Below are 115,343 nucleotides of genomic sequence, written 5' to 3'. Positions count from 1 at the left end.
CGGGTCTTGACGATTATCTCCACGATTATCCTGCCGTTGACGTTTATCACCGGATTGTTCGGTATGAACACGTTTGGATGGCTTGGTGCCGGAGCAGAGCCGGTCATGCTGATCATCGCCATCCTGATGATGCTGGGATTAACCGTGGCTATGCTGTATGTGTTTAAAAGAAAAAAGTGGATCTGAACGCATAGCGGCACGCATCACAAGGGAAAATTGGGTAGGCATAACTACCTCCATGGGAGAGGGACAATAAAATGAGTTCCCTATGGAGGTCGATCACGGTGGATCTGACGACCATTTTATTGCGTACCCTGTTGACGTATTTCTTCATCCTGTTGCTGCTGCGGTTGATGGGGAAGCGCGAACTGGGCAAGATGTCCGTATTTGATGTGGTCATCTCCATCATGCTGGCGGAGATGGCTGTGCTGGCCATTGAGGAGGCGAAACAACCGGTCATCCATTTTTACCTGCCGATGATCGCAATCGGCCTGCTGGAAATCGGTATGGCTACGCTTTCATTGAAAAGTAGGAGAGTGCGTGACTGGATCGAGGGATCACCATCTGTACTCATTGAAAACGGAGAGATTCGGGAGCATGCTCTACGCCAAAACCGGATCAACCTGGATGACTTGTTGATCCAATTGCGGCAAAAAAATATCAGCCATTTGGCTGATGTGGAATTTGCCATCCTGGAGCCGACAGGAGAATTAAGCGTCTTCCCCAAGCGGGAAAAACAACCGGTCACCAGAGAGGATTTGCAGCTGTCATCGGAGGAACCGGTCTCTCCCGTCACCTACAACGGATTGCCGATCCCGCTGATCCTGGATGGAAAAGTACGGGAAGATGCATTGAAACTCATCGGACAAAATACGTTTTGGCTCAAACAAGAAATTCGAAAGCGCGGGATTCGCGAGTTTAAAGAAATCTCGTTTTGCAGCCTCGACTCCCAAGGTCGACTGTTTATTGATAAGAAAGATAAGACGTATCCGCGGCGCCGCTGATCACCGATTAGGGAAAAAGACGGCCAACTGCTCGCCAATCCAGGGAATTCGTCGCACGTCCTGTTTGCCAAGCACGCGCATCGCAACCAGCAAGACGATGTACAGCAGCGTGCTGACCGCAGAGCAGATCAGCAGCATTCCTCCGATCGATGCCTCAGCGAACCAGTACACAGCCATATAGGAGCTGGCATAGCCCATCACCAGCATCGCGGCACCGATTTTGGCAAACTCGGCGAACTGGATCGTAAAGCCAATCAGCTTGACCAAACTGGCAAAGTGAAGCAGGGTCACCAGTGTGATGCCCAGATTTAAAGCGATAACGGTGCCGTGGATGCCCAACTCAGGTCGGGCCGTAGCGACAAACATCGCGCTTGTTTTGACCACAGCACCTACCAAGGTATTGCGCAGCACCGCATTTGCAAAATCAAGACCTTGCAGCGCAGCAGCCAGTGGTGCTTGGAAAAAGAGGAAAATGGAGAAGGGAGCCATCTCCCTCAACAAGATGCCTACTTCTGGATTGTCGTACAGCAAGGTACAGAGCGGTTCGGCGAAGACGTACAACAGGACGGCGCACGGTGCACCAATGACCAGGGTGATGCGCATGGCCTGGTAGATTCTGCGATGGACTAGGTTCTGTTTTTTTTCAAAAGCTGCTGCTGCGACGGCAGGAACGAGGGACACGGATAGCGAATAGGTCAAGAATGTTGGAAACAAAAGCAGTGGAACAGCCATGCCGGCAAACTGGCCGTACAAAGCGGTTGCTTTCACCGTCTGATAGCCGGCCAGAACCAGAGCGAACGGGACGAGCAGCGGTTCCAATACGTAAGCCACGGAGCCGATCAGACGGCTCATGGTGACGGGGAGTGAGACGCTAAACAACTGGCGTAAGCTCTCCTTGTTTTGTTTTAACGATGTGAGGATCGGAGAGTGCGCCAACCGTTCGGCTGTCCGGGTGCCACCTCGTCTGATCTGCCACAAGATAAACAGAAATCCGGCCAGTTCACCGGCGATAATGCTGGCGGCCGCACCGGCTGTCGCGTACTCGATCCCCCGATCCATAAAGGAGACCGTCATCACGACCACACAAGACATCCGGATCACCTGTTCCAGCATCTGCGAGACGGCAGTCGGGATCATGTTGTGTTTCCCCTGGAAGTAACCGCGCAGTACTGCGGAAATACTAGCGATCGGTACGACGGGAAGAGCTGCCAGCAGGACCACGTAGGTACGCGGATCGGCCAACAGATACCCGACGACCAATCGTGCCCCCAACAGCAGGACAGTACAGATCAGCAGGCTAAGCAAACCGACGACGGCGAGAGCAAGTACCAGAAATCGTCTGGCCAGACGCGGATCGCGGGCTGCATCTGCTTCGGCCACTTGTTTGGCGATCGCCACCGGCAGCCCAAAGGTCGTCAGCGTGATCAGAAAGTACAACAGCGGTACGACCATCTGGTACAGTCCCATTCCCTCGGCACCGATCAGCCGAGAGAGGATAATCCGATTGAGAAACCCGAGGATCTTGGTAATCGCACCAGTGATAATCAGGATCACGGTGCCGTAAAAGAACGATTGTTTCATAGAGGACGTGGTCCTTTCTCATCGCTTACTCATGCTTACTTTATGAATATGGACGTGCCTGTACTGGCATGACAATAATTGAAAGGAAGAAAAGAGATGACAGAAAGTCGCGGGTTGAGCCAACAGGACATCTTTTTGGAAATGCATGAACTGTGTGAAAGCAAGGCGGATGAGTTTGCGCTGCTCGGATACGACAACATCAGTGCCGAGGACGTGTGGAAGTGCGTTTCTTCTCAATATCAAGAAATCCCTCCTGTGCATAAAGTTGTAAACGATATCCTATCGCTGAAAGTAACCAAATACATGAACTGGCTCATGGTCAACATGTACAAGAACCCGGACTCGATTTGACACGCTTTTTCCCGGTTCGCTATAATGGGCGTGTTGGTCAACTATTTTTTTGTGAAACGGGGATAGCGCTGCAAAAACAAGGATGGACGAGAGAGGGAGAACCTCGCTTAGGGGAAAGGAGCATTGCGGCAGATGATAAAGTGGAGCAGATTCGTGCTCTTCCTGCTCGTGGTAGCCGTACTGGCCAGTCTGATGGTCACAACGACCAATTCCACTGCGAAGAACATTACGTTGGGACTGGACCTGAAGGGCGGTTTTGAGATTTTATACAGGGTTGAGCCACTAGAACAAGGACAAACAGTCACACCTGAGCTCCTGAAAGCAACCGCTGGGATGATTGACAAGCGCGTGAACATAGGTGGAGTGACGGAACCGGAGATCGTGATTGAAGATCCGGATCGGATACGTGTCAAAATAGCCGGGGTGACCGATCAGGAGAAGATGCGTGAATTGATCGGAAAGCCGGCTGTGCTCACGTTTCGGGACGAGACAGGCAAAGTAGTGCTGCGCGGAAGCGATCTCGCGCCGGACGGGGCTTCTGTCGGGTTTGATGAGTACACGAAAGAACCAGTTGTTATCCTCGAATTCGCAGAAGCAAGCAAGTTTGCTGAGATTACGCGTCAAAACATCGGCAAGGTCCTGGCCATCTACTTGGATGAAGATGTGCTGTACACGCCGCGAGTAAATGAAGTGATTCCAAATGGACAAGCCCGTATCTCAGGCGGATATACCGTGGAAGAGGCCCAAGAGTTGGCGGACATCCTCAACTCCGGTGCACTGCCGGCAAATCTGGTCGAAATGCAGGCCACTTCCGTCGGGGCCAGTCTGGGGACGATGGCCCTGCAGAAGACGATTTATGCCGGTTATGTGGGCGGCGCTTTGATCTTTTTGTTCATGCTGTTCGCCTACCGGATGCCAGGTATGATTGCCAATATTACCCTGGCCGGCTTCATCTACTTCTGTTTGGTCGTGATCGATTGGATGAACGCTACCCTTACGCTTCCGGGGATTGCCGGGTTCATTCTGGCGGTGGGGATGGCGGTCGATGCCAATATCATCACCTATGAGCGGATTCAGGAGGAGATCAAAAGCGGAAAGACCATCCTCTCCGCGTTTCGTGCCGGGCAGCGTCGCTCGTTTATTACGATTATTGACGCCCATGTAACCACACTGATTGCCTGCGCGGTGCTGTTCTACTTCGGGACCAGTTCCATTCAAGGCTTTGCCATCATTCTCACGATGACGATCATCGTCAGCATCATTACTAACGTATTTGGCTCCCGCTTTTTGCTCTGGCTGATCATCAAAGCCAACATGTTCAAGAAGCCGTTCTGGTACGGAGTGAAGGAGAGTGAAATCGGTGAGCTCTAAACCACAAGACACAACGGTCAAGTTTGACATCGTGAAGAATCGTAGGAAGTTCTTCATGATTTCCGGCTTGATCCTGATAATCGGACTGCTCTCGATGGCGATCTTCGGCCTGAACCTGGGTGTAGATTTTAAAGCGGGTACACGTCTGGATGTTTATATCGGAAAAGAGTTCTCCACAGCGGATGTGGAGGCAGCCATCAAGAGCCAGGTGACGGATGTCTCATTCAAATCAGTCACCAAGTTTGGTGATCAGAATGCCTGGGCGACGACGACATTTGATCAGACGATCGACCCGGACCATCTGGCGGCGATAGAGAAGGTACTACAAGAGAAGTACGGCGACCAGGTCAGCAAACAGGAGTCGACGGTGAACCCTGAGATTGCCCGGGAATTGGCGCTGAAGGCAGGGATCGCGATCTTGATCGCCTCGGCCGGGATCATCATCTACATTGCGATACGCTTTCAGTTTTTGTTCGGGATTGCTACCGTTATCGCCCTGCTGCACGATGCCTTTATCCCGATCGCGATGTTTTCGATCCTCAGACTGGAGGTTGACCTGACGTTTATCGCAGCGATTCTGACGATTGTCGGGTACTCCATCAACGATACGATCGTTATCTTCGACCGCATCCGCGAAAACCTCCGCGTCATGAAGGTGAAGACGCCTGAGGACTTGGAGCATATGGTCAATGTCAGCCTGTGGCAGACCATGCGCCGCTCCATCTTTACCGTACTGACCGTCTTCTTTACAGCGTTGGCCATCGCCATACTGGGCAGTGAAGGGATACGCAACTTCTCGCTTGCGCTCATATTCGGCCTGATAAGCGGAACGTACTCGTCCATCTTCATTGCGGCACAGGTATGGGTTAGTCTGAAAAAACGGGAAATGGCCAAAAGGCGCTACACACCATCGCCACAGGAAGGCTAACTGGCAGAACCGCGGATTCGTTCCGCGGTTTTTCTATTCTTTTGCACATAGTAAGAAAAGCGTTTCTCCCTGGGAAGCATCCGTACAGGGAATCTTTTTCTCGGAAGGAGGAGCTGAGATGGAAAATCGCCTGGCAAAAGCACAGTGGGCGGCATGGGTTGGCATTATCGGAAATCTGTTGCTAGCAGGGGCAAAGCTGGTAGTCGGCTGGCTGGCTGATTCCCGGGCACTGATTGCCGATGCTGCGCACTCGGCTTCAGATGTTGTCGGCTCAGTAGCAGTCCTGATCGGACTGCGGGCCGCCGAGCGTCCCCCAGACGAAGATCATCCCTACGGCCACGGCAAGGCGGAGTCGATTGCAGCGATTATTGTCTCGGTACTGTTGATCTTTGTTGGACTGGAGATCGGATACAGCTCGTTTCAGGCATTCTTCAGCCCGCTGCAAGCTCCGGGGATAGCGGCGATTTGGGCAGCCGTCGCCTCGATGGTGGTAAAAGAGGCGATGTTTCGCTATAAATACCGTCTGGGCAAGAAGCTGAACAGCCAGTCGCTGATCGCCAATGCTTGGGAGCACCGTTCCGACGTCTACTCTTCGCTGGCTGCTCTGATCGGTATCGGCGGTGCGATTGTCGGCGGACAGTTGGCTGTCCCCTGGATGGTGTATCTCGATCCGGCCGCAGGCATGTTCGTCTCACTGCTGGTACTCAGGATGGCCTACAGCATCTTGATGGAGTCGATTCACAATACCCTTGATCATGTCCTGCATGAGGAGGATACGGTAGAACTGATGGAGGCTGTAGAACAGGTGCCGGGAGTGATTCGGATCGACGAATTCCGGGCGAGGGAGCATGGCCACTATGTGATCGTCGATGTGAAGGTGAGTGTGGACCCCCAGATTACGGTGGAACAGGGGCATTATATCGGCAAACAGGTGAAACATACCTTGTTGGACCAATTCGACTACGTGCGAGATGTATTTGTGCATATCAACCCCTACGATTCTCTTTTCCCCTACATCAGCATGGCCAATCAGGAACGGTTTGAGCAGGAGGTGAAGCATTAGCCGCTTGGGCTCTGTATTGTCAGTCTCTGCCCCTTTTTATATAATGAATGGGGATTGGAGGGCGACCTATGCTCAAGGCGAAGTCACGCTGGCAGTTGGCTGTGTATGATGAACAACGAAGCGAAGAGATCGCTCGAGAATGCGGCATCCCCTTGCTGTTGGCCCGTTTGCTTGTGATCAGGGGGATTGACACCCCACAGAGGGCTGCGTCGTTTTTGACGATAGGGGAGGAGCAGTTTCACGATCCATTTTTGCTGGATGGGATGGAACAGGCGGTCGCGCGGATCAAAAGAGCGATCGAACAGCAAGAAGCGATTTGTATATACGGTGACTATGACGCGGACGGAGTCAGTTCCACTACATTGATGATTCACTTGTTTCGCGAGTTGGGCGCCACGTTTGACTACTACATACCCAATCGGTTTACCGAAGGCTACGGACTCAACCCGGAAGCATTAAAACAGATCCATGAGCGGGGGTTTACGCTGGTTGTCACGGTTGACACAGGGATCAGTGCCGTAGAGCAGGTGGCGTACGGACAGGAACTGGGACTGGATATCATCGTCACCGATCATCACGAACCACCAGAGAGCATCCCAGAGGCGCTTGCCGTGATCAATCCGAAAAAGCCTGGCTGCTCCTATCCGTTTGATATGCTGGCAGGCGTTGGCGTAGCATTCAAGCTAGCCCATGCCCTGCTTGGCAGGCCCCCGCTTCACTTGACGGATGTGGCTTCGATCGGCACGATTGCCGACCTGGTGCCACTTGTCGATGAGAATCGCTTGCTGGCCAGCTACGGGCTGCGTCAGCTAAACCAGACCCGCAATATCGGGCTGAAGGCGTTGATTCGCGTCTGCGGTCTGGCGGATCGGGAATTGACCGCAGGACATGTCGGATTTTCGATCGGACCTCGGATCAATGCCGGTGGAAGGTTGGATACGGCGGATGTAGCCGTGAAGCTGCTGACAGCGACTGACCCAACGGAGGCTGAGCAGCTTGCCCAGACCTTGGATGAGATGAACCGGGAGCGTCAAGAGTTGGTGCAGGCGATCGCAGAAGAGGCGGAAGCAATGGTGCGGGAGCAGTATCCCCCTGAGGAGAACGGCGTACTGGTTCTAGCCGCTCCCGGCTGGAACGTCGGTGTCATCGGCATTGTCGCGTCGCGGATGGTGGAAACGTTTTACCGGCCGACGATCATTCTCTCGATCGACCCGGATACGGGGAAGGCCAAAGGCTCCGCACGCAGTATCGCCGGATTTGATATGTATGAAGCACTAACCGCATGTAAAGAACTGTTAGTACACTACGGTGGACATACCATGGCCGCAGGGATGACGTTGGATGTGGACAACATCGGTGCGCTGCGGGAGAGGCTCAACCGGTTGGCCGCAGCCTGGCTTTCTGCGGAAGATTTCATCCCGCAGAAGATGGTGGATCTGGAAGTGACGCTGGACCAGCTGGATCTGGAAGTGATTACGCAGTTGGAACAACTGGCCCCGTTCGGTATGGGGAACCCGACGCCACTCGTGATGCTGCGTGACATGTCTGTCTCGGAAGTACGCAAGATCGGCCGCGACGAGAATCACCTGAAATGCCTGCTGATCTCCGGTGATCAGCAGCTGGATGCAGTCGGCTTCCAACTAGCACATGCTGCTGAGCAGATCGCACCAACGGCCTCTCTCCAGGTACTGGGTGAACTCGCGGTAAATGAATGGAACGGACGACGGAAGCCACAATTGATGATACGCGATTTGGCTGTCCCGCATCGGCAGGTGTTCGACTGGCGCGGTACGGCCGACAAGCGTCAAAAGTGGGTGCAGCTCATCGATGGGAGCGATGTGGCGACAGTTGCATTTGAGTGGAGCAGTTGCGAGGAACTGCTGGCGTATTGGCGATCGGATCGTGAAGATTCCTCCGTTCAACCGATCCTGCTGATGCCGGAGAGAGACGGACTGGATCTTGATTTGAGCAGCTATCGGACGCTGATCCTGTATGATCTTCCGCGGCGACGAGCCGATCTGCAGCAGTTATTCGCTCGTGCTGACCGGATCGAGAGGATCTACTGTCTGTTCGGTGATTCCGACAGCAGTTTCGATCAGCTTCATTTCCCGAGCCGACAGCAGTTTAAACAGCTTTATCAGATCTTTTATCAGTATCGGCAGGTCGCTAAAGAACACTTGGATGCATTGGCTCGCAAACAGCAAGTAAAGCGGGCGACGTTGGACAGGATGCTGGCGATATTTGTAGAACTGCAGTTTATTCTCGACCAAGGACAGCATTACCTGCTTCATCCGGAACCTGTCAAGGCGTCGCTAGAGACGTCACAATTGTATCGTGATTGGCAAGAGCAGACGGAACTGTTCTCCGACCTTATCCTCTCATCTTACGAATCTTTGACCAAGCTTTTGAATCAATGGGTGGCGCCAGCCGCCGTACAGGAGGCCACAACGGTATGAACTTTAAAGAGCACATTCGCGTAATCCCGGATTTTCCACAACCTGGCATTCGTTTCAAGGATATTACCACTCTTCTGCAAAAAGGGGATGTTTACAGAGCGGCTATTGACAAACTGGCTGAGTTCGCTCGCACGTTGGAAATCGATGTGATCGCCGGCCCGGAAGCTCGCGGCTTTGTCGTGGGAGCACCCCTCTCTTATTCGCTGGAAGTCGGGTTCATTCCCGTCCGCAAAGCGGGCAAGCTGCCCTACGAGTCTGTCCAGGCTGATTACAGTCTGGAATACGGAAAAGATGCACTGGCTATGCATGTAGATGCGATACAGCCGGGCCAGCGCGTCCTGATCGCTGACGACCTCCTGGCTACAGGCGGCACGATCGCTACTACCATCAAACTGATCGAACAGTTAGGGGGAAAAGTAGTAGGGGCTACTTTCCTGATTGAACTTACTTATCTCGACGGACGAGACCAATTGCGCGACATTCCGGTCTATTCACTGGTGCAGTACTAGAGCCGACGTCAGCATGAAAAGCAAGCCTGCTCAAGAAACAGAGACGCTTCCATAGCGTCTCTCAGCGTGTAGACAAAGCACCGCAAGGTACAAGGTCTACACGTTTTTTTGTAGAATAATGTATGTGGAAAATAATTGCCAAGAGGTGTCATGTATGCTTTCGAAACAACAGGGCGAAGGCCGTTATCAAGTATCGGTTGTTTCACTGGATGAATTGGTTCCTCGTGATCATTTAGTTCGGAAAATCGAAAATGCCATTGATTTTTCCTTCATCTACGATTTGGTGAAAGATCGGTATTCTCCGGACAACGGCAGACCCAGTATCGACCCCGTTGTACTCATCAAAATGGTATTTATTCAGTATCTGTTCGGCATTCGCTCCATGCGCCAAACGATTAAAGAAATCGAAACCAATGTCGCTTATCGTTGGTTTTTGGGATACGATTTTACCCAACCAATCCCTCACTTCACCACATTCGGAAAAAACTATGTCCGCCGTTTTCAAGGTACGGACTTGTTTGAACAAATTTTTACTCGCATTCTCGAAGAAGCATGTCGTCATGGCTTTGTTGATCCTTCTGCCCTCTACATCGATTCCACCCACGTCAAGGCCCATGCCAACAAAAGAAAGTACAGCAAGCAGCGGGTTCAGGAAGAGCAAAAGAAGTACCAGCAGCAGCTGCACGATGAACTGAATCAAGACCGCATCGAACATGGAAAAAAGCCGTTGCCAAAAAAGTCGGATACAAAGTGGAAGGAGGTGAAGCAGAGCACGACTGACCCCGACAGCGGATGGTTTGTCAAAAACGAGAAAGAGCAGACATTTGCTTACTCGTTCCATGCCGCAAGTGACGAACATGGCTTTGTCGTGAGCGCGGTCGTTACAGCCGCCAACATCCATGACAGCCAAGTGTTTACCAATGTGTTTGAACAAGCGATTGAAAACGTGGGGAAGCCGAATGCCGTAGCGGTAGATGCCGGATATAAAACCCCATACATAAGCAAATATCTCTTGGACGAAGGCGTTCGTCCTGTTATGCCCTATACCCGCTCTCACACGAAGAAAGGTTTTTTCCGCAAACACGACTATGTGTATGATGAATATTTCGATTGTTATATCTGTCCTGCCGGACAGGTTTTGTCCTACGAAACGACTACCCGAGAAGGGTACCGCATGTACCGTTCTGATTCTGAGATATGTAGCCATTGTCCCCTTCGCTTCCAATGTACGGAAAGCCGTGAGGCTGTAAAACGTATCAGTCGCCATATATGGGCAGACTATCTGGAAGAAGTGGAACATCTGAGACATACAGAAGTGAATAAACGGCTGTATACACGCCGAAAGGAAACCATTGAGCGTGTATTTGCTGATTTAAAGGAAAAGCATGGTTTGCGTTGGACCACTTTGCGTGGATTGGATCGGTTACACTAAGTTGGACAGAAAAAATAAGGGCTTGTAGAATAAACCTATTATGTTAAGGAGCGGATCTCTACAATGCCAAAACAGCAACGACGTACCTTTACCTCAGCATTCAAAAAACAAATGGTGGAACTCTATGAAAACGGGAAATCCAGAGCAGCGATTGTTGAGGAATATGACCTCACAGCTTCCGCTTTAGACCGCTGGATCAAGCAGGCTCAGACGACGGGCTCCTTTAAGGAGAAGGACAATCGCTCATCAGAAGAGAATGAACTGATCGCTTTACGAAAAGAGAACCAGCGTCTAAAAATGGAGGTCGATATTTTAAAGCAAGCCGCGCTGATCATGGGACGAAAGTAGCTATCATTCAGAACAATCGTGATAAATACTCGGTATCAGCAATGTGCGACGTCCTGCAAATCGCAAGAAGTACGTTTTACTATGAAGCGAAAGAACAACCGAACGAAGATGCTCTAACCGAAGCGATTGTGAAGATTTTCCACAAAAATCGAAAAGCCTACGGTACACGAAAGATCAAAGTCAAGCTCCAGGAAGGTGGATTCGTCGTCTCCAGACGTCGAATTGGTCGGATCATGAAAGAGCAAGGTCTCGTTTCCACCTACACCGTAGCTCAATATAAACCCCATAAAACCGCTTCTAATGAAGCAACTACGGGGAATATTCTGGCCCGTGAGTTCGAGCAAACGGAATCCAAACGCTTCGTTGTCAGCGATCTGACTTATGTGAAGGTTCAGAACCGATGGCATTACATTTGTGTGCTTGTAGATTTATTCAATCGAGAGATCATTGGTCATAGTGCAGGTCCAAATAAGGACGCTGCTCTGATTTCCCGCGCTTTTGCGAGCGTTCAGGGCGATTTACGTCAGGTTCAGTGGTTTCATACTGACCGTGGCAGCGAGTTTAAAAATCAAAAGATAGACGAACTTCTGGAGACGTTTGACATCGGTCGATCCCTAAGTACGAAAGGCTGTCCATACGACAACGCTGTGGCTGAAGCCACCTATAAAATCATAAAAACAGAGTTCGTAAACCAGGTGAATTTCCAGAGTCTTCGTCATCTGGAACTGGAATTGTATGATTACGTTAATTGGTTCAACAAGCATCGCATTCATGGGACATTAGGCTATACGACGCCTGTTCAGTATCGCCAAGAAGCCCTTAAAATAGTTGTCTGATTTACTGTTGACAATCCAGACTGAAAAAAGTGACAATGCAGGCGATGCTCGCTTTTGCTGCTATGAATCTAAAAAAGCTGGCCAATTGGCTCTGGAATAAAGGGAATGGAGGGCGATTTGCCCTTACGGGGCACCTTAGTTTTTTGCATGTTTCACGACAAACCCCCACTTCTGCTCTGGCAGAGAGGGGGTTTGTCAGCAATCTGAGAGACGCTTCCATAGCGTCTCTGTTTTTTTACTATCAGAAAATAAGAATGTTAAGGTCGATAGGTTAAGTGCAGCGAAGGCTTCGCCCCCCGCTGTGTTCGTCAAGGCAAACGACCATAGGGTTTTTCCCTGACGTTTTTTCCAATCCCTGCAATCTCTATTGACATGTTTGATTTACAGTTGTAATATTTAGCCTGACAGCTTCCATTTACAAATGTAAATGAAAAGGGAGTGACTACATGTCCAATCCGCCAAAAATATCGGAATCCGAGTGGGAGATCATGAGAGTGATCTGGAGGAGCAGCCCGATAACCGCTGAGCAGATCACCCGGCAATTGCCGGACGAGATTGAGTGGAGCGAGCAAACGGTTCGTACCTTTGTGAATCGGCTGCTGAAAAAAAGGCCATTGGTTTTGAGAAATCGGGGAGAAGTTACTTGTATTATCCATTGGTATCTGAAAAGGAATGCGTCAAAACGGAGAGCCGCTCCTTTCTGAAAAGGGTGTTTGGCGGGGCAACACACGTCATGGTGAGCAATTTCCTGGAAGAGATCGAACTAACGGAAGAGGAGATCGAACATCTGCAAAAGATTCTCATCGAAAAACAGGAACAGACAAACACAACTCGCCGAAAGAAATAAGCCGTCTCCACGGTTACGGTAAAGAGGGGAAAACATGGACATTTTGTGCAGCATGTTTCTATGGTTTTTGTATGCTACAAGTTCGGCGAGCATTGTCGTGCTGGTGGTGATGGCCATTGGGAGATGGTTTCGTCCTTACATAAGCGCTCGCCTGATGCACGTATTGTGGCTGATTGTACTGCTGAGGCTGCTGGTGCCGGTTTTCCCCAACAGCCCTGTCAGCATCTTTCATCTGGTACAAATCGGTGAGGACCTAAAGCAAACGATATCGCTCCAACCGTCAGCAGGCACTAGGGGGCAAGTGCCGCAATGGCCGCAAAACTCCATGAATCCGTCCCGTTCGGACGATCCGGATGCACCGGTAGACATCACAACGCCAAGTGAGCGCACAGAGGCGCCACTTTCCTTACATACGTACCCTGTCGGTTTGCAAATCATTTCGGTTGTCTGGTTTGCAGGAATAGTGGCCATTGTTTTGTATCTGAGTACGTATCTGATCAAGATGAGAAAGCCCTCCAGCCAACTAAGATTGGTGACGGACCGTCAGATCCTGGCTGTCCTGGAGGATTGCCGAGAGAAATTCGCTGTCAAGAAGCCAATCGCTCTGTATACGGGATGTCACGTCAAAAGCCCGTATATATCTGGACTGATTCACCCCTGGATCTATCTCCCAGAGGGTCTGGGCAAAGCGTTGAATACCTCTCAGCTTGCCCATATCTTTGCGCATGAGCTGGCCCATTTGAAGAGGAGAGATATCGCTTGGAATGCAGTAGGCAGCTTTGTTCTGGCCATCCATTGGATGAACCCGCTGGTTTGGCTGTGCATCAAGCAGATGAAAGCAGACAGAGAGCTGGCCTGTGACGCTTATGCACTGGAGATTCTTGGTGAAGCGGAGTCCGTCCCCTATGGGATGACCATCATTGCTTGTCTGAAGCGCTTCGCTTCCACAGGCGGAGAACCGAACCTCTTGTATTTCTTTGAATCACGCAATCAAAAGCAAATGGAGAGGAGAATGAACATGATCAAATCATATAAGCAGGGATCGTACAAACTGTCTGCGGCAGCCGTCATATGTGCTGCAGTCTTGGGTACCGTGACATTGACCAATGCTGCTCCCACGGTAAAGGAAAACCGTTCTGCCGTTCTTCCTGCAAGCTTAGAAGCAAACGGGAACCATCAGATTTTGTTTGATTCACCCAATCGGAGCTACGGCAATCTGGAGAAGGCTGTAGAGATTTCCGACTTTCGCTATCAAGTTCCGTCCAGCTTGCCCGAGGGCTATCAATTCGACCGCATCGATTATAAGCGGAGCGAGCATGGTGGCAAGGCCTCACTCCGTTTTGAAAAGCGTATCGAATTTACCTCTTACGGAGCTTTTACTTTTTCCGCAAGTTCTGCAGGAGAGGGGTTGGACGCTGCCTATGCTGCCATTGAAGTTGAGGAGGAGAAGCGGGAGACTACGGAGAGAATAAAGAAGGAGACACTTACCATTGAGGGACGGGAAGCTGTAAAAGTGACGGTGCAAGCGAATAACTGGGAGAAGCTGTACTATCTCTGGCAGGAGGATGGGGTCCTGTATCAGATCGAAGAAAACACCACGTTAACGAGTCAGGAATTGGAGACCATAATCGCCTCGGTGAAGTATCCCGATCGTGACATCTATACCCAATATGTAAACCATGATTTGTTGATCGAACAGATCTACGATACGGGGGATTTGCAGCAAGTGCCGGAATCGATCGGATTTGCTCCCAAGCTCCCTTGGCGGCTCCCTGGATCGCTGCAAGCCGTTTCCGCCTATGAGACGCAGAAAGTGAACTTCAGTTATCCGGACAACGATCAGGATCGAAAGACCAGATTCTTATCCATCAGCTACAGAGGAACGGATCAAGACAAGCAAGGCATCAGTTGGGTCAGTTTCGAACAAATCAAAAATAACAACATCTATGAAACCATCAAAAAGAACGGGCATATTGCGTATTACCGTATCGACGGCGAGAAACACCTGGTGGAAGCCAAACCGCTGGATCTCGGCGGGCGAGAGGTGCTCAAAACAGCAAAATACAAAATCGATGGGCCGTTGAGCAGTCAGGATGCGGAGGATTTCGTGAGCTATTTCTGGAAAGAAAACGATGTATGCTTCCAAGTGACATTTCGGGAGGACGGACCAGAGCAAGAGGATATCGTCACGTATCTGATGAACCAACCGTTTGCGAACGCCGGCCAACTTCCCTGATGTCGGCAGTGTCTGCGGATCGCGGATGCAGGTAGCAAAAAGCCCGGGGCAATGGGCCCCGGGTAGATCGGCAGCGGAACAGACATGATCCCTATCCCTGCTCCACAGGCACGTCCGCTTGTTGTTTGGCCGTGCGCCGCCGCAAAAAGAAGACGAGCGGTAGCGAAGCAAAAATCGGAATGGAAGAGAGCAGAAAGGTATCGGCGATCGCTCTGACTGCCGCTTCTTTCTGGACCAACCCGCCTATGATCTGCAGCGCCACACTGCTGGCACTGGATGTGTTCATGCTTTGACCGGCCATGCCGGAGAGCATCTGGATCGTTTGCTGAGCCGTGTCGGAAGTAAGCGAAACATGTTCGCTGATGCTCGCTGTATGAAACGATTGGCGGGACGACATGATTGTCGTCAAAACGGCGATACCAAGGGAACCCATCACCTGTCGGAACACATTGGACAGGGATGAAGCACGGCCAGCCATCGCACTGGGTACCGCCGTCATCCCAGCCGTGGTCAGCGGCATCATACAGAGGCCTATGCCAATGCCGCGCACGACCAGAACCATGTCCAGCCATTCATTCGGCGTGTCAACCGTCAACCGATGCAGTTCAAAAGTGGTAATGCCCATCATGCTGAGCCCGATCAGTCCGAGCGGCAGGACGCCAAATCGGTCGAACAGCCTGCCGCTGAACGGCATCATCAGCGCCATTGCAATCGATTGCGGCATCAGGACCAAGCCTGTTTGCAGCGCCGTCAGTCCTTGGATGTTTTGCAGGAAAATCGGAGTGAGGAAGATCCCCCCAAACATCCCCAGCATGACCATCCCGGAGGCGATCGTGCTAATCGTAAACGCCGGGATCCTAAACAGGCTGAGTTCCATAAGTGGATTCTTGCGCCCCGTCTCCACCCAGATTAACAGGATCAGACTAAAAGCGGAAATCGCAAACAGCATTACGATATACAGCGAATCCCAGCCTTCGGATTGCCCTTTGCTCAGTGCCAGCAACAGGGTTCCAAAGCCAACTACCGACAGCACGGCGCCAGGCAAATCGAACGGGATCGGCTTTTTTTCCGTTTCCCGCAGCAGCAGCCACGCCATCACAACGGCAAACACGCCGATCGGTACGTTCATAAAGAAGAGCAGGCGCCAATTGAAATACTCGATGATAAAGCCGCTTAATGTCGGGCCTACTGCAGGGGCGACCATCGCAGCGATTCCCCATAGACCAAGCGCCATCCCAATCTGCTGACGGGGCATGATCATGTAAATCATGGCCATCCCGATCGGCATGATGAATCCTCCGCTCAATCCCTGTATGATCCGGAAGAGAATCAGCGTGGTGTCGCTCCAAGCCAGCCCGCACAAGAGGGAACATAAGGTAAACAGGGCCAGTGTGAGCAGATACACTTTCTTGTAGCCAAATCGTTCGGCACATATGGCACTCATGGGAATGACGACGGCGGAAGCCAGCATGTATCCGGTGAGGACCCACTGGATGGTGTCCATCGTCGATTCAAATACGGTGACCAGCTTGGGCAGCGCAACATTGATCAGGCTGTTGTTCAGCACTGTGACAAAGGTGCCGAGGATGATCGCGATCAGGGCGATCCACTTGTAGCCGTCAGATTGTCTCGGTTGTTCGGGAAGGGCGGATGCTTGTTCAGCCATCTTCATCTCCCCTTCATTTCACAGATACCTTGCTGCCGTCAGTCAGTGTGGAAGCAGGTTGGATCACAATCCGGTCACTCGGTTTCAAACCAGAGGTGACCAACCATGTACCGTCACTCTGTTCACGTGCTGCAACCACTGTTTCTCGTACTGTGTCACCATCCAGCTTATAGACGATCGTCACCTCTCCCTGCTTGATCACGCTCGTGGAAGGCAAGGTGAGGGCGCTCTCTTCCTGCTTGGACAAGTACAGATCAGCAACCATTCCCGCGCGCAGCATTCCGTCTTTGTTTTCCACCTTTGCCTTGATCGGAAAGGTCGTATTGTTGGGATCGGAGACGGGACTGATAAACGTAACCTCACCGGCCAGGATACGTTCCAGGCCATCTACCACTACGTTTAGATTGGAGCCGGGATGGAGTTGATGGACTTGCTCCTGAGGAACACTGGCTTCCACCGCTACTCGATCCATTTGTACGATTTTCAACAACGGGACTCCAGCTTGAGCCATCTCACCTGCATCAATCGAACGGCTGGCCACGATCCCGTCAATCGGAGCGGTAAGCCGTGTATTGGCGAGCGTGCTGGTTGCCAGGTCGAGTGCAGACTGGGCGCGGTTTACTTCAGCAGTCAATGCCTCTAGGGAATGGCTGGTCGGTCCTGACTGGATCAGGTGCAGCTGCTGTTTTGCCTGCTGTACAGCCGTTTGTGCCTTCTCCAGCTCTAGCTTTGCTTTTTCCAACTCGGCTTCCGAAATCGCATCTTCTTCAAACAAAGTCTTCATCCGGTCGTAATTCTTTTGGGCCACCTCATGTGCGGCTTGCGCTTGCGACAAACCACTTTCCAGGCGATTGATGTCTTCCGTGCGGGCCCCTGCCTTGGCGTCGGCCAGGCGCGCTTGCGCACCAGCGACGGCAGCCTCTGCTTGCTGGACTTGCAGCATATAATCTGTTTGGTCCAGTTCTATCAACAGATCGCCTTTTTTGACATGGCTGCCTTCCTCCACATGAACCGCAGCGGCGCGACCGGGAACTTTAGCAGTCACCACCACCTCTTGTTCTGCGACGATCCGCCCGCTGGCCAGATAGCCCGCATGGGACAGATCGGCAGCTGTTTTGACCTGAACGACTGGAACCGTTTCACCGGTTTGTTCGGAGCCGGTCTGGCAGCCGGCGATACCCAGCAGCAGGAGGACACTAAGACCCATCCACATAAGAGTGGAGGTAAAATGATGTTTATTCATCGCCAATCACCTAGTTTCCTTTCACGATGATTTTGATGACAGCACTTAAACCGGGAGCCAAGTGACTTTCTTGCTGGTCATCAAGTGAGATTTTGACGGGAATCCGCTGCGTGATTTTTGTAAAATTCCCGCTTGTATTCAACGATGGCAGCAGGGAGAAGGTGGAGTTCGTCGCTTGTCCGATCTCGCTAACCGTCCCTGTGAATGATTGGTTTGGATAGGCGTCGATGGAGATGTCGACGGACTGGCCAATCCGCAACCGGGTAAGTTGTGTTTCTTCGATGTTGGCATCTATGTAGAGGTTGCGATCATCTACAATCATGGCTACTGCCTGACCCGCAGCGACAACTTCTCCTTCTTTGACCAAGGTTTTGATAATCGTACCGCTGATCGGAGCGCGCAGGGTGGCATTGTCCAACTTGTCTGTAGAAAGATTGGTTGTTTCCTGGCGGCCAATCACTTGATCAACCACCACTTGGTCACCCTCCGCCACATCTAAAGAGGTGAGTTTGCCCGAGGTTTTGGCGACAACCCGGTAGATGTCTCCGCTTACACGGGCATCCTCGGTGGTCACGTAGTGTTCACCCACGTACCAATAGTAGGCGCCGATTGCCCCAATCACAGCGACAAACAGCAGCAAGATCACGTACAGAATCAACTTTCTCTTCATGGCTTAACCCCCGACTTTCTCATCCAACTCTCGCATGAGGATTTCTAATGATTCCAAGATTTTGTCCAACTCGTCATCACTCAGATTTGCAAACAGGGAATGATAGTACTCTTCTTGAAAAACCCGCATATTTTTGCGCTTTTCTATCGCTGCTTCCGTCTGCTGAATCCAGACGACGCGTCTGTCTTTGTCGTCGCGAAATCGCTCGATGAAGCCTTGCTTCTCCAAGCGGTCAATAATCCCGGAAACAGTGCTGTAGCTCAGATCGACCGCTTTGCTGATCTGCCCGATCGTTCTTGGTGCTTCTCCCAATTGCTTCAGGACGAGAATCTGCGCAACAGTAAATCCAGTACTGATAAATTCTTGGTACAGCCTGCTGTTTACTTTCTTGGTCAGCTTCAAAAGACGGTCTTTTAAAAGGACGTATTTGTCCAAGCGAACATCCTCCTTTCTAGTTGGTTTCAAACTTGAAACATCACCCGGCACGAATATTTCGTGCGCGAAATATTTATGGCGTGAACTAATATAGCACAGATTGTTTTAATTGTTAATAAAAAAAGTTTGATGTTATTGATTTCTTATATGCGAATATGCTAATGAGATGTTGCTGTCAACCATAGAACTTCTGACGCAAATGGCCAAACGGGACTTGCTCGATCTTCCACACTTTTGTTCTGACAAGAACCTTTACAATCACCGCATCTTACAAGATAATAAAATGAAATACGTAGAGACGACAAAAAAGCGCGAATTTCGATTCTGTCCAACGCCCTGGCGCGATTGGACGAATAACAGCTCTTTACTCTTGTACAAGCTTGTAGAGACGGTGGGTTATCGTGATCAGTCTAGCGGAAGTAAGGAAGGGAACTATGACAACGGGCATCGATGAGGTTATCAAAAAAGCGGCGACTTATCTGTCGGAAGCAGACGTCCAACTCTTGGAACGCGCCTATCGATTTGCGGAAAAGGCGCACGAGGGACAGCTGCGCAAATCAGGTGTGCCCTATATCATGCATCCAATCGCAGTAGCCAGTATTCTTGCCGGCCTGCGGATGGATGCCGTAACGATAGCGGCTGGTTTTTTGCATGACGTTGTCGAAGATACGGAAATCACCCTCGACAACTTGCGCGAGCAGTTTGGACCGGAAGTAGCCGCGCTTGTCGATGGCGTGACCAAACTGGAGCGAATCAAGTATAAATCCAAGGAAGAACAGTTGGCGGAAAACCACCGCAAGATGCTGGTAGCGATGGCTCAGGACATCCGCGTCATCCTCATCAAGCTGGCTGACCGCCTGCATAATATGCGCACGCTCAAACACATGTCCGAGGAGAAGCAGCGGGAGATTTCCGATGAAACGCTGGAGATCTTCGCCCCTCTTGCACACCGCCTGGGGATTGCCTCGGTCAAGTGGGAGCTGGAGGACACTTCTCTTCGTTATCTGAAGCCCCAGCAGTATTATCGGATCGTCAATCTGATGCAGAAAAAACGGGCGGAGCGGGAGGAATATATCGACGAAGCGTCCGAAGCGATCAAGGAAAAGCTGAAAGAACTGCATATCGAGGCGGAGATCTCCGGCAGACCGAAACACATCTACAGCATTTATAAGAAGATGGTCCGACAAAACAAACAGTTCAACGAGATCTACGACCTGTTGGCATTGCGGATTATCGTCAACGACATCCGCGATTGTTATGCTGTATTAGGTATCGTCCACACGCTGTGGAAGCCGATGCCGGGACGATTCAAGGATTATATCGCCATGCCTAAACCCAATATGTACCAATCTCTGCACACAACGGTGATCGGCCCCAAAGGGGAACCGCTGGAAGTACAGATCCGTACCTGGGATATGCATCGGACGGCGGAGATCGGGATCGCTGCCCACTGGGCATATAAAGAAGGCAAAGGCGTTGTTCAGGGGTCGTTCGAGGAAAGACTGGGCAGCCTGCGGGAGATCATCCAGGGTGGGCAGGAAGAAGCACCCAATGCACAGGAATTTATCGAGACACTCAAGCAGGATCTGTTTTCGGACACGGTCTTCGTCTTTACGCCCAAGGGCGATGTGGTTGAGCTGCCCAAAGGTTCGGTGCCCCTCGATTTCGCTTACCGGATTCACTCGGCAGTGGGCAACCGAACGATCGGTGCCAAGGTAAACGGCAAAATCGTGCCGCTGGATCATCCGCTGCGGACGGGTGACATCGTGGAAATCATGACCTCCAAACATTCGTACGGTCCCAGCCAGGACTGGTTGAAGATCGCCAAATCGGCTCACGCCCGCAACAAGATTCGGCAGTGGTTTAAAAAAGAGAAGCGGGAAGAGAACGTGGCCAAAGGTCAGCAGATGGTGGAGGCAGAGATCAAGGCTCGTGGGTTTGACCTGAAAGACGTGCTGACGGATGAGAACCTGCAGGAGGCTTCTTCCAAGTTTAACTTTCAGGGGCAGGATGACATGTTTGCCGCAGTGGGCTACGGTGGCATTAGCGCGGCTCAAATCGTGACCCGGCTGACGGAGAAACTGCGTCGCGACCGCGAAGAGCAACAGACGGTGGCAGATTTGAAGCCGCCTGGAACGACTGACAAACAGTACGGGCGCCGGGACAGTGGAGTCCGGGTAAAAGGAACTGACAATCTGCTTACTCGTCTCTCCCGCTGCTGTACGCCGGTACCGGGAGATGACATCATTGGCTTCATCACCCGGGGCAGGGGGATTTCCATACACCGCCGTGACTGTCCCAACATCATGACCGAAACCTGTACGGAGCGGTTGATTGATGTCGATTGGGAAGGAGATCTCAGTCAGAACTACAACGTAGATATCGAGATTACGGGCCACGACCGCAGTGGTCTGCTTAATGATGTCCTGCAAACCGTTGCAGCCACGAAAACCAACATTACGGCAGTCAGCGGCAAGGCAGACAAGAATCGGGTGGCCACCATTCATATGACGATCGCAATCCACAACCTTGACCATCTCAAGAAAGTGGTGGAGCACATCAAAGGGATCAAGGATATCTACTCGGTCAGACGAATTCTCAATACCTAACCCTGGAACTCTCTTGGCAGGGCCGCACCCGGCACTGCGTTCTTTTTCTTGTACAAGCCAGGTAAGGAGTGCAGGCCATTGTGATCGCTATTACCTTATTTTTGCTCGCCGGCCTTGCGGAGATCGGTGGGGGATACCTGATCTGGCTGTGGTTAAGAGAGGCCAAGCCTTTCTGGTATGGAATCGTCGGCAGCGTCGTGTTGATAGGATACGGGATCATCCCCACTTTGCAGAGCTTTCCGTTATTTGGGAGGGTCTACGCAGCTTATGGCGGCGTGTTCGTGGTTCTTGCCGTTTTATGGGGATGGGGGATAGACAAGAAAACCCCTGATATCTATGACTGGCTGGGAGTGCTTCTCTGTTTAGGCGGTGTATCCGTGATGCTTTGGGGGCCTCGCCAGTGATGGTGATGAATAAAAGGAGTGAAGACCGATGCGGGTTGTAGTCCAGCGTGCGAGCCAGGCAAGTGTGGAGGTAAACGGAGAAACAGTTGGCCGCATTGGCAAAGGACTGGTCCTATTGGTCGGGATCAGTCATGATGACACGGAGCAGGATGCAGCGTTTATTGCAGAAAAATTGGCTCATCTGCGGATATTTGAAGATGAGCAAGGGAAGATGAATCGGAGTGTGCTGGAGACAGGCGGACAGATCCTGTCGATCTCGCAGTTCACGCTGTATGGCGACTGCCGTAAGGGACGGCGCCCCAACTTTATGTCTGCCGCTCGTCCGGAAAAAGCGGAACCGTTGTATCAACAGCTAAACCAAAAGCTGCGGGAAAAGGGATTACAGGTGGAGACAGGTCGTTTTGGGGCGATGATGCAGGTGCACCTGACAAACGATGGACCGGTCACCCTGATCGTAGAAAGCGGATCATAACAGATAAACGTGTACAACTTGCGAGTTGTACTTTTTTATTTTTTGGAGCTGCTGCTCTTCAAAAGGTGATAACAGTAGACGTGTAAAAATGTGGTTGGATCGTACGATGTGGACGGATGTTTAGATAGGGAAGGGGCCAATCATGATCATCGAAAACCAAGAATATTACGTCAATGGGCTGCATTATACGGTTCGATCTGCAATCGAGCAAGATGCAAAGGATTTGTCTGCATTACGATTGCAGATCGATGGAGAGACCGAGAATTTGGGGTATGCGTTTTACAGGATTTTTGGGGGTACGGAATTGGGAAACATCTACTGCAGGCGTCGATTTCTTGGGCAGACTCCAACGGCATCAAAAAAATGACGTTACAAGTTTTGGAAAGAAATGAGAAAGCCATTGAACTGTATAAACGGTTTGGCTTTGAAATCGAAGGGATACCAAAAAACGACAAACTTCTCTCGGATGGCAACTACTACAATGCGATTATGATGGGGAGATGGATAGAATGATCGCCGTAAAATCGTATTGCCGTCATGCAGGAGTTGCATGATTCAGCGTGTAGGGAAAGCTTCGGTAGAAGTGGAGAGTAGCTCTTTTCCGGAAGGAGCAACTTTTGCCAACCAAACTAGCGGAGCCGGTACGCAAGCGGGGGCTTTCGGGCGCAACCCTGAGATACCTCGAAGCGATGGCCACTTTTGCGCCCGCCCGCTTCGGACTGGCGTAGCGGACAGTCCCGCTTCCTGACAGGTTGGCAACGGCGCGACTGGAGGAAAAGAGCTACTCTCCCCCGCGCGTTCCTCCTACAGATAACGTATGTAGTGGCAAAGGATAACCGATCGTTTGCTTCAACCGCCAGATCAGCCGGGCGGTATTTTTTTGGCTAAAAATCAACAGCAAGGTAAACGTGGGGCTGATTCGAAGTAGTAGTGACGAGGAACTGGCTGTCCAAATCAGGAAAAAGAACCTGTTGGAAAAAAGGCAAAGAGCAGTAAGATGAAAGGTAACAAACATTACCAAAGATACAGGCACAAGGGAGGGGACATTTTTGCGTTTACCAAAGGGGATCTATTGTACATGGCTGGTGATCTGTCTGCTGCTGTTTCAGGTAGTAGCCGTTCCACAAGCCGTTAGCGCAGCAGAAGAGACGGCAGACAAACAGTTGGCAGCCCATATTGAAAAGCTGCTCGCTGATCTGGAGCAGGAGTCGGCCAGCCGGGGGATGTCAGTAGGCATTGCCGTCTACAATCTGACAAAGCAAGAATATTTGTATGCCTATCAAAAGGACAAGGCATTTGTTCCCGCATCCAATCTGAAGCTGTTGGTTACCCTTGCCGCACTGGAACGCTTGGGGCCAGATTTTCGGTACAAGACGGAAGTCTATGCAGACGGAAAGGTGACGCCAGCTGGAGTTTTAGAAGGTGACTTGGTGCTGAAAGGCTACGGGGATCCCTCCTTTGCTTTGGAGGATTTGAACTCTCTCGTGAGTAAGCTGAAAGAGGCAGGCGTCAAGCGGATTACCGGGTCGATCAAAGTGGACGAAAGTTACTTTGATGACGTTCGGTTGGGACCTGCGTGGATGTGGGATGACGAGGTATACGGCTACAGTGCCCAACTGAGCGGCCTCACGTTAAACAGAAACGCCGTTACTGTGAAGATTACCCCCGATCAAGCGATCGGAGCTGCTCCCACACTACAGATGATACCGGCTAACGACTATGTCACTTTGCAGAACGAGGTAAAAATTGTCGAAGGCCAACAGGATGATCTTACATACGAACGACCGCGTGGACAGAACACGATCACCATCAGCGGCACAATCGGCAAACAGGCTGAACCGATAGAGGAGCCGCTGGCAGTAGAAGATCCGGCGCTGTTCGTCGGCAATGCCTTGAAACATCAGCTGATCTCTGCGGGAATCTCGCTCAATCCTCAGGTGACGATTGCCAAAGACAAGCTGGATAAGGGAACGCCGCTGGTTACCCACTACTCACAGCCGCTGGCGGAACTGATCAAGGAACTGAATAAGGAGAGCGACAACTTTTATGCGGAGTCTCTGCTCAAGACGTTGGGAGCAGAGCTGAAAGGAGAGGGCAGTTTTGCCGCCGGCAGCGAAGCCGTTGCCGATGTGTTGCAGGATGCCAGGATTGTCACAGGCTACCAGCAGGTGGACGGATCGGGATTGTCCCGCCTCAACCTGATCGCGCCGGATCACTTCATCAAACTGCTTGCCTATGTTCAGGAGCAGGAATACAAAGAAGTATTTGAGGCCTCGCTGCCGATCGCGGGGGGTGAGGGGACGCTGGAGAATCGTTTTCTGGACACGCCAGCGGCCAACAATCTGATGGCCAAGACGGGGAGCATGAGCGGCGTCAACTGTCTGAGCGGCTATGTTACAGCCGAAAACGGTGATAAACTGGCCTTCTCGATCCTCAGCAACGGCATCTATAAGTCGAAATACGCAAGGGACTTGCAGGATCAGGTGGGCACGCTGCTGGCCAGCTATCCGAATCTGAGCGTTCCGGACGCATTCACCCCAGTGGATCCACAGCAGTACGAACTCTCTTCGCTGCTCGACCCTATCGTTACCGAGTTGGAAAAGAGCGGTGCTACTGCGGGTGTGATCGTCAAATCGCTAGACCGACAAGACGAACAGGCTATCCTATACGCTCACAACGCGGATAAACTTTTTACACCAGCTTCCAATGCCAAACTGCTTACCAGTCTGACCGCTCTTAGACAACTGGGAGCCGACTATCGATTTAAGACCGAGCTGTATCTGACGGGTCCGGTTAACCCGGGTGGCGTGCTAACTGGCGATCTAATCATCAAAGGATACGGTGATCCCACTCTCCATACCGAAGACAGTTTGAAAGTGCAAGAGGGGGTTTCCATTGAGGAGATCGTTGAGCAGATCAACGAGGCGGGAATCAAAGTGATCCAGGGCGACATCATCGTCGATGATCACTACTTTGACGATCAGCGGCTCGGTCTCGGCTGGGCTTGGGACGACGAAAGCTATTACTACAATGCTCAAACCAGCGCACTCTCCATAAACCGGGGAACAGTGAGGATCGATTATCAGCCAGGGGAGCGGGGGGGCGAACAGGTAGAGTTGACCCTCTCGCCACAGACACAGTACGTTCAGATCGTCAACGAAGCCAAGACGGTGGACGCAGACGCAGAAAACACGTTTTCGATCGAACGAGTGCGCGGTCAAAATATGATCCGCGTAACAGGGAATCTGCCGCTTGGAGCAAAAGCGGATTATGAACGGATTGCCGTAGAGGAGCCAGCGCTATACACCGGTACAGTACTACTGGAGAAACTGCGCGAAGCTGGCATCAAAGCGGCACAGAGCAAAGTAAAAGCAGGAGAGGTGCCGGACGAAAGTAGAAAGCTGGCTGAATTCGCCTCTCAGCCATTGAAGGAGATCATCACGTATCTCAACAAAAACAGTGACAACCACTATGCCGAGATGATGACAAAGGTACTCGGAGCGGAGAAAAAAGCAGAAGGAAGCACGGGGGCAGGCATCGAGGTTATCTACGAAACAGTTTCCGCCCTCGGTGTGGATGAAACATTTGATTTGTTTGACGCTTCCGGTCTGACGCGATACAATCTGATTGCGCCGCGGCAGTTGCTCACTGCTTTGGAAGCAATGGCGGAGCAGCCGGAGTTTGAGAGCTTTTTGGGCTCTTTGCCGGTCGCTGGTGCAGACGGCACACTAAAGAACAGAATGAAAGGAACCAGAGCAGAAAACAACGTAAGGGCCAAGACAGGAACGTTGACAGGAGTCAGCAGTCTATCTGGCTATGTTTCAACACAGACTGGCGAACGTTTGGCTTTTTCCATCATGATTAACGGCCACATCGGTGATACCGATGAGCTGAAAGCGCTGGAAGACAGGATTGTAGCCGCCCTAGCTGGTTACCGCGGTGAAACAGCTTTGCTGCCGCTTTTCCTGACGATCGCCGAGAGCCCGGGTTCCATCTAGCGAATGAGAAAGGCGGCAAGTGGATGATCGGAGTTGTGATCATCCACCTGCCGCCTATTTTTATGGTTTCGATATGCTGTAGATGCAGGCTGTGTCTTTTTCTTTACGATAGACGAGCAGCTGCTTTTTGGCGAATAATGTATTGGAGCTGTACAATATAAATGTCCAGCTTCTGGCTAAGTTCAACAACAGCGTCATCTGCGAAACCTTTCTCTGCTACCAATGCTCGCAACTGCAGAGACAACTCATCGACGATTTTTCGCAGCTTATGTTCATCTGCCAACGCAGGAGGAGAGGTCGAATCTGACGGTTGCGACGGATAACAGAGTGGTCGTTTTTTCAGATAGAGAAACTTTACCTTATGGGTATGATCCAGGAGGTCTGTGTTTATGTCGGTTGAAGGAGTAACTTTATTTCTAACAAGTTCTTCTGCCCCGTCAAAGCGGTTTGCTTTGCATGGTTGCTGCATAGACAGATCATCTCCTTCCTTTTGTCTTACTCTACGTTTTGTTTCCAGCTTTGGGATTAAAAATAAAATCGGAAACTCAACACAATATTCGACTTTACTCGACAAATATCTGGAAGTATCCCAACAATCGGTCAAGGAGAGTTCAGTAAGAGCAGTTCCCGCAGCGTTCCCAGTTCTTCGATTTTCTGATGAAGCTGTTTTACATAGTATTCCTGTTCCGGACCGACGACGGACACCTGGTCCATTGTCCTGACCAGGTGCTGGTAATTGCGCATGCCAAGACTAAAGATTTTTTCTACATATGCCCTATCTTGTGCATGCAAGCGTTTGTCCTTGTACGTTTTCAGGATCTCGAGGGCGATATTCCCTATCTCCTCCATAGAGTTGAGGTAGGTGTACTCAAAGTCTTCTTCGTCATCCCCATGCTTCGTAATAAACCATAGGGGATTCTTTTTTTCGAAGTTTCCCATCCTCTCATACGTAAGCAGCATGTCTTGCAATAGTTGACGTTTTTTCTTCGTATCTCTTACTTTCTTGGACAGGAACCCATAACTTTCTTTGAGATGAGGCAGCATGGTCATGTATATGTCCATCAATTCATCATGGTTGATCAGATTGAGATTGTGAGAATCATCGGTCAGGATCAGTTTATCCAACTGGATGGCCACTTGCTCATAGGCGTTGACCGCTTCTTCATACTTTTCAAACTTGAACCAGCGCTCCCCTTCACGAAACAAACTGACAATCTTCTCTTCCCGCTGCCGTTTTTCATCACTTAGCCGCTGCTGCTCCGCTCGCTCTTCCGCTTTTTTGGTAACGATCTGACCCGACAAATAGCCCGTACCCAATCCCACTGCGATACTGATGCCGAGATTGACAAGCGTATACTTCCATCCGGCATCTTTTCCAGTCGGCTTCGTCATCCCTTCACCCCCGAATGGCACAAGGTTGTACGAAATCGGTTCTCTTTCATGTGTATGTAAAGAGGGACAATCTATATCCACACTTTTGCTGCCGGTTCACTCGTCGTACTTGTCGTCGAAATGACCACAAAAAAACACCTCTTGTATGGATACGTGAATTGTGGGAACAATTCGCATATCCAGAAGAGGTGTGCATCTCTTGCCCGTAACCTGTTGACAGGGATTACTGGAAATACCGTACAATCCCTCTGTAGATCCCTTCGGCCGCCAACTCTTGATGTTTGGAACTGCGGACACGCAGTTCGTCTTGATAGTTGGATAAAAAGGCGATCTCAGCCAGAATCGAGACGACCGTATTTTCCCGCAGGACATAATAGTTTCCGTAGCGGGCATTCAGGTTCTTGTAGTTGGTCGCCTTGACGACTTCACTTTGGACCAGGGAAGCCAACTTGCTTGAGTTTCCTTTGTCGTAGTAGAAAATGATTGTTCCATTGGTCAGCGAGCTGGGATGAGTGTTGTGGTGGATGCTGACAAACAGATCGGCTTTATTCTCCACGGCAATGTCGACACGATTCTGCAGACTCAGTTTGCGGTCATCGCTTCGCGTCAGGATGACCGTCGCGCCAGCTGCTTCCAGCTTGTTCTTCAGCAGTTTGGAGACCTGCAGGTTGACCACTTTTTCCAGAGTAGAGAAGCTGGAGCCGGTTGCGCCATTATCTTCACCACCGTGACCGGGATCAACGACGATGACCTTTCCCTTCAGTTGGTTTTGCTTGATCACGTCGGGCAATCCGCTGGCACTGACGATCCAGCCGGCGACATAACCAAGCGTTCCGTCACTTAGCTTGATTTGAAACCAGTCGCCTTCAGTCTTGACGATCGGATACACATCTCCTGCCTGCACACGCGTGAGGATCGTGTTGTCGGTTCCCGGACCAGAGCGGATATTGGTGCCCGGATTCATGATCGTTACTGTAGGCTGTGTCTGCTCTGTTTCAGATTGGACCGGCTTGCTTACCAGCCACCCGGCCACCCATCCGACCTGCCCGTCTGGGGTTTTTACCTGATACCAATCCCCTTCAGTCGAGAGGACGGTGAGGCTTGTCCCTTTGGCCAGCAGTGTCAAGCGTTGGCTTTCAGTGGTCGGCTGACTCCGCAGGATCAGATCGGATACGTCCACTGTGACCGTCGGTTGTACGGCTGGCTGCTCTACCGCTGGTGCGGCAGGGGGAGATACAGGATCAGTCGTCGAACCGCTGCTGCCGTTTCCTGTGACTGGATCGGCTTCACTACCCGGCCGGATCCAGCCCACGGCACCGTCATACGTTATCTGGTACCAGCCATTCCCGCGAGGCATCGCTTCGATCGTATCCCCGGGGCTTAATTGACCGATCACCGGTGCAGCCACGTCGTGATTGTTATGTACGTTGGTCAGTGTTCCCAGCGTTATGGAGACAGCTGATGGCATCGATGTCGCTGGCGGGTTCGGGCCGCTGCCAGGCGGTGTTATCACGGGCGCGCCAGGGGATTGCTGGGCTCGACTAGTTGGCGGCGGCGAAGGATTGGTTGGTACAGTCGGTTCGTTTATGACATTTCCGGGTGTCGATGAAGCAGCTGCCTCTTTCACTAACCAGCCTGCCACCCACCCGGTCTTTCCATCCGACAGCTCAATCTGAACCCATTGTTCGTTTTTCTTCACCACCGGGTAGGTACTGCCGGGATTGATCTGGCCGATCACGGCAAATGTCTGACTTGGCCCGGAGCGTACATTCAGATTGGTCACCGTACTCTCGATGTGGGAAGCGGTTCCGTCCGCAAGCGGTTTCACAAGCCAACTGGCCACCCAGCCCTTGCTGCCATCCGGCAGTTGAACCTGTGTCCAACTCTCCTGTTCGGCTAATACAGGCAGCTTCATATCCGCCGTCACACTGGAGATGACAGCATGGTCAAGTCCAGGACCCGATCTGACATTCAGCTTGTCCACTGTGACCTGCACATTCGCAGCGCTTACCGCCCACACGGAAGCAGGCAAGACTAGAGAGAGAAGCAGGGCGAATCCTGCTGCCAAGTGCAATAGGCGAGAGAACACGACTCAACATTCCTTTCTACCTTCTTTTTCCTTCCTGTTTTCATTCGCGCTTCTCTTTACAAAATCCTGCATCTGTCGACAAGATCTTCACTCTTTTACTGAACAACTGCTCTTATGGAGCAAATGTAAAGCGGGTAGACTAGTAAGGATTAAAAAGGAGGGGTACGCATGCGTCAGGCGAAGAACGAAACGGATGCCAAACAGATCAATCGGCAGCTGTTTTCGGTCGACTTCCACGACTTTTTAGAAAAAGAAGCGACGATGAATGATGTCGAACTTTCCCAGGAATTTCATATCAGCATCGGGGATGTTCGGCTGCTGCGCAAAAAAATGAGCAGGTAGTCTTTGAGAATTGACCGTTTGGGCTTGTCTTCGCTACACTGATGGGGAGCTTACAGAGAAAAAAAGCAGGTGAATCGATATATGATAGAAATCAAATGTACGGGACATGCCTTTCAACGGGAAATCTCCCACATCCTGGCGCTGTTTTACGAGGATCCGGACATCGCCTTCGTGCAGGAATGGCAGCATCCGGACGCGCTTCGAATTGAGCTGGCATTAATGATGAAGACGGCGGGAGTCAGCACGCATGGTGTCCTGCATCACGCTTCTCATCCCGAAGAGTACCGCTACGAGCGGCTGTACACCGTACGTGGCGAACAGGGGGAGCGAAGAACAGCCAAACAGGCGATCAATTATACGTTGCTGTTCCTGCTCGAACGTTTTACCGGAACGCGGCAAGGATGGGGGATCCTGACCGGTATTCGGCCCACAAAACTGCTGCATAAACTGCTGACGTCGGGTATCGGACGGGAAGAAGCACACCGTCAACTACGCTCCGACTACATGGTCCGGCCCGAGAAACTGGCCTTGCTGCAAGATATTGTCGATCGACAACTGCAGGTGGTTCCTGACTTTTACCAGATTGACCGCGAGCTGTCTGTCTACATCGGCATCCCGTTCTGTCCGACCAAGTGCGCCTATTGTACCTTTCCCGCTTACGCGATCCAGGGGCAGAAACAGAGGGTCGGCGGCTTTCTGGAGGGGCTTCACTACGAGATTGGCATGATCGGCGATTGGTTGAAGCAGAACCAAATATCAATCACTTCGATTTACTTCGGTGGCGGAACACCAACCAGCATCACAGCAGAAGAACTGGACGAACTGTTTGTCTCTTTGCACGAGTTCTTTCCCGGAATGGATTCGGTACGGGAGTTGACGGTGGAAGCGGGGCGTCCGGATACGATCACTCCGGAGAAGCTGGAAGTGATGAAAAAGTGGCGGGTTGACCGGATCAGCATCAATCCACAGTCATTCACAGACGATACGTTGACGGCGATCGGGCGGCATCACTCAGTCGCAGAGACGATCGAAAAATATCATTTGGCCCGTGAGATGGGATTTTCCAATATCAATATGGACCTGATCATCGGCCTGCCCAATGAGGGGCTTGACGAGGTGAAACACAGCTTCGCACAGGTGGAGCAACTGATGCCAACCTCTTTGACGATACACACCTTATCCTTTAAACGGGCTTCGGAAATGACGCAAAATAAAGCGCGATATGCGGTGGCAAGCCGCGAGGAAGTTGGCCAGATGATGGCGTATGCGGCTGACTGGACCGAGGCTCATGGCTATCACCCCTACTATTTGTACAGACAGAAAAACATTCTGGGCAACCTGGAAAACGTCGGCTATGCGATCGAAGGACAGGAAAGCATCTACAACATCATGATCATGGAGGAGGCGCAAACGATTCTCGGCCTTGGCTGCGGCGCCGTCTCCAAACTAATGGCTCCCGGTTCGGGGAAACTGACGCGTTGGGCAAATCCCAAAGATCCAAAGACGTACAACGAGACCTACCGACAACTGGTGGAAAAGAAGCTGCGCGACTTGGATGACGTCTACTTCGGCGGTGGCGTGAGAGCCCATGGTTAAAGCGCGGACCGCGAACTGAGGGCAGACAAACATTTATCATAAATGAGTTGACGCTGATTGCCTGATTTGCTATGATTCGATATATATTTTTGCAAGATCTGATGAAGGGAACGAGTAACCAGGCACCGGATAGCCAGAGAAGAAGCGCCTTAGGCTGTGAGCGCTTTTCTATCACGACTTGGCGAATGACCTCCCAGAGGACCCGCAGCGAACGGGCTGAACAAACGGGCTGTTCTAGTAGCTGTGAGGCGTTGCCGCCGACGTTACCGGTGTAGAGAGGGATCAGCTGTTTTTCAGCTGTCCAACCAGGGTGGCACCACGGGAGATATCGCGGCAGACAACTCTCGTCCCTGACATGACGGATCATGTCAGAGACGAGGGTTTTTTTGCGTTATACCAGAAGAGAAGGAATGGAGGGCTGTCAGATGGCGAGAATTCAGATTCCGCGCGGCACGCAGGATATTATGCCGGGTACCGTGGAACTGTGGCAGTACGTGGAAGAGAAAATCCGCGACCTTTGCCATCGCTACAATTACCAGGAGATCCGAACCCCTATCTTTGAACACACCGAACTGTTCAGACGGGGTGTTGGTGAAACGACTGATGTCGTGGAGAAGGAAATGTACAGCATCGAGTCTCGCGGTGAGGATGCGCTGACGTTGCGTCCGGAGAATACGGCAGGCGTGGTGCGGGCTTATGTAGAGAAGAAGCTCTACGGTGCGCCCAATCAGCCGGTCAAACTGTATTACCTGGGGCCCATGTTCCGTCACGAGCGTCCTCAGGCGGGACGGCTTCGCCAGTTTACCCAGTTTGGCGTAGAAGCGATCGGAGCGAGTGATCCGGCGATAGACGCAGAAGTGATAGCCGTAGCGTACCGTTTTTACGAAGAAATGGGCCTCAGCGGCTTGACGGTCGAACTGAACAGCGTCGGTACGTTGGAAGACCGGGCCCGTCATCGGGTACACCTGCTGGAGTATCTGAACGAGCGGCGCACAGAGCTCTGCGCCGATTGTCAGTCCCGTATCGACCGCAATCCGCTGCGTGTTCTGGACTGCAAAGTGGAGAAGGATCAGCAGTTGACCAAAGATGCTCCGTCAATTCTCGACTACCTGAGCGAGGAATCGGCTGCTCACTTCGAAGCAGTGAAACAATACCTGGATGCGCTCGGCATCTCCTACCATGTGAACCCACGGCTGGTGCGGGGGCTTGATTACTACACGCTGACTGCCTTCGAGATCAAGATGCAGGAGATTGGAGCAGTGGAGACGCTATGCGGCGGCGGCAGGTACAATGGACTGGTGGCCGAGCTGGGCGGGGATGACGTGCCAGGGATCGGCTTCGCGCTCAGCATTGAACGACTGCTGATCGCCCTGCAGAAAAAAGGAATTGAATTGCCGGTCACCCATTCGCTTGACTGTTATCTTATCACACAGACCCCACAGGCAAAAAGTGTGACTGTTCAATTGCTGGATCAGCTGCGGCAGGCTGGACTATCTGCTGAGATGGACTACCTGGAGCGGAAGATGAAAGGACAGCTCAAGGCAGCCGATCGATTGGCAGCGGGCTACACAGTGATCATCGGCGAGTCGGAACTGGAAAAGGGAACGGTTGTGCTAAAAGAGATGGCAAGCGGCGAACAGCAGGAGGTGGCCCAGCAAGACCTGGCAGCCACACTTGTTGCCAAGATTCAAGGTAAGGAAAGCAAATAGCGTTTTAGTGGAGGGTAAAGCCATGCAAACAATCTACCGTACTGTGTTTTGTGGTGAAGTGGGAAAGGAACATATCGGCAAGCAGATTACGTTAAATGGTTGGGTCCAGAAACGGCGTGACCTTGGCGGCGTCATCTTTATTGACCTGCGCGACCGCAGCGGCATCGTCCAGATCGTCTTTAATCCTGAAGTGAACAAGCCGGCTTGGGAAAAGGCGGACAAGGTACGCAGCGAATATGTGCTGGCCGTCACTGGGGAAGTGGTGGCACGCGACCCGGAAGCGATCAACCCCAAGCTGAAAACGGGCGAGATCGAGGTGCACATCTCTGAGATTACTGTGCTGAACGATGCCAAGACGCCTCCGTTTCTGATCGAAGACGACAACGATGTCGATGAACAGGTAAGGTTGAAGTATCGTTACCTGGATTTGCGCCGTCCGGAGATGCAACGTACGATGATACTGCGAAGCAAAGCGGTCAAAGCGCTGCGCGACTTCATGGACGAACACGGATTCCTTGATGTAGAGACGCCGATTCTAAGCAAGAGCACACCAGAGGGAGCACGGGACTATCTGGTGCCGTCACGGATCCACCCCAACCAGTTTTACGCCCTGCCGCAGTCGCCGCAGTTGTACAAGCAGTTGCTGATGGTGTCTGGTTTTGAGCGCTACTACCAGATCGCCCGTTGTTTCCGCGACGAAGATCTGCGGGCTGACCGGCAACCGGAGTTTACCCAGTTGGACATTGAGACCTCGTTTACACCGGTAGAAGAACTGCTGCCGCTGATGGAGCAGATGATCGTCCATGTATTCAAGGAATCGATCGGCGTCGATGTGCCAACTCCGTTCCCACGGCTAACTTATGCAGAGGCGTTGGGACGTTACGGGTCCGACAAGCCGGACATCCGGTTCGGAATGGAGTTGACGGACGTCTCCGACATTGTGGCAACCAGCGGTTTTAAAGTGTTTGCCGACGTAACGAAGAACGGTGGACAGGTAAAAGCAATCAATGCCAAAGGCTGCGGACACTATTCCCGTAAAGAAGCGGATGACCTGCAGAAGTTTGCCGCCCGTTACGGAGCGAAAGGACTTGCCTACATCGGGTTCAAGGATGGCGAACGAAAGGGTCCGATCGCCAAGTTCTTTACACCTGAGGAGATTGAAGCGATCAGACAGCGTCTCGCAGCAGAAGATGGGGATCTGCTGCTGTTCGTCGCAGACAAGCCGAAAGTGGTGGCCGATGCCTTGGGAGCTCTGCGCAGCAAGCTGGGACACGAACTGGGACTGATTGACTACAGTCAGTTCTCGTTTCTCTGGGTGGTGGACTTTCCGCTCGTGGAATGGGATGAGGAGCAGAAGCGTTATGTCGCCCTGCACCATCCATTTACCCGTCCAAAAGATGAAGACGTGGATCTGCTGGACAGCGACCCTGGGGCAGTCCGTGCGCAGGCCTACGACCTGGTGCTTAACGGTTATGAACTGGGCGGCGGATCCATGCGGATCTACAAGCGGGAGATCCAGGAGAAAATGTTCCGTGCGCTTGGCTTGAGTGAAGAGGAAGCGCGAGAGAAGTTCGGCTTCTTCCTTGACGCTTTTGAGTACGGCACACCGCCGCACGGTGGGATTGCCCTTGGACTGGACCGACTGGTGATGCTGCTGGCCGGCCGCAGCAACCTGCGCGATGTGATTGCGTTTCCGAAGACAGCAAGCGCCAGCGATCTGATGATGGAGGCACCCGGAGAGGTGTCGCCGGAACAGCTGAAGGAACTTCATATCGCCCTGATCCCGCCCAAAGAGGACAAGTAGGGCCGATTTGCGTCCCGGTTTTTTGATGTGGTAGGATGGATGTCAAATGAGCCCTGCCATGTGCGTGAGAACTGATCGTTTTGAGCCACAACCGTTATCTAGGGAGTTTTTTCCGTCCGGCTGTCGAAGACATGCCTCCATCGAGTGGACGCCTGACACAGCCGGCAGAACACCCACCTGCCAGTGCAGGTTCAAAACGGAGGGGCTTCACGGCATGATGGGGCTCTTTTTCGTGTGAATCTCGTGTAAAACGCTTTTGAGGGAAGAAAGGTTGGGTATGCCATGCTGCATCAGTTTTCTCGTTGTGAACTGGCGATTGGACCGGAGGGTCTGGACAGATTAAAAAACAGTACAGTGGCCGTGTTGGGGATTGGCGGCGTCGGTTCCTTTACGGTGGAAGCGCTGGCGCGTACCGGGGTTGGCAGACTGATTCTGCTCGATCGCGATGTGGTCGACATCACCAATATCAACCGGCAGATTCACGCTACCCTGCAGACGATTGGCCAGCCCAAGACGGAATTGATGAAAGAACGGATTGCCGCTATCAATCCGGAATGTGACGTGACGACCATGCAGATGTTTTATACGGAAGAGACGGCCTGGGAACTGTTTGAACATAAACTGGATTACATCGTTGACGCAATGGATACCGTATCGGCGAAGATTCATCTGATATTGGAGGCAAAGCGACGAAACATTCCGATCATCTCCAGCATGGGAGCGGCCAATAAAATGGACCCGACCCGCTTTGAGGTGGCGGACATCTCGCAAACCAGCTACGATCCGATTGCCAAGGTGATCCGCCGCGAGCTGCGCAAAGAGCGCGTCTACAAAGGGGTAAAAGTAGTCTACTCCAAAGAGATTCCGGTCACGACCCGCGTCGATGTACAGCAGCAGATCGTCGCTGACCCCCAATCTCCGATCCGCAAAGTACGGCAGCCGCCGTCAAGTAATGCGTTTGTTCCTTCGGTGGCAGGACTGATCATGGCCAGCGTTGTAGTAAGAGACATTGTCGACTGGCAGCCACAAAAAGGTTGAGCGGATACAGCACAGGAGTGTCCAGTGTTTGCCTAATCAGGAACCGCAGTCCACTTTTCTTGAGTGAGAAGAGGCAGGCGGTTTTCTTTTGTCACTTGGGACTTCGGCGGGACGGTAACGCAGACTGAGCTTGCCTAGTTTTCTTTGCCCGGGGAAGAGGCAAGTGTTATGATATGGGGGATAGATCCTATAGGAATGGAAGGAATTCGGACAGATGGACTTATTTTCGTTTGCATTTGAGGAACAGCAGTCTGGGAAAATAAAGCCGTTGGCTGCCAGGTTAAGACCGCGTACGCTCGATGAGGTGCTCGGCCAGTCGCATATCCTCGGCCCCGGCAAACTGCTGCGTCGGGCGATTGAGGCGGACCAAGTCTCTTCCCTGATTTTTTACGGACCGCCCGGCACAGGCAAGACGACAATCGCCAAAGTGATCGCCCGTACGACCAAGACCCATTTTGCCGAGTTAAATGCGGTTACCGCCGGGGTGGCCGATATCAGAGCGATTGTGAACGAGGCGAAGGACCGGCTGGTTATGAACAGTCAGCGTACCACCTTGTTCGTCGACGAGATCCACCGTTTTAACAAGGGACAGCAGGATGCCCTTCTTCCCTATGTAGAGGAAGGGACGATCATCCTGATCGGAGCTACTACGGAAAATCCCTTTTTTGAAGTAAACGCGGCGCTGCTCTCCCGCTCGCAGATCTTCCAGCTCAATCCATTGAGCGAGCAGGAACTGGCCCGGGTGATCAACCGGGCGCTAACAGACCGTGAGCAGGGTCTGGGAGAGCTGGAAGTGGAGCTGACTTCAGAAGCGACCGATCATCTGGTTCACTACGCCGAAGGGGATGCGCGCCGTTTGCTCAATGCGCTGGAACTGGCGGCATTGACCACACCTCCTGGCTCAGACGGCAGGATTGTGATCACCCTGGACGTGGCGGTAGAGTCGATTCAGCGTCGTGCGGTTCGCTATGACAAGAGTGGGGACAATCACTATGATACGATCTCCGCCTTTATCAAGTCGATTCGCGGTTCTGATCCCGATGCCGCCTTGTACTGGCTGGCGCGGATGATCGACGCCGGGGAAGATCCGCGATTTATCGCTCGTCGACTGGTGATAGCCGCCTCGGAAGACATTGGCAATGCGGACCCCCAAGCCGTGACGGTAGCGGTCTCCTGTTTTCAGGCTCTTGAGCTGGTTGGCATGCCGGAGGGGCGGATTCCGCTGGCTCAGGCGACCACTTACCTGGCGACAGCGCCGAAAAGCAATGCGGCCTACAACGGGATCAATGAGGCGTTGGAGACGATACGCACGGACGGACATAAGCCGGTGCCTCTCCATCTGCGCGATCGTGCCTACAAAGGAGCGGCCAAGCTGGGACATGGAGACGGTTACCTCTACCCGCACGATTATCCCGATGGACATATTCCACAGCAGTACCTGCCGGATGGCGTAGAGTACGCGTTTTATCGTCCAAAACCGATCGGTTATGAACAACAGATCAGGGAACGCCAGGAAACACGTCGCAGTCGTCACATGTAATCAAGTGCGGACATCGCCACCCGGTTCGTCGGGCAGATCACCGTTTTCATTGGGCTGTTTGCTGTTTTCGCTGGCTCCAAAACGGGCCTTGTGGGCAATACGACCGGCTGGCTGATCGTACAGTTGCTCGGAGCGATGGTTTTCTCCTGTCTTTGAGCGCTTCTTGTCGGCCACCTCACTCACCTCCCGTATCGCTATTCTTTCCTGCAAACCTCGGCTCATGAGTCGTTGCGGCAGGCAGATTATGTATGAAGTTTGGGCAAAGGAGAGATGTTACTCTTGAAGATTTCGACTAAAGGACGCTATGGTTTGACGATTATGATGGAACTCGCCTCCAACTACGGCAACGGCCCTGTATCCCTGAAAAGCATTGCCCAGCGGAACGATTTGTCGGAACACTACCTGGAACAATTGGTGGCTCCGCTGCGCAATGCCGGTCTAGTGAAGAGCATCAGAGGGGCGTACGGCGGCTACGTACTCTCCAAGCCGCCGGAAGAGATTACCTCGGGTGATGTAATCCGTGTGCTAGAAGGACCGATCAGCCCGGTGGAATTCATGGAAGAGGAAGATCCTGCCAAACGCTACTTGTGGCTCCGAATACGTGACAGTATCTCTGCGGTGCTGGATTCAACCACGCTGAGAGACCTGATTACGTATCAGGACGACGGCCGCACGGAAAGCTACATGTTTTACATTTAACGGCGATCTTGCAGATCTCACCGACAGTTATGAACCATCTGCAGTGGATGAACAACATTCTTTTGATACAGACAGGTGAATGATGATGAGTATTTATCTCGATCACGCCGCCACCACCCCGGTTCACCCACGTGTCCGGGAGGCGATGCAGCCATATCTGACAGACCATTTCGGCAACCCTTCCAGTATTCACAGCTATGGGCGGACAGCTCGTGCGGCAGTCGAAGGCTCACGCGATGTAATTGCCCAGTTTCTTCGGGTCCGTCCCAAACAGCTGGTCTTTACCGGCAGTGGAACCGAAGCGGACAACATGGCGATTATCGGCGCCGCGATGGCCAATCGGGAACGGGGCAACCATATCATTACCACCCGGGCGGAACACCACGCCGTACTCCACACCTGCGAGTTTCTGGAGGAAAACGGCTTTGAAGTGACGTATTTGCCGGTTGACGAAACTGGCATGGTGCAGGTGTCCGCTCTGGAGCAAGCCCTGCGGCCCAATACCATTTTGGTCTCGATCATCATGGGCAATAATGAGGTAGGGACCATTCAGCCGATCGCGAGCATAGGCCAGCTGCTGCGGGACAAACAGATCTTGTTTCACACCGATGCCGTACAAGCATTTGGTCTGCTACAGATTGATCTGGCTGAACTTCCTGTTGATCTGCTGTCTGCTTCTGCTCACAAAATCAACGGACCAAAAGGCGTTGGCCTCTTGTACGTCGCCGGAGGTGTCAAGCTGTCGCCGTTTATTTTTGGCGGGTCTCAAGAGCGCAATCGGCGGGCTGGCACGGAGAACGTACCTGGAATCGTCGGGTTTGCCGAAGCGGTCAAACTGGCTGCAGAAGAAATGGAGAACAAGTGGGCTCAATACGGAAGATTGAGGCAGGCCATGATCGAGACCTGGCAAACCTCGCAAATCGATTTCTACATCAATGGTCACCCGGAACAGTATTTGCCGCACATCTTAAACGTCAGCTTTCCCGGAACCGACACCGAGACCATGCTGCTGAACCTGGATCTGGCCGGAATTGCTGCAGCGAGCGGTTCAGCCTGTTCATCAGGTTCATTGGAATTGTCGCATGTGCTGCAGGCGATGTGTCTGGACGAATCGCGCAGCAGATCTGCGATACGCTTTAGCTTTGGATGGGGGAATACGGTAGAGCAAGTGAACCAGGCGGCTGTCCGGATAGCGGAGATCGTCAAACAGCTAAAGGGCAGCAAATAACTTGTTATCTGGTCTGGTACCAGGTTTTGCTATGTAAGGAGGCGGTGCGTTTGTCGCAACAGACGCTCTCCCTGTTTGTCGAACCGTTTATCCGAGGACAAGTGGTGCGAGAAATTTACTTCAATGAAGAGAATTGGTACGGGGTGTATCGTTTTCAGGTAGAGGAGACAAACGAATCGATCAGCGAAAAGGAAGTCGTTGTGGTTGGCCACTTTCCGCGCCCTCATCCCGATGAGGTGTATACGTTCTACGGTGAGTGGAAGGTGCATCCGAGGTTTGGCAGTCAGTATAGTGTCAATCGTTACGAGCGGGAGACACCCAAGACGGCAGCGGGTGTGGAAAAGTATTTGGCCAGCGGGTTGTTCGAGGGGATCGGCAAAAAGACGGCCAAGCGGATTGTGGCCCACTTGGGGGTGGATGCGCTCTCGGTGATTGCTGATAACCCGGAGCAGTTGGAGCAGGTTCCGGGGATTTCACGTGAGCGGGCGCGCAAAATCTACGATTCGGTGTTGGAGCACCGCATGTTGGAGAGAACCATGGTCTTCCTCTACGATTTTGGCATCGGTGTTCATCTCGCCCTCCGCATCTACCAGACCTACAAATCAGAGACGATGGACATCTTGCAAACGTCACCGTACAAGCTGGTTGAGGATATTGATGGCATCGGCTTTAAGCGGGCTGACGAGATTGCCCGCGCCGTTGGCGTCGCTGCTTCTTCGCCGGAGCGGGTCAAAGCGGCTGTACTCTATACGCTGAAAGAGGCCGCTTATGGAGAGGGGCATGTCTATCTGCCGGTTGCCGAACTGGCAGATAGGAGCCGCAGATTGCTTGCGGAATGCGGGGGTCATTCGTTTCAAGACGATGAACTGACACTTGCCATACAGCATATGTTTGAAGAGCAAAAGCTGATCTGGGACGATGATCGTGCCTATCTGTCGACTCTCTTTTTTGCGGAGATCGGCTTGGCCAAGCAGCTTCGCTATTTTGCCAAACGAGCTTTTCAGGAAGCGTTTCCCGCTTCGGAATATTATCGGGCGTTAGGCAAAGTAGAAGAAGAGCTGGGGATCACGTACGCTGCTTCCCAGCGGGAAGCGGTGGAACAAGCGCTGCAGAGCGGCCTGATGCTGCTGACCGGCGGACCCGGAACGGGCAAGACCACCGTGATCCGTGCCATTTGCTGCGTCTTCGCGGAGCTGAACGGTCTTTCGCTTGATCCCAAGCAGTACGATCCGTATGAGAATCCGTTCCCGATCCTGCTCGTTGCACCCACTGGCAGAGCGGCGAAGCGGATGACAGAGACAACCGGCCTGCCGGCGATGACGATTCACCGTTTGCTTGGATGGAATGGCGACAGCTTCGAGTACGATCAGGAACGTCAGGTGCACGGCAGGCTTCTGATCATTGACGAGATGTCGATGGTAGATATTTGGCTTGCCAACCAGTTGTTCCGTGCCCTGCCGGATGACATCCAGATCGTGATGGTCGGCGATCCCGATCAACTGCCCTCAGTAGGACCGGGCCATGTGCTGCAGGACATGATCGATTCCGGCCTCATCCCGCAGGTTCACCTGCACGACATCTACCGTCAGGCGGAGCAATCCTCGATCATTCGGCTAGCCCATGACATTCGCGAGGGGAAGGTTCCGGAGGATCTGCTGTCCCCTGCCCCTGATCGCAGATTTTTCACAAGTTCGCCACAAGATCTTGTGCGAATCGTGAAACAAATCTGTGAGGGAGCCGTAAAAAAAGGGTACACACCAAAAGAGATTCAGGTTCTTTCCCCGATGTACAAGGGAAACGCGGGTGTCAACCAGCTAAATCAGGAACTGCAGGATTTGTTTAACCCAAAGACGGAGCAAAAGCGGGAAGTTTCGTATGGAGAGACTGTGTTCCGCACCGGTGACAAAGTGCTGCAGTTGGTCAACAACGCCGAGGAGCAGGTGTACAACGGTGACATTGGCGAAATCGTCGCTATTTTTCGCCCCAACGAAAATGAGCAGCAGGAGGAACTGCTGGTGGTTTTGTTTGACGGCAAAGAGGTGGCCTACAAACGTTCGCAGTACCATCAACTAACCTTGGCTTACTGCTGTTCTGTGCACAAGTCGCAGGGAAGCGAGTTCCCGATCGTGATCATGCCGTTTGTCCGTCAATACTACCGCATGCTTCGGCGTAAACTGGTATACACCGGGGTAACACGCAGCAAATCGTATCTTTTGCTCTGCGGGGACCCCGAGGCCTTTCGTCTGGCCGTTGAAAACGACGATGAAAGTGTACGCCACACCTATCTGCGACAGCGACTTGTAGGTCAGGAAACCGACTGATTGCCACAGTTTGCAGCGCATGGGAACCTCACGCTCGCCGGATACTAAGAGAGCGGAAGGGGGAAGGCACATGCAGAGAGGACTGGATGTGCTGGGATTGCCCGTCGTCTGTCTCGATTCCGGCGAGCAGATTGGCATTGTCCGCGACATTCTCTGCGACAAGACGTGGCGTACGCTGGGCATCGTACTGGAAGAAAAGAGCTGGTTTCAGCCGGGAACGTTCATCCCCTTCGAGTTGATTCATGCGGTAGGAGACGATTGTCTTACCGTGTCAAGCAGGGGCGCTGCTACCTCCATGGAGTCACTCGCCGATGTAGATGTACTGGGAGTCTTTACCGGAAAAGGCTGCTTACGCGGCAAAACGGTTTTGACGGAACGGGGAGAATCTCTGGGTAATGTGGAAGATGTTTACTTCTCATCCAACTGGGAGAAGCTAGTAGGGTACGAACTGTCAGACGGTTGGATTGCAGACCTGACAGAAGGGCGCAAACGTCTGCCCCTGGCATATTCACCAGTGGTCGGAAAGGAAGCCCTGATCATTCCCGAGTTCCCCCGTCACCAGGCCGAGAGTGTCCAATCATGAGGAGGTAGCACGCACATGCGGGTGATTTGCCCCAATTGTTCATCGAAAGATATTGGGAAAATTGGTACAAACCAGTACTACTGTTGGAACTGCTTTGTTGAGCTGAGTGTCGATGGCGACCAGGTCTCTTCCATTTACCAGGTGGAAGAAGACGGTTCCCTCCATTCCCTCAACGATCTGTTCCTGGAAGATCAATCGCTGTCAGCCCAGATCTAGCGGAGACAACTACGAAGGAGGAGTCAGCATGGTACGTGGTATACTGGGAATGATTGTGACAGGCATGGCTGTAACGGCAGTCAGTTTTTTGCTGCGTCCTAGGCGGCGCAGGTGGTTCCAGTTCGGTATGAACACGAGACGGCTCCCCTTTCTGCGCAACATGATGAATATGGGCCGCTTATTGACGAAAGTTGCCCGCTGATCTGTGGGCAGTTCCCCTCCATGGAGAGGGGATTTTTTTGTCCGCCTTCGTACATGCTAGTGATTAGCAACAGTGGAGGAGGGCAAAGGGACGATGCAGCGGAATCGTTTTTTCTCGATTGTCATCAACCTGATCGCGCTGCTGGTGTTGGCCAACCTGCTCTGGTGGCTTCGCCCCGTGCTGTCCTGTATCGCAGAGTGGACTGGAGAAATCCTGCTTCCCTTTCTGATCGGGCTGTTGGTAGCCTACCTCCTGCATCCCGTAGTCACCGCACTGGAAAAGCGGAAAGTGCCTCGTTCCGTAGCTGTCCTGCTCATTTACACCTCATTTATTCTGACGCTTGTGGTGATCCTGATCAATGCGATCCCCGTGTTCACCCGTCAGCTGATCGAACTCTCCGACGATCTGCCGCGATTGTCCAATTGGTATCATACCTGGATGACGGAATGGGAGTACCACAAATACATTTTGCCGGATACGATCCAGAGTGGCGTTGATAGGGTGATCATACAGTCCAAAGAACGAATGGCGCAGGGCATCAGTGATCTGGTGGAAAACGCAAGAGAAACGATCAGCAAACTTTTAGGGTATGCGGTGATCCCTTTTATCGCCTTTTACTTTTTAAAGGACATGAAGTTGATTCAGCGAGCCCTCATGCAGATCATACCTCGTGCCTACCGCCGCAAGACGATCGTTACGCTGCGCGATGTAAACGATGTGCTGGCCAAGTATCTGCACGGACAAATGGTGGTAGCACTGATCGTCGGCGGTTTGGCTTACGTGGGATACTGGCTGATCGATATGCCGTATCCATTCGTTCTGGCTGCGGTCGTCTGTCTGACCAACGTGATTCCTTACATCGGTCCCTTGATTGGCGCCACACCGGCCGCGGTTGTCGCTTTAACCATTTCCACCAAAACGGTGATTCTGGTATTGGTGATCAATCTCGTGATCCAGGTGATAGAGGGCAACATTTTGTCTCCCAATATCGTCGGCCGGTCGCTCAAGCTTCACCCGCTGCTCATCATATTGGCTCTGCTGGCAGGGGAAGCGCTTGGGGGGATCGTTGGACTCATCATCGCTGTACCTGCCTTGGCCGTGCTTAAAGTACTAATCAGTCGGATCGTGTTGATTTTGCGGGAAAGTTGACAGGCCGTTCAGCGACCCGATATAATACCCTATGAATGGAAAACAGTTGATCGATGATGGAACGAGTAGGTTGCAGTCCTTTTTACAGAGAGGGTGCTCCGTGGTTGAGAGGGTGCCTAAAAAGCAGCGCGACTGAAGGCTATTCCGAAGACCGGGCAAACCCGGCGTTCAGCCCACGTTACGGGCATCAAGAGCGACAGACTGTTGCGGCATGGGGCCGGCTGTCTGTAAGCAGGGTGGTACCGCGAGACAACAGTTCTCGTCCCTGATCGGGATGAGAGCTTTTTTCATATTGAGGAGGAAAAACGATGAAAAAGCTGACAGGCAATCAAATCCGCCAAATGTATCTCGACTTTTTCGTAACCAAAGGACACCGCATCGAGCCGAGTGCACCGCTGATTCCGCATGACGATCCATCGTTGCTGTGGATCAACAGCGGGGTGGCGACACTCAAGAAATACTTTGATGGACGGATTATCCCGGACAATCCGCGGATCACCAATTCCCAAAAGGCGATTCGTACCAATGACATCGAGAATGTCGGGCGTACAGCCCGCCACCATACGTTTTTTGAGATGCTGGGCAACTTCTCGATCGGGGATTACTTCAAGCGAGAGGCGATTCACTGGGCTTGGGAGTTTCTCACCAGTCCGGAGTGGATCGGCTTCGATCCGGAGAAGTTGTCGGTGACGATTCACCCGGAAGATGATGAAGCATTTGAGATTTGGCATCAAGAAGTAGGCATTCCAAAAGAACGGATTGTCCGGCTGGAGGAGAACTTCTGGGACATTGGGGAAGGCCCGTGCGGCCCCAACTCGGAGATCTTTTACGATCGCGGCGAACGGTTTGGCAGTGATCCCAATGATCCTGAATTGTACCCCGGCGGTGAAAACGAGCGTTACCTGGAAGTGTGGAATCTCGTCTTTTCTCAATATAACCACAATCCGGATGGTAGCTACACTCCGCTTCCAAAGAAGAACATCGATACCGGGATGGGATTGGAGCGGATGGCGTCGATCCTACAGGAGGTGGACAACAACTACGAAACAGATCTGCTGTTCCCGCTGATTGAAGCGACCAGCGCGATCACTGGCGTAGCCTACAGGGCCGGGGCTGAGACGGACGTGGCTCTGAAAGTGATCGCCGATCATACGCGGACGGTCGTCTTTGCGATTGGCGACGGAGCGCTTCCTTCCAATGAGGGGCGTGGTTACGTGATTCGTCGTCTGCTCCGTCGTGCGGTACGGATGGGGAAACTGCTCGGGATTGAAAAGCCGTTTTTGTATCAACTGACAGAAGTAGTCGGCCGCATGATGGGAGAGTTCTATCCAGAAGTGGTAGAGAAGCGTGCCTTCATTGAAAAAGTGATCCGCGCAGAAGAAGAGCGTTTCCACGAGACGCTGAATGAAGGATTAACCATCCTGGAGCAGATGGTTGAGCAGACCAAGGCAGCCGGGGAGATGAAGCTGTCCGGAGCGGATACGTTTAAACTGTACGATACGTACGGCTTCCCCGTCGACCTGACCGAAGACTTCGCTAGTGAACACGGATTATCCGTCGATCGGGAAGGGTTTGAGAGAGCGATGGATGAGCAGCGTGAACGGGCCCGTGCTGCACGCCAGGAAGTGGACAGCATGCAGACACAAGGCGGACCGCTGAGCGAGCTTGCGGTTAAGAGCGAGTTTATTGGGTATACTGATCTGGTAACAAATGCCAAGGTGGCTGCGATTATTGCCAACAACCAGTTGGTCGATCAAGTAGATGAAGGGGATGCTTGTCAGGTCGTACTGGACCGGACCCCATTTTATGCCGAGAGCGGCGGCCAGGTAAATGACGAAGGCGTACTTGCCTCCGACGTGGTCAAGGCACGGGTTGCCGATGTACAGAAGGGGCCGATGGGTCAACACGTCCACAGTGTGGTCGTGGAGGCAGGAACGCTGCGGGTAGGTGATACGGTGGAAGCGGTTGTCAATCGGGAAGCGCGGATTGACATCGTGAAAAACCATACTGCGACGCACCTGCTGCATCAGGCTCTCAAGGACGTATTGGGCACACACGTCAATCAGGCCGGTTCACTGGTTGCACCGGAACGACTGCGGTTTGACTTTACCCATATCAGTACGGTCAGTCCCGAAGAACTGGAGCAAATCGAGGCAATCGTCAACGAAAAAGTATGGGCCAATCTGGGTGTCGATGTGATGCAGAAACCGCTGGCCGAGGCGAAGGCGATGGGCGCGATGGCCCTGTTTGGCGAAAAATATGGCGAGATTGTGCGCCTGGTGCAGGTAGGAGACTACAGCCTGGAGCTTTGCGGTGGTTGTCATGTGAACAATACGGCGGAGATCGGATTGTTCAAGATTGTCAGCGAAAGCGGGATTGGTGCAGGAACCCGTCGGATCGAAGCCGTGACCGGACGTGGAGCCTATCAGTACCTCAACCAGCAGCTGAACACCTTGCGGGAAGTGGCCCATGCCGTCAAGGCGACACAACTGCAAGAGACGCCGGCTCGTGTGGAAGCGGTTTTGCAGCAGATCCGAGAGGTACAGCGGGAGAACGAGTCACTGCGGGCAAAACTAGGCAATATGGAAGCGGTGGGGCTGACGGAACAGGTAAAACAAGTAGGTGATGTACAGGTATTGAGCGCTCGCGTGTCGGCTGCCGACATGGATAGTTTGCGCGGCATGGTTGACGATCTGAAAGCGAAGCTGGGCTCGGCAGTCATCGTATTGGGAGCGGTTGACGGCGAGAAAGTACAGTTGGTCGCAGGAGTGACCAAAGATTTGATGGAGCAAGGATTCCATGCAGGAAAAATCGTCAAGGAAGTAGCGGGACGCTGTGGCGGCGGAGGCGGCGGGCGACCGGACATGGCTCAGGCGGGTGGAAAAGATCCGGCCAAACTGGGTGAAGCACTTGCAGTCGTGGAAGAACTGGTGCGCAAGCAGGCTGCCGTCAGCAACTAAAGCGGACAACCTGTGAAAAGAAAAGGATTCGGCAGCGCCGCAAGCGAATAGAGATGATAGTAGAGTGAAACAGGGAGAGCGATCTGAGCGTTCTCCAGAAAATCGAGGTGTATGTGATGAGTTCCATGGACAATACCATGAAGTATACGGTGCCCAGGGAAACAAATGAAGCGGAAGTGAAGGAGACATTGACTCTGGTGTATCAAGCGCTGCAGGAAAAAGGGTACAACCCGATTACCCAGATTGTCGGCTACCTGCTCTCGGGTGACCCTGCCTTTATTCCGCGGCACAACAACGCACGCAGCCTCATCGGGAAAATTGAGCGGGACAAACTGATTGAGGAACTAGTCCGGGAATATCTTTCGGGTAGCGAATCACACAACGAAGCGTAGGATAGGAGCAGGAAATGCGCATACTAGGATTGGACGTTGGGGAGCGAACCATCGGGGTCGCGGTAAGCGATGAGATGGGCTGGACCGCACAGGGTATCGAGACGATCCGGAGGACATCGCAAGAGCAGGATTACGCGCGACTGCTCCAGTTGATCAGTCAGTACCAGGTAGAGGAGATCGTCGTCGGTTTGCCCAAGAACATGAACGGCACAATTGGTCCCAGCGGTGAAAACTGTCAACGTTTTGCCAGGCAGTTGGCTGAGCGGACCAAGCTCCCTGTACATTTGTGGGATGAGCGGTTGACGACGATGGCAGCCGAAAAGATGCTGATCTCTGCTGATGTGAGCCGAAAAAAACGGAAGCAGGTGATCGACAAGATGGCAGCCGTGATCATCTTGCAGGGATATCTGGATGCGAAATCGAGGTGATAAGAATTGAGTCAGGATATTACGGAGCAGTTTGATGTGGGCGAGGTGATTTCGCTGGCCGAAGAAGAAGGCGGCACCACGCGTGATTTTCGGATCATGTACATCTTTGATATCCAGGATCGCAGCTATTTGGTTCTGGTTCCGGTTGAACAGGAGGACCAGGAGGAGTACGACGTCCATTTCCTCCGCTATGAAGGCGACGGTGTGTTGCAGGGGATCGAAAATGATGAAGAATGGCAGCAGGTAGAAGAAACGTTTGAGACACTGATCGCGGAGCTGGAAAACGAAGAGCTCTAACAGAGGTGGCGGACGGAACGGGCAGGGTCAATCTGCCCGTTCCGTTTTTAATGTATGGAGATCAGTTACTGAAACCTTTTTGCCTTCTCGACCGTATTTCTCATGTCGGAACCGATGCTTGTGGTGCAACGCTCTTCATTCTTCGGTATAATGGATGAGATTAGGGTAGAGGAGGATTTGCCTTGGAACAGACAAACAAAACCGGAGAGAGGCGGCGGGGAAGGCGGGGACGCCAAATCATTACGGTACTGCTCACGCTCTTGTTGCTGCTTGTCATGGCGGGAGGTGCGGCTGCCTATTACGTGTATCAGCAGCTGCAGCCGGTCAGCAGCGGAGAAGGGACAGCGGTCAAGCAGGTAAATGTCCCATCCGGCTCCTCCGTACGTGATATTGGTCAACTTCTGGAACAAGAAGGGTTGATTCGCGATGCTACTGTCTTCAGCTATTACGTCGGCGTCAAAGGCATGGGAAGTCGGCTGCAGGCTGGAGAGTACCGGTTTGAGACGGGGGCGACGATTGATCAACTGATATCCAAGATGGTCAGTGGTGACGTGATTATGGACACGGTACGCTTTACCATTCCAGAAGGGTGGAATGTAGAGCAGATTGCTGACTCGCTTGCAAAAGAAGGACTAGTGGACAAGCAGGCCTTTTTGCGGGAGGTAAACGAAGGGGACTTTTCGCAATTCCCGTTTCTGGCCAATATCCCGGAAGTAGAGGAACGCAAATATCGGCTGGAGGGGTACTTGTTCCCGGAAACGTACGAAGTGAAGAAGGGAGCAACCGAACGCGAGATTATCACTCGCATGCTTTCCCAGTTCGAGAAGGAGTTCAAGCCGGAATGGCGGGAGGAACTGCAGCGGCGGCAGATGAGTATCGATGAGGCTGTTACCCTCGCTTCGATCGTTGAGCGAGAGGTGGTAGTGGACAAGGAGCGCCCGATCGTTGCCGGGGTCTTCTTTAATCGACTGCGCGACGAATGGCTGCTGGAGTCTTGTGCCACGATTCAGTTCATCCTGGGAAAACAACGCGACCGGATCCTGCTGGAAGACTTAAAGGTGGAAAGCCCGTACAATACGTATCTTCACCCCGGTCTGCCCCCCGGCCCGATTGCCAGCCCGGGACGGGCCTCACTGCAAGCTGTTGTGCAGCCAGAGCAGCATGACTATTACTTTTTCGTGACCAAAAAAGACGGTACGTCTGAACACTACTTTTCAAGAACCTATGAGGAGCATTTAGCCAGAGACGCGAAAAGCCGCGGCAGCTGGTAGAAAGGTGTGATCCGCTTTGATAACAGGGCCAGAGGTCGACGCCTATGTTGCTTCGCTTATCCCTGCTCGCTCAGCACTGCTGACTAGACTGGAACAAGAAGCGGTAGATGAGCACATCCCGATCGTCCAGCTTGCCACGGCGCAGATGATCCGAATGTGGCTAATCGCCTACAAGCCGACCAGTATTTTGGAGGTTGGGACCGCGATCGGCTACTCTACGATCTGGCTGGCCGAAGCAGCACCGCAGGCACGAATTGTGACGCTGGAGATTGACGAGAACCGAGCAAGTCGGGCACGCGCCAACATTACCGAAGCCGGGGTTGACGATAGAGTGGAGGTCATCGTCGGCGACGCCACAGCGGGATTACCTGATCATGGTACCTTTGACTGCTTGTTTATCGATGCAGCCAAAGGACAGTACCGTACATTTCTCGATCAATACCTGCCCCTTGTAAATGAGGGCGGACTGCTCATCGTCGACAACGTGTTGTTTCGCGGACTGGTTACAGACCCCGATCAGGCGGGAAAACGACTGCGGCCAATGGTAGAGAAGATACGCGACTTCAACCGTTATCTGGCAGAACACCCTCAACTGGAGACGACGTTTGTCCCGATAGGCGATGGGGTTGCGGTCAGCATCAAAAAACACTCTGACCGGGACAGCTGACAGTCCATTTTACAGAGGCATCAGTGAGGAAGGAGATAGAAGAAGCATGGGTCACCCCGTGATGATTGGGGTAGCCGGAGGAAGCGGATCCGGCAAAACCACCGTAGCAAGAGAATTGTATCAGCGCTTTCAAGACGATAGTGTGATCATGATTGAGCAAGACTCGTATTATAAAGATCAGAGCCATCTGAGTATGAAAGAGAGAGTGCGTACCAATTACGACCATCCCTTCGCATTTGACAACGACCTGCTGTTGTTTCACCTGCAGGAGTTGCTGCAAGGACGACCTGTCTATAAACCGATCTACGATTTTACGCAGCACACGCGCTCAGCAGAGAGGGTGCTGGTAGAGCCGAAAAAAGTAATCATCTTGGAGGGCATGCTGATCCTGGAAGACGAGCGGGTTCGCGATCTGATGGATATCAAGGTGTTTGTCGACACAGATGCCGACGTCCGCATCCTGCGGAGGATTCAACGGGATTTGAGAGAGCGGGGACGAACCTTGGAGTCTGTGATCCATCAGTATCTGACGGTGGTTCGTCCGATGCATCTGCAGTTTATAGAACCGACCAAACGCTATGCAGATGTGATCGTTCCGGAAGGGGGCTACAATCAAGTGGCCCTCGATCTGCTCTCGACCAAGATCCGTGACATCTTAAAAGAGAAGCAGCGCATACAATCCTCAAGCCGCATCGGCCCCACGATCTGACGTGGGACCACTGAGCGGTCGGACAGCGCTGCCGATACATCTCCAACCCTGCAGATCATGGCAGGGTTTTTTTATTGGATGCAGGATCATTTGTTTCTCAACAACAGACCCATACTGTCACCTCGGTTGTCTCCGCCGCACGGTTTCCTCGTTTCGCTGAAAGGTTTTAACAACTCGGCATTTGGCAATACTGGGCAGCAAACGAAAGGGGAGGCGCGTACGGTGCGTCTGTTGCACAAGACGAAACAACGGACATTTTTGTTACTGCTGCTCTTTACCTTCATATGGTCTATCCTGCTTTTCCGATTGTGGTGGATTCAATTAGGCGCGGTCCACCACTTTTCCAGGCACGGAATCGATTTGGTGAAAAGTGCTGTCAAACAGCGTCAGCAGGTGATTACGTTGCATAGCGGTCGCGGCGACATTCTCGACAGGCACGGTTATTCGTTTACCGGGCAGGAACGACTTGCCTTGATCGTTTTCCCGCTTGCCCAGGGCAGCTTGCAGGACAGGGAGCAGATCAAGCAGGTGGCAACTGTGATCGGACGAAACGAAGAGGAAATCGAACGGCTGTTTTTACCGGGCAAAGAGCCTAACATGCTGCGGGATGCTGAGGGAGAACTGATTTCTTTGACCAAAGAGCAGGCAGAGCAGATCAACCAGATGCAGATCCCGGGAATCGTTGCACTCGCGGTAACAGAGCGGTATCGCGGCGACGGTTTGGCCCAGCATGCAGTTGGCTATGTCAGTCAGAATCCGTCCTATATCAAAACCGTTTATGAAGCAGAATGGCAAAACGGCAAAATGAACCTGGATAGAGCTGTCGGGGCAGCGGGACTAGAGCACAGTTTTGACCGGTTTTTGCAAGGAGTGGAACCGTCCACCTTGTCGTATGTAGTGGATGGTCAAGGCCATCCGTTGCGTGGGCTGGAGCTTCGTTATCAAAAGCAGGAGAACCATTTTTATCCGCTCTCACTCGTGACCACGCTTGATCACAAGATTCAGCGGGAGGTGGAGCGGGTGGCGGATCAGGCTGGAATCACCGAGGGGTCGATCGTCGTACTGGATGTGGAGACAGGGGACGTCTTGGCTATGCTGAGCCGCCCGACGTTTGATCAAACCCATGTGGATGTACAGGCGGCCGGATGGCAGAATCATGCCGTCAAACAGCTGCCGCCTGGTTCTGTATTTAAAACAGTAGTGGCAGCTGCCGCCCTCGCAGAGGGGGTTGTTCTGCCGACAGAGCGATTTGAATGCGAAGGGGAATACGGCAGGTACGGCTTTTCCTGCTGGAAGCACGGCGGCCATGGCAGCATCACGCTGGAGGAAGCGTTTGCCGATTCATGCAACATCGCCTTTGCCCAGATTGCCAACCGCCTGGGCGCAGAAAAAATCGAGCAGTATGCGCAGCGGATGGGACTGACGCAGCCGGTTGGATGGTCCACACCCCGTTTGTTCAAAATCGAACACTTTCGGCAGATCGATGGTGAACAACCGGGTAGAGTGTTTGTCAAAAACACCTCGTCTCGCGATGAAGGGGCGCTAATTCAAACGGCGATTGGCCAACGGGATGTCCGAATCACACCGCTTGCCGCCGCCAACCTGATGGTCACCTTGTTGCATGGAGGGCAGCCCCGGCAGGTACGCCTGGTAAAAGAGATCACGTACCAAAACGGAACCAGCTTCCATCGCTTTGCGTCGCAACCGCTATCGGTAGAGGGGATTGACAAAGTGACAGCCCACAAGTTGACCCGACTGCTGCGAGCAGTAGTGGAGGAGGGAACAGGTACCTCCCTCGCTGCGCTGCCCTGGCCAGCTGCAGGGAAGAGCGGCACAGCTGAAACAGAGACAGCGCAGGGGATGCGCAACCATCAGTGGTTCGTAGGGTATGCGCCCGCTGATCAGCCGCGCTATGCGATTGCCGTCGTTGCAGAAAATCAACCTGTCACCGCTTCCCATAAGGGGATGAAGGCTTTCGGTCTGGTTGTCGAGGCATTGGCTTCTCCGTGAGCAAAATCTCCTGGACCTCCCGAAGCGATTCATTGAGAATAAATCCTCGGGCCTGAATGTCATCTCGTTTGTCCACGCCAACGATCAGCATCAGTGGTGAGGGCGATGCGTATTTTTCCTGATACGCCTTCATGTAGACTGTTTGCCGATCTGCACGGCTCGGTGAAAGACGGCGGATGGTATGGCTGTGCCAGTCCCCGATGTAATGGACACGGCCGAATGTTTTTCGTCTTACCTTGCGAACCAACTGCCGCAAGTAGAGGTCGTCAAACATCACGGCATGCCGCAACTGCATCGCTCGCGGCCCGGGTCCACTGGCATAGGTGATCGCCCAATCGTCATCGTTGATCGGATATCCCATCAATACCCCGCCTGTTTCCACCTCGGGGTTGCTGCGCACGGCCTGTTCAATCTGTTTCCAGGCTTTTTGGGTCAGATACAGTTTGGTCATCGAGTCGGCTCCTTCCATAGCCATTTCCTAGGTGATAGTCGGTTGTTACCATCCTATGTGGATCGTGCCGCAGGGGTGTACATCCTCATCGTTTTTTCTACGTGACGCGGAGTTGGGCACATCGATCGCTTGACAAAAGAAAGCTCCTCAATGGATAATTCGGGTGAGATTACCCCCATAATAGCAGTGGCAGCTCTCGCCCGCTCAGACGGAGAATGCTTGTCTGGTCCAAAGTGAGCGGTATTCTGAAGGCTGCTGCCTTCACAAGTCAACTATAGGAAGAGGAGTTGGTGGAAGTGTACGATATCGTCATCGTTGGTGCCGGGCCGGCAGGAGCGAGTGCAGCGATCTTTACCGCCAAGGCTGGCAAAAAGACCTTGGTGATTGACAGCGACCAAAGCATCACCAAGCGAGCATGGGTGGAAAACCACTACGGCGTGATGGAAACAACCGGGCCTGATTTGGTAGAGTTGGGCAAGAAGCAAGCCAGCAAGTTTGGGGCCGAATTCGTTCAAGATAAAGTGGTGCAGGTGGCCAAGCAAGAAGAAGGCTTCAAGGTGCAAACGGAGAACAACGAGTATCAGGCGAAGCATGTGATTCTAGCAACAGGTCTATTGGTCGATCTGGCTGAAGCAATCGGCCTTGCCACCAAACCGGGAACCGAACCAAGGATCAAAACGGTGCTCCAGGTAGATGAGAACGGCAAGACGAGCATCGACGGGATCTGGGCAGCGGGTACTTGCGCCGGGGTAAGCGTACATACGATCATCACTGCTGGCGACGGCGCCAAAGTGGCGATTAACGTCATCAGCGAACTGAATGGTGAGCGGTACGTCGACCACGATGTATTGAAGTCCTGAGGATTACACGTGAATAGCGCACACTGGGGAGGAAGCTGCTTTCCCAGTGCTGCGCTTTTGCTGTTTTATTGAGCGTCATTTTGACAACCATCTAAAGTATGGTCAACTAGCACGAAAGTGGACAGGAGGGATTTGAGAGTGTCGGATGAAGCAATCATCGTGGAGCGGCATGAGACTTTGCGAGGTGACATCCAACTACAATATCGAAATGCACATTATGAGATTATTAGCAATGGCACGTTTCTGATGGCGACACACAATGGCGAATCGGAGCGATTTATGGTACAGGCCTCACTCGAACAGGCACCTCATCCGGAGAAAATCCTGATTGGCGGGCTTGGGGTCGGTTTTTCCCTGGCCGAGGCATTGCACGATCCCAGGGTGAAAGAGGTAGTAGTGGTCGAGGTGGAGGATCGCATCATCGAGTGGAATCGCAGCTATCTCGCTCCTTTCTCCAACCATGCTCTGTCCGATCATCGCACGCGTGTCGAGCATGCCGATCTAATCGAGTGGATGGAGACGACGGAAGAGACGTTTGATGCGATCTGTTTGGACATCGACAACGGACCGGATTGGACGGTGACCGAGTCTAATGGGACATTGTATGAGGAAGAAGGCTTGCACACCTTGTCCCGACTTGTACGGCCGCAGGGGATCGCTGCCTTCTGGAGTGCAAATGCGTCTCCTGCGTTCGTCGAGCGGATGGAGCGACATTTTAAGGAAGTAGAAGCATATGAGATCCCGGTACAGCGGGGCGAACCAGATATCGTCTACATTGGAAAAGCGTAATGAAGCGGCTAAAAGCGAACCGCTCAGGGAAGCCAGATTACTTGGCTTTCCAAAACATCAAGCGAGTGGAGGGAGGTCAAGCGCCGCAGTTTGCGTCAATCGAACCGAAGGAGCAAGAATCCTGGCGTAATCTGAAGCGCCTGGCGTAATCGCTGGATTTACGACGATTATTGACATGACGTAGGGGCATGATCGCGTCGGGTCGCGAGGAAAAGAGGGGAAGTGTATATGGAATTGAATCTGCATGGAAAAACAGCGCTTGTGGTGGCTTCCAGCCAAGGATTAGGCAAGGCGGTCGCAGCCGAACTGGTCAAAGAAGGAACCAACGTGATGCTCACCAGTCGTGACAAAGCAAAACTGGAAGTTGTTCGAGACGAACTTCGGCAGTTGGGCAAAGGAGAAGTGGCGTATTACCGAGCGGACATTACAAATCCAGATGAGATCAAAGGTTTGGTACAGGCAACACGCGACACTTTTGGCAAGATCGACATCCTTGTAAACAACGCGGGTGGCCCCCCGGGAGGCACGTTTGAGCAGTTGTCCGATCAAGACTGGCAAAAGGCCTTTGAACTCAACTTGCTCAGCTATATTCGCATCATTCGGGAAGTTCTGCCCGATCTGAAGAAAGCGGGGGGACGCATTGTCAATATCGCCTCGTCATCCATCAAGCAGCCAATCCCTGGGTTAATCTTGTCCAATACCTTTCGTCTCGGCATCGTCGGATTGACCAAGACGCTCGCGGAGGAATTGGCTCCCTACAACATTTTGATCAACACTGTGGCCCCGGGCCGCATTGCGACGGACCGGGTCGCTTATCTCGATCAGTTGAAAGCGGACAAACTGGGCACGAATAGGGAAGAGGTGGAGCAGCAGTCGAAAGAGCAAATCCCGTTAGGGCGTTATGGAACGCCGGAAGAGTTCGCAAAAGTGGTTGCTTTCCTGGTTTCCGGCGCAAGTACATACATGACGGGAAGTTCGTTCCTCGTAGACGGCGGGATGGTAAAATCGATTTAAGCAAAGCAAAATCCATGTCAGGCGAGGAGAGAACACCATGGAAACGATTCGCAATATTTACTGTGTGGGACGCAATTATGCCCTGCATGCCCACGAGTTGAACAATGAGATTCCGACTGCCCCCTTCCTGTTTGCCAAGCCGTCCCATGCGCTGGCGCAGGCGGATGGAGGAGAGATTCTCCTTCCCGCTGATCGCGGCCCTGTACACTTCGAAGTGGAACTGGTGATCCAAATAGCGAGGGATTACGAACAGGGAAAATCGGTAGATGAACTGGTCGAACGGATGGCGCTGGGCATCGACTTCACCTTGCGCGACGTGCAGAGCGAACTGAAAAGAAAGGGACTTCCTTGGCTGCTGGCAAAGGGATTTCCCAATTCTGCTGTGTTGACGAAGTTCGTGCCCTTTCCCGGTGTGGAGTCATGCAATGCGGTTGATTTCTCGCTCAAGAAAAATGGCGAACACGTGCAGCGTGGAAACATAAAGGATATGATTTTTGACCTGCAGACGATTGTCGATTTCTCGGCCAGACACTTCGGGCTGGGCAGGGGGGACATCATCTTTACAGGCACACCTGCCGGCGTCGGACCGGTTGAAAGCGGAGAGCGACTAGAGTTGCTATGGGGAGAAGAAGTGTTGGGAGCATGTACGATAAAACGAGGATAAGTCACGAGGATCATTCAACCGGAGAGAGAAACAGCCCGCTCTGCCCCTCGGCTAGAGCGGGCGTTTTTGCGGCGTACCGCCTGCCATCAGTACTTCCCAGTGCATCGCTGGGCAGGACAAGTTCATGATCGCCCCGTGTGCAGCCTCGATCGCCCTGCTATTGGCAGGCAACTTGCTGTTTTGGCTCCACTCGCAGGCTGCACGTCTCGAAGTGCCGCACGCCTTCGTTGACAGGCGAGACCACCAAGCCGGCATCGGACAACGACCGCATGTCGGCAAACTGTTCGCCATCCTAGCTGTCTTGGTGAGGGTCTCTTCTTCCAGGAACACGTTACCCACTGGCCGATGATGATCGCGGTCGTAATCTCCAACCTCACGCTCACCTTTGTCGGCATTCATCCGATCGTCATTGTTACCTTGCTTGCCAACCATCTGCAGTCGGAGGCATTTGGCACATCGGCAGAAGTGCTTGCCTTGTTATACCTGCTGTCGTGGGCGATGTTGGGAAGGGGAATTTTTTCGTCTTTTGGCAAGCCGTTTCGTCATACTTTCTGTCAGGAGGGGATACACGTCGCATCATAAACTGATGCCGGCGTTTCCACGCCAAAGTATCACCAAACGAGCATGGGTGGAAAACCACTACGGTGTGAAGGAAGCAACTGGGCTGTTGATGGATCTGGCTGCCAGATCCATTGGACGGCCGCACCAATAGCTTTCCTTTTCCGGTACAGGCACGGATGGGCGGATGCCTACATATGGATAAGAGTAGCTAGCATCCAGATACAGGAGGTGGCAGTCTTGTCCGGTATTCTTGTCGCCCTATCGCTTTTGTTCAAAGAACTGGTTACGTTTGTCGCCTATGTGAAGAACAATGCATTTCCACAGCCGTTGACGGATGTGGAAGAGGAAAAGTACCTGAAGCGGATGGCCGCCGGCGATCCCTTGGCGCGCAATAAACTGATCGAGCACAATCTACGGCTCGTGGCCCACATCGTCAAGAAATTCGAAAATACGGGAGAAGACAGCGAAGACCTCATCTCCATCGGAACGATAGGTCTGATCAAAGCGATTGAGAGCTATCAAGTGGACAAAGGGACAAAACTGGCAACGTATGCGGCTCGTTGTATCGAAAATGAGATTTTGATGCATTTGAGGAGCCTGAAGAAGACACGCAAGGATGTGTCACTGCATGACCCGATCGGTACCGACAAAGAAGGCAATGAAATTTCGCTGATAGATGTTCTGGGCACGGAGAACGATGAAGTAGTGGACGCCGTACAGCTGAAACTGGAGAGCAGCAAGATTTATCAGTACATCCACATCCTCGACGAACGGGAAAAAGAAGTGATTATCGGACGATTCGGCCTAGACAAGGACAAAGAAAAGACACAGCGAGAGATTGCGCGAGAGCTGGGGATCTCCCGCTCCTACGTGTCGCGAATAGAGAAGCGGGCATTGATGAAGCTGTTTCATGAGTTTTATCGGACGAAGCAGACCCAGGGGCGGTGAGCGGCTTGTCCGGTGGAGAAACCGGATGAGTGATGTGCGAGATCCATTGTATCAATTCAAGACGGCGAACGGCCAACCGGGATTCCGGATGGCCGTTTTGGTTGTGCGCCCAGCATGGGCGTTATCTTTAGGGTTAAAGTCCTGAATGGCGAAGGCAGTAGTAGCCATTAGCTTAAGACAGGGGTGTCCACCGTGAGGTGGAATCTGAAGGAAGTCGGCGGCAAACCTCCGGTCTGAGGGACACGAACCTCATATAAGGCTAGCATTCGTTGGATGAGCCTGCAACACAAGGCAAAGTCCATACTGCCGAAGGCGAATGAAAGTAAATGAGGCAGATAGATGGAGGGGAAGATAACGCTCTTACCTGGGGAGACCTGACCGAAACGCCATGCCCTCATGGTAACCTTCTTCGCAAGGAGAAGCTGAACGGTCAGGAGTCAGCAGAGGTCATAGTACCCTAGTAAAGGACGCTTGAACAGGGAAGGACCAAACAGCTAGGAAGAACGAGAATCTAGGCGTTCATTCTTATCAATGAAGCAGACAATCCGTAAGGACTTACTCAGTGGAGGAAGTGGTGAATCCCACAGGGGACTCTGAGAGGGCTGAGGTAAGAATGGCACAAGTAGAAAGAACGTTCACGCGAAAGGAATATCTCAATATGATGAAGCAACTCCTGTCACGGGAAAACCTTCTGACAGCGCTAAAAAGAGTGGAAAAGAATAAAGGAAGTCACGGTGTGGATGGTATGTCCGTTAAAACCCTACGTGAACATATCATGACCAATTGGGACTCCATCCGCCAGCAGTTAGAGGATGGTACCTACAAACCGTCACCAGTCCGAAGAGTCGAAATCCCGAAACCTAACGGAGGTGTTCGGTTATTAGGTATACCTACTGTGACAGATCGCTTCATTCAACAGGCAATCGCGCAAATTCTTACCCCAATTTTCGATCCGATGTTCTCCGAACATAGCTATGGTTTTCGTCCTAACAGACGAGGACATGATGCGGTTCGCAAGGCAAAAGGATTTATGAGAGAGGGAAAACGGTGGGTTGTTGATTTAGATTTAGAGAAATTCTTTGATAAAGTAAACCACGACAAACTAATGGGGCTTTTAGCCAAGGATGTCGAGGATAAAACCCTTCTCAAGCTTATTAGAAGTTACTTAGAGTCCGGCATCATGATTAACGGCCTTGAAACAATTAATGAACAAGGAGTACCGCAAGGTGGCCCTCTCAGTCCACTTCTATCTAACATCATGTTACATGAGCTAGACAAGGAACTGGAGAAGAGAAATCTTCACTTCGTCCGGTACGCAGACGACTGTAACATATATGTCTCCTCAAAGAAGGCTGGCCTACGGATAATGGAATCCATTACTAAGTTCATGGAAGAGAAGCTGAAACTTAAGGTCAACAAAGACAAAAGTACGGTGGATCGTCCATGGAGACGAAAGTTTCTTGGTTTCAGTTTTACCTCCCAATTCGAACCGAGAATTCGAGTAGCCAAAGAAAGCATGAAGAAGGTAAAACAGAGAATTCGGGAATTTACCTCAAGATCTAAACCATTACCTATGGAGTATCGGATTGAACAGCTAAACCAATACCTTATCGGCTGGGTTGGATCCTTCTCGCTTGCGGATACACCTTCGGTATTCTCCAGTTTAGATGAATGGATAAGAAGAAGACTCCGCATGTGCCTATGGAAACAGTGGAAGAAACCTCAAACAAAAGTAAAAAGGCTTTTAACGTTGGGAGCTCCCAAAGTAAAAGCCTATGAATGGGGTAATTCTCGTAAGAAATACTGGCGGATTGCTTGTAGTCCAATACTTCACAGAACTTTGGATAATGCCTATTGGCAGACCGAAGGTCTGAAAAGTCTTAAGGAGAGGTACTCTCTTTTACGTCATACTTAGCTGAACCGCCGTATACCGAACGGTACGTACGGTGGTGTGAGGAGACGGGGGTTAGCCGCCCCCTCTTACTCGATTGTCATTCTACTTTTCGCCATACATCAGCGTGCCCTGGCTCTTCCCCCAACGTCCACCAACGCGCTTCATAGATTGCTCCTTCGTGCTGCACCCGGTCACCGCCATGGTAGACGGTATTTGGATCCCAGACTGGCAGTTCGCTGCCATCGGCTGTCGTTTTAACCGTTAACGGCTGTGAGAAAGGCGAGGTGTTCCCAGCTACATCTACAGTGCGAACGGTGTAGGTATAAGAGGTTTGCGGGGTGAGTCCCGTATCGGTGTAGGTAGTTTCGCTGGTCGTACCGATCAACTGGGCATCGCGGTACACCTCGTATGCCTTCACGCCATTTGGCGCCGTTGCGGCGTCCCAGCTAAACGCAATAGAGGCGGAGGTTTGCGACAGGGAGACAAGGTTTGTGGGGGCAGCAGGTGCCTCCCCGCCAGAATCGTCGTTGACCAGATTGACGTCAATCACCTGATAGAAGGCATTGCCCGTGTCGGCGATCTCCCAGACACCTAAAATCAGGTGGTAGCCGCTGCGATCGGTCGGCACGCTGCACGTATGGGTGACGGTGGTTGGCGGTCTGGCACCACCGTCGTTGTCATAGCAGAATGGTTCCGGTTCTAAGTCGTCGCGAGTTAGCGGTTTGTTGGGATTCCAGTCCTTTTTGGTGATGTAGTATTTCCATTCGGTCGTCGCATGAGGTGCCGTCAGATGCCATGTGAAAGTCTGTTCGCCGCCTTGGATCGTCACTTTATGCCAGCGATCAGCGGTTTGCTCGTAAAGTTCGGGAAACACACCACCGCCCGTGATTTCCCCGTCAGCCGGACCGGACTGAGGGAACGATCCTTTGCCCTCGACGCTTTGTGGTTCATACTGCACCTGACCACAATCGGCATTCACCCCCTCGTGGCACAACAGGGCCCGACTGGCAGGCGATTCGATATAGCCGTGAGCAGAGGCGCCCTCGGCATGGATGAGCATCACACAGATGGCTGCCAGCACCATCATTGTGCAGGCAGCTAGCAAGCGCAAAACTTTTCCCAACAGTCTATCCAAATGTGGTTTCCCCATGGTACATTCCTCCTCACTTTTTCACTTGTACTTGTTAATGGTACTTGCTCGTATTTTTTCAGCAAAAAAAGGTCAGAGAGCTTCATAACAATCTTCAAGTGTTCTTGTTGCCTTCTTACGAATCGAAAAAGGGGAAATGGCGTTTCTCACCTCCTCTGCTTGTGTGTTTGTTCCTCTCCATGCGAGCAACGAACGGGGCTCCAATCGCTCAAAGGGGCAAGGTGTGTGACACACAGTGCAATAAGTGGTGGGTCTCATACTGGCATTGTAAAAGGATGGGCTGTCGGAGAGGAAAAGAAAGGCAGGTACTTTTATTACATCACAGAGGAAATGCCAAATATAAGGAGAGATCCCTTGATCCAGGGGGGAATTTTCTACAACGACGTTACGTAACCCTCCTCACCTAAAAGGGTCCCGTAGAACGACGAGGAATCGATGAAGAAAACCGGGGACTTCGCCATGAAAAAACCGGCCACTAGTTGGGCCGGTTATAGCGTGTAGACGGTGCGACTACGTTTGTCACTCTGGAGTATTGCATGATCGGATTATGTCTTAAAGAGTTGATACGCGCCTATGCCAGCCCAACTGAACATGTGTACCAGTAACAAAATCCCCAAACATTGCGGCGTACTGAGCGGGGCTCCGAACAACACGAGAGCAAACAAGATAAAGATCGCAAAGAGGGTAAAAAACCAACTGGTTGCGACCAAATCAGGTAGTGTCGTTCATCAAGACCACGCTGTTTCTTGGCAAAGTGTCGCCCTGCCCACAACCGATTATCCCCAAAATCGCTCCTCTCAAAAGTCCGATAAATGCACTGTAAGGCGCCATTATCTCTCCTCCTCAAACAAAAATACATCTTCAATGTTCAGATGAAAAGCTTTGGCAATCTTGTAGGCTAACTGCAGGGATGGATTGTAACGTCCTGATTCAATCGAAATGACTGTCTGACGGGAAACGCCAATAAGTTGGGAAAACTGCTCTTGCGTCCAACCGCATTTGTGCCTCAAATCCTTGATTCGGTTTCTCATAAGAACCTCCATAAGGGATGTAAAGCTAGCTTTACGTAAAGTGTACTTTACAATCAATAGAATGTCAAGGAAACTTTACGCCAATGATTCATCCATGGCAACGTATGGCATGCTCCTACCTATATAATGCTTACCTGTTGGTTTCTCTCCGCGTCGAGCCACAAACAGGGCACCAACCGCTGATAGGATAGGGGAAAGCGCATGGACCATAACTTGATCAAGGGTTAGAACCAGACAAGTATGCGGGGGCTGTTCGAACGTTCCTCATGAACGCCTGAATCTTTAAAGCAAGAAAGTAGATTTTTGCAATAGTTTGGTTTGACATGAGCTTTAATTGCGCAAGTGGTTGCACAGAACTTGAGGAGTTCGCCATGAAAAAACCGACCACTTGATGGCCGGTCAAAACCTAACTACATTTAGTGCAATGGCATACCTTCGTTTTGCGTTTCCTTGTATTCTTCTGCCATGTTATCAAACAACGGTCTCGTTTCTTCAAAGAATTGCTGTTGATTCTCTGGTGAAACATAGCCCAACTGAATGCCTGTGGCTTTGGAAATAAAGGGGTCTAACGTGCAAAGGTCAGATTTGCTGAGATCGGTCAACGCTGTTTTTCCCAGCGTGACGGCGACCAGCTCCATTTCATGAACACATGCGTTCAAGTATCTGACAAGGTTAAAGGCTGCCCGGTCCACATCCAACTGGTCGGTCATTTTTCCGGTATAGACAACCAAGCTTGTCGGTGGCTCAAACGGTAATGCCTCCACCATCTGGTCGCTGACCAGTGCCATCACTGCTGCCGTTCCAATGTAGACGCCGTCTGCCCCCAACGCGATCGCTTTCAGCATTTGGCCTGGGGTGACCAGCCCTCCGGTTGCTAGCAGGTTGATATCGCGCATGACACCTTTTCTCGCAAAGAATTCGGCCGCGCGGGTGATGGCAAAAAGGGTGGGAAGCCCCACATCATCCTGAAGAGTGGGGGCTCCGCCGTGTGTTCCGCCTTCTGCGCCGTCCAGCGTGACGAAATCCACTTCAGCTTCCACAGCGATTTGCAGTTCTTTCTCCAGATGGTGCGTGGCGGCAATTTTTAGCCCGATGGGTACGCCTGTTTCATCCCGGAGACGCCGCACCAGTTGAATAAAATCATCCTGCGTGTTTACGCCCGGAAGCCTGGAGTGAATCTGCGCTGCTTCTCCCTCCTTTAGATCAAAAACGTCTCTGAAATCCTCACCAATATTTTTGACCGCAGTACGCTGTGGGGTGGAGCCTTGTGCGCCCTGCCCCAACTGAATTTCGATGGCGTCCAACCGCTTGTATTTTTCAGGGGTGTTCATCCAGCCCCCACGATTGTATTGACCGATGAAAAGCTGAGCCGCCTCCCTTTCTTCTTCAAGCAGACCAGCCTCTCCAGAGTTGGTCGCCGTCCCGACGATACTTTCCGCTTTGGCTAAGGCGATTTTTGCCCTTTTACTGAGCGCTCCGCCAAACGACATGGCTGCAACCATAACTGGAATCGAGAGGGTCAGGGGTTTTCTGGCCCGGTGACCGATTGTGACAGAAGTGTTAATCCCTACATTTTCTGGTGTTGGGAAGCGATAGAGGTGAACCGGATTAAACAAAATCTTGTCCCATGGAGAGAAGTGGAGCGGACTGCCGAGGGGGCGGGCAACAGGAAGTCCTTGTGACGCCCGCATGGCGATCTCCATCAAGTTGATTGGGCCTACTTTATTCGACGTTGGTATCATCTCAGACAAGTTCTCGATGTACTGGTCTTTGACGATCCGCGTTAACGCCTTGTCCATTGTTTCATTAATCGAGGAGCGAATCCAGTTTTCAATGAGTCTCAGCATGCTCAGTGTTCTCCCCTAGTTGGCCACGGTCGACGGCGTTTTTGAGCTCTTCAATTTTTTGTGCCATTGCCAGACACATCTGTTTCATCGTTCCGAGCTGTCTTGCGGCACTTTGTTCTTCCACCGCGATATCCACTAATTCGCGTTGCTCAAAATTAGTCAGCTTGTTGTAATGATCTCGCTCAATGGCAGAGAGCGTGCCTGCCATCGTTTCCATTCGGTTCACTTCCGCGTGCAGGTAAGAAAGGGTATGCTTCAGATCTTGATAATCCATCTTTTTACACCTACCTTTTTACGCTTACTTTTTCCACTAATGGGGTTCCTATACGCCTAATTAATCAAACGGCTCATTCTGTACACTGTGACAGCCAGTTACTGCTTGAAATACGATTAAATCGCGGTTCTTCTGTGTTTGAGATGATCAATCTGGCAGCTGACGGGCAAGATCATATATGCAATAATGTTAGGAAATCGGTGAGTGCTTAGGAGGTAGAGAAGAATGAAAAAACCAAAAAGATTGAAACCAAGTTCCAGAATCGCCATCATATCGCCTTCTAGCGGGTTACCCTATTTATTCCCGGACAACTATGAGCTTGGCTTAAACAATCTGCAGGAATTCATAGGTTTTGAAGTTGTAGAAATGCCAACCGCTCGAATGTCTCCAGATGATTTGTACAGGAACCCCCAACTTCGTGCAAATGATATCAACCGATGCTTCGAAGATGATCAAATAGATGGCATCATCACTTCAATTGGTGGGTATGAGTCGATTCGAATTCTCCCTTTCCTGGATCTTGAGTTGATCATGGAACACCCTAAATTTTTGATGGGTCTCTCAGACGCCACTACCTTTTTGAGCTATTTGAATCAATTGGGGATGATTACATTCTATGAGCCTACCGTTATGGCTGGATTCGCACAGGTGAAGAGTCTTCCGCCGGAGTTTCTCCAACACTTGAAATCGATGTTCTTCTCAAACCAGTTCCCGTATCGGTATGCCCCCTACCCGAGGTGGACAAATGCATACAAAGACTGGAGCAATCTGGAAACCTTGGGTGAGTGTGAGGCATTTACTGAAAACGAGCAGGGATGGACGTTTTTGCAGGGAACATCCGTTGAACAAGGGTATTTGTGGGGAGGTTGCATGGAAGTATTAGAATTTATGAAATCAACAATCTATTGGCCCCATGAAACCTTTTGGGAGGACAAGGTTTTGTTTTTTGAAACTTCCGAGGAAAAACCGTCTCCCATGCAAGTTGGTTATATGCTGAGAAACTACGGTATGCAGGGCATATTCTCGAAAATAAAAGGGGTGATGATCGGAAGAGCAAAGGACTATACCGATGAAGAGAAGCAGAAGCTTAATGAGATCACCATCAATGTGATAAAAGGGGAGTTCGGTGCCGATCGGATACCCGTTGTGGTTGATGTTGACTTTGGTCATACAGATCCAAAACTGATTTTACCTCTTGGTGGCAAGGTGGAGTTAAACCCGATTACAAATGATATCATCCTTCTGGAAAGTCCGTTTACTGAATGATGCTCCCATCTATTCATATAGAAGAGAAAACGGGTTGAAAGACGGAGAGTATCATAGACTGATCCAGGCTGTTGCAGGTCGCTTATGCAGGTTGCTGAGTTTGTTCATCTTACCAGCGATCTGTTTTTTTTTATGGAACAACGGAAAAGGATTGTCGAAATCTGCATTTTTTTGTCGAACAGGTAAACTTTTCTTGTTGAAGGAAGGAGTTGGTTTTTTATACGTGGAATAGATTACCTAGTTTTTCTAGGAACCGACATGAGGGGGGCGCTGAATATGTCGAAAAGTGCAGTCGAGAAATCTGTCCCCTTTCATTCCCATGTACCGCCTTATACCGGTGCATGGGAGTACATAAGCGATGAATTGCAGCGTCTTGATCTGTTATTTCTCGCCCGGATGCGGCAGCAGCCCAGCAACATGGAACAGCAGCACTCCCCATGGCGGGGCCTTGTCGTGTCGGAGGCAGAGGTGGTAACGCTGCTGCAGGAGCGGACAGTCGACGATGAAGATCCCGTTGCGGGCCAACTATACGATGAGGCAGACGCCTGGGCAGCCTATATCGGTTCCAGATTGGCGGCTAGTGAGCAAGAGGGTATACGCCTTCCCCTTCCCGATTTGGTTCGCCGTTTTCGACTCTCTTCGTTTGAACGGCACTGTATCCTGCTCTGTCTGGCGCCGGAAGTAAACAGAAAGTACGAAAAATTGTTTGCTTTTCTGCAGGATGACATTACACAGAAAAAACCGACCATAGATCTGACACTGCAGCTCTTCTGCAAGAGTGAAGAGGAACGACTGACTGCGCGACACGCCTTTCTCGACGACGCAGCGCTGCCTCGTTATCTGTTGGAACCACGAGGAGATGGAGAGAGGGAAGCGTTGCTGACCCGGCCGTTGCAGCTGGATGAACGCATTGTTCGCCTGCTCCTCTATGGGGAGTATCAACGGATCGATGAGAAAATCCGTTCGTATGCTCGGCTGGTTCTGCCAACGGAAGAACCGCCGTCCCTGCTCTACGCCACGGGGTTGCAAGAGCGGCTGGGCGGATACATGGGCTCTTTGGTTCCACCAGAGCGTAGCGTGCCAATCAGGCGGAGTGTCTGGCTGTGGGGGCCGGCTGGTTCGGGAAAGAAGCTGCAGGTACAGCACCTTTGTCGGAAACTGCGGAGGCCGCTGCTCTTTGTAAACATTCAGCAGATGAAACAAGCGGAGCGGCCATTTGAGGAACTGTTGGATCGTGCCTTTCGCGAGGCGCGGCTCCTTGAGGCCATGATCTGTTTTACGCATTGTCAGGAGCTGCTCGGCGACGATGAGCATGCAAGCTCAAGAGCTCATCAACTGAACCAGCGTCTGCAGCAGTATCACGAACCCATCTTCTTGCTGGCAGATCGGCCGCCTGGACATCTGTTTGCCAGACGGTCTGTCCTGGAAGTGCCGCTGCCCGCGCCCGATCTAGAGGAGCGCCTGCTGCTCTGGCGGCACTTTGGCGAGCGATTGCCAGCTGTGGAGGTAAGCGATTGGAGCGGTCTGGCTGCCAAGTTTCGGTTTACCCCCGGCCAGATCATTCAGGCACTCGATGCAGCCTTTCATCTGGCTGAATGGCAGCAGCCAGGAGATGGGCAGGTAGATGAAGTTCTGCTGCACCAAGCGAGTTACACCCAGATTGAGCACAGATTGTCAGGCAAAGCGACTCGTATCCGCCCCGTGTACAGATGGAACGACGTGATTCTGCCTCCAGCGCAAAAAGAACTGCTGCGTCATGCCTGCAATCAGATGAAGTACCGTCGCACTGTATTGGGAAGCTGGGGGTTTTCCCGCAAACTGGCGTACGGTACCGGGCTTAGCATGCTGTTCTCCGGACCGCCGGGGACCGGCAAGACGATGTCGGCACAGGTTGTGGCCAACGAGCTGCAGTTGGAGTTGTATAAGATCGACCTGTCACAGGTGTTCAGCAAGTACATTGGGGAGACGGAAAAAAACCTGCGGGAGATCTTTCAGGAGGCTCAGGGAAGCAACGCGATTTTATTTTTTGATGAGTCGGATGCCTTATTTGGCAAACGTTCGGAAGTAAAAGATTCGCACGACAAATACGCCAACGTGGAGACAGCCTTTCTGCTGCAAAAAATGGAGGAGTACGAGGGGATCTCCATTCTCGCCACCAACTACCTGCAGAACATCGACGAAGCGTTTATGCGCAGGATTCAGTTCATTATCAAGTTTCCGTTTCCCGATGCCGCTCAGCGCGAGATGATTTGGCGATCGATGATTCCCGAGGAAGCGCCGCTTTCCGAGGAAGTGGATTTTCGATTCCTGGCCAACCAGCTCCCAGTGTCTGGAGGGAGCATCAAGAATATTGTGGTCTCCGCAGCCTTCCTGGCAGCGGAAGAGAAGCAGCCGATCAGTATGCCACACATTCTGCGTGCATGTCGGCACGAGATGGAGAAAACGGGAAAGATCATCCCGAAGAGCGAGTTGGGCGAGTACGAAGAGTTGTGGGAGGGATAAGGGTGACCGCGGAACTGTTGTCTGCCTTGCTCTCAGCTCGATGTCGCGCAAAAACGACTTGATGAAGAGAGGTAGGAAAAGTGGCCGATTATACCGTGATTGCCGATGTGGGGCGCAGCATCATGAAACTGCTGGGTGAACAGATGACTCCTGAGCCGATCGCTCGCCCAGAATTGATCGGTCTGTGCTCTCCAGCGGAAAAAGGGGATGTGAATCTGTCCATCTTTCTTTACAACATCCGCGAACTGGGATACCTGCGTCAGACAGAGTTGTTCGGAAGTGGAGCGACGCCTCCGCTTGCCGTCGAACTGTACTATCTGTTTACGGCCCACTCTACAGCAGAACTGCAGATGCGGGCGATTGACGAGCATCGGATCATGGGCAGGTTGATGCAAGTTATGTATGATCATGCGATCCTGCGCAATTCCTACCTGCAGGGGGCACTCGCCGGGCAGCGGGAGGAGCTTCGTTTTGTACTGCATGAACTGCCGACTGAAGACATGTCCAAGCTGTGGACCTTCCCCAACACACCGTATAAGCTGTCGGTGATTTACAGTGTGGGTCCCGTCTACATCGATTCACGGCGGGATGGGGCAGCGCCGCGTGTCTTTCAACAGGAGTTCGGCGATATCTGATCTTGCCGGAGGTGATCAGACTTGGAGACCGATTACACTATAACCGTCCGTTCACGGTTCTCACTGGCAATCTGCCTGGTGGATGCCTTTACCACTGGGCCACCGCTTGCTGCAGACATCCGTGTCCAGTTGGAAGGCGCTTTTCGACAGCCGATTCGCAAACCCGGCGGGACCTATGTGTTTAGCGATGTGCCGGATGGTCACTACCGTGTAAGGATTGATTCAAACGAGTACTTTCCCCAGATGCTGGACGTTCAGCTGGATTCATCAAATGAGAACAGACTGATTCTCCATGTGCCGTTAACGCCCCGTCCGTCCTATCCGTTTGCCGCCGGAACGAGTCTGATTCGAGCCGCTCTGCGCGACGAGCAGAATCAGCCGATTGCTGGTGCCAACGTGACGGCTGTCGCCCTGTTGGAAGATGTGGTCTGGGGCAGGTTGACTGACCCGGTGCAACAGGGGGACAGGTGGCTGCGGCTGCGCAAGGCGATGGGAAAACCCGCTGTTGGAGAGAGTTTTGCGATCAGGATGGGCGACACCAACGATTTCGATTACGGCCGAATCGCCGTCTTCGGTCAGGAGCCCGGACTGGTGCAATTGACCGCTCCACTGCAGAGGGAACATCCTAAAGGAGCATCCTGCCTGCCTGCGGTACAGACCATCAGCGATGAACGAGGGGAAGTGGTCGTCCCCTTTTACAGCAATGGAGCCAAACAATTCGTCGTCGTCCTAACCTTTCAACACCAGCATCTGGTGACCACGAAAGATATCCTGCTTCGGGAAGGGGAGATGAATTACCTGGGAACTGTCCGTATGTAAAGGAAGTGCGATGAGCCCAAGAGAGAAAGGAGGTAGCCGGTTTTAAACCGCGGACGCTGTTTGAAACCGGGACAATATGCCGGAATATTTATCGCCAGGAGTTTATGTAGAAGAGTTTGACAGCGGGTCAGTGCCGTTGGAGGGGGTTAGTACCAGTACAGCCGGTTTTCTCGGTGTTGCACAGCGAGGAGAGGTGGAGGGCGTTCCCAAACTGGTGACCAGTTTCGCTGACTTCCAGCGGATGTTTGGTGGTCATCTATCGGAAAACGCATTCGGCTCCTATCGTTATCTGGCCTATGCGGTGGAACACTTTTTTGTCAATGGGGGATCGCGCTGCTACGTGATGCGGGTGGCCCCTGCCGATGCCCGTCCGGCAGCAAACGCTGCCGAGGGCGAAGAGGTCGTTTTGCGGGTGGAAGCGAAAAACCCCGGCAGTTGGGGGAATCAGATCCGCGTGTTGTTTCTTCCTGACAGCAAGGCGAAGACGCAGATTTACGAAGTGATCGGAGATCCAGCAAGTTCACGGCATTATCGCGTCAAGAGTTCCGCCGGCTTCCAACCGGGTGATGTGGTCCTCTTTGCCGATGGAGAACAGAAACAGTACGCCAAGGTTGTGCACGCGCAGGATGACGTAATTGAGCTGTCCGTACACTTGGATGGCGATGAGTCGGTGGTGGACGACAATCTCATTCCGGAGAAAGTGCTGGCTACTTGTGAGTTCACGATGCAGGTGGTATACGGGGATGAGGTAGAGACGTTTGAAAAGCTGACACTCAATGCCGCTGCGGCCAATCATGTGGAAAAAATCACGGCAGGCTCCAATCTAATCAGAGTCATCGCGGCAGGCGCCGAACCGGAAGAGGTGAAGTCACCGTTCCAGCGAATCAGCGGTTTCGACCAGGAAGAGGGAGTGTTCAAGACGGCCCTCTCCAACGGAAGCGACGGTGCTGTATCGAGCCTGTCACCGGCTGATTTTATCGGAACAGATAAAGGGCCGGGCAGACGGACAGGGATTCAATCGTTCATCGACAACGACGAAGTGAGCATCATGGCGATTCCCGGCATCACCGATCCGAACGTGCAGTTGGCTTTGGTCGCTCATTGTGAGAACCTGAAGAGCCGTTTTGCGATCCTTGACTTTCCGCGGGAAAAAACCAGGGTGGAGGATGTCATCGCTCACCGCAATTACTTTGATTCCACGTATGCGGCCCTGTACAATCCCTGGCTGCAAGTATTTGACCCATTGGAGAAGCGGAATATCTTCATCCCGCCGTCCGGCTCCGTTGCCGGAGTGTATTCCCGTTCCGATCAGACGCGTGGAGTTCACAAAGCACCGGCCAATGAAGTGGTTCGCGGGGTGATCGGACTGGATTGTCAATATAACAAAGGTGAACAGGATATTTTGAACCCGAAAGGCATCAACCTGATTCGCTTCTTTACCGGACAAGGAATTCGCATCTGGGGGGCGCGTACCTGCTCTTCCAATTCATTGTGGAAATATGTAAACGTACGTCGACTGTTTATCTTCTTGGAGGAATCGATTAAAGCCGGCACCAACTGGGTGGTTTTTGAGCCCAACGATGAACGGCTCTGGGCACGTGTGCAGCGGACCATCGACGGATTTCTGACCAGGGTATGGCGGGACGGTGCACTGATGGGGGCCAGTCCGGCCGAGGCGTTCTACATCAACATCGGACGTTCGACGATGACCCAGGACGACATCGACAACGGTCGCTTGATCTGCATCATCGGTGTGGCACCAGTAAAGCCTGCTGAGTTTGTCATCTTCCGCATTACACAGAAAACGAGTGAACAGTAACCAATAGTTTGAAGCGCCGATTCGCGAGAAAGGAGACGTTATGGCAGGAGAACGGAAAGATCCGTATCGCAAGTTTCGATTCCGCGTCGAGGTGGACGGCATCCAGCAAGCCGGATTTAGTGAAGTGTCCGGTTTTGATGCCTCGATCGACGTGGTGGAATACCGGGAAGGCAATGAGCCCATCACCCCGCGCAAGTTGCCCGGATTGGCCAAGTACGGCAATGTTACGTTGAAGTGGGGAGTAACGGACTCGATGGATATGTACAACTGGATGCAGGAATGCATACAGGGAAAGGTACAGCGCAAAACCATAACCATTATTGCGATCAACGAAGAAGGCAGCGACGTCGCTACTTGGCAGGTGAGGGAAGCTTGGCCGGCCAAGTATACGGCTCCTGATTTCAACGGGACTGCCTCGGAGGTGGCAATCGAGCTGCTGGAGATGGCTCATGAAGGGATGACCCGTACGAAGTAAAGTCTTGGCCTAAAAACCGTTATGGTGGCCATCAGACCGTCATGGAAGGCCAGCGACGATGACAGCAGCGACTGAGACAGGAGGAGAAGCACATGGCATTTATGACAGAATACGAGTTTGAACTGCCCCGCGGCTACGTGGACGAGCACGGCAACCTGCACAAGCGGGGAACGATGCGCTTGGCTACGGCCGCAGATGAAATCTTGCCGATGCGCGATCCGCGTGTGCAGCAAAATCCCAGCTATCTGTCGATCATCCTGTTGGCCCGGGTGATCACCAAGCTGGGCGATCTGCAGGCAATCGATACCAAAGTAATCGAGAAACTGTTTACCGCCGACCTCACGTTTCTGCAAAACTTCTACCGGCAGATCAATGAAGTGGAGCATCTAAAGATACAGGCGGTTTGTCCCAAATGTGAGCATGAATACGAGATGGACATGCCTTTTTTAGGGGAGATGGGGGAGGTCTTGTAGGCTATCCGGTCGAGCGGATCTTTGAGGAGATCGGCTTTATCGCCTACTACTTCCACTGGTCGCACGCGGAAATCATGGCACTGGAACATCGGGACCGGCGTCGGTACTGCGAAGAGATCTCCAAGATCAATCGCAAACTGAACGATGAGCCGGAGAATCCATTTGACGTCTTTAACAAGGGGTGATGAGGCGTTTTGCAACAGCCATTTCGGTTTTGGGAAGTAACGGGCACGTTTCGCTACTGGGTGGAGATTGACGGCATCTTGACCGCCGGATTCACCCAGGTGTCCGGGTTGCAGGCGGATACGGAAGTAGAGGAATACGCAGAGGGTGGGGTCAACGAGTATGTACATATTTTGCCCAAGCGGACCAAGTACGGAAACATCACCCTCACCAAGGGGGTTACCAGTTCAGGGGAACTGTGGAATTGGTACAGGGATGTTGTCGTGGGAAAAGTGAGGAGGAAAAGCGGTTCCATCATTCTGCAGAACTACCGGGGCTATGAACTATGCAGGTGGAATTTCTTCGAAGCGTATCCGGTCAAATGGATCGGCCCCGATCTGAATGCCAGTGGCAATGAGATCGCTGTGGAGAAGCTGGAACTGGCGCATCACGGGTTGAAGGCTCTCCACAACCAGTTGGAGTTTGTAACGAGGATGTAAAGGGGTAGGATGGATGATCGGAAGCAGTAGAGTGAAACCAGGACAGCACAGGGGATCAGGACTGGCCGATTCGTTTAGCAAGCGGATCTTTGCCAAGTACAGATTCGGCCGTTCCTCCAAATGGGGGCGAGTCGCGCTTGTGCTGCGAGATCCCATCAGTGAGCAAACGCCGGAGATGATCCTGTTCCATCGGATCATGCTGAATATGGGCATCCATCATCCATACTATGCCAACCCCACTCAGTCAGTATTGCGAAGCCACAGCGGAGTGGAGCGGTTGCAGGTTTTGCTGCGAAATCATAGCGGAGTTGAACGGATTCAGTCTCTATTGCGAAGTCACAATGGAGTTGAACGGATTCAGTCTCTGTTGCGAAGTCATAGCAGCGTTGAACGGCTCCAGTCCCAGTTGCAAAGCGACAGCGGAAATGAACGACGGCAGGTTCTGTTCAGAAATCACAGCAGTGTTGAATGGCTCCAATCAGTATCGCTAAGCGACAGCAGAGCAGGGCGATTCCAGTCCGCTACGCCATTCAACAATGGGAACACTCCTGCTGTAGCTGCTCACTATCAAGGTCAACCATCTCTACCGCTGTCACCGGCTCAACCAAAAAGCGGACAAGCGAAACTGGTAAAAATCCAGATCACGCCGCAGCAGCAGTCGTTTTGGTCAGTGAATCTCAACGTTGCGGAAACGAAGCGACAGACAATCGCGCAACAGGGGGGGAGTCTGAAGGCAAACAGTGGAACAGCCCTTCACCCGTGGGGTTCCCAAGCTGGAATAAAGGATGGAGACACCAGACGAGAGAGGAAGTCGCATAACGCGTCTGCAACTTCTAAAGAGATGCTCTTGAGAACTACAGCACGTCCTTATTCATCGTTGATGACAGGGAACGTCGGTCCGGAGGGACGTGTTGCCTCGGCCACGCGGTCGTTGCTCTCTGGTCTGGTACTGTTGGCATATCCCCAGTGGCAGTGGCTCAATGCCACTGGCCGCGCATCGTTCAGCTCACCAGTTTTCGCCCGAGACCGAATGCAGCTTTCTCCTCTGCTGGAATGGCGGAAGGGCTTCCTCGATGGTCGCGCCTCTCCCCCGCATGCCGGACCAGCCGAAGAAGCCATTTTTCGTCTCTCTCCTGCCATTATTCAATGGAAGAAACAACAAGGAGAACGGCTGAGAGTTGAATCTCCTATCGTTTTACGCCAGGAGAAGGGGATAAGCTACAGGACCGAGCCAACGGTGCCAATACCATCACGATCCGTTCTACCTCAGCTCACGCGTGACAACACGGAGCAGAGGGTTTTGAACGGAGTGTTTTCTACCGTACTGCGGAAACAAGGAGAGCGGCCGAATGGGATGCAATCATCTGCCGACATGTTGCGGATCGTTCACCCGCACGTGCGATGGCCACTTGTAAGCGGGAAGCCAAGGACGGATCATGCAGAGCATGCTATTTCGTTGGTATCCCGCTTGGTCATGATGAGACAGGTCCTCTCCCCGAATTGGGGTTCATACAGGCCGCCGCTCTCTCTCCGGATGTCCGGGAACGACAACGTCTCTCCTTGGCAGGCTCGTTCTGTGAGGACGTTGCCGATCACCGAGGCGTTGTACGCTGTCAGCCCCTCTTCCTCTCCTCATCGCACCAGGGAAGAGATTTGGCAGCGCAGCGTGAGGGTGACCGTCCTAAGCTCGCCAACCGGCAAACAGAAGCTTGCAGGAAAAAGCGACGATAGCAGACGCAACGTGTCTTCCTCCCTCCGCTTGAGGCCAAGAGGAGTGCAGGAAAGGGAGGGGGCGTTAAGACCTGAGGTATCTCTGCTGTGGACACAGCATGGAGTCAAGCACGATCGCCTGTCCATGCCCGCATCTGTGTCCGGCTTGATCAGTCAGCATACGCCTGTGTACGGTGCTGAGCGGGTACACCTTGGTTTGCCCGACTTCAGACCTATCCTATCTAAAGGGGCTCTCCTTGCTCTGCGCGTCGGGAGGCAACCTCTCTTTTCGGTTCACGATCGCAGGGCGATAACAAAGGTTTTTCACTACGGAAATCAACCGCTCTATGGCGTAGATAGGGAAATGGAACCAACGCTCTCTTTGCCGCCGCGCGTTAAGACGAAATGGGTGAGAAAAGAATGGCTGATGCCGTCAAAGCTGTCGGCAAGCCATACTCTCAATGCAAGAGCTGGCGGGAGCGGGGGGACGGGGATTGGCTCGACCGATCCTGTGATTAATCTGATGTCGTCAGGACGCCGAGCTGAGCCAACCCGATTCCTGCGTGGACAAGGCGAACTGCAAGCTGCTCTGCAAGCTCCTATGCAGGCATCTTGGACTCGGATGGTCAGTACGTTGCTGGTGCATCACGTTGGCAGTTGGCCGGGATCTTGGGCTCATATGGCTCAATGGGTATCTCTTCTCCAACTGGCGCCGCAGCAGGCAGGGCATTCGCTCAACTCCATTGGTGATCGATTTTTCGTGCCACAGCCTAGGGAAGCAGCAACTGCCGGGAGTACACAGAAGAATGTGGTTAAACGGTTGCACCGGATACGGGAGATGATCAGATGGGGACAGGATAGTCTGTCCGTTTCTGTCTATGATGCGAACGGTCGGTTTTCGCGAGTCCCTTCTGCTGAGGGATTGGCTGCAACCATAGGGCTGTCTACAATCATTGGACGGCCTGCTTATCTCCTGCCTCTGTCCATAGGCTCGGCACGACCTGTAACGATGCTGTCCGACCGTTCTGAGGGAAAGCCTGCGTCGGTCAGCGGCAAAGCTGGTCGTCTGCATATCCTTCAGCCTGCTGCAGGTTCCCCCATCAACAGGATGATGACTAGCGGCAGCGCGCATCCGCTTGCTGGGATAACGCTCTGGCACATGTCACAGCGCGGTAGAACAACAGGGCAAGCAGAGCCCGTAATAGCTGCGGGAGGAGTTCGGCAACTGGTGCCTGATGTGCAGACAACCCCGCTGCCAAGATCACTGTACAGGTTCCAGCTGTACCGGAGTCGAACAGCATCCGCACGCGGGATGACAGAGCCCTTTCTTGGTCGAAGACCGCAGCGCACAGCAACAGCAGGGAGAGCGGCGTCATTATCGCCTCCTGCGTTATGGCGACGCACAATCTCAACGCGGATGCCGACAGATTTGAAGCAGACGATGCAATGGCGCTCCAGCATCTGGTCTCAGGTAGCTGCATGGAATGGGGAACTCTCCTATCTCCAATCGATACACCGAACTACGTGGTCTCAAGAGAGGCCGGACGACTCCCTATCTTTCGTCACAGATGCAGGGCGCCGGATGATGAGCGCTACTGGCATTCCGACGCAGCAGCCCCAGTGGCAGCAAACATCCGATTCATCGCCGCAGCTCTCCCTGGCAAGAGCGGGAGGATGGAGCAAGCCGCTTGGGGGGATCGACGTCATCTCCGCTCTTCCTGCGTCAACGCGGTCGATAGCATCTGGCAGCAGGGGCGAAGAAGGGTCTCCCCGCCTCTTTGGCCAAGAGCAGCGGTCAGCCGGACAGAGATGGCTGCACCGCTCGACCGCTTCAGAGCGGGATCGTTTTTCCCGTTTTTATCGCCCGGTTGGAGACCTACTGTGGGCAGGGCGACGTCCTTCCTTCCCTTCGCCTGAGCAGCCAGCCATTCATCTGCCAAGATCCAGGGGAATGACCAGCGAGCAGCTTGAGAGGCGGAGAGAGAATAGCTTGCAGCAGCGTCATTCCGTACCGCTCGCAGTGATGGAATATCTGCAGCCGAAAAAAACGGCTGCTGCAGATCAAAGAGAGCGACAGGCACAGCAAGTACAACAAGCAGCGATCCAGTTGACCGATCGCCCAGGCAGCACAGCAAACAAGGCAGCCGCGGCTTCCCTTGATGTGAACAGAATCGTCGAAAAAGTATACAAGGAAATCGAACGAAGGCTTTCCTGGGAGCGACAGCGAAGCGGGGTGTAATCAAGAGAGGGAATACAGGAAAGGGGGAGGATCATGGGACTGGCCAAAGCCAAAATCGTGATTGATGGCGAAGACATCGATGTGATGTTCAACCCGACCCAATATCAGTTGGACGCAAACAACAGGTACGAATGGCGCAATGTGGGCGGAGTCGGAAAAGAACAGTTTATCGGCGGCGATGAATCGCTCGCCATGACGCTGTTTTTCGACACATACGAGCAAGACGAGGACGTTCGCGATTACACATCGCGGATCACCAGAGTAGTGGAGCTTGAGCACAAATCAGTCGGTGACCCGGTACCCGTCTGTCAGTTTGTCTGGGGGTCGCTCAACTTTACCGGGCGGATTGAATCGATTTCCCAGCAGTTCACCATGTTCTCCCAATCCGGCTTTCCGGTCAGAGCTACACTCTCGCTGACAATCCGCAAGACCAAAGGGAAACCGAAAGAGAAAGAAAAAGGATCTGCCTCCTCAAGACGCAATCAAAAACAGCGGGTTCTCCAAGGGGATGAGGACTTGCAGTCGGTTGCCCAGCAGGAGTATCAGGACCCGGAGCGTTGGCGCGACATCGCCGAAGCCAGCGGCATTGACAATCCCCGTCGTCTGCAAGCAGGCATGGTTCTTAATGTCCCACGGTAAGGTGTGAAGGATGGCCGATTTAAAACTGGACAGCAAAACCTACGAATACAACGATCTGGAGAAAAAATACGCCAACTTTATCTGGCCCGCATTTGAAGTAAGCGTCGATGGACGCAACCTGGTTCAGGAAGAAGTGCCGATTGACAGTGTGACTGTTGATACCAGTGCTGATTCAAAAGCGGACGCCTTTTCATTTGTCGTCGCCAATGCTTTTGATCGGGGGAAACAAGAATTCCTGTATGTCGATCAGTACTTTTCACTAGGCAAGCATGTGGAGATCAAGATGGGATACGGTGAAAAGGTGGAGACGGTCTTTTACGGCATGATTACTTCTGTTACCTTTGATCTCCCCGACGACGGCAGTTCACGGATCATCGTCAAAGGAATGGACATGTCCTTTTTGATGATGAAGGGGAAGCATTCCGCTTTTTGGAAGGAGAAAAAGCACAGCGAGGTAGCTCGCGAGATCGGCTCCAAATACGTCTCGCAAGTGAAAGTGGACGATACGACAGAAGTACACAACCTCGTCGTCCAGAATGAACAAGAAGACTTCCACTTTTTATCCTGGTTGGCAGAGGCGAACGACTACGATTTTTTTGTTGTCGGCAAAACGATGTACTTCCGGAAACGCTCTTCCGATACATCTCCTGTGCTCACGTTGGAATGGGGGAAGAGTTTGCATGCGTTTTCCTTAGACGCCAATCTAACCTCGCAGATCAGTTCGGTCGTCGTGCGGGGATGGAATGAAAAGGAGTTCACGCACATCGAGGCGGAATCGCAATCCGTAACCAAACTGGGCTCCAACTCCAAGACCGGACCGGACCTGATCAAGGCGCTCGGCGAAGCAAAAGAATACGTCTACAATGACGTGGTATCGGCTGCCGAAGCTCAGCAGCAGGCAAACGCCATACTCAACAAGCGGGCGATGCAGTTGTTGACCGGGGAAGGAGAGACGGTGGGAATACCGGAGCTGCGAGCGGGCCGGTACGTGAAACTGGCAGGGTTGGGCAATAAGTTAAGCCAGCCCTTCTATCTGACGTCCGTGACCCACACGATTGACGATAGCGGCTACCTCACCAGGTTTCGCGTAGGAGGCAACGCCATATGACAATGAATAGACAGTATTCTCAGACTTATGCCGCCGGTCAACAGATCGATGGCGTGCTGGTCGGAACCGTGACAGACAACAAAGACCCGGAAGGCCTCGGTCGAGTGAAGCTGAAACTGCCTCTGCGAGAGGATGAATATGAGACAGACTGGGTGAGAATCGCCACTATGATGGCAGGCAACGACCGGGGGAGTCTGTTCATACCAGAGGTAGGGGATGAAGTGCTGGTTGCTTTTCATCTGGGAAAGATTCGCCAGCCATACGTCATCGGCATGCTATGGAACAGTCAGCAGGTAAACCCAACTGGTGACGAGGAGAACAATCTCCGTAAGATCAGGTCACGATCGGGTCACGAGATTACGCTGGACGACACCAAGGATAAGGAGAAGGTGACGATTCTAACCAGCAAAGGACAGAAAGTGGAGATGGACGACGCGGCCGAGACGATAACAATCGCTGGGATCAACTCTTATGAAATCGTCGGTTCTAAGGACAAGGTGGAAGTAAAAGCTCAGCAGTCGACCGTAACCATCACCACTCAGGGAGAAATCACGCTCTCAGCTGCCAAGTCGATCACGCTGAAATCGATGGATGTCAACATAGAGGCCAATGCCAATGTGAATATCAAAGGGGCCTTGATCAACGTCAAATCAGACAGCGGAGCGGTAACGATCAAGGGAACCGTTGTCAAAATCAATTAAACTGGAAGAAGGGAAGAGTCTGATGGGGAGAGATCTTCACGGAATCGGCTGGAAGTTTCCCGTTGTAGTGGATGCGGCGACCGGCCGGATCAAGATGGCGTCTTATGAGGACGACATCGCCGAAGCGATTCGCATCATCTTGTGGACGGAAAAAGGCGAACGGGTGATGCGCCCCCATTTCGGCACGACCATTCGACCGTTTGTTTTTGGCACGACCAACGAGACGTCGCTGCGGCTGCTGGAGGCAAACGTGAAGGAAGCGATTGAAGACTGGGAACCGCGGGTGGGAGACGTGGAAGTGAAGGCCGAAGTGAGGCATGGACAAGCCGGCAGTGTTTCGTTAAGCATTCGCTATCTTGTCAAGGCAACCAACCGCGTGGTGAATCTGGTGTATCCCTTTAATCTAAGCGAAGGAACGTACTAGTCATGAGTGATTGGAGCCAGCGAGACAGAGGGCAGATGGTCAATCCAGCGTCACCGCCTCCATTAGACCAGCGGGGAACAGCTGAATTGGTGGAGAAAATGAAGGAATTGGCACCGTACTACACGCCAGAATGGCGGTTCTCCCCTGAGGATCCCGATCCAGGGACGGTGTTGTTTTTGATGTTTTCCGAACTGTTTGCTGATAACATCAAACGGTTCAACCGTGTCCCACTGAAGAATTTTGTTGCCTATCTCAACATGTTGAATGTCAGTCTGCTTCCGGCCAAGCCAGCGCGTGCTTATGTGTCGTTTCAGCTCTCTCCCGGTGTCCAGGACACGGTGATGGTTCCGGAGGGGACGCCGTTATTTGCACAGCTTCCCGATGAGGACGATCCGGTTCCGTTTGAGACCGTACGTCCGCTGCTGCTCACTCCGGCTTCATTGACTGCTCTTTATAACGTTGATAATCGGTTTGACCGGATTGCCGAGGTGACGTCGCGGCTGACGGCCGAACATGCGGGGACAGTGCCGCTGTTTGCCGTGGAAGAGGAAGCAAACAGGCAGGAACACAGCTTGTTTATCGGTGACGGCGATCTGTTTTTGGTTCGTGACGGTGTGGTCGTCGAAATCACGTGGAGAGATGATCCCGCATCGGAACAAGAGTGGAGACGATGCGCCGAATTGGCGGATCCGGCTAATGCACAGTGGCTTTATCGAGGGGAGGACGACTGGCATCCGTTCGACCAGGTGACGGCGGAAGGACATCGTCTCTTATTGCACAAAAGGCAGATCGGACGTATCGGGGAAGCAGTTCTTGATGGTCTCGAGAGCCGCTGGATCAAGTGCAGGCTTAAACCCGGACGCCTGCGGCAGCTGAGTCATCCGCCAGTCGAGCAGATTCTGCTGCGAACCGCATACAGCAATGGCGAACAAGCGGGCGGTATGGCACCAGATCTGATGTTTCACAACGATCTGCAGTTGGACCAAAAGGAGCCGTTTTATCCGTTTGGCCAGCAGTTCGCCCCATACGATATCTTGTATCTGGCCAGTGAGGAAGCATTCAGCAAGCCGGGTGCCATCGTCTCACTCTCCTTTCTCCTGGACGCCGAAGAAGTGAAAGGACCAGCTGCTGCTACGCCGCCGATCCAATGGAAGTGGATTATGCGGCGGCAGCAGGTGGAACAACCAGAGCCGCACAAGATCAGGATCGAACGCGTCATTTGGGAGTACTGGAACGGACAGGGATGGATGCGCCTGGAGGAGGCAGAAAGCGAAGGCGAACTTTTCTTTTCACAACCGACGGGTCAGAAGCATACACTGCGGTTTGTCTGTCCGACAGATATGGAGCAGACCTATGTCAACGCTCAGTCTAACTACTGGATTCGGGCCCGTATCCTTTCCATTTCCAATCTCTACGCACCCAACGGCATTTATGTGACGCCGGTGATGAAGCAGGTTCGCTTGCGCTATCACTATCAGAAGGCCCGTCCTCCACGGCATGTTCTCACCTTGAACAACCTGGCCTATCGGAGACACGCTCCGTCTGTCCACACGGGGCAGTCTCCCTTTTTCCTGTTCGATCAGCAAGATGGGGATCATCCCAGCTTGTACATGGGATTTGACAGAGCCTTGCGTCAGGGACCGCTCAGCCTGTTGTTTGACCTGGTGCAGCCAAGACAATTGCCAGGACATCAGCCTGTGGTTGATTGGGAGTACAGGCGCAGAACGCCGGAAGGAGTAGAGTGGCATCCGCTCAAGGTATCAGATGATACGAACGGATTTACCCGCACAGGCACGGTGCAATTCGCCGTTCCGTCTGATATGGCGAGCGATTTGCTGTTTGGCCAATCCCTCTACTGGCTGCGTGCGGTCAATCGTGATGATGCGTACGGTTCAGACAAGCCGGTTCCTGGTCTGAACGGAATGTACCTCAATACGACTATAGCTGTTCAGCAGGAGGATATCGTCGGTGAAATGCCAGAAGAGGTCCCGGGTATAAGTGCTGCCGCTGCCGAGTACAGGCTGGCTCGAACTCCCGTCTTGTCGGAAGAGGTCTGGGTGGATGAGACCGGACACGTCAACGAGGAAGAACTGCTGCAACTCGCAGATTGGACACAGACGCAAGTGATTCGTGATTCAGACGGACAGGTGCTGAGAGCATGGATCCGCTGGCAGCGGGTCGACGACTTCTTTCACTCTCGCGAAGCGGACCGCCACTATGTGATCGATCGAGCTTCTGGAAGGCTGCGTTTTGGCGATGGGCGGCGTGGCATGTCCATTCCCAACGCAGGCGGCGACAAGATCAAGGTTAACTACAAAACCGGAGGCGGGGGCAGAGGCAACGTCGAGGCCGGACATATCAACAGACTGGACAAACCGATTCCATTTGTCAAAGGCCTCACCAACCCACTGCCCGCCAGCGGTGGATGTGAATCGGAGATGTTGGAGCAAGCTTTGGCACGGGGACCTCAGCTGATCAAGCATCGGGATCGGGCCGTAACGGCAGAAGATTTCGAATGGCTGACAAGACAGGCGTTTCATGAGATTGCCAAGGTGAAGTGCCTGCCTAACTACAATGCACAGATGGAGAGGGAAAGCGGAGCGGTTACGATCGTGATTTTACCCAAAGGAGGCAAGGCTCGGCAGCAGATGTTTTTCCCTGAATTGAAACAGCAGGTACAGCGGTACTTGCTGAAAAGAGCACCTGCGGCGATGTCGATTTCCCAGCGGCTTCACGTGATCGAACCAGCTTACCTAGAGATCTCCGTCAGTGCCGTTCTGGCTGTAAAGTCGATGGAGGCGATCATTCCAACGGAACGGGAGGCATTGGCAAAACTGGATCGCTTTTTCGACCCTTATGTTGGCAACGTGGACGGTTTGGGTTGGGGAATCGGCCAGCAGCTTCATATCTCTGTTGTCTACCCGCTTTTGAATGGAATCGACACAGTGAATCATGTGGAAAAGCTCTCACTGACCGTCCATGTGGTGGAGGAGGGAGAACGGACTGAGATTCATCCCGAGCGCCTGGGCAGCATGCTTCACGGCGTCATTGTGAACGGTACCCATCGTGTCGCTGTCAACCTTGTGTAAACGGAAAGGAGGGAGAAGATGCTCCCGCTGCCTGATCTAGACGACCGACGCTTCGCGGAGATGGTCGAAAAGGCCAAAAAGATGATGCCCCGTCTGCTGCCGGAATGGACGGACGACCTGCAGCATGATCCCGGCATCACGTTTCTCGAGATGTTCGCCTGGCTGGTAGAGATGCAGCAGTACTACCTAAACCGAGTGACGACAAAAAATCAGCTAAAGTTTTACAAGTTGCTGGGAGAGCGCCAGAGAACAGCAGGACAAGCACGCACAGATGTTACCTTCAGCGGGGTGAAGTCGGCGGGAATCCTGCCCCGTGGGACAAAACTGCTCGCTCTTGATCAGCCGTTTGAAACGGAAGAATCGCTTTGGCTGGTTCCGGCAAAGATTGAGAAACTGATCCTGCATGCAGGATCAGACATGCACGACTTGTCAGCAGCCAACGGTAATGTGGGAGCCTCTTTTCATCCTTTTGGCACAGAAGCGTTGGAGGGAGCACGTCTGCACATCGGATTTGACCATCCATTGCCAAAAGAAACAGAGGTTTCCTTAACGATCAGGGGATGGAGGGATCTCCTGCCGGGACAGGACGAACCGGAAGTAATCCCTTCAGCCAACGTCTCCTGGCAGTACTATGGCTGTGAGGAACGTACGGCTGAGCAGTCGGCGAAGTGGCTGCCACTGTCAGTTAAACGGGATGAGACGCTGCACCTGTCACGTGGCGGCCGCATTCATTTTACCGTTCCTGGCAGAATGAAGCCGACTGTGATTCACCCGGCTGACGACCGGAATCGATACTGGATCTCCTGCACCCTGGAAGAGGCCGGTTATGAAATGATCCCGAGAGTAGAGGAAATCATGCTCAATACGGTGTCGGCCATACAGCAGGAGACGCTCAGCCAGGTTTCTCTCTTCGGCGGTGAGAACCGCCCCGGTCAGCAGCTGAGGCTACAGGATTGTCTCAGTTATTACGGAGAACTGGACGTTCAGGTGATGGAAGAAGACGGGGAGTGGCGCTACTGGCGGCAGGTAGACAGCCTGACCTCCTGCGGACCGCTTGATCCCTGCTATACGATTAGCAGGGAGCGCGAGCGAAAGGAAACGGTGATTCGCTTTGGAGATGGCGTTACAGGCAGGATGGCACCAGCAGGGAACAAGAATCTGCGGGTGATCTCCTACGATCCCGCCTTTGTTCACCGCCGCATGCTTGGCCGCAGCAGCGGATTGCCCGATCAGCGCTTCTCGCTTCGCGGTTTGGAAGCACTGATACGTGAAAGCTGTTTGATTCAGGTAGGCTGCCAACGACCAGGAGGGGCTGGATACACCTGGCAAGACTGGCATTGGGTTGACGATTTGGACAACTCTAGAGCAGACGATCGACATTTTGTCATCGATCTCGATACGGCGGAACTGCGTTTTGGCAACAACGAAAACGGAGCGATCCCTGACCCGGCGGAGTGGGACAACATCTGCATCATCTCCTGTCAACTGGGCGGAGGAGCGCAGGGGAATGTAAAACCGCATCTGATCAATCGGATCGTAGAATGGGGAGAAGGTGATACAACAGCCCTGACGGTTACCAACTATTTCTACGCGGCAGGCGGCCGCGATCGGGAGACGATGGATGAGTTAGCAGCGCGAATAGAGCATGAGCTGCATCGGCCCACCCGGGCGGTTACGGCTGAAGATTACGAAGCGATCGCCAAAGCGACACCAGGGCTGCGGGTGGCGCGGGTAAAGGCACTTCCCCTCTATACCGTGGGGATGAGGGATTACCCGCAGCATGTGGCACCGGCACAGATCACGGTGGTGGTGGTTCCCTACAGTCATAACGAGAAACCGATGCCCAGCAAAGGGTTTTTGGAGACAGTGAAACAGCAGTTGGATCACCACCGGCTGATCACTACCGAGGTGCACGTGGTTCCACCCGTTTATATCAAAGTAGCGGTGCATGCTGTAGTGGTCGTTCATCCCCACTATCAGGGCGGGAGTGACGAACTGATTCGTGCATTGCAGCGTTTCTTGCATCCTTTCGATGATGAGGATGGAACAGCAGGATGGGAGTTTGGCCGTACCGTGTACATGGGTGACCTCTATGGCGTGATCAATCAGGCAGCAGGTGTGGAGTTCGTGCAGGATTTGTGGGTCAATGCGGAAGGGCCGGGCGTCGTCAAGGAACGGAACGGTGATATCGCCATTCCACCGCATGGTTTGGTCTATTCCGGAGCCCATCACATCAAACTGGTGAAGTTGACAGATCTCTAAGACAGGTATCAGACAGAACGCGGGGTGACAGCAGGTGAACGATCAATCTCGCTTTTTTACCTGCAATAAGCCATCAGATTGGCATAAGGGTACAAGCGAAAATCTACAGGTGACAGAAAGGGGGCTGCTTCTCCAGCAGGTAGAAGAGTGGGCTGCTGATCGCATCCTTTCTCTCGGTACGCTCTTTGGAGAGGAGCATACCGCTGTCAGTGATCTGGCGGTAGCGAGAGGGGAACGATTCGTCATCCTGGATGAGCAAGCCAACGTGAAGATATACGACTATCGCAACGAGCACGTGGACGTCCTGTTTTTGTCCGGGCATGGTCTGTTTACGCCGCAGGCACAGATTGTCTGTCACGAACCGATTCTCTATCTGGCTGATCCACTCGGAGAACGAAAGCTGGCCGCCTATGCACTAGCCAACGGTCAAGCGCTGTGGACGTTGAGCGAGTGGAACGGGTTCCCTTTTTGTCCACTCGCCCTAACAGTGGACAGTGGGCAGAACCTTTATGCAGTCGTACCCCTTGATGGAGGCGGAGTGGGAGACAGGCCGGTATTGCCTGCTGGTGTTTCACTAGGGGTAGTGAAAGTGAACCGAGCCGGTCAAGTAATCGCCGTCTACCGGAATGATCTACTGCGATTGGACCGACCGCACAGTGTTCACAGTCTGCGGCAACGATTTCACTTGACGATGGCAGCGAGCCGTCTCTGCTTGTTTGACAGCGATCGCAAGACATTGTACACCCTGTTGCCTGACCAGGGGCTGCAGCCATTCTGCACGCTGCTTGACCCGCTTCCGTACGCTGGCTTTGTGGCAGATACAGAGGGGTATCTCTACTTTGGCAGTGGACGGGATCGGAAACCTTGGGAAGAAGACACGCGATTTCTCGTAAAGCTTAGCCAAGACGGCCATTCCACAGAAAAGGTATCAGCGTACCGCGGTCATGCTGACAAGCTGTTGCTGGGTGAGAGCAATCGGCTTTATCTGTTTGATCGGGAGAGGAACTGTCTGACCATCCTGCAGCTGAAACCGAGATCGATGGATTGGCCTGTCACCGGACAAGCGGAGGGTGTGTACCTCTCTGCTTCTTTTGACAGTACCCAAGCGGAGACGATCTGGCATCGGCTCACCCTGACTGCAGACATTCCGGGAGATACCCAAATCCGGGTCAGCTATATCGCAGCTGATCACAAACATGTCACGGCTGCCGATCGCACTATTCCTGACCTGGATCAGTTGATCAGAGACCCCGATACCCCGTTTGCCGAGAAACTGCGACTGCTGGACCCGCTTTGGTCAACCCCGTTGATAAATCCGAGAGATGCACTGTTCTTTGAGGCCAAAGGCCGTTATCTCTGGTTGAAGATCGAACTGATGGGAAGCAAGTACCATACGCCGCAGCTGCAAAAGCTCCACGTCTACTTTCCGCGCACTTCCTATCTCTCCTACTTACCGGGAGTGTATCAGGAAAACGAGGCCAGCCGAGACTTTCTGGAACGATTCTTCGCGCTGTTCGGGGGCTTCCTGGAGGGGATGGACGAGCAGATTGAGCACGTATCCCGCTACTTTGACGTGGACACAGTGCCGTCCGATTTTCTTGCTTGGCTCGCCGCCTGGTTGGGGATTGTCGTCGATGACCGTTGGCCAAAACAGCAGGTACGGGAGTTGATTCGACAAGCACCGGAGTTGTATCGACTGCGTGGAACCAGGTACGGGATTGAGCGCATCATCGAACTGTATCTCGGTGAAAAACCACTGATCGTCGAACCATTTCAACTGAAGCGGATGCGTCAGATGATGCCGGTTGCCCCTTTGGTCAAGCAGTTGTACGGAGACGATCCCTACACCTTTTCCGTTCTCGTCAGACAAGAGCGGCTCGGCAGTGAGAAAGAGCGGATGATCGTCCAGCGACTGCTGGAGGAGCAGAAACCCGCCTTTACCGAGGCGAAGCTGGTGGTCCTCCAGCCTTGGATGTATCTCGATCAGCATACCTATCTGGGAATCAACACCTACCTCTCGGAACCGTCATTGATGCTGCTGGACAACAAGTCAGTCATCCCGTCGGACACTCTGCTGACCGATCTTGACCGTGACAATCGGATCGGCATTCACACCAGGCTGCAGCTGGATTCACAGTTGGAGTAACACCAACCTGGAAAGGAGTTTGCATATGAAGGATACCCGGTACTACCCCTTCGAACGAAACCGTTATTTTTACGGGAAACTGTTGACGGTGCGCGACTTTGAATCGGAGCAGAAATACATAAACGACAAGCGGCGGCTCATCAATCGATTGCTGCACGGAGCCGGCGTGATCAGCGGACTGCAGGTAGTTGCCGTAGATGACAAGACGATTTCCGTTGAGATGGGGGCTGCCCTCGATGCTTTGGGACGAGAGATCATTGTAGCATCTCCGGTTACCCTGAAGCTGTCCATGATTGAGGGTTTTACCAACAACGAATATGCGAAGAACGTCTATTTGTATATTGCCTATGACGAAAAGGGCAAAGAGCCGGTTCATTCGGTCGGGAACGCGTCGGTCCGCTCAGAGGAAGTAAGCGAACACAATCGCGTACTGGAAAGCTACAAGCTGTTCATCCGGGAAGAAGCTCCGGAACTGTCTGCACATGAGGCGCTTGCCATGCTGCAGGACACCTGCCTGATCTATGAGGATAGTCAGGTACGCATCTGGCAAACCACGCCTCGCTATGTCAACCCGGGTGACGTGTTTCCGCTTACGCTGCATGTGGAGAAGACACTGCAGACACCGCGCATTACATTCTCTTACGAGGTGGAATCTACCCACTTTCAATTGATCAACCCTGCAGGTGAAGGTGAGGTAGCTTTTCGCGAACCGGCGGATCAGCAGCAGTCGGAATACACTGTCACCTATCTGTTTCGGGCGGTCGTGCCGGATCTGGCAGGCGCAGAGCCTGTGAGAGGGACGATTTCACCGCGGATGAGGACAATTCAGCTCTCGATCGGTGATAGACAAGTCCCCGATATCGTCTCGTTTGCCAATCAGATCGAAGTGATCACGGAGCCGGTGAAGCAGCGTATCCTCACTGACTATCATAATCGCAGTCTGGATCAGTCGCTTGCTTTTCCGGCCGATCAGGGGATTTGTCTGGCGAAAATCGCCCTGCTGCAGATGGGACCGACTTACATGATCGAACAAGTAGAGCCTGTGCCCTTTCAGGAGTATATCTACAATTCGACCTTGCTCTACAGGCTGGGTCTGCTGACACAGGAGGGGGCAGAGTGTCGTTTCACGGCCAGGTCTTCGGTCTATGAACTGCCTGACGGCGAACAACCCCAATTGGCGGTCAGCTATGAAGAGGAGAAGCAGCAGTTCCAGTTCAATCTCGGATTGCCGAAGGCGAAGCAGATCGGCGAGGAGGTAGCTACGGGAGTAGTAGAGATCCCACTGGACCAGACGGCACGCTCCGGTGTTCATCTGTTCGTCAAGGCAGAGCAGCATACCGTTTCCGAAGAGATCGCACACGGTTTAGGGCCAGGTCAGGTATTCGTCTCGGTTGGGCTGGAAGAAGTAGAAAGCGATGTGATTTCAGACATCCTCGATCAGACGCAACGAACTTACTACGGCGATCTGGAGGCTTTTGACGACGAGTTTTGTTCACGCTTATCAGGAGTTTCACTGGGAGTTGTCGTCTATCCACGGCGAGGCACATTCCGGATTGGCCTCAAGACCAACAGTCTGACGGAACCAATGGTTGTGCGTGTGCGCTGGTGGGCGCTGCGCAAGCGAGCGGAAGCGGGTCTGGCGAGTCAAAACGGGCAGGAAGTAGCGGCTTCTTCTGAATGGCCGCCGGAAGAGTGAACCGAGGGTATAGCACCTCCAAGGCAGAGAAAAAGCAGAAGGATCTGTGACGCACCTTCTGCTTTGGGCATTTCGCGGGGAAGAAGGAAGGTTATTTGTTGATGCCCTCCCAATCTTGTTCGCTCTGTTTGTTGATCTCAACAGACTTGACCAAGCCTGATTGGCTGTCTATGTGAAACAGGAACCGGTAGTTGTCCCTCAGGTAGACCAGAGATTGACCAGACTTGTCGGTAAACTTGGTTACCTGACCGCCTTCCGCTTGCGACTGTTCTGCTTGCTCCAACTGGCGGGAAAGTTGATTGATCGTCTGTCTCCCCCAGATTTTGACGGAACTGATACGCTGCTCAGATGGTTCGGTGGCAGAACGTGTCAACGATAGCGCCATCTGGTAATCACCATATAGTAAGCTCGAACCAGCATTAGCAGCGTTTTGGAGCTGTGGAGCAGATGATCCGGCAGCCGTGCCTGCTGTGGATTCAGCAGAAGCTGCCTGCTGTAGGACAGAAGGTTCGGAAGCGTCTGAAGGTTCAGCTGGTTTGTCCGCTGTCGCTGCTGCTTCTGGGGTGTCCGCTTTAGCAGGAGCAGTCAGGCTGGCATCATCCGCTGGCCCCAGAAGTTCTTCTACCTTTTTGGGTGTCAGGCCGATGAAGCCTTCATAATAGAGTTCACCCAGCTGGAAAAATCCTTTGTAGTACGGGATGCCTCGGTTGTCGTAAAGGGTGCCAAGTCCGTCATACAGGCCGCTGCGAAATCCGCCTTCATAGAGCAGCGCACCGTTTTCATCGTATTGTTGACCCTGTCCGTCATAGGCGCCAGCAACGAATGTTCCCTTATACTGCTGCTGACCGCTGGCAAAGTTGAGCACGCCCTCGCCGTTATAGGAGTTGGCGAGGAAGGTGCCCTTGTACTTTACGTACCCGTTAGGGTAATATTCGGTTCCATCTCCGGAGTAGAGTCCGTTTTGGAAGCCGCCTTCGTAGACCAGCCGTCCCTGGTCATCGTACTGTTTTCCTTCGCCGCTGTATTTCCCGGCCGCGAAGGACCCTTCGTACCGGATGACTCCATTGGGGTGATACTCCTTGCCGCTGCCGCTCATCTGGCCGTTTTGGAACTCGCCTTCGTATCGGATTGTTTGATCGTCGTAAAACAGACTGCCTGTTCCGGAGTAGACCCCGTCGACAAACTCTCCCTTGTAGAGAGGGGTTCCCGTGTCGCTGTTGTACATGGTGCCCAATCCGTTAATCACGCCCTTGGCAAACTCTCCGTGATACCGCAGTTTGCCATCCTGATACAGTCGGCCGGTGCCGTCAAACAGTCCGTCTGTCAGGTCACCTTCATATTTCAGCACTTCATTTGGATCATAAATGATCACTTTGGCGGTATAGGTATACACGGGTTCCGTTTTCTCATGAATCGTGATAACGCCGTAGAGCCATTTGCTGACCAACGCAGGTGGATTGATAAACACGAAGTAGATGATGGCAGTGATCAGGAGCATGAGTAGAATCAGCAGAAAAAGAAGTTTTTTCGCTACATAGTAGTTTCCCAACAGCACGTAGTCCTTGACAGAGGCTGGCTTCCCCGTGAACTCGAATACTTTCTCGACCGCGCCCTGTGCTGGTTTCAACAGAGCGGCCAAGGGGCTGGCAGCTAGTTTTTTGACAGTGCCTAATCTTTCGCTCAAGTGCTCGTCCTCCTCTCTATTTGAGAACAGACATGAGTGTGCATGCTAAGGTGCTTGTATCGTTGTCTGTCCGGGATTGGTGATCTGGATCATGCCGCCCCAATTGCACATCAGCTTGGAGGAATTGTTCAGTGCCGGCACATTGGCGATCAGCACAGTTGGTGCTCCCGGAGCCCAGGGGGCCACTGTTACCGGAACACAAGGTTGAGGGGTGAGAACACCTTTGTTGGCCGCTGTAGCAGAAGCAACCTGTGGATTGGCCATTGAATTGCACATCCCGAACGGAGGAATGTTGACCATAGGTTTGTTGTCCATGATGTTTGCAAGAGGGGTGGAAGTGGTCACCCGATTTGTCGGCAGCACGGAAAGTACGGCTGGAGCGTTGCCAAAACTGCATTGCATGTTTGCCCCTTGGCAGACCAAGAATCCCATCAGTGTGCTCCTTCCTGAACAAGACAGAATATACATACGATTTGTTCCATTCCAAAGCTAATCATACTATAGATTGGAAAAAGGAGACAACCTCAGATCGACAGCTTTCGCTAAACAATCCGGAGAACAAAGACCGTACGCGACGATCAGTGTCCGATGCATTCCATGTTTTCACATGGCTTGGCCATAACCCGAATGGAAAGGTGTAGGAAAACGTGAAAAAAACGCTCGTCCAACTGTTGTTGATTGCTGTTCTCATAAGCTCTGTTGGAGCATTTGCTTACCGGTATAAACAGGAATATGCCTACTCTCCCGTGTTGCGAGACATCCCTCTAGAGGCGTTGTCCAAGGTGGTGGTGGACGGTTCGGGCAACCTCTACACCATCAACCAGTCCAACGAGGACAGATATCACGATTCTGACGAGTCGATCGTGAAGCTGGACCCCGCAGGTAGGATTCAATACCAACTCCCGCAGCAAACCGGGGAGAATGGTACGTATTACAACTTTGAAGATGTGGCGGCGGATCCCGCGGGAAATCTCTACATTCTCAGGGCAGTTGTCGATTTCGAAGACCTGCATGTGAGAGCGGAGGAGATCGTCCGCCATCACTCAGACGGCCGGACCGATCAGGTGGTCTACAGGCGGGAATATGAGAGAGGACAATACTATGTGAGAGGAAACATCCAAGCTCTACAGTACCGTGACGGTTCGCTCTCCTTTCTTTCGGTAGATGACCAATATGTAGAGATGCTTCAAATCGATCTCGCCAACCCTTCACAACCCGAACTGCTACGGCTTCAGTTGCCGGAGAACAGTTACGCTTATCAGGTGGCTGGCAGCGAACCTGACAAAATCATTTATTCGACCAGACAGGGAGAGATTTACTGGCTGCAGCGGGATGGCACTACCAGACGAGTCTATCCGTTGGCAGGAGAAACGGTTCGGGCAGTACCCGAAAGCCTCCGACTGGATGACAATGGGGATATCTACTTTCTTACGCATACGGATCAACTGCTGCGTCGCACCAATCTCCACCACCCCGATCGTTTGGAGACACTGCTCTCACGTGATTCGTTGACGAAATGGAGACTGGAAACCTCCGCGCTGGCAGCAGACCTCGCACTAGGTGACGACAATAGTGTTATCGTTGCGTTTTCCGACAGGGTGTTCAAGCTGGACAAGCAGGGGAAGATTCAGCATGTAATGGACAAAGCAGTATATGACGGAAAAACGTTGGCTTTTCGCTTGCTGCTGTGGTCGCTGCTGCTCGTCATTGCGGGTTTGACTGTTTATGGGGGGAGATTGTTGTATGTTCGGGTGATGGGGCGAAAAGTGTCGATCATCCTCAAACAAATCATCGTGCTGGTTCCGGTTATTGCTGCCGGAATGCTGTATCTCTCCTATACCATCAGCTCCACATTTGGGGAGCAGTTGGAAGAGGAAGTGCTGCGGGATATCGAGTTGTTTGGCTATGATGGGGCACTCTTGATCGAACCTGAACTGCTGAAACAGATGAAATCGCCGCAGCAGTACATGGGACCGGTATATCAAGAGCTCAAGGAAGCGATGGACAGCGTGTTTGAAGAGACGGTCGATATGATGGACAGCGGATTCTACAATCGTTTGTACAAGTTTGAGAACGAACGCTTGTACCTGATCATGGATGATGAAGGAACCAATATGTTTACGCCCTTCCCGCTGGACCCTGATCGGCGGGCGGCATTGCAAGCCAATGAACTGTTCACGAGTGAAGAGGCGTCCCATAAAGCAAAGCAGGTGTACGCACTCGTTCCGCTGTTTGATGAGCAGGAAAATCTGACAGGTGTCTACGAAGTGGGCAGACATACCAACGGTTTCCTCAGAGACTCCGAAGCAGTCTCGTTTACGATCACGATGAAAATCATCACCATTTTTGTTCTGATCCTGCTAGGGTTGATCGTGATGACGATCTATGTCCTACTCTCCATCCGCAAACTGAGAAACGGTGTCCAAGGATTTGCCGATGGCAACCTGGATGCTGTCGTCACCATTCGTTCCAGAGACGAGGTGGAGGAGTTGGGCCATCAGTTTAACCAGATGGCGGAGCGGATTCGCGAGCAGATGAGCCAGATGATGGCGCTTCATGAAGCTAGCTACCGATTTGTGCCGCAGCAGTTCATCGAGCACCTGGGGAAAAACAGCATTATCGATTTGCAGATGGGTGATCACGTCAAGCAGGAGATGACCATCCTCACTGCAAACATCCGTTCGTTCCACCTGCTGGTGCAGGAGATGACCACGGAGCAAAACTTTCGCTTTATCAACGCGTTTTTACGTACGTTTAGTCCGATCATCACCAAGCATGGAGGAATCGTCAGTGAATACCTTGGATCGGGTATCCTCGCCTTGTTTCCACAACAGGGAGGACAGGCGGTTGAAGCAGCTGTTGCGATGCGCGAGCAATTGCATCTGTTCAACGAAAAACGTGGGCGCGAGGGAAAAAAAGCGATTGAGATCGGAATTGCCATTCACAGTGGCCCCTTGATGTTGGGTATCATCGGGGAAGAGGAACGCGTGGAAGGGAAAGTGATTTCCGACGAAGTGAATCGGACTGCTTCGTTGGAGGGGCTGACTGAGACCTTGGGGGCATCCATTCTGATTAGTGAAGCCGGTCTCTTTGCTGCCGGAGGTCTGCAGCCGTATTCATGCCGCAATCTGGGCATGGTCCAAGTCGAGCAAGGCCGCGAACCGATTCTCCTCTACGATGTCTATCAGGGAGACGCAGACCGTATGCGTCAGAGAAAAGCATACACAAAGGACTGGTTTGAGGAGGCGATCCTACTCTATCAGCAGGGGAGGTTTTTTGACGCGCGTGAAGGGTTCCTGCGAGTGATCAGACACAACCCGCTCGATAAGGCGGCCAAGCACTACTTTTTTCTCAGTGATCAGTACTATCAGAGCGGCACCGGGAAGGATTGGAACGGCAGTCTCACCTTGGCTGTTCCGCCCATGACGGAAAAGAGCGTCGTAATCTGAAGGGAGTTCCTCGCAAGCTAGCTCAGCGCTGAGCCGGTTGATCGCATATCCTCGCCATAACTGGGCAAAGTAAGCAAAAAAAACCAACATGCCCATTGGCTCGAGAGAGGATGGTTCGGTCGTGTTCTGGCAGTGGTGGAGAAAAGCGACGCAACTGACGCACCAGGCCTCAGATGAGGACATCATCTACCCGGAAGTAAAAGGAACAGTCACCCGCGAGTCAATCGAGGAAGCACTGCGGGATTCGGATGACGCCCTAATCAAAGAACTCACCTCAAACGGCGAAAAAGTGGTGCTGGTATACCTGAGAAGCATGGTGAAAAAAGAGATCTTGCAGGAGACCGTGTTCGATCCACTGGACAGACGGGGGGATCAGCACCCGCTTGCTGTACTCAGGCTGGCTGAACCAGTAGCAGATGACCAATTGCCAAAAGTGCTTCATATGATCACCAGCGGACGGACCATCCTCCTGTTTATGGAGCGGAATCTGATTTTATCGGTAGACACATTCAGCACCAATCAGCGCAATGTAACGGCTCCAGAGAGTGAATCGACCGTCCTCGGTCCTCAAGATGGATTTACGGAGTCACTCGATACCAATCTTGGTTTGATTCGGATGCGAATTCACTCGCCACATCTGAAGGTGAAGCAGCTCTTCATGGGGACGGAGACCAGGAATTCGTTAGTGGTCGTCTACATGGAAAACCTGGCCAATCCGGAAAACGTGCAGCGGGTGATTCAGCGCCTGAAAAACATCGAGTTCAGCGGCAATTATGGATTGGCTGTGATCCAGCAGATGATTGAAGACAAACCGTATTCGCCGTTTCCCCAATTCGGCTTGACCACCAGGCCGGACAATGCCGTCGCCGCTCTCTTGGATGCGCGGATTTTGATTATGGCGGAGGGGAGCCCAGAAGTCTCGATCTGTCCCGCCACGTTCTTTGAGATGTTTGCTTCGCCAGAGGATTACTACAACCGCTGGTGGACGGCCAGTTTGCTGCGGTTTGTCCGTTTTGGCGGTCTGTTTGTAACCACGCTGTTGACGTCCGCCTATGTGGCGGTGCTCACTTACCACCCGGAAATGCTGCCTCCTCAACTGCTGACGATCTTGGCCGAATCGCGAGGCAAAGTGCCGTTTCCGCCAGTCATCGAAGTGATCATCATCGAGATGGTCATTGAGATCCTGCGGGAAGCAGGCGCACGCATGCCGACCAAGATCGGTCAGACCATCGGTATCGTCGGCGGTATCGTCATCGGTACGGCAGTAGTTGAAGCCGGTCTGGCGAGCAACATCGTGATCGTGCTGGTTTCGGTAACCGCTCTGCTCTCATTTTTGCCGCCCAATTACCTGATGAGCAATGCAGTTCGTCTGGTTCGCTACTATTTTATTCTTGCTGCCGGGCTGCTTGGGGTGTACGGGCAAATGCTGGTGCTGGCTTTTCTGTTTGCCCATCTGCTCAACTTAACCTCGTTAGGCTCGCCCTACATGACTCCGGTGGTCCCTCGTCGGTGGACTGATATGGCCAATTCTATCATCCGAGCACCCATGCTTTTTCAGGTGGCTCGGATGGGTATGAGCAGAGCGCGCAAGTATTTAAGCCGTCCTCTCGACGAGGAGTAGCAAAAATGGACAAGGGAAGGTTTCGAAAACTAAATCGCTACCATGTGATCTTTCTTGTTCACCAGTCGATGGCAGGGGCTGCTGTGCTGTCACTTCCGCACGCGCTTAGCCCTGTCGGATACAATCAATGGTGGGTTGTGCTCCTGATGGGAGTGATCGCCCAAGTAACCTTGCTGCCGATCTACTGGCTCTGCATTCGCTATCCCGATGATGACCTGTTCGCCATCCATCGGAAGCTGCTCGGCACATGGTTAGGACAACTGCTCAATATCGTCCTGATCTCGTATTTAATCGTATCGGTCTCCGCTGTCCTGATGAGCTACGTCCGATTGGTCCAATCTGTTACCCTGCCGAATCGGTCCATCGAGTTGCCTTTGTTTGCTTTGTACATTGTGCTGATCTATGTAGTGTTAGGCGGAATAAAGTCGATCGCCCGCTTTTCAATTCTCGCCTTTTTTTTCGTGGCATGGACGGCTTACTATCTGCAGTGGGGATTTTTTAAGGGGACGCTTTCACACTTGTTTCCGATGTTTGGTGTTTCTTACAAAAATATCCTTTTAGCGCTCGACAATGGATACGTCAACATGCTGGGCTATGAATTGTTATTGTTTTATTTTCCCTATATTGTGCACCAACGAAAGACCTTGACTGATGCGACAATCGGCCTCTGGTCGCTGATGCTTTTCTACTGGGCAATCTCTTTTGTCAGTGTCGTGTACTTCTCAGAATGGCAGTTGGAGCACCTCACGTATCCGATCCTTAACCTGTTTAAAGCGGTAGAGCTGACCTTCATTGAACGGATTGAAAACATCGGAATCGCCCTGTGGTCGTTTCTGGTGATTGCAACGGTTGCCGTTTATACATGGGCCGCCAAAAAAGGGGTCGACTCGCTGTTTTTGGGCAACCGGACCTGGCATCTCTATCTGGTGGCTATCGTTTCCTATGCGTTAGTGATCTTGCCCTTGCCCACTCAGTTCAAAGACAGTCTTTTCTACGAGTGGGGTGCTGATGCAGGCTACCTTGTGATCTTGTGGCCGATTATACTGCTGGTGATTCACTATATCCGTAAGCCGAAGGGGCGGTCTATATGAATAAAAGTCTGCTTGTCTGCCTCATCGCTATCTTACTGATGCTCCTGCCGGGCTGTGCGACCATCGAATACGAGATGCCCTCTCTGGAGGAATACGGATTTATGTCTGTGATCGGATTTGACTACGTCGATGAGAAGAAGGTGAAAGTAGTCATTTCCGTTCCGCAGACCTCCCAGGAGGCCAAGGAAAAAACGCAGATCTACAAGGCGAACGTGAAGGTGGCAGAGGAAGCCTTAATGGTGATCCCGACCAAATCAGAAAAGACCATCGTTCCCAACCAATTGCGGGTGATCCTGTTTAGTGAGACGTTTGCCCGAAAAAAGGGGTTGAATCAGCCGATGCGCTGGCTGTACCGCGATCCGCGAGTAGGCGACAACGTTTTGATCGGCATTGTAAAAGGTAGTGTGGAAGCGTTGATGACAGCGAAATACGAGAACAAGCCGGAAATGGGCACGTTTTTAAATGACCTGCTTCGACCCCGTACGGAAACGGCCTTCCATGCGTTTACGACGATTCACGATTACATTCATGATTCCACCGGTGAGTGCAAAGACCCTACCATGCCGCTTTTGGAGAAAAAACAAGGAGACGTGCAGATAACGAAAACCGTCATCTTGAAAAACGGGAAGCTTGCCGGGTACCTGTCACCACAGGAAGGGAAAATTGTACAGGCACTAACCGACCGGGAGAAGCTGCCGGCGATGTTTTATACAGTGGAAGATACACAATCGGGAAAGCCGGAGAAGGTTGTGATGCAGTTCATCAAAAGTTCGGTTCGCAAGCGAAATGAAGGGAGTTGGAACCAGCCAGCCTATACGATCAACCTGTCGATGAATGGTGATCTCCATCAGTACACGGGAAAGAAAGACTTGGAGCGACCGGAAGAACTGGCAGAGCTGCAGCAGGAAATCAACAAAGAGATGGAGCGGTTGACGCTGCAGGTTCTCCGCAAGCTGCAGAAAATGGGTGTTGATCCGGCAGGGTTTGCCGAGTTGATCCGAAACAAGTATACAGGCAGATGGAACAGACAGATCGGAATCAAAAGTTGGAAAAAGGCCACCTTTCAGGTCAAAGTGGACCTGAAGATTATCGGCCTTGGCACACTTGTCTAACTGCATAGATAGGAACAGCCGTCTTCTTGTACGATAGAAAGTGCAGCAAGTGGCGTCGTTTATAGTATTGGCAAGCAAGAGACTCGGGCTATAATGAAATAGCCCGGTAGAGCCATGTCTTTTCCAGTCGCAATAGATATACTTTAGCTATGGAGAAGCACGCCCCTGGCCCTGGCGAAACATCATCAGCATACCGGGCTAAGCCGTTGAGGGGGAGTTGTGGATGACCTATCGTTCACTAAAATGGTTGACGATTTTTTTGCCTCCGTTGGTGATCGGGGGCTTTGAGTTTGTCCGGCACGATTTTCTGCTTGCTTATATGACGATGGAAACAGGGAACTACCTGATTACGCTGCTCACGTTGCTTCTCTCCTATGTGTTTGCCACCTGGATGTTTCGTACGATCGAGCAGATGAGTGCGCGGATCGCTGAAGAGCAGGCGAGACGGGCCGTCTATGAAGAGCGGGAACGATTGGCCCGCGAACTGCATGATAATCTGGCGCAGACCTTGTTCCTGCTCAATGTGAAGCTGCGTCAGCGCCAACTGGATGAAGCGAAATCAGCTGTTGCCCAGATCGACCAGACCCTGCGGCAGGCCATCTTCAATCTTCGCTCAACACTGGAGGAGAGCAGTTCCCTTGCAGCCCGTATCGGCAAGTGGTTATCGGAATGGAGTACCCTGACCGGAATCGATGTACAGCAAGAGGTGGCACTCCCCGAAGGATACTTTTCACCAGGTGACGAAATACATCTCTTTGGGGTGATCCAAGAGGCCTTTACCAATATTCGCAAGCATGCTGGAGCCACCTCGGCGCGGCTTCATCTCTTCACTGACCGCAGCGGTTGGCGGTTGATGATTTGGGACAATGGCCGGGGGATTACACAGACGGCCGTTTCTGAACGTCACTATGGATTGTCGATGATGAAAGAGCGGGCGGACAAGCTGGGGGCGTCATTTGCCATCGGCAGGGATGAGGCGGGCGGATCAGTACTGACGCTTTGCGGACGAAGGAGATGAGAGAAAACATGGCCCAATCCTATCGTGTCTTGATTGCGGACGATCATCCACACGCCCGGGAAGCCGTTCGCAGCTTGTTGGCAGAGGATCAGGCTTTTGTGCTGGTTGGTGAGGCGCGCAATGGAACGGAGGCCCTGGAACAATGCCGCCGTTTGCAGCCCAACTTGGTCTTGATGGACATCAACATGCCAGGGTGTGACGGTTTGGAGGCAACCCGGCAAATCAAACAGCACTATCCAGAGATCAAGGTGGTTGTGCTCAGCGTCTCAGACAACATCGCCGATCTGTTTACCGCCATTCAGTTTGGAGCGCAGGGATATTTGTTGAAAAACCTGGACCCGGACGACTGGCTTACCTATCTCCACGCCTTGATGGAAGGAACTGTGGAGCAATCGCGGGAGTTGGCGGGAAAACTGCTATACCAGTTTCGTGAAGGAATCACAGACGAAGAAGTGACGCCATCTGTGCTTACCCTGCGGGAGAGGGAGATCTTGCTTTATGTAGCAAAAGGGGAAACGAACCGCCAGATTGCCGACCGACTGGTGATCTCTGAGCACACAGTGAAAAACCATATCAAAAATATCCTGGAGAAGCTTCACTTGGAGAACAGGGTCCAACTGGCTTCGTTCGCCGTTCGTCACGGGCTGACACGTTCTTGATCCGATGCTGTGGAGTGGACGGCTAAACTTTTCCATGCTTGATGCAGCCCTGCCAATGTGTGATAAAACAGGAACCATTGCCGGAAAACCACTATACACCTTGCGTAACACAGCGAGTATACTAGCAGTAATCACGTAACTACCTTTCCGGACACTAGATTGTGTTCGGTTTTTTTTATTTCCTCCTTGATTTCCACCCTGATCCGTGCGATAGTTCGATTAGCCTCTGCCAGCCCCAGATAAAAACATTGGCAAGCAACTTGTGTAATATTCTTTATTTATACTATAATTTAAAAACATAGAAAATTGGTAGCGATCCGAGTGGTTGAGACCGAAAACTCAAGGGGGTACAAGTTTGATGAAGAAGTCATTTGTTACGCTTTTAAGTGCTTTGATGCTGGTCGCTGCAGCATGTGGAACGTCCACCAGCAATGGAGGAGAGACCTCCGGCAATGGCAGTACGGCCGCACCTGCTGCGCCGACAAATGATAGTGGTGACAAACAGGAGGCGGTCACGATCGGCATCACGCAGATCGTCGAACACCCGTCGCTTGACGCCGCACGCGAAGGATTCCTGGCTGCGCTGAAGGATGCCGGCTACACGGAAGGAGAAAATCTCACGATCGATTATCAGAACGCGCAGGGCGACATGAATACCAACGTGACGATTGCCCAAAAGTTTGCCTCTGACAAGGTGGATCTCGTGCTGGCAATTGCTACGCCGTCAGCCCAGGCGATGGCCAAGGCGAGCAGTGAGATTCCGATCGTATTTACGGCAGTTACCGACCCCCTTGGGGCCAAGTTGGTGGATAGCCTTGAGAAGCCCGGCGGCAACGTCACTGGTGTATCGGATACGCATCCTGACGCGATCCAGAAGACGATGGAATCCGTTAAGGAATTTTTCCCTGAAGCGAAAAATGTAGGAATCATTTATAACAACGGTGAACAAAACTCGGTCGTCAACGTAGAGAACGCCAAGGAAGCGATGGGACCACTTGGTCTGCAGCCAGTGGAGGTAACCGTAGCGAACAGTTCCGAGGTGAAGCAGGCAGCCGATTCTCTGGTCGGCAGGGTTGACGTGATCTACATTCCGAAGGATAATACAGTGGTGTCTGCTTTGGATGCTGTGGTGATGGTAGCCAACGACAAAGACATTCCGCTGTTTGTCGGAGAGACCGATTCAGTCAAGGCAGGCGGTTTTGCCGGGTTCGGTTTTGAGTACCGTGATCTGGGCTACACGACGGGACAGATGGCGATCGAAATCCTCAAAGGCAAGAATCCGAGCGACATTCCGGTAGGCTTCCCGGCTAAGCTGGAATTGATGATGAATACCAAAACGGCAAAAGAACAAAACATTACGATTACAGACGAGATGAAGAGCAAAGCAATCCTCTATCCTGAGGAGTAATTTGCTGAATCGCATGAAGGAGGTTTCCCGTGCCTGCTGACGCCTGGATTGGCTCTATCGAGTCAGGAATCATCTACGCACTCATGGCATTAGGAGTATATCTAACGTTTCGCATCCTCAACTTTCCTGATTTGACGGTTGACGGAAGCTTCACGACAGGGGGAGCGCTGGCGGCGACGATGATCGCCGCCGGTTATCACCCGCTCTTATCTACTGTGGCGGCGATGCTGCTTGGAGGGATGGCCGGTTTGATAACAGGTATCCTCCACACCAAGGGGAAGATTAACGCGCTGCTTGCAGGGATTCTTTCCATGATCGCGCTGTACTCCATCAATCTGCGCATCATGGGCAAAGCAAACGTTCCGCTGTTGGGTGAAGAGACCCTATTTAGCCAGATTACGGATCTATTCAAGGGAAGTTTTGCCGAAAAAGCGGGTATTATCATCACGATGGCCGTGTTTGTCCTCATCATCAAGTGGATCGTCGATTGGTTTATGCACACCGAGATCGGCTTGGCCATTCGCGCTACCGGTGACAACGAACGGATGATTCGCAGTTTTTCGACCAATACGGATAACACCAAGATCATCGGTCTCAGCCTCTCCAACGGACTGGTTGCTCTCTCCGGTGCGCTGATGGCTCAGTACCAAGGTTTTTCAGACGTAAACATGGGGATCGGGATGATCATCATCGGACTGGCTTCGGTCATTATCGGGGAAGCCCTGTTCGGACATTCTTCGATCTTCCGGGCAACCCTGGCTGTTATTGGCGGAGCGATTGTCTATCGGATCATCATCGCCATTGCGCTGCGGATCGAATGGCTGGAAGCATCCGATATGAAGTTGATTACTGCCTTAATTGTCGTAATCGCCCTCATCTGGCCCAAGCTGTGGGCATCGTGGAAAGAGAAGCGTACACGAGCCGCTCTGCAGCAGCAAATCACCCAGGAGGACAAGGCAGTGAGGGGTGACCATCATGCTTAATCTGAAGGGAATCAGCAAAGTATTTAACCGGGGGACAGTTGACGAGAAGATCGCACTGGCCGAAGTAAATCTGTCGCTGGAACCAGGTGATTTTGTCACAGTTATCGGCAGCAACGGGGCTGGCAAATCTACTCTGATGAACATCATTTCCGGTGCCCTTACCCCCGACACCGGTACAATTGAGATTGATGGGGAAGTGGTCAACCATCTGGCTGAACACCAGCGCTCATTAAAGATTGGGCGTGTATTTCAGGACCCGATGGCTGGAACAGCCCCGACGATGACGATTGAAGAGAATCTGGCCATGGCCTATTCACGCAACAAGAAGCGAACGCTGCGCAGAGGGGTAAACAAAGAGCGCAGAGAGCAGTTTCGCCAGTATCTCGCCTCATTAAACCTGGGCTTGGAAAACCGCTTGTCGGCCAAGGTAGGTTTGCTGTCCGGCGGAGAGCGGCAGGCGCTCAGTTTGTTGATGGCCACCTTTACCGAACCGAAAGTGCTGCTGTTGGATGAACATACGGCTGCTCTCGACCCGGCTCGGGCCCAACTGATTACGGATTTGACCAAAGAAGTGGTCGAACGCTCCAAGCTTACTACATTGATGGTGACTCATAACATGAAACAGGCTCTGGATCTGGGTAATCGGTTGATCATGATGGATAAAGGGTCGATCATTCTGGATATTCGCGAAGGCAAAAACGAACTGACGATCGAACAACTGCTCAAGGAGTTTGAACGACTCAAAGGTGAGAAACTGGCAAGCGACCGGGTGATGTTGGCTTAAGTCTATTCAACAGACTCGCACTTGGACAAGGGGACTTCCTCTTGTCCCAGTGCGTTTTCTGTTTCGACGAGTAGTTGATGTGACAGGATGAGCGGTAGGAGGAGTGGGTTATGAAAGTATCGTTGTTTATTACATGCCTTGCGGACGTCTTTTTCCCCGAAGTAGGCAAAAGTGTGGTTGAGGTGTTGGAGCGGCAAGGCGTAGAGGTTGATTTTCCGCAGGCACAAACCTGCTGTGGACAGCCGGCATATAACAGCGGCTATCAACGTGAAGCAAAGGAGGCGGCTAAACAGATGATCAAGGCATTTGCCTCAAGCCAATACGTGGTGGCTCCCTCCGGCTCATGTGCAGCGATGATCCGACATTACTATCCCCGCCTCTTTGAACAGGAGCCCGAATGGCGCAACCAGGCAGAAGAATTGGCAAAAAAGACGTATGAATTCTCGGAATTTTTGGTCCGTGTTCTAGGTGCTGCCGAGTTGGACGCCTGCTACCCGGCAACAGCCGCCTATCATCAGTCTTGCCACATGTGTCGTGGACTAGGGATACAGGAAGAGCCGCTGAAACTGCTTCAGTCCGTCGAGGGACTGGAACAAAAGGAACTGCCTTACGCACAAGATTGCTGTGGATTTGGCGGAACATTTGCCAGCAAGATGAGTTCCATCTCGGAAGCGATGGTGGACGAGAAGATTCGGCATCTGGAAGAGACAGAGGCTTCCCTGTTGATCGGTTCTGACATGGGGTGCCTGATGAATATTGCAGGACGTCTTCAGCGGACCGGCAAGTCAATCCGTGCGATGCACGTGGCGGAGGTTTTGGCGAAGGGGATGAGCAAATGAGTGCGAAGATAGCAGGATTCACCGAGCGCGTAGCGGCTGGTCTCAATAATGGTCAGATGCGAACGTCTGTGCCTCTTACCCAGGATCGCCTGCGTGGCGGACGGAACCGTGCCGCAGCTGAGTTGGGCAATGTGGAAGAGTGGCGTGAGCATGCATCGGCCATTCGCAGACATACGATCGAAAATCTGGACAGTTATCTGGAACAACTAGCCGACAATGTGCGGGGTCTAGGGGGTCACGTGCACTTTGCCGCTGATGCATCCGATGCACGCTCATACGTGGAGCAAGTGCTCCGTTCCAAGCAGGCAAAAACCGTAGTCAAGTCGAAGTCAATGGTGACCGAGGAGATTCATCTCAATCAGCATCTTGAGCAGATGGGGGTGCGGGTGGTAGAATCGGACCTTGGCGAATACATTCTACAACTGGCCGGGGAGACCCCTTCCCACTTGATTGCTCCAGCCATCCACAAGACACGCGGCGATGTGGCTGCTCTTTTTTCCGAAGTGGCGAACCGTCCGCTCTCTGATCAGACAGAAGAGTTGTGTGCATTTGCTCGCGAACAGCTGCGCCGAGAGTTTCTGCAGGCCGATGTCGGGATCAGCGGCTGCAACTTTGCTGTGGCTGACTCCGGTTCAGTGGTCTTGGTCAGCAACGAAGGAAATGCGCGTCTGACTACGACGATGCCCAAGGTGCATATTGCGATCATGGGGATGGAGAGGATCGTACCGGGATGGGACGAATTGGACGTTTTGCTGCCGATGCTGACCCGCAGCGCGACCGGTCAGAAGCTAAGCGTTTACGTGACCGCGATCACTGGGCCGCGACGGTTGGATGATGTCGATGGGCCAGAGGAATTCCACTTGATCGTGTTAGACAACGGACGATCGGAGATCCTGGGAACCGCTTATCAGGAGGTGCTGAAATGCATTCGCTGTGGCGCTTGCCTCAACGTTTGTCCGGTTTACCGGCATATCGGGGGGCATGCTTACGGCGGTGTCTACAGCGGTCCGATCGGGGCGGTGCTGACTCCGTTGCTGGAAGGATACGAGGAGTGGAAAGAACTGCCTTATGCTTCCAGCCTATGCGGAGCCTGTACGGAGGTATGTCCGGTAAAAATTCCGCTGCACGATCTGTTGATTGAGCATCGAAAAGATCAGGTGGAGCAGGGATATGCACCATTTGCAGAGACTGCCGCATTTCGCACATTTGGCTATGTGACCAGCCACCCTTCTCTCTACGGATTTGCGGTAAAGTTGGCTCATGCCGGTTTTGGGGTGCTGGCCGACGGTGACGTGATCCGACAAGGCCCTGGTCCGCTTGCGGGGTGGACAGCTGTGCGTGATTTGCCGCGTCCGGCCAAGCAGTCATTTCGTGAGTGGTGGCAGGCACGAGAGGAGGGGAGATCGTGACCGGCAGTGGCCAAGAGTCGTTCCTGCATACGATCGCACAAAAACTGGGAAGGTCCCGCCGATCTGGTGTCACCCCTCCGGACTGGATGCAGCAATCGTCTCTGCGAGTCCGATCGGATCTCAACAGGGATGAGCTGGTTGAACAGTTCGTAACCAATCTGGAAGCACTGCAGACAAAGGTGGTGCGGGTGTTACCGGCCGACTTTCCTCATGCTTTGGCAGATGTGATTGATAGCTTTACGGTAAAATCGGCAATCTATTGGTATGATCCAGATTTACAGCATCTTCACTTGGAGCAGCAACTAGACCGGCATCAGGTAAAACAGGCGGTATGTCCTGTCGGTGGAGAAAGTGACTCGTTTCGCTCAGTCGCCGCCGCAGCAGACCTCGGGATCACAACGGCCGAGTTAGGTGTGGCCGAAACCGGTACGGTGGTCTTGTTTAATGGCGGTCGACGCGGGCGGACGGTGAGTCTGCTTCCCCCCAACTATCTCGTGATTTTGCGGGAAGAGAGGATCGTTCCCACACTTGCCGATGTGATGGCACACATCAGAGAGGAAGCGGCGAGCGGTTTGCCAGCTTGCATCAACCTGATCACTGGTCCCAGCCGGACCGGAGACATCGAGGGAGATTTGGCTTTCGGCGTGCATGGTCCAGGGAGAGTGCGGATTATACTGCTAAAAGAAGACGGTCAGGATGCCTGACAGCCGGGACAGGCGACAGCGTAACTGCGAACTGTAGCGGGACTGTCAGGCGACCCTGGATGGGACCCATGTCTCATTAGGTTTGAAAGGAGTGAGGACCTGTGCGAATCTTGTCAATAGAACCGACACCTAGTCCAAACAGTATGAAGGTGAACCTGGACGAACGGCTCCCTGCCGGTCAGCGGGGAACCTACACACCGGAGAACAAAGAGTCTGCTCCCGAGCCGATTCAAAAAATCCTGGGCATCAACGGAGTGAAAAGTGTTTTTCACGCCTCCGATTTCCTTGCCGTAGAGCGGATTGCTACCGCAGACTGGCCATCCATTCTCAACCAGGTGCGGGAAGCATTTGGCGAGGGAGGGGCTGCACCGCAAACAGGTACCATGGTGGAAGAGAAGCCACAGGAAACATGGGGAGAAGTAACGGTATTTGTTCAGATGTTCCGCAATATCCCGATGCAGATCAAACTGCAGTCTGGTACGGAAGAACTACGTGTCGGATTGCCGGATCGGTTTAAAGAGGCTGCGTTAAAAGCCCAATCGGCATCCGCCAACCTGGTCATGGAGCGGCAATGGGTAGAGCAGGGCCCCCGATACGGCACAATGCAGGAGATCGGGGAAGAGATGGCTCGCGAACTGGATGCCGCATACGATCAGGAACGGCTCGATCGGTTGGTGGAGCAGGCGTTTGAGCAGGCGGGAGGCGAACCTGCAGCGGAAACCGCACCATCCACCGAGCAGTTGACCGCCATGTTTGATGATCCGGACTGGAAGAAGCGGTATGCAGCACTGCAGCAATTGAAACCGGATGAAGCGGGGCTGCGGCTCCTGGAGAAGGCGCTGTCCGATGCAAACACCTCGATCCGCCGTCTCGCTGTCGCTTACCTGGGCGATATCAAAGGCGACCAAGTACTGCCGCTTTTGTACGGGGCTCTTGCAGACAAATCGGTGATCGTCCGCCGGACGGCAGGTGACGTACTATCAGATATTGGAGATCCACAGGCTATCCCTGCCATGTGCAAGGCGTTGAAAGATCCCAACAAGTTGGTTCGCTGGCGGGCAGCCCGCTTTCTCTACGAGGTGGGCGACGAGTCGGCCATCCCTGCTTTGCGTGAGGCAGTAGACGATCCAGAGTTTGAAGTGAGCCTGCAGGTAAGAATGGCGTTGGAACGGATTGAAGCAGGAGAAGAGGCGGCAGGTTCTGTCTGGCAGCAGATGACCAGACGAAACGATCCGGATAACCAGACGTAGACAACGATCGATCTGTTACGAAGAGCGCGGAAACTCCGCGTTCTTTTTTGTTACCCATTCGACTGATCTAACTGACAAGCGGTCCGTACCTATTCCACTTGACCTTCACGTCGCGTCATGGTTTACGCTAAACACCTGAATAACCTAGGAAAAGGGGAGAGAGGGATGGAGCGAAAAACAGGAAACCGGATGCTGCTGGTCAACGGTTACCTCATGCAGGGAGAAGGAGAGGAGCTTCGTTTTGAGCGTAAAGAGATGATCGTTGAGGAAGGAAAGATCCTCAAGATCGGTGACAATCTCCGAGACTACTGGACCACTGCTTGCCACAACGAGGGAGATGTTTGTGATCTGGGCGGAAAGTGGGTGATTCCGGGATTGGTCAACACGCATAATCATGCGGCGATGAGCCTGCTGCGCTGTTTTAGCGACGACAAACGGCTGATGGAGTGGCTGTCGCAGAAAATGCTGCCAGCAGAATCGCGGATGACGGCGGAAGACATCTACTGGGGCACACACCTGGCTATGGCAGAGATGGTTCGCTCCGGAACCACCGCCTTTGCGGACATGTACATCGAGATGGATCACGTCGCCGAAGCAGTCGCCGAATCGGGGATGCGAGCATCGCTGTCGCGTGGCATGGCCTTCCTCGATGAGCGTGGGGAGGAGCGATTGCGCGAAGCGATTCAGCTCTGTGATCGCTGGCACGGGGCGTGTGACGGCAGGATTACCACGATGTTGGCCCCCCATGCGCCCTATACCGTTCCACCAGAGCGTCTGCAGCAAATCGCCGCCATCGCCCGTGAACGCAAGATTCCGATTCACATTCACCTTGCGGAAACGGAGGAGGAGACGATCAAGATTGGGGACCGCTATGGACTCACACCGACAGAATACTTGTACGAGAGTGGTGTGTTTGAGGGGAATCATGTCCTGTTGGCACATGCTGTGCATGTGAGTGAAGCTGACCTCTCTTTACTATCAGGAATGCGCGGAGGCATTGCTCACAATCCGGTCAGCAACAACAAACTGGGTTGCGGAATCGCGCCAGTGGAGGCATTTCTCAAACGGGGAATCACAGTCGGATTGGGAACGGATGGGGCCGGCAGTGCCTCATCACTCGATTTGTTTCTGACGATCCAGGCGGCCGCTTGGATGCAAAAAGTGACACACCGTGATCCCACTCGACTGTCGGCCAAGCAGGTGTTGACGATGGCCACGGCAAGCGGGGCCGACCTGCTTGCCATCGGCGACCAGACGGGCAGGTTGGAGGTAGGAAAGGAAGCGGATCTGACGATTCTCAATCCCCATGCTCCCCATCTGATCCCTCATCACGATCTGCCGTCCCTGGTTGCCTATGCTGCCAACGGTTCCGATGTGGATTCGGTGATGGTTGCGGGGCAATGGCTGATGCGGAAGCGGGAACTGCTGCATGTGGATGAGGAGCGCATCATATACGAGGCAGCTAGCCGTGCTCGTCGGATCGTGGACGGATTGTGAAACACTTTCCTGAAAGGAAACGGCTATCGAACAAAGCGAGGCATGGCTGGGGTTCGGCCCCTGGATGTCAGGGGCCGTTGGGAGGCGGTTCCACCAGATCGGCTGAACCGGCAAAGTAGCCGAGGATATAGTGCAAAAACGCCTCACTGGGTAACGACAATACTCGGTTTTTCTCATACAGCACATTGAAGGAACGGCGCAGCTTGATACCCTGGATGTTCACTTTGCGCAGGGTATTGAGCTGCAGTTCCTTCCCTATCGCCGACTGTGAGAGGATCGATACGCCCATGCCCGATTCGACGGCCGCCTTGATCGACTCCGTGTTAGCCAATTCCAGTTCGATTCGCAGCTTATCCGGATCTAGCCGGTTGCTGCGCAGGCTCTCTTCCATCACCTGCCGCGTCCCTGAACCACGCTCTCGCATGATGAAGGGCAGAGAAAACAGTTCGTGGGCGGCAATCGAATCACGATGTCCGATCAGCGGATGCGGCTCTCTGGCAGAGCAGATCAGCACCAACTCGTCTTCCATCAGCGGATGCTGCACCAAGTCGGGATGAGCAATCGGGGCCTCGATAAAGCCGAGATGAATCGTTCCATTTTTCAGTTGTTCAACAATTTCGTGAGAATTATCGATCTTCATCAGCAGATGTACTTTCGGGTATTCCCGTTTAAATCGGCCCAACAGATATGGCAGCAGATGCTCGCCGATTGTCAAACTGGCACCTATATGCAAATCACCGTGAATGGACCCCTCTAGCAGAGCGAGGTCTTTTTTTGCTTTTTCGACCAGGTGAATGATTTGCTCGGCGTAATCAAACAGAAGCTTGCCCGAATCGGTTAGCCTGATCGTTTTGGTCGTCCGCTCAAACAGCTTTGTGTTGAGTGAAGCTTCCAACTGCTGGATTTGCAAACTAATTGATGGCTGCGACAGGTGCAGGATTTTCCCGGTCTCAGAGAAGTTCTTCTTCAACGCGGCAACGTGAAACACCTTCAATTGGTCGAGATTCATGATCATTTCCCCTTCCCGCTGACGCCTGCCTATCTCATTTTACGTGAATTGTCCAGAGGAAACGAGCCTTTTCCTTATTGAAAATCCAAATATAACTTATCCATTTTTCCAATAAATCGTTTTATTGTGAGAGTATTGAATATTTCGTTTTCAGATGGTTTAATACGTGTAACGAAAATTGGTTGGAGCATATTACCATACGACCTCCGACCATTCTAGCGTTTTCTGCCTTGCGAAAAAAACATAGAGGAGGTTTATCCGATGGCGAGGGAAGTTCACGTCATTGACCCAAAGGACAATACGGGAACCGTGATCAGCCGCAGTATGACCAAAGGGCGAGCCATTGAAGTGGAAGTGGCGGGGGAGGTACGACAGATCGAGATTCAGCAGGATATCCCGTACGGACACAAGATTGCCGTCCGCCCAATCAGCAGAGGCGACACGATCTACAAGTACGGACTAAGCATCGGTACAGCGCTGGAAGATATTGCGGTAGGAGAGCATGTCCACATTCACAACATTGAGAGTAATCGCGGCCGCGGGGATCGGTACAAGCAAGCGACCGCAGCAAAGGAGGCACTTCGATGAGTCAATTCTGGGGATATGTTCGTCCTAACGACACAGTAGGAATTCGCAATCACATATTGCTCTTGTCGGGAACGATCTACGCCAACTCGACAGCAGAGCGCGTCGCCGATGCAATCGACGGGGCCGTGGCGATCACCCATCCATTGGGCCGTTGTCAAGTGAGGCCTGACCTGCGGATGACGTTCAAAACACTGGTGGGTATGGGCAAGAATCCAAATGTCGGCGGCGTTGTGGTGATTGATCATTTTCGCGAAGAAGGATGCACGGCTGACGAGATTGCCCATGAGATTGCGAAAACCGGCAAGCCGGTGGAGGTGGTCAACATCAGAAAATCTGGCGGTGCGATTGAAGCGACAGCTCAGGCTACGCGTAAAGCCCTCTACATGAAACGGGAGTTGTCCAAACAAGTGCGCCAGCCCGTCAGCGTATCCAACCTACTGTTTGGTTTAAACTGCGGCACATCTGACACCAGCTCGGGGATCGGTTCCAATGTCGCTCTTGGTGTCTGTTCCGACAAGATTATCGATCAGGGGGGCCGATCGATTCTGGCCGAAGTGATGGAACTGATGGGAGCAGAAGATTACATACGGCAGCGTTCCGTCACACCGCAGGTAGCAGACAAGATCGTTGGCTACATCAGCGATATGGAGCGCAGGGCGCTGGAGAGCGGAGAGGACGTGAGGGGTTCTCAGCCGACCGGCGACAACATCGTTGGCGGGTTGAGCACGATCGAGGAGAAGTCGCTGGGTGCCTACATGAAATCAGGCAGTTCTCCGATCATCAACGGGCTGGAATATGCGGAAGAATGTCTGCAAAAAGACCCAGGGGTATACGTGATGTACACTCCGGGACACGGCAGTGAATCGATCACGGGGATCGCCGCAGCCGGTGCACAGGTGCTTGTCTTCAGTACAGGGGGCGGGCACACGATTGCCCATCCGATTATGCCGACCATCAAGATTACCGGAAACAGTGAATCATTTGAATTCATGAAAGATACGATGGAGCTTGACCTGAGCGGAATATTCCGCGATGAGTTGACGATTCAGCAGGCTGGTGAGCTAATCTACGACGAAGTACTGGAGACCTGCAACGGCAAGCTGACAAAGGCAGAGATCTTAAAAGAGCAGACCGGTTTTGCTATCCACCGGGTCGGTGTAAGTATTTAAAAGTTCCATTGCTCTACCAAGGGGAGGATCAAATCCCTCCCCAGCTTTTCTGCGATGCAACAGCAGGCGTTCCGCTTTTTTCCACTAAGAGCAGCGCTAAGGAATGCTTATAGGCAGAAGGGGACCGTTCCGATTGAGTCAACAGCACTGGGGGGTGTGAGATGAACGTATTGATCACAGAATTGATCTGGCCGATCGGCATCGAAAAGCTTGAGGAAGCAGCAGTGGTAGACTACGATCCTACCCTGTGGGCCGATCGAGAGCTGCTGCAGCAACGAATCGGACAGGCGGATGCCTTGATCGTGCGGAACCAGACCAAGGTAGATGCAGAGCTGCTGCGCTCGGCCGGGCAGCTGAAAGCGATTGGTCGGCTCGGAGTAGGACTTGACAACATCGACCTGTCGGCTGCCAAGCAGTATCGAGTCCCGGTTGTGTACGCGCGCAACGCCAATGCGATCGCAGTCGCCGAATATGTACTGGCCGCCATGTTGGAGACCTCTCGAGCGCTTCATCAAGCCCATCACGATGTGCGGCAGGGGAATTGGGATCGCAGACGTCATACCGGAGTTGAATTGTACGGCAAAACGATTGGCTTGATCGGGATGGGGGAGATTGCTCATCGAGTCGCCAAACGGGCTGCCAGCTTTGGCATGAACATGCTTGGTTTTGATCCATTTGTTGCAGCCTATGATTTTGCGCCGGCAGAAACCGGAATTGCACCTGTCTCCTTGTCTCAGTTGTTGTCCCACTCTGATTTTATCAGTGTCCACATCCCTTTGACTGCGCAAACCAAATCGCTTCTTTCCACTCGTCAATTCCAACATATGAAACCGCATGCCTACCTGATCAACACGTCGCGCGGCGGCATTGTCGACGAAAGCGCATTGCTTCAAGCCGTGCAGCACGGGACGATCGCCGGCGCCTTTCTCGATGTGCTGGAACAAGAGCCGATTGATCCAGCCAATCCACTGCTTCACTGCGAAAAGGTAGTGATTACGCCACACGTCGCCGGGTTGACGGAAGAGTCGCAGGTGAGAACGTCGCTTTTGGTTGCTGAAGAGATCATCAAAATCCTTCGCGGGGAATTCTCCCTCTGTGCGATAACATAAAAAAGTGTGGTGTTCCTATGTTCGAGACGTTTAAAGCAAACCGGAAAAGCATTGCGGAAACCGTAGCAGATCACATCAAGGATTTGATCCACCAAGGAAAGTTTCAGGCAGGCGATAAAATCCTCGGCGAGCGGGATATGTCCCAGCGGCTCCACGTCAGCAGAAATACAGTTCGAGAGGCGTACAAGATATTGGCAGCCCAGGGCTACTTGACGATCAAGCACGGCAACGGCGTGTACATATCAGACGCGGAAACGCAGCTGCAACATATCACATCCTCCTTTTTTATCAAGTACGATCACGTTCTCGAATTGTTTGCGATTCGGAAAGTGCTGGAGACGCAAGCGGTCAAGTGGGCCGTGGAACGGCTGGATCAGCAGCAGGAGAGCGACTTGAACCAGCTTCTGGCCGATACTCTGCTCGCCTTGGAGCAGGAAACGGCTCACGACCAGCTTGCGGAGCTGGATCAGACATTTCATCTCAGCTTGGCGCGGATGTCAGGCAACTCGATTCTGCTGCGCATCATGATGAACCTGATCGATCTGCTGGAACAGACACGTGAGGAAACGATTCGCATCAGAGGCCGGGCCACTCAATCGCTCAAAGAACACATCAACATCCTCCATGCGATCCTGGAGAGAGACGCCGAAAAGGCAGAACAGTGTATGCTGGAACACTTGAGCAGTGTGGAGCAGTCTATCTTACGAAACAAACAAAACGGGGGGAGCGTCCGTTGACCTCATTTGATGCAGCCGAGCTGCAGTTGTTTTGTCGTCAGGTGTTTGAACGGCTTAACGTCGATTTTGACAGCGCTTCCATAGCGGCCGACGCCATCATTCGAGCCAACCTGGAAGGAATAGACAGTCACGGTATCAGCAGGCTGGCCATCTATGCCAAGCGGTTGCAGGAAAAGCGAATCAACCCGAATCCGCACATCAAGGTGGTGAAAAGAGGGGCCGGCGTGCTGCTCGTCGATGGAGACAACGGGCTTGGCCAGGTGGTTGCGGCCCGGGCGGTTGAGGAAGGTATGGTGCTGGTGAAGGAAACGGGAGTCGCCGCAATAGCGGTAAAGGGCAGCAATCATTTTGGTACCGCTTCTTACTTCTGTCAGTTGGCATCCAGCCGTCACCTGATCGCGATCGCGTTTACCAACTCGCCGCCGGGGATTCCACCCTGGGGCGGCGTGAAGCCGTTTTTCGGCACCAATCCGATTGCCTTCGGCTTTCCTACAGGTACCGACAGGCCGGTAATGGTCGATCTTTCTACAAGTGTCGTTGCCAGAGGAAAAATCATCTTGGCAGCCAAGCAGGGAGAGGCGATCCCAGCAGGCTGGGCGATTGATGAGCGCGGGGAGATGACGGAGGACCCGCAAGATGCCCTGCGCGGAGCGGTGCTGCCGGTAGGCGGACCAAAAGGGTATGCGCTCGCGCTTGCTATTGAACTGCTTACGGGCGTGCTGTCGGGTGCGGCGTACGGGCCACACGTAAACGCGATCTACGACGACGATGCCTCTGCGGCTAACGTCGGTCATTTCTTTATCCTGCTGGACATTGAGAAGTTTATGCCGGTTCAACGCTATACGCAGTTGATGCAAACCTTCCTGGAAGAGGTGAAGTCGGTTCCTCGGGCAGCTGGGGTAGAAGAGATCCTCTATCCAGGAGAGAGAAGGGCAAGGGAATACGAAGCTCGTTTGACAGAGGGGATTCGCTTGTCAACCGAGGTAGATCAGGAACTGCGTCAGCTCGCGGCAGATCTGGACGTTGCGTTTCCGAGTGAGATCAATAAGGGGGGGAAGATATGAGAAACATTGGGATGTGGTTGCTTGTATTGCTGCTCGCATCCATGCTGGCCGGCTGTGGAGCAGGTACGACCAAGATAGAAGGGAGCGGCCAGCCGACGCAGCCTGGTCAGGAGGGGAAAGGGAGTGGCGGCGCAGGAGCAGCAGAGTTCACCTTCCGACTGGGTCACCTGCAGAATACAGAGCATCCTTATCAAAAAGGGGCGGAAAAGTTTAAGGAACTGCTGGCGCAAAAATCAAACGGTCGAATCGAGGTGAACATTTTCCCAAGCAGTCAATTGGGGAATGGACGTGATCAGATTGAGGGCTTGCAGTTGGGAACGATCCATCTGCACATCGGATCGGTCGCTCCCGTGGCCAACTTCGCACCGAAATTAAACGTGCTTAGTCTGCCCTATCTGTTCCGTGATCGAGAGCACGTATTTCAGGTACTGGACGGTGAGATTGGAAAGGAACTGTCAGCTGATCTGGAGAGTAAAGGGATGATCAACCTGTCCTTCTGGGAAAACGGTTGGCGCCATCTGACCAACGATGTCAGGCCGATCAAAACAGCGGAGGATGCCAGCGGTCTGAAGATACGAGTCCTGGAATCTCCCGCTTACGTCTCCTACGTCAAGGCATTGGGATCTACCCCTACCCCGATTCCGTTTGGCGAGTTGTACACGGCACTGGAACAAAAAGTGGTAGACGGTCAGGAGAATCCGCTGGCGCAAATCGCAACAAACAAGTTTGACGAAGTGCAAAAGTATCTCAGCTTGAATGCTCATACCTATGACGCTGCCGTCTTTCTCATCAGCAAAATGGCTTATGATCAGCTTCCGGCCGAGCTGCAGCAGGCGGTACACGAAGCGGCGCTTGAAGCCGCGGCCTATCAGCGACAGCTGTCAGAAGAGTCAGAGGCCAAGTACCTACA

General features: G+C 52.6%; 100 protein-coding genes, 1 other RNA gene and 3 pseudogenes (2 of these 104 only partly in view). 86 read left to right on the top strand and 18 right to left on the bottom strand.

Annotated elements, in window-relative coordinates; translation table 11 throughout:
* Both corA and LOK74_RS13090 read left to right on the top strand, forming a co-directional pair.
* Nucleotides 1-186: the 3' end of a magnesium/cobalt transporter CorA gene (gene corA / locus LOK74_RS13095; RefSeq protein WP_230042482.1), read on the top strand. The gene continues 792 nt to the left of window position 1, outside the view; 186 of the gene's 978 nt are visible here — the last part of the coding sequence; the start codon falls outside the window, past its left edge; the stop codon is at nt 184-186.
* A 98-nt stretch (nt 187-284) separates the two neighbouring features.
* Entirely contained in the window at nt 285-1,004 is a 720-nt protein-coding gene (locus LOK74_RS13090; RefSeq protein ID WP_230042481.1) for a DUF421 domain-containing protein, read from the top strand.
* Here the strand turns inward: LOK74_RS13090 and spoVB are convergent, their stop codons facing one another.
* Nucleotides 1,005-2,585, bottom strand: coding sequence for a stage V sporulation protein B (gene spoVB / locus LOK74_RS13085; RefSeq protein WP_230042480.1), 1,581 nt, complete (start codon nt 2,583-2,585; stop codon nt 1,005-1,007).
* A gap of 96 nt (nt 2,586-2,681) precedes the next feature.
* Between spoVB and LOK74_RS13080 the strand changes: the two genes are divergently transcribed.
* The 11 genes and pseudogenes from LOK74_RS13080 (at nt 2,682) to LOK74_RS13035 (ending at nt 14,962) form a co-directional block, all read left to right on the top strand.
* A complete protein-coding gene (locus tag LOK74_RS13080) occupies nt 2,682-2,936 on the top strand; it encodes a post-transcriptional regulator (protein WP_230042479.1) in 255 nt (84 codons plus the stop codon).
* A 132-nt stretch (nt 2,937-3,068) separates the two neighbouring features.
* Nucleotides 3,069-4,307, top strand: coding sequence for a protein translocase subunit SecD (gene secD, locus LOK74_RS13075; protein WP_230047002.1), 1,239 nt, complete (start codon nt 3,069-3,071; stop codon nt 4,305-4,307).
* A complete protein-coding gene (gene secF / locus LOK74_RS13070; RefSeq protein ID WP_230042478.1) occupies nt 4,297-5,235 on the top strand; it encodes a protein translocase subunit SecF in 939 nt (312 codons plus the stop codon). Before secD ends, secF begins: the two co-directional genes overlap by 11 nt.
* Nucleotides 5,236-5,353: 118 nt before the next feature.
* Nucleotides 5,354-6,298 carry a cation diffusion facilitator family transporter gene (locus tag LOK74_RS13065; RefSeq protein WP_230042477.1) on the top strand — a complete coding sequence of 315 codons (945 nt, stop codon included), beginning with the start codon at nt 5,354-5,356 and terminating at the stop codon, nt 6,296-6,298.
* A 68-nt stretch (nt 6,299-6,366) separates the two neighbouring features.
* Nucleotides 6,367-8,754, top strand: coding sequence for a single-stranded-DNA-specific exonuclease RecJ (gene recJ, locus LOK74_RS13060; protein ID WP_230042476.1), 2,388 nt, complete (start codon nt 6,367-6,369; stop codon nt 8,752-8,754).
* A complete protein-coding gene (locus tag LOK74_RS13055; RefSeq protein ID WP_230042475.1) occupies nt 8,751-9,263 on the top strand; it encodes an adenine phosphoribosyltransferase in 513 nt (170 codons plus the stop codon). The genes recJ and LOK74_RS13055 overlap by 4 nt, the downstream gene beginning before the upstream one ends.
* 154 nt (nt 9,264-9,417) lie before the next feature.
* Nucleotides 9,418-10,689 (top strand): annotated as a pseudogene (locus tag LOK74_RS13050) (IS1182 family transposase); the annotation flags it as partial.
* A 69-nt stretch (nt 10,690-10,758) separates the two neighbouring features.
* A protein-coding gene (locus LOK74_RS13045) for an IS3 family transposase (RefSeq protein WP_230042474.1) occupies nt 10,759-11,879 on the top strand; the annotation gives its coding sequence in 2 pieces (ribosomal slippage) (nt 10,759-11,008 and nt 11,008-11,879; 1,122 coding nt in all).
* A gap of 20 nt (nt 11,880-11,899) precedes the next feature.
* Nucleotides 11,900-12,154 (top strand): annotated as a pseudogene (locus LOK74_RS24370) (hypothetical protein); the annotation flags it as partial.
* Between the two features lie 171 nt (nt 12,155-12,325).
* A pseudogene (locus LOK74_RS13040) lies at nt 12,326-12,726 on the top strand (BlaI/MecI/CopY family transcriptional regulator).
* Nucleotides 12,727-12,760: 34 nt separating this feature from the next.
* Nucleotides 12,761-14,962, top strand: coding sequence for a M56 family metallopeptidase (locus LOK74_RS13035; RefSeq protein ID WP_230042473.1), 2,202 nt, complete (start codon nt 12,761-12,763; stop codon nt 14,960-14,962).
* A gap of 91 nt (nt 14,963-15,053) precedes the next feature.
* On the opposite strand, the gene LOK74_RS13030 is transcribed toward LOK74_RS13035, so the two are convergent.
* From LOK74_RS13030 to LOK74_RS13015, 4 genes are read right to left on the bottom strand one after another with little or no spacing between them, the layout of a single operon-like run.
* Nucleotides 15,054-16,628 carry a DHA2 family efflux MFS transporter permease subunit gene (locus LOK74_RS13030; protein WP_230042472.1) on the bottom strand — a complete coding sequence of 525 codons (1,575 nt, stop codon included), beginning with the start codon at nt 16,626-16,628 and terminating at the stop codon, nt 15,054-15,056.
* 13 nt (nt 16,629-16,641) lie between these two features.
* Nucleotides 16,642-17,871, bottom strand: a complete 1,230-nt coding sequence (locus LOK74_RS13025) for an efflux RND transporter periplasmic adaptor subunit (protein WP_230042471.1) — start codon at nt 17,869-17,871, stop codon at nt 16,642-16,644.
* 10 nt (nt 17,872-17,881) lie between these two features.
* Nucleotides 17,882-18,541 carry an HlyD family secretion protein gene (locus tag LOK74_RS13020; RefSeq protein ID WP_230042470.1) on the bottom strand — a complete coding sequence of 220 codons (660 nt, stop codon included), beginning with the start codon at nt 18,539-18,541 and terminating at the stop codon, nt 17,882-17,884.
* Nucleotides 18,542-18,544: 3 nt separating this feature from the next.
* The gene (locus LOK74_RS13015) at nt 18,545-18,976 is read right to left on the bottom strand and encodes a MarR family winged helix-turn-helix transcriptional regulator (protein ID WP_230042469.1); all 432 of its coding nucleotides are present in this window, start codon (nt 18,974-18,976) and stop codon (nt 18,545-18,547) included.
* A 434-nt stretch (nt 18,977-19,410) separates the two neighbouring features.
* On the opposite strand from LOK74_RS13015, the gene LOK74_RS13010 reads away from it, so the two are divergent.
* The 5 genes from LOK74_RS13010 (at nt 19,411) to dacB (ending at nt 26,459) form a co-directional block, all read left to right on the top strand.
* Nucleotides 19,411-21,585: a RelA/SpoT family protein gene (locus LOK74_RS13010; RefSeq protein WP_230042468.1), complete on the top strand. Its 2,175-nt coding sequence runs from the start codon at nt 19,411-19,413 to the stop codon at nt 21,583-21,585.
* A gap of 77 nt (nt 21,586-21,662) precedes the next feature.
* Nucleotides 21,663-21,989, top strand: coding sequence for a YnfA family protein (locus LOK74_RS13005; RefSeq protein WP_230047001.1), 327 nt, complete (start codon nt 21,663-21,665; stop codon nt 21,987-21,989).
* A gap of 28 nt (nt 21,990-22,017) precedes the next feature.
* The gene (dtd, locus tag LOK74_RS13000) at nt 22,018-22,461 is read left to right on the top strand and encodes a D-aminoacyl-tRNA deacylase (RefSeq protein WP_230042467.1); all 444 of its coding nucleotides are present in this window, start codon (nt 22,018-22,020) and stop codon (nt 22,459-22,461) included.
* 90 nt (nt 22,462-22,551) lie between these two features.
* Entirely contained in the window at nt 22,552-22,974 is a 423-nt protein-coding gene (locus LOK74_RS12995) for a GNAT family N-acetyltransferase (RefSeq protein WP_338148612.1), read from the top strand.
* A gap of 536 nt (nt 22,975-23,510) precedes the next feature.
* Nucleotides 23,511-26,459: a D-alanyl-D-alanine carboxypeptidase/D-alanyl-D-alanine endopeptidase gene (gene dacB / locus LOK74_RS12990; RefSeq protein ID WP_230042466.1), complete on the top strand. Its 2,949-nt coding sequence runs from the start codon at nt 23,511-23,513 to the stop codon at nt 26,457-26,459.
* Between the two features lie 103 nt (nt 26,460-26,562).
* On the opposite strand, the gene LOK74_RS12985 is transcribed toward dacB, so the two are convergent.
* The 3 genes from LOK74_RS12985 to LOK74_RS12975 all read right to left on the bottom strand — a co-directional run bounded on the left by LOK74_RS12985 (nt 26,563) and on the right by LOK74_RS12975 (nt 29,940).
* Nucleotides 26,563-26,928 (bottom strand): aspartyl-phosphate phosphatase Spo0E family protein, encoded by a 366-nt coding sequence (locus LOK74_RS12985; RefSeq protein ID WP_230042465.1) that lies wholly within the window; start codon nt 26,926-26,928, stop codon nt 26,563-26,565.
* A 131-nt stretch (nt 26,929-27,059) separates the two neighbouring features.
* Nucleotides 27,060-27,851 (bottom strand): hypothetical protein, encoded by a 792-nt coding sequence (locus tag LOK74_RS12980; protein ID WP_230042464.1) that lies wholly within the window; start codon nt 27,849-27,851, stop codon nt 27,060-27,062.
* 223 nt (nt 27,852-28,074) lie between these two features.
* Complete coding sequence (locus tag LOK74_RS12975; protein ID WP_230042463.1) at nt 28,075-29,940, bottom strand: N-acetylmuramoyl-L-alanine amidase family protein; 1,866 nt, start codon at nt 29,938-29,940, stop codon at nt 28,075-28,077.
* A gap of 168 nt (nt 29,941-30,108) precedes the next feature.
* On the opposite strand from LOK74_RS12975, the gene LOK74_RS12970 reads away from it, so the two are divergent.
* From LOK74_RS12970 to LOK74_RS12940, 7 genes are all read left to right on the top strand, one after another.
* Nucleotides 30,109-30,282 (top strand): hypothetical protein, encoded by a 174-nt coding sequence (locus LOK74_RS12970; protein WP_230042462.1) that lies wholly within the window; start codon nt 30,109-30,111, stop codon nt 30,280-30,282.
* A gap of 81 nt (nt 30,283-30,363) precedes the next feature.
* Nucleotides 30,364-31,878: a coproporphyrinogen III oxidase gene (locus tag LOK74_RS12965; RefSeq protein WP_230042461.1), complete on the top strand. Its 1,515-nt coding sequence runs from the start codon at nt 30,364-30,366 to the stop codon at nt 31,876-31,878.
* 425 nt (nt 31,879-32,303) lie between these two features.
* Nucleotides 32,304-33,587 (top strand): histidine--tRNA ligase, encoded by a 1,284-nt coding sequence (gene hisS, locus LOK74_RS12960; protein WP_230042460.1) that lies wholly within the window; start codon nt 32,304-32,306, stop codon nt 33,585-33,587.
* Between the two features lie 22 nt (nt 33,588-33,609).
* Complete coding sequence (gene aspS / locus LOK74_RS12955) at nt 33,610-35,391, top strand: aspartate--tRNA ligase (protein ID WP_230042459.1); 1,782 nt, start codon at nt 33,610-33,612, stop codon at nt 35,389-35,391.
* A 47-nt stretch (nt 35,392-35,438) separates the two neighbouring features.
* Nucleotides 35,439-35,619, top strand: a non-coding RNA gene (gene ssrS / locus LOK74_RS12950) — 6S RNA.
* Between the two features lie 54 nt (nt 35,620-35,673).
* Nucleotides 35,674-36,429 carry a tRNA threonylcarbamoyladenosine dehydratase gene (locus LOK74_RS12945; protein WP_230042458.1) on the top strand — a complete coding sequence of 252 codons (756 nt, stop codon included), beginning with the start codon at nt 35,674-35,676 and terminating at the stop codon, nt 36,427-36,429.
* Between the two features lie 214 nt (nt 36,430-36,643).
* A complete protein-coding gene (locus tag LOK74_RS12940; RefSeq protein WP_230042457.1) occupies nt 36,644-37,969 on the top strand; it encodes an AAA family ATPase in 1,326 nt (441 codons plus the stop codon).
* Here LOK74_RS12940 and LOK74_RS12935 read toward each other — a convergent pair whose 3' ends face one another.
* A complete protein-coding gene (locus LOK74_RS12935) occupies nt 37,970-38,143 on the bottom strand; it encodes a hypothetical protein (RefSeq protein ID WP_230042456.1) in 174 nt (57 codons plus the stop codon).
* A 105-nt stretch (nt 38,144-38,248) separates the two neighbouring features.
* Here LOK74_RS12935 and cymR point away from each other — a divergent pair, with 105 nt between their 5' ends.
* The 15 genes from cymR to LOK74_RS12860 all read left to right on the top strand — a co-directional run bounded on the left by cymR (nt 38,249) and on the right by LOK74_RS12860 (nt 53,101).
* The gene (gene cymR / locus LOK74_RS12930) at nt 38,249-38,668 is read left to right on the top strand and encodes a cysteine metabolism transcriptional regulator CymR (protein WP_230042455.1); all 420 of its coding nucleotides are present in this window, start codon (nt 38,249-38,251) and stop codon (nt 38,666-38,668) included.
* A 79-nt stretch (nt 38,669-38,747) separates the two neighbouring features.
* On the top strand, nt 38,748-39,896 hold the full coding sequence (locus LOK74_RS12925) for a cysteine desulfurase family protein (RefSeq protein ID WP_230042454.1): 1,149 nt from the start codon (nt 38,748-38,750) through the stop codon (nt 39,894-39,896).
* Nucleotides 39,897-39,946: 50 nt separating this feature from the next.
* Nucleotides 39,947-42,217, top strand: coding sequence for an SF1B family DNA helicase RecD2 (gene recD2, locus LOK74_RS12920; protein ID WP_230042453.1), 2,271 nt, complete (start codon nt 39,947-39,949; stop codon nt 42,215-42,217).
* 70 nt (nt 42,218-42,287) lie between these two features.
* Nucleotides 42,288-42,800 (top strand): PRC-barrel domain-containing protein, encoded by a 513-nt coding sequence (locus LOK74_RS12915; protein ID WP_230042452.1) that lies wholly within the window; start codon nt 42,288-42,290, stop codon nt 42,798-42,800.
* Between the two features lie 15 nt (nt 42,801-42,815).
* Nucleotides 42,816-43,016: a hypothetical protein gene (locus LOK74_RS12910; RefSeq protein WP_230042451.1), complete on the top strand. Its 201-nt coding sequence runs from the start codon at nt 42,816-42,818 to the stop codon at nt 43,014-43,016.
* Nucleotides 43,017-43,044: 28 nt separating this feature from the next.
* Complete coding sequence (locus tag LOK74_RS12905) at nt 43,045-43,218, top strand: hypothetical protein (RefSeq protein ID WP_230042450.1); 174 nt, start codon at nt 43,045-43,047, stop codon at nt 43,216-43,218.
* A gap of 93 nt (nt 43,219-43,311) precedes the next feature.
* Nucleotides 43,312-44,367 carry an AI-2E family transporter gene (locus LOK74_RS12900; RefSeq protein WP_230042449.1) on the top strand — a complete coding sequence of 352 codons (1,056 nt, stop codon included), beginning with the start codon at nt 43,312-43,314 and terminating at the stop codon, nt 44,365-44,367.
* Between the two features lie 308 nt (nt 44,368-44,675).
* On the top strand, nt 44,676-47,327 hold the full coding sequence (alaS, locus tag LOK74_RS12895; RefSeq protein WP_230042448.1) for an alanine--tRNA ligase: 2,652 nt from the start codon (nt 44,676-44,678) through the stop codon (nt 47,325-47,327).
* A 116-nt stretch (nt 47,328-47,443) separates the two neighbouring features.
* On the top strand, nt 47,444-47,719 hold the full coding sequence (locus LOK74_RS12890; protein ID WP_230042447.1) for an IreB family regulatory phosphoprotein: 276 nt from the start codon (nt 47,444-47,446) through the stop codon (nt 47,717-47,719).
* Nucleotides 47,720-47,733: 14 nt separating this feature from the next.
* The gene (ruvX, locus tag LOK74_RS12885) at nt 47,734-48,147 is read left to right on the top strand and encodes a Holliday junction resolvase RuvX (protein ID WP_230042446.1); all 414 of its coding nucleotides are present in this window, start codon (nt 47,734-47,736) and stop codon (nt 48,145-48,147) included.
* 6 nt (nt 48,148-48,153) lie between these two features.
* Entirely contained in the window at nt 48,154-48,444 is a 291-nt protein-coding gene (locus tag LOK74_RS12880) for a DUF1292 domain-containing protein (RefSeq protein ID WP_230042445.1), read from the top strand.
* 275 nt (nt 48,445-48,719) lie between these two features.
* On the top strand, nt 48,720-49,715 hold the full coding sequence (mltG, locus tag LOK74_RS12875; protein ID WP_230046999.1) for an endolytic transglycosylase MltG: 996 nt from the start codon (nt 48,720-48,722) through the stop codon (nt 49,713-49,715).
* Between the two features lie 16 nt (nt 49,716-49,731).
* Nucleotides 49,732-50,382 (top strand): O-methyltransferase, encoded by a 651-nt coding sequence (locus LOK74_RS12870; RefSeq protein WP_230042444.1) that lies wholly within the window; start codon nt 49,732-49,734, stop codon nt 50,380-50,382.
* A 46-nt stretch (nt 50,383-50,428) separates the two neighbouring features.
* Nucleotides 50,429-51,091 carry a uridine kinase gene (gene udk / locus LOK74_RS12865; RefSeq protein ID WP_230042443.1) on the top strand — a complete coding sequence of 221 codons (663 nt, stop codon included), beginning with the start codon at nt 50,429-50,431 and terminating at the stop codon, nt 51,089-51,091.
* A 222-nt stretch (nt 51,092-51,313) separates the two neighbouring features.
* A complete protein-coding gene (locus LOK74_RS12860; RefSeq protein ID WP_230042442.1) occupies nt 51,314-53,101 on the top strand; it encodes a peptidoglycan D,D-transpeptidase FtsI family protein in 1,788 nt (595 codons plus the stop codon).
* Here the strand turns inward: LOK74_RS12860 and LOK74_RS12855 are convergent.
* Nucleotides 53,037-53,552 carry a Mov34/MPN/PAD-1 family protein gene (locus tag LOK74_RS12855; RefSeq protein WP_230042441.1) on the bottom strand — a complete coding sequence of 172 codons (516 nt, stop codon included), beginning with the start codon at nt 53,550-53,552 and terminating at the stop codon, nt 53,037-53,039. The two genes, LOK74_RS12860 and LOK74_RS12855, sit on opposite strands and share 65 nt — an antisense overlap.
* 296 nt (nt 53,553-53,848) lie before the next feature.
* Between LOK74_RS12855 and LOK74_RS12850 the strand changes: the two genes are divergently transcribed.
* The 5 genes from LOK74_RS12850 to LOK74_RS12830 all read left to right on the top strand — a co-directional run bounded on the left by LOK74_RS12850 (nt 53,849) and on the right by LOK74_RS12830 (nt 56,879).
* Nucleotides 53,849-54,412, top strand: coding sequence for an FAD-dependent oxidoreductase (locus tag LOK74_RS12850; RefSeq protein WP_230046998.1), 564 nt, complete (start codon nt 53,849-53,851; stop codon nt 54,410-54,412).
* Between the two features lie 138 nt (nt 54,413-54,550).
* Nucleotides 54,551-55,201: a spermine/spermidine synthase domain-containing protein gene (locus tag LOK74_RS12845; protein ID WP_230042440.1), complete on the top strand. Its 651-nt coding sequence runs from the start codon at nt 54,551-54,553 to the stop codon at nt 55,199-55,201.
* Nucleotides 55,201-55,350 carry a hypothetical protein gene (locus tag LOK74_RS12840; protein WP_230042439.1) on the top strand — a complete coding sequence of 50 codons (150 nt, stop codon included), beginning with the start codon at nt 55,201-55,203 and terminating at the stop codon, nt 55,348-55,350. Before LOK74_RS12845 ends, LOK74_RS12840 begins: the two co-directional genes overlap by 1 nt.
* A 79-nt stretch (nt 55,351-55,429) precedes the next feature.
* Entirely contained in the window at nt 55,430-56,215 is a 786-nt protein-coding gene (locus tag LOK74_RS12835; RefSeq protein ID WP_230042438.1) for an SDR family oxidoreductase, read from the top strand.
* A 37-nt stretch (nt 56,216-56,252) separates the two neighbouring features.
* Nucleotides 56,253-56,879: a fumarylacetoacetate hydrolase family protein gene (locus tag LOK74_RS12830; RefSeq protein ID WP_230042437.1), complete on the top strand. Its 627-nt coding sequence runs from the start codon at nt 56,253-56,255 to the stop codon at nt 56,877-56,879.
* Nucleotides 56,880-56,930: 51 nt separating this feature from the next.
* On the opposite strand, the gene LOK74_RS12825 is transcribed toward LOK74_RS12830, so the two are convergent.
* A complete protein-coding gene (locus LOK74_RS12825) occupies nt 56,931-57,209 on the bottom strand; it encodes a hypothetical protein (RefSeq protein WP_230042436.1) in 279 nt (92 codons plus the stop codon).
* Nucleotides 57,210-57,224: 15 nt separating this feature from the next.
* Here LOK74_RS12825 and LOK74_RS12820 point away from each other — a divergent pair, with 15 nt between their 5' ends.
* The 3 genes from LOK74_RS12820 (at nt 57,225) to ltrA (ending at nt 60,303) form a co-directional block, all read left to right on the top strand.
* Complete coding sequence (locus LOK74_RS12820; RefSeq protein ID WP_230042435.1) at nt 57,225-57,461, top strand: hypothetical protein; 237 nt, start codon at nt 57,225-57,227, stop codon at nt 57,459-57,461.
* Nucleotides 57,462-57,677: 216 nt separating this feature from the next.
* Nucleotides 57,678-58,388, top strand: coding sequence for an RNA polymerase sporulation sigma factor SigK (gene sigK / locus LOK74_RS12815; protein WP_230042434.1), 711 nt, complete (start codon nt 57,678-57,680; stop codon nt 58,386-58,388).
* 658 nt (nt 58,389-59,046) lie between these two features.
* A complete protein-coding gene (gene ltrA, locus LOK74_RS12810) occupies nt 59,047-60,303 on the top strand; it encodes a group II intron reverse transcriptase/maturase (RefSeq protein WP_230042433.1) in 1,257 nt (418 codons plus the stop codon).
* Between the two features lie 76 nt (nt 60,304-60,379).
* On the opposite strand, the gene LOK74_RS12805 is transcribed toward ltrA, so the two are convergent.
* From LOK74_RS12805 to LOK74_RS12790, 4 genes are all read right to left on the bottom strand, one after another.
* Nucleotides 60,380-61,432 (bottom strand): lytic polysaccharide monooxygenase, encoded by a 1,053-nt coding sequence (locus LOK74_RS12805; protein ID WP_420908665.1) that lies wholly within the window; start codon nt 61,430-61,432, stop codon nt 60,380-60,382.
* A gap of 830 nt (nt 61,433-62,262) precedes the next feature.
* Nucleotides 62,263-62,463, bottom strand: a complete 201-nt coding sequence (locus LOK74_RS12800; RefSeq protein WP_230042432.1) for a helix-turn-helix transcriptional regulator — start codon at nt 62,461-62,463, stop codon at nt 62,263-62,265.
* Between the two features lie 416 nt (nt 62,464-62,879).
* Nucleotides 62,880-64,310, bottom strand: a complete 1,431-nt coding sequence (locus tag LOK74_RS12795; protein WP_230042431.1) for an FMN-binding glutamate synthase family protein — start codon at nt 64,308-64,310, stop codon at nt 62,880-62,882.
* The gene (locus LOK74_RS12790; protein ID WP_230042430.1) at nt 64,294-64,584 is read right to left on the bottom strand and encodes a hypothetical protein; all 291 of its coding nucleotides are present in this window, start codon (nt 64,582-64,584) and stop codon (nt 64,294-64,296) included. The genes LOK74_RS12795 and LOK74_RS12790 overlap by 17 nt, the downstream gene beginning before the upstream one ends.
* A gap of 225 nt (nt 64,585-64,809) precedes the next feature.
* Between LOK74_RS12790 and LOK74_RS12785 the strand changes: the two genes are divergently transcribed.
* The 18 genes from LOK74_RS12785 (at nt 64,810) to LOK74_RS12705 (ending at nt 89,249) form a co-directional block, all read left to right on the top strand.
* Nucleotides 64,810-65,850 (top strand): S66 family peptidase, encoded by a 1,041-nt coding sequence (locus LOK74_RS12785; RefSeq protein ID WP_230042429.1) that lies wholly within the window; start codon nt 64,810-64,812, stop codon nt 65,848-65,850.
* Between the two features lie 276 nt (nt 65,851-66,126).
* Nucleotides 66,127-68,352, top strand: coding sequence for an AAA family ATPase (locus tag LOK74_RS12780; protein ID WP_230042428.1), 2,226 nt, complete (start codon nt 66,127-66,129; stop codon nt 68,350-68,352).
* Nucleotides 68,353-68,432: 80 nt separating this feature from the next.
* A complete protein-coding gene (locus LOK74_RS12775) occupies nt 68,433-68,987 on the top strand; it encodes a Pvc16 family protein (protein WP_230042427.1) in 555 nt (184 codons plus the stop codon).
* Between the two features lie 21 nt (nt 68,988-69,008).
* Nucleotides 69,009-69,806 (top strand): hypothetical protein, encoded by a 798-nt coding sequence (locus LOK74_RS12770; protein WP_230042426.1) that lies wholly within the window; start codon nt 69,009-69,011, stop codon nt 69,804-69,806.
* Nucleotides 69,807-69,882: 76 nt separating this feature from the next.
* Nucleotides 69,883-71,625: a phage tail sheath subtilisin-like domain-containing protein gene (locus LOK74_RS12765; RefSeq protein WP_478213052.1), complete on the top strand. Its 1,743-nt coding sequence runs from the start codon at nt 69,883-69,885 to the stop codon at nt 71,623-71,625.
* A 40-nt stretch (nt 71,626-71,665) separates the two neighbouring features.
* Entirely contained in the window at nt 71,666-72,100 is a 435-nt protein-coding gene (locus LOK74_RS12760; protein WP_230042425.1) for a phage tail protein, read from the top strand.
* Nucleotides 72,101-72,192: 92 nt separating this feature from the next.
* Complete coding sequence (locus tag LOK74_RS12755; protein WP_230042424.1) at nt 72,193-72,573, top strand: phage tail assembly protein; 381 nt, start codon at nt 72,193-72,195, stop codon at nt 72,571-72,573.
* Nucleotides 72,525-72,758, top strand: coding sequence for a DUF6760 family protein (locus tag LOK74_RS24250; RefSeq protein ID WP_338148669.1), 234 nt, complete (start codon nt 72,525-72,527; stop codon nt 72,756-72,758). Before LOK74_RS12755 ends, LOK74_RS24250 begins: the two co-directional genes overlap by 49 nt.
* 9 nt (nt 72,759-72,767) lie before the next feature.
* Complete coding sequence (locus LOK74_RS12750; protein WP_230042423.1) at nt 72,768-73,235, top strand: phage tail protein; 468 nt, start codon at nt 72,768-72,770, stop codon at nt 73,233-73,235.
* Between the two features lie 13 nt (nt 73,236-73,248).
* Complete coding sequence (locus LOK74_RS12745; RefSeq protein WP_230042422.1) at nt 73,249-77,184, top strand: hypothetical protein; 3,936 nt, start codon at nt 73,249-73,251, stop codon at nt 77,182-77,184.
* Between the two features lie 33 nt (nt 77,185-77,217).
* Entirely contained in the window at nt 77,218-77,823 is a 606-nt protein-coding gene (locus LOK74_RS12740; RefSeq protein ID WP_230042421.1) for a CIS tube protein, read from the top strand.
* A gap of 10 nt (nt 77,824-77,833) precedes the next feature.
* Nucleotides 77,834-78,931 (top strand): phage late control D family protein, encoded by a 1,098-nt coding sequence (locus LOK74_RS12735; protein WP_230042420.1) that lies wholly within the window; start codon nt 77,834-77,836, stop codon nt 78,929-78,931.
* Entirely contained in the window at nt 78,928-79,632 is a 705-nt protein-coding gene (locus tag LOK74_RS12730) for a phage baseplate assembly protein V (protein ID WP_230042419.1), read from the top strand. Before LOK74_RS12735 ends, LOK74_RS12730 begins: the two co-directional genes overlap by 4 nt.
* Nucleotides 79,633-79,654: 22 nt before the next feature.
* The gene (locus LOK74_RS12725) at nt 79,655-80,056 is read left to right on the top strand and encodes a GPW/gp25 family protein (RefSeq protein ID WP_230042418.1); all 402 of its coding nucleotides are present in this window, start codon (nt 79,655-79,657) and stop codon (nt 80,054-80,056) included.
* A 2-nt stretch (nt 80,057-80,058) separates the two neighbouring features.
* A complete protein-coding gene (locus LOK74_RS12720; RefSeq protein WP_230042417.1) occupies nt 80,059-83,145 on the top strand; it encodes a putative baseplate assembly protein in 3,087 nt (1,028 codons plus the stop codon).
* A gap of 18 nt (nt 83,146-83,163) precedes the next feature.
* On the top strand, nt 83,164-85,407 hold the full coding sequence (locus LOK74_RS12715; protein WP_230042416.1) for a putative baseplate assembly protein: 2,244 nt from the start codon (nt 83,164-83,166) through the stop codon (nt 85,405-85,407).
* A gap of 34 nt (nt 85,408-85,441) precedes the next feature.
* Entirely contained in the window at nt 85,442-87,553 is a 2,112-nt protein-coding gene (locus LOK74_RS12710; protein WP_230042415.1) for a phage tail protein, read from the top strand.
* Nucleotides 87,554-87,578: 25 nt separating this feature from the next.
* Complete coding sequence (locus LOK74_RS12705; RefSeq protein WP_230042414.1) at nt 87,579-89,249, top strand: hypothetical protein; 1,671 nt, start codon at nt 87,579-87,581, stop codon at nt 89,247-89,249.
* 91 nt (nt 89,250-89,340) lie between these two features.
* Here the strand turns inward: LOK74_RS12705 and LOK74_RS12700 are convergent, their stop codons facing one another.
* Together LOK74_RS12700 and LOK74_RS12695 are read right to left on the bottom strand one after the other, a co-directional pair.
* A complete protein-coding gene (locus LOK74_RS12700) occupies nt 89,341-90,933 on the bottom strand; it encodes a hypothetical protein (RefSeq protein ID WP_230042413.1) in 1,593 nt (530 codons plus the stop codon).
* Nucleotides 90,934-90,978: 45 nt separating this feature from the next.
* Nucleotides 90,979-91,365 carry a DUF4280 domain-containing protein gene (locus tag LOK74_RS12695; RefSeq protein ID WP_230042412.1) on the bottom strand — a complete coding sequence of 129 codons (387 nt, stop codon included), beginning with the start codon at nt 91,363-91,365 and terminating at the stop codon, nt 90,979-90,981.
* A 215-nt stretch (nt 91,366-91,580) separates the two neighbouring features.
* Here LOK74_RS12695 and LOK74_RS12690 point away from each other — a divergent pair, with 215 nt between their 5' ends.
* The 14 genes from LOK74_RS12690 to LOK74_RS12625 all read left to right on the top strand — a co-directional run bounded on the left by LOK74_RS12690 (nt 91,581) and on the right by LOK74_RS12625 (nt 108,757).
* Entirely contained in the window at nt 91,581-94,382 is a 2,802-nt protein-coding gene (locus tag LOK74_RS12690; protein ID WP_230042411.1) for an adenylate/guanylate cyclase domain-containing protein, read from the top strand.
* Between the two features lie 121 nt (nt 94,383-94,503).
* Nucleotides 94,504-96,003, top strand: coding sequence for a spore germination protein (locus LOK74_RS12685; RefSeq protein WP_230042410.1), 1,500 nt, complete (start codon nt 94,504-94,506; stop codon nt 96,001-96,003).
* A 5-nt stretch (nt 96,004-96,008) separates the two neighbouring features.
* The gene (locus LOK74_RS12680; protein ID WP_230042409.1) at nt 96,009-97,094 is read left to right on the top strand and encodes a GerAB/ArcD/ProY family transporter; all 1,086 of its coding nucleotides are present in this window, start codon (nt 96,009-96,011) and stop codon (nt 97,092-97,094) included.
* Entirely contained in the window at nt 97,091-98,206 is a 1,116-nt protein-coding gene (locus LOK74_RS12675) for a Ger(x)C family spore germination protein (protein ID WP_230042408.1), read from the top strand. The genes LOK74_RS12680 and LOK74_RS12675 overlap by 4 nt, the downstream gene beginning before the upstream one ends.
* 223 nt (nt 98,207-98,429) lie before the next feature.
* The gene (locus LOK74_RS12670) at nt 98,430-99,224 is read left to right on the top strand and encodes a sensor histidine kinase (RefSeq protein WP_230042407.1); all 795 of its coding nucleotides are present in this window, start codon (nt 98,430-98,432) and stop codon (nt 99,222-99,224) included.
* A gap of 8 nt (nt 99,225-99,232) precedes the next feature.
* On the top strand, nt 99,233-99,883 hold the full coding sequence (locus LOK74_RS12665) for a response regulator (RefSeq protein ID WP_230042406.1): 651 nt from the start codon (nt 99,233-99,235) through the stop codon (nt 99,881-99,883).
* Between the two features lie 358 nt (nt 99,884-100,241).
* Nucleotides 100,242-101,291: an ABC transporter substrate-binding protein gene (locus LOK74_RS12660; protein ID WP_230042405.1), complete on the top strand. Its 1,050-nt coding sequence runs from the start codon at nt 100,242-100,244 to the stop codon at nt 101,289-101,291.
* An 83-nt stretch (nt 101,292-101,374) separates the two neighbouring features.
* A complete protein-coding gene (locus LOK74_RS12655; RefSeq protein WP_230046995.1) occupies nt 101,375-102,274 on the top strand; it encodes an ABC transporter permease in 900 nt (299 codons plus the stop codon).
* On the top strand, nt 102,267-103,058 hold the full coding sequence (locus LOK74_RS12650) for an ABC transporter ATP-binding protein (RefSeq protein WP_230042404.1): 792 nt from the start codon (nt 102,267-102,269) through the stop codon (nt 103,056-103,058). Before LOK74_RS12655 ends, LOK74_RS12650 begins: the two co-directional genes overlap by 8 nt.
* A 110-nt stretch (nt 103,059-103,168) precedes the next feature.
* A complete protein-coding gene (locus LOK74_RS12645) occupies nt 103,169-103,897 on the top strand; it encodes a (Fe-S)-binding protein (protein WP_230042403.1) in 729 nt (242 codons plus the stop codon).
* Nucleotides 103,894-105,306 carry a LutB/LldF family L-lactate oxidation iron-sulfur protein gene (locus LOK74_RS12640; RefSeq protein ID WP_230042402.1) on the top strand — a complete coding sequence of 471 codons (1,413 nt, stop codon included), beginning with the start codon at nt 103,894-103,896 and terminating at the stop codon, nt 105,304-105,306. Before LOK74_RS12645 ends, LOK74_RS12640 begins: the two co-directional genes overlap by 4 nt.
* Complete coding sequence (locus LOK74_RS12635) at nt 105,303-106,010, top strand: LutC/YkgG family protein (protein WP_230042401.1); 708 nt, start codon at nt 105,303-105,305, stop codon at nt 106,008-106,010. The genes LOK74_RS12640 and LOK74_RS12635 overlap by 4 nt, the downstream gene beginning before the upstream one ends.
* A gap of 101 nt (nt 106,011-106,111) precedes the next feature.
* Nucleotides 106,112-107,260, top strand: a complete 1,149-nt coding sequence (locus tag LOK74_RS12630; protein WP_230042400.1) for a conserved virulence factor C family protein — start codon at nt 106,112-106,114, stop codon at nt 107,258-107,260.
* 165 nt (nt 107,261-107,425) lie between these two features.
* Entirely contained in the window at nt 107,426-108,757 is a 1,332-nt protein-coding gene (locus LOK74_RS12625; protein ID WP_230042399.1) for an amidohydrolase, read from the top strand.
* Between the two features lie 67 nt (nt 108,758-108,824).
* On the opposite strand, the gene LOK74_RS12620 is transcribed toward LOK74_RS12625, so the two are convergent.
* Complete coding sequence (locus LOK74_RS12620; protein ID WP_230042398.1) at nt 108,825-109,766, bottom strand: selenium metabolism-associated LysR family transcriptional regulator; 942 nt, start codon at nt 109,764-109,766, stop codon at nt 108,825-108,827.
* Nucleotides 109,767-110,027: 261 nt separating this feature from the next.
* On the opposite strand from LOK74_RS12620, the gene LOK74_RS12615 reads away from it, so the two are divergent.
* From LOK74_RS12615 to LOK74_RS12590, 6 genes are all read left to right on the top strand, one after another.
* A complete protein-coding gene (locus LOK74_RS12615; protein ID WP_230042397.1) occupies nt 110,028-110,354 on the top strand; it encodes a UxaA family hydrolase in 327 nt (108 codons plus the stop codon).
* On the top strand, nt 110,351-111,523 hold the full coding sequence (locus LOK74_RS12610) for a UxaA family hydrolase (RefSeq protein WP_230042396.1): 1,173 nt from the start codon (nt 110,351-110,353) through the stop codon (nt 111,521-111,523). The genes LOK74_RS12615 and LOK74_RS12610 overlap by 4 nt, the downstream gene beginning before the upstream one ends.
* 161 nt (nt 111,524-111,684) lie before the next feature.
* The gene (locus tag LOK74_RS12605) at nt 111,685-112,632 is read left to right on the top strand and encodes a hydroxyacid dehydrogenase (RefSeq protein ID WP_230042395.1); all 948 of its coding nucleotides are present in this window, start codon (nt 111,685-111,687) and stop codon (nt 112,630-112,632) included.
* 17 nt (nt 112,633-112,649) lie between these two features.
* The gene (locus tag LOK74_RS12600) at nt 112,650-113,369 is read left to right on the top strand and encodes a FadR/GntR family transcriptional regulator (protein ID WP_230042394.1); all 720 of its coding nucleotides are present in this window, start codon (nt 112,650-112,652) and stop codon (nt 113,367-113,369) included.
* A complete protein-coding gene (locus LOK74_RS12595; RefSeq protein WP_230042393.1) occupies nt 113,366-114,433 on the top strand; it encodes an Ldh family oxidoreductase in 1,068 nt (355 codons plus the stop codon). The genes LOK74_RS12600 and LOK74_RS12595 overlap by 4 nt, the downstream gene beginning before the upstream one ends.
* Nucleotides 114,430-115,343 carry the 5' portion of a TRAP transporter substrate-binding protein gene (locus LOK74_RS12590; protein ID WP_230042392.1) on the top strand. It continues 139 nt past the right edge of the window, so 914 of the gene's 1,053 nt are visible here — the first part of the coding sequence; the start codon lies at nt 114,430-114,432; the stop codon falls past the right edge of the window. Before LOK74_RS12595 ends, LOK74_RS12590 begins: the two co-directional genes overlap by 4 nt.

Origin of the sequence: Brevibacillus humidisoli (assembly GCF_020923435.1) — a bacterium.
Lineage (GTDB): Bacteria > Bacillota > Bacilli > Brevibacillales > Brevibacillaceae > Brevibacillus_E > Brevibacillus_E humidisoli.
This window is presented reverse-complemented; position numbering and strand designations above follow the sequence as displayed.

Bases quoted from the DNA above. Each gene is read 5' to 3' on its own strand.
- LOK74_RS12910 (WP_230042451.1), top strand. From the start codon at position 42,816: ATGCGGGTGATTTGCCCCAATTGTTCATCGAAAGATATTGGGAAAATT.
- LOK74_RS12735 (WP_230042420.1), top strand. From the start codon at position 77,834: ATGGCCGATTTAAAACTGGACAGCAAAACCTACGAATACAACGATCTG.
- LOK74_RS12610 (WP_230042396.1), top strand. From the start codon at position 110,351: ATGAGTCAATTCTGGGGATATGTTCGTCCTAACGACACAGTAGGAATT.
- udk (WP_230042443.1), top strand. From the start codon at position 50,429: ATGGGTCACCCCGTGATGATTGGGGTAGCCGGAGGAAGCGGATCCGGC.
- LOK74_RS12620 (WP_230042398.1), bottom strand. From the start codon at position 109,766: ATGAATCTCGACCAATTGAAGGTGTTTCACGTTGCCGCGTTGAAGAAG.
- LOK74_RS12650 (WP_230042404.1), top strand. From the start codon at position 102,267: ATGCTTAATCTGAAGGGAATCAGCAAAGTATTTAACCGGGGGACAGTT.
- LOK74_RS12820 (WP_230042435.1), top strand. From the start codon at position 57,225: ATGATGATCGCGGTCGTAATCTCCAACCTCACGCTCACCTTTGTCGGC.
- LOK74_RS12675 (WP_230042408.1), top strand. From the start codon at position 97,091: ATGAATAAAAGTCTGCTTGTCTGCCTCATCGCTATCTTACTGATGCTC.
- LOK74_RS12740 (WP_230042421.1), top strand. From the start codon at position 77,218: ATGGGACTGGCCAAAGCCAAAATCGTGATTGATGGCGAAGACATCGAT.
- dtd (WP_230042467.1), top strand. From the start codon at position 22,018: ATGCGGGTTGTAGTCCAGCGTGCGAGCCAGGCAAGTGTGGAGGTAAAC.
- LOK74_RS12830 (WP_230042437.1), top strand. From the start codon at position 56,253: ATGGAAACGATTCGCAATATTTACTGTGTGGGACGCAATTATGCCCTG.
- LOK74_RS12715 (WP_230042416.1), top strand. From the start codon at position 83,164: ATGCTCCCGCTGCCTGATCTAGACGACCGACGCTTCGCGGAGATGGTC.
- LOK74_RS12725 (WP_230042418.1), top strand. From the start codon at position 79,655: ATGGGGAGAGATCTTCACGGAATCGGCTGGAAGTTTCCCGTTGTAGTG.
- LOK74_RS12790 (WP_230042430.1), bottom strand. From the start codon at position 64,584: ATGGATTATCAAGATCTGAAGCATACCCTTTCTTACCTGCACGCGGAA.
- secD (WP_230047002.1), top strand. From the start codon at position 3,069: ATGATAAAGTGGAGCAGATTCGTGCTCTTCCTGCTCGTGGTAGCCGTA.
- LOK74_RS12805 (WP_420908665.1), bottom strand. From the start codon at position 61,432: ATGGGGAAACCACATTTGGATAGACTGTTGGGAAAAGTTTTGCGCTTG.
- LOK74_RS12745 (WP_230042422.1), top strand. From the start codon at position 73,249: ATGATCGGAAGCAGTAGAGTGAAACCAGGACAGCACAGGGGATCAGGA.
- LOK74_RS12730 (WP_230042419.1), top strand. From the start codon at position 78,928: ATGACAATGAATAGACAGTATTCTCAGACTTATGCCGCCGGTCAACAG.
- spoVB (WP_230042480.1), bottom strand. From the start codon at position 2,585: ATGAAACAATCGTTCTTTTACGGCACCGTGATCCTGATTATCACTGGT.
- LOK74_RS13030 (WP_230042472.1), bottom strand. From the start codon at position 16,628: ATGGCTGAACAAGCATCCGCCCTTCCCGAACAACCGAGACAATCTGAC.
- LOK74_RS12705 (WP_230042414.1), top strand. From the start codon at position 87,579: ATGAAGGATACCCGGTACTACCCCTTCGAACGAAACCGTTATTTTTAC.
- LOK74_RS13055 (WP_230042475.1), top strand. From the start codon at position 8,751: ATGAACTTTAAAGAGCACATTCGCGTAATCCCGGATTTTCCACAACCT.
- LOK74_RS12835 (WP_230042438.1), top strand. From the start codon at position 55,430: ATGGAATTGAATCTGCATGGAAAAACAGCGCTTGTGGTGGCTTCCAGC.
- LOK74_RS12855 (WP_230042441.1), bottom strand. From the start codon at position 53,552: ATGACCAAACTGTATCTGACCCAAAAAGCCTGGAAACAGATTGAACAG.
- LOK74_RS12915 (WP_230042452.1), top strand. From the start codon at position 42,288: ATGCAGAGAGGACTGGATGTGCTGGGATTGCCCGTCGTCTGTCTCGAT.
- LOK74_RS12795 (WP_230042431.1), bottom strand. From the start codon at position 64,310: ATGCTGAGACTCATTGAAAACTGGATTCGCTCCTCGATTAATGAAACA.
- LOK74_RS12900 (WP_230042449.1), top strand. From the start codon at position 43,312: ATGCAGCGGAATCGTTTTTTCTCGATTGTCATCAACCTGATCGCGCTG.
- LOK74_RS12670 (WP_230042407.1), top strand. From the start codon at position 98,430: ATGACCTATCGTTCACTAAAATGGTTGACGATTTTTTTGCCTCCGTTG.
- LOK74_RS13010 (WP_230042468.1), top strand. From the start codon at position 19,411: ATGACAACGGGCATCGATGAGGTTATCAAAAAAGCGGCGACTTATCTG.
- LOK74_RS12755 (WP_230042424.1), top strand. From the start codon at position 72,193: ATGGCATTTATGACAGAATACGAGTTTGAACTGCCCCGCGGCTACGTG.
- LOK74_RS12625 (WP_230042399.1), top strand. From the start codon at position 107,426: ATGGAGCGAAAAACAGGAAACCGGATGCTGCTGGTCAACGGTTACCTC.
- LOK74_RS12890 (WP_230042447.1), top strand. From the start codon at position 47,444: ATGAGTTCCATGGACAATACCATGAAGTATACGGTGCCCAGGGAAACA.
- LOK74_RS12925 (WP_230042454.1), top strand. From the start codon at position 38,748: ATGATGATGAGTATTTATCTCGATCACGCCGCCACCACCCCGGTTCAC.
- aspS (WP_230042459.1), top strand. From the start codon at position 33,610: ATGCAAACAATCTACCGTACTGTGTTTTGTGGTGAAGTGGGAAAGGAA.
- LOK74_RS12970 (WP_230042462.1), top strand. From the start codon at position 30,109: ATGCGTCAGGCGAAGAACGAAACGGATGCCAAACAGATCAATCGGCAG.
- ruvX (WP_230042446.1), top strand. From the start codon at position 47,734: ATGCGCATACTAGGATTGGACGTTGGGGAGCGAACCATCGGGGTCGCG.
- hisS (WP_230042460.1), top strand. From the start codon at position 32,304: ATGGCGAGAATTCAGATTCCGCGCGGCACGCAGGATATTATGCCGGGT.
- LOK74_RS12605 (WP_230042395.1), top strand. From the start codon at position 111,685: ATGAACGTATTGATCACAGAATTGATCTGGCCGATCGGCATCGAAAAG.
- LOK74_RS12600 (WP_230042394.1), top strand. From the start codon at position 112,650: ATGTTCGAGACGTTTAAAGCAAACCGGAAAAGCATTGCGGAAACCGTA.
- alaS (WP_230042448.1), top strand. From the start codon at position 44,676: ATGAAAAAGCTGACAGGCAATCAAATCCGCCAAATGTATCTCGACTTT.
- LOK74_RS12985 (WP_230042465.1), bottom strand. From the start codon at position 26,928: ATGCAGCAACCATGCAAAGCAAACCGCTTTGACGGGGCAGAAGAACTT.
- LOK74_RS13065 (WP_230042477.1), top strand. From the start codon at position 5,354: ATGGAAAATCGCCTGGCAAAAGCACAGTGGGCGGCATGGGTTGGCATT.
- LOK74_RS12720 (WP_230042417.1), top strand. From the start codon at position 80,059: ATGAGTGATTGGAGCCAGCGAGACAGAGGGCAGATGGTCAATCCAGCG.
- LOK74_RS13035 (WP_230042473.1), top strand. From the start codon at position 12,761: ATGGACATTTTGTGCAGCATGTTTCTATGGTTTTTGTATGCTACAAGT.
- ltrA (WP_230042433.1), top strand. From the start codon at position 59,047: ATGATGAAGCAACTCCTGTCACGGGAAAACCTTCTGACAGCGCTAAAA.
- LOK74_RS12765 (WP_478213052.1), top strand. From the start codon at position 69,883: ATGCCGGAATATTTATCGCCAGGAGTTTATGTAGAAGAGTTTGACAGC.
- LOK74_RS12760 (WP_230042425.1), top strand. From the start codon at position 71,666: ATGGCAGGAGAACGGAAAGATCCGTATCGCAAGTTTCGATTCCGCGTC.
- mltG (WP_230046999.1), top strand. From the start codon at position 48,720: ATGGCGGGAGGTGCGGCTGCCTATTACGTGTATCAGCAGCTGCAGCCG.
- LOK74_RS13080 (WP_230042479.1), top strand. From the start codon at position 2,682: ATGACAGAAAGTCGCGGGTTGAGCCAACAGGACATCTTTTTGGAAATG.
- LOK74_RS12665 (WP_230042406.1), top strand. From the start codon at position 99,233: ATGGCCCAATCCTATCGTGTCTTGATTGCGGACGATCATCCACACGCC.
- LOK74_RS13025 (WP_230042471.1), bottom strand. From the start codon at position 17,871: ATGAATAAACATCATTTTACCTCCACTCTTATGTGGATGGGTCTTAGT.
- LOK74_RS12655 (WP_230046995.1), top strand. From the start codon at position 101,375: ATGGCATTAGGAGTATATCTAACGTTTCGCATCCTCAACTTTCCTGAT.
- recJ (WP_230042476.1), top strand. From the start codon at position 6,367: ATGCTCAAGGCGAAGTCACGCTGGCAGTTGGCTGTGTATGATGAACAA.
- LOK74_RS12840 (WP_230042439.1), top strand. From the start codon at position 55,201: ATGAAGCGGCTAAAAGCGAACCGCTCAGGGAAGCCAGATTACTTGGCT.
- LOK74_RS12780 (WP_230042428.1), top strand. From the start codon at position 66,127: ATGTCGAAAAGTGCAGTCGAGAAATCTGTCCCCTTTCATTCCCATGTA.
- LOK74_RS12645 (WP_230042403.1), top strand. From the start codon at position 103,169: ATGAAAGTATCGTTGTTTATTACATGCCTTGCGGACGTCTTTTTCCCC.
- LOK74_RS12680 (WP_230042409.1), top strand. From the start codon at position 96,009: ATGGACAAGGGAAGGTTTCGAAAACTAAATCGCTACCATGTGATCTTT.
- LOK74_RS12800 (WP_230042432.1), bottom strand. From the start codon at position 62,463: ATGAGAAACCGAATCAAGGATTTGAGGCACAAATGCGGTTGGACGCAA.
- LOK74_RS12660 (WP_230042405.1), top strand. From the start codon at position 100,242: ATGAAGAAGTCATTTGTTACGCTTTTAAGTGCTTTGATGCTGGTCGCT.
- LOK74_RS12785 (WP_230042429.1), top strand. From the start codon at position 64,810: ATGAAAAAACCAAAAAGATTGAAACCAAGTTCCAGAATCGCCATCATA.
- LOK74_RS12695 (WP_230042412.1), bottom strand. From the start codon at position 91,365: ATGGGATTCTTGGTCTGCCAAGGGGCAAACATGCAATGCAGTTTTGGC.
- LOK74_RS12945 (WP_230042458.1), top strand. From the start codon at position 35,674: ATGCTGCATCAGTTTTCTCGTTGTGAACTGGCGATTGGACCGGAGGGT.
- LOK74_RS12615 (WP_230042397.1), top strand. From the start codon at position 110,028: ATGGCGAGGGAAGTTCACGTCATTGACCCAAAGGACAATACGGGAACC.
- LOK74_RS12980 (WP_230042464.1), bottom strand. From the start codon at position 27,851: ATGACGAAGCCGACTGGAAAAGATGCCGGATGGAAGTATACGCTTGTC.
- LOK74_RS12905 (WP_230042450.1), top strand. From the start codon at position 43,045: ATGGTACGTGGTATACTGGGAATGATTGTGACAGGCATGGCTGTAACG.
- LOK74_RS13020 (WP_230042470.1), bottom strand. From the start codon at position 18,541: ATGAAGAGAAAGTTGATTCTGTACGTGATCTTGCTGCTGTTTGTCGCT.
- LOK74_RS12965 (WP_230042461.1), top strand. From the start codon at position 30,364: ATGATAGAAATCAAATGTACGGGACATGCCTTTCAACGGGAAATCTCC.
- LOK74_RS12940 (WP_230042457.1), top strand. From the start codon at position 36,644: ATGGACTTATTTTCGTTTGCATTTGAGGAACAGCAGTCTGGGAAAATA.
- LOK74_RS12640 (WP_230042402.1), top strand. From the start codon at position 103,894: ATGAGTGCGAAGATAGCAGGATTCACCGAGCGCGTAGCGGCTGGTCTC.